86 protein-coding genes and 8 pseudogenes are annotated in these 103,175 nt (G+C 71.1%); 45 read left to right on the top strand and 49 right to left on the bottom strand.

Features of this window, described 5'->3' with window-relative positions; all coding sequences use genetic code 11:
* Positions 1-39 precede the first annotated feature (39 nt).
* Positions 40-447, bottom strand: coding sequence for a hypothetical protein (locus ACFWXC_RS38930; RefSeq protein ID WP_384486474.1), 408 nt, complete (start codon positions 445-447; stop codon positions 40-42).
* A gap of 162 nt (positions 448-609) precedes the next feature.
* Positions 610-1,395, bottom strand: a complete 786-nt coding sequence (locus ACFWXC_RS38925; RefSeq protein ID WP_384486472.1) for a hypothetical protein — start codon at positions 1,393-1,395, stop codon at positions 610-612.
* A 542-nt stretch (positions 1,396-1,937) separates the two neighbouring features.
* On the opposite strand from ACFWXC_RS38925, the gene ACFWXC_RS38920 reads away from it, so the two are divergent.
* Both ACFWXC_RS38920 and ACFWXC_RS38915 read left to right on the top strand, forming a co-directional pair.
* Positions 1,938-2,633, top strand: a complete 696-nt coding sequence (locus tag ACFWXC_RS38920; RefSeq protein WP_384486470.1) for a transglycosylase family protein — start codon at positions 1,938-1,940, stop codon at positions 2,631-2,633.
* A 473-nt stretch (positions 2,634-3,106) separates the two neighbouring features.
* Positions 3,107-3,322, top strand: coding sequence for an I78 family peptidase inhibitor (locus ACFWXC_RS38915; protein ID WP_351699538.1), 216 nt, complete (start codon positions 3,107-3,109; stop codon positions 3,320-3,322).
* Positions 3,323-3,428: 106 nt separating this feature from the next.
* Here the strand turns inward: ACFWXC_RS38915 and ACFWXC_RS38910 are convergent, their stop codons facing one another.
* Positions 3,429-4,463 carry a phosphatase PAP2 family protein gene (locus tag ACFWXC_RS38910; RefSeq protein WP_384486468.1) on the bottom strand — a complete coding sequence of 345 codons (1,035 nt, stop codon included), beginning with the start codon at positions 4,461-4,463 and terminating at the stop codon, positions 3,429-3,431.
* 238 nt (positions 4,464-4,701) lie between these two features.
* Positions 4,702-6,033, bottom strand: coding sequence for a mannosyltransferase family protein (locus tag ACFWXC_RS38905; protein ID WP_384486466.1), 1,332 nt, complete (start codon positions 6,031-6,033; stop codon positions 4,702-4,704).
* Positions 6,034-6,293: 260 nt separating this feature from the next.
* Between ACFWXC_RS38905 and ACFWXC_RS38900 the strand changes: the two genes are divergently transcribed.
* Entirely contained in the window at positions 6,294-7,901 is a 1,608-nt protein-coding gene (locus ACFWXC_RS38900) for an MFS transporter (RefSeq protein WP_384486464.1), read from the top strand.
* Between the two features lie 139 nt (positions 7,902-8,040).
* Positions 8,041-9,234 carry an acyl-CoA dehydrogenase family protein gene (locus tag ACFWXC_RS38895; RefSeq protein WP_384486462.1) on the top strand — a complete coding sequence of 398 codons (1,194 nt, stop codon included), beginning with the start codon at positions 8,041-8,043 and terminating at the stop codon, positions 9,232-9,234.
* Positions 9,235-9,271: 37 nt separating this feature from the next.
* Here ACFWXC_RS38895 and ACFWXC_RS38890 read toward each other — a convergent pair whose 3' ends face one another.
* Complete coding sequence (locus ACFWXC_RS38890) at positions 9,272-9,712, bottom strand: cell division protein SepF (RefSeq protein ID WP_351699550.1); 441 nt, start codon at positions 9,710-9,712, stop codon at positions 9,272-9,274.
* A gap of 1,088 nt (positions 9,713-10,800) precedes the next feature.
* Between ACFWXC_RS38890 and ACFWXC_RS38885 the strand changes: the two genes are divergently transcribed.
* From ACFWXC_RS38885 to ACFWXC_RS38855, 7 genes are all read left to right on the top strand, one after another.
* Entirely contained in the window at positions 10,801-12,558 is a 1,758-nt protein-coding gene (locus ACFWXC_RS38885; protein ID WP_384486460.1) for an FAD/NAD(P)-binding protein, read from the top strand.
* A 221-nt stretch (positions 12,559-12,779) separates the two neighbouring features.
* Positions 12,780-13,592 carry an LLM class flavin-dependent oxidoreductase gene (locus ACFWXC_RS38880; RefSeq protein ID WP_384486458.1) on the top strand — a complete coding sequence of 271 codons (813 nt, stop codon included), beginning with the start codon at positions 12,780-12,782 and terminating at the stop codon, positions 13,590-13,592.
* A 93-nt stretch (positions 13,593-13,685) separates the two neighbouring features.
* Positions 13,686-14,465, top strand: coding sequence for a DUF1684 domain-containing protein (locus tag ACFWXC_RS38875; RefSeq protein WP_384486456.1), 780 nt, complete (start codon positions 13,686-13,688; stop codon positions 14,463-14,465).
* A gap of 250 nt (positions 14,466-14,715) precedes the next feature.
* Positions 14,716-15,615 carry a S1 family peptidase gene (locus ACFWXC_RS38870; protein WP_384486454.1) on the top strand — a complete coding sequence of 300 codons (900 nt, stop codon included), beginning with the start codon at positions 14,716-14,718 and terminating at the stop codon, positions 15,613-15,615.
* A 123-nt stretch (positions 15,616-15,738) separates the two neighbouring features.
* Complete coding sequence (locus tag ACFWXC_RS38865) at positions 15,739-16,587, top strand: slipin family protein (protein WP_384486452.1); 849 nt, start codon at positions 15,739-15,741, stop codon at positions 16,585-16,587.
* Between the two features lie 231 nt (positions 16,588-16,818).
* A complete protein-coding gene (locus tag ACFWXC_RS38860) occupies positions 16,819-17,898 on the top strand; it encodes a S1 family peptidase (protein WP_384486450.1) in 1,080 nt (359 codons plus the stop codon).
* Between the two features lie 215 nt (positions 17,899-18,113).
* Entirely contained in the window at positions 18,114-20,204 is a 2,091-nt protein-coding gene (locus ACFWXC_RS38855; protein ID WP_384486448.1) for a SpoIIE family protein phosphatase, read from the top strand.
* Positions 20,205-20,389: 185 nt separating this feature from the next.
* Here ACFWXC_RS38855 and ACFWXC_RS38850 read toward each other — a convergent pair whose 3' ends face one another.
* Entirely contained in the window at positions 20,390-21,067 is a 678-nt protein-coding gene (locus ACFWXC_RS38850; protein WP_384486446.1) for a hypothetical protein, read from the bottom strand.
* Between the two features lie 2 nt (positions 21,068-21,069).
* Positions 21,070-25,860: an RNase A-like domain-containing protein gene (locus ACFWXC_RS38845; RefSeq protein WP_384486444.1), complete on the bottom strand. Its 4,791-nt coding sequence runs from the start codon at positions 25,858-25,860 to the stop codon at positions 21,070-21,072.
* Positions 25,861-26,703: 843 nt separating this feature from the next.
* On the opposite strand from ACFWXC_RS38845, the gene ACFWXC_RS38840 reads away from it, so the two are divergent.
* Entirely contained in the window at positions 26,704-27,162 is a 459-nt protein-coding gene (locus ACFWXC_RS38840; protein WP_384486442.1) for a hypothetical protein, read from the top strand.
* Complete coding sequence (locus ACFWXC_RS38835; protein ID WP_384486440.1) at positions 27,159-29,789, top strand: hypothetical protein; 2,631 nt, start codon at positions 27,159-27,161, stop codon at positions 29,787-29,789. The genes ACFWXC_RS38840 and ACFWXC_RS38835 overlap by 4 nt, the downstream gene beginning before the upstream one ends.
* An 18-nt stretch (positions 29,790-29,807) precedes the next feature.
* Here ACFWXC_RS38835 and ACFWXC_RS38830 read toward each other — a convergent pair whose 3' ends face one another.
* Entirely contained in the window at positions 29,808-30,710 is a 903-nt protein-coding gene (locus ACFWXC_RS38830) for a LysR family transcriptional regulator (protein ID WP_384486438.1), read from the bottom strand.
* 167 nt (positions 30,711-30,877) lie between these two features.
* Between ACFWXC_RS38830 and ACFWXC_RS38825 the strand changes: the two genes are divergently transcribed.
* The gene (locus ACFWXC_RS38825; RefSeq protein ID WP_384486436.1) at positions 30,878-32,374 is read left to right on the top strand and encodes an MFS transporter; all 1,497 of its coding nucleotides are present in this window, start codon (positions 30,878-30,880) and stop codon (positions 32,372-32,374) included.
* A gap of 146 nt (positions 32,375-32,520) precedes the next feature.
* On the opposite strand, the gene ACFWXC_RS38820 is transcribed toward ACFWXC_RS38825, so the two are convergent.
* From ACFWXC_RS38820 to ACFWXC_RS38810, 3 genes are all read right to left on the bottom strand, one after another.
* Positions 32,521-32,796: a hypothetical protein gene (locus ACFWXC_RS38820; protein ID WP_384486434.1), complete on the bottom strand. Its 276-nt coding sequence runs from the start codon at positions 32,794-32,796 to the stop codon at positions 32,521-32,523.
* 141 nt (positions 32,797-32,937) lie between these two features.
* Positions 32,938-33,387: a class I adenylate-forming enzyme family protein gene (locus ACFWXC_RS38815; protein ID WP_384486432.1), complete on the bottom strand. Its 450-nt coding sequence runs from the start codon at positions 33,385-33,387 to the stop codon at positions 32,938-32,940.
* Positions 33,360-35,126, bottom strand: coding sequence for a GAF domain-containing protein (locus ACFWXC_RS38810; RefSeq protein WP_384486429.1), 1,767 nt, complete (start codon positions 35,124-35,126; stop codon positions 33,360-33,362). Before ACFWXC_RS38810 ends, ACFWXC_RS38815 begins: the two co-directional genes overlap by 28 nt.
* 177 nt (positions 35,127-35,303) lie before the next feature.
* Between ACFWXC_RS38810 and ACFWXC_RS38805 the strand changes: the two are divergent.
* Positions 35,304-35,603 (top strand): annotated as a pseudogene (locus ACFWXC_RS38805) (PEP/pyruvate-binding domain-containing protein); the annotation flags it as partial.
* A 353-nt stretch (positions 35,604-35,956) separates the two neighbouring features.
* Positions 35,957-36,421: a pyridoxamine 5'-phosphate oxidase family protein gene (locus tag ACFWXC_RS38800; RefSeq protein ID WP_384486486.1), complete on the top strand. Its 465-nt coding sequence runs from the start codon at positions 35,957-35,959 to the stop codon at positions 36,419-36,421.
* A gap of 31 nt (positions 36,422-36,452) precedes the next feature.
* Here ACFWXC_RS38800 and ACFWXC_RS38795 read toward each other — a convergent pair.
* The 4 genes and pseudogenes from ACFWXC_RS38795 to ACFWXC_RS38780 form a co-directional block, all read right to left on the bottom strand.
* Positions 36,453-36,632, bottom strand: a pseudogene (locus ACFWXC_RS38795) (universal stress protein); the annotation flags it as partial.
* 269 nt (positions 36,633-36,901) lie between these two features.
* Positions 36,902-37,342 carry a pyridoxamine 5'-phosphate oxidase family protein gene (locus ACFWXC_RS38790; protein WP_384486427.1) on the bottom strand — a complete coding sequence of 147 codons (441 nt, stop codon included), beginning with the start codon at positions 37,340-37,342 and terminating at the stop codon, positions 36,902-36,904.
* A gap of 68 nt (positions 37,343-37,410) precedes the next feature.
* Entirely contained in the window at positions 37,411-38,085 is a 675-nt protein-coding gene (locus ACFWXC_RS38785; RefSeq protein WP_384486425.1) for a helix-turn-helix domain-containing protein, read from the bottom strand.
* A 23-nt stretch (positions 38,086-38,108) separates the two neighbouring features.
* Positions 38,109-39,176: a zinc-dependent alcohol dehydrogenase family protein gene (locus tag ACFWXC_RS38780; RefSeq protein ID WP_384486484.1), complete on the bottom strand. Its 1,068-nt coding sequence runs from the start codon at positions 39,174-39,176 to the stop codon at positions 38,109-38,111.
* Between the two features lie 287 nt (positions 39,177-39,463).
* On the opposite strand from ACFWXC_RS38780, the gene ACFWXC_RS38775 reads away from it, so the two are divergent.
* Positions 39,464-39,877: an STAS domain-containing protein gene (locus tag ACFWXC_RS38775; protein ID WP_384486482.1), complete on the top strand. Its 414-nt coding sequence runs from the start codon at positions 39,464-39,466 to the stop codon at positions 39,875-39,877.
* 65 nt (positions 39,878-39,942) lie between these two features.
* Here the strand turns inward: ACFWXC_RS38775 and ACFWXC_RS38770 are convergent.
* Positions 39,943-40,776, bottom strand: a pseudogene (locus ACFWXC_RS38770) (type I glyceraldehyde-3-phosphate dehydrogenase); the annotation flags it as partial.
* Positions 40,777-40,808: 32 nt separating this feature from the next.
* Complete coding sequence (locus ACFWXC_RS38765; RefSeq protein ID WP_384486423.1) at positions 40,809-43,193, bottom strand: phosphoketolase; 2,385 nt, start codon at positions 43,191-43,193, stop codon at positions 40,809-40,811.
* A gap of 41 nt (positions 43,194-43,234) precedes the next feature.
* On the opposite strand from ACFWXC_RS38765, the gene ppk2 reads away from it, so the two are divergent.
* A complete protein-coding gene (gene ppk2, locus ACFWXC_RS38760; protein WP_384486421.1) occupies positions 43,235-44,038 on the top strand; it encodes a polyphosphate kinase 2 in 804 nt (267 codons plus the stop codon).
* A gap of 17 nt (positions 44,039-44,055) precedes the next feature.
* Here ppk2 and ACFWXC_RS38755 read toward each other — a convergent pair whose 3' ends face one another.
* Entirely contained in the window at positions 44,056-44,916 is an 861-nt protein-coding gene (locus tag ACFWXC_RS38755) for a universal stress protein (RefSeq protein ID WP_384486480.1), read from the bottom strand.
* 80 nt (positions 44,917-44,996) lie between these two features.
* A pseudogene (locus ACFWXC_RS38750) lies at positions 44,997-45,395 on the bottom strand (hypothetical protein); the annotation flags it as partial.
* 216 nt (positions 45,396-45,611) lie between these two features.
* Here ACFWXC_RS38750 and ACFWXC_RS38745 point away from each other — a divergent pair.
* Complete coding sequence (locus tag ACFWXC_RS38745) at positions 45,612-47,336, top strand: SulP family inorganic anion transporter (protein WP_384486419.1); 1,725 nt, start codon at positions 45,612-45,614, stop codon at positions 47,334-47,336.
* A gap of 15 nt (positions 47,337-47,351) precedes the next feature.
* Here ACFWXC_RS38745 and ACFWXC_RS38740 read toward each other — a convergent pair whose 3' ends face one another.
* Positions 47,352-47,549, bottom strand: coding sequence for a hypothetical protein (locus ACFWXC_RS38740; protein WP_384486417.1), 198 nt, complete (start codon positions 47,547-47,549; stop codon positions 47,352-47,354).
* A gap of 652 nt (positions 47,550-48,201) precedes the next feature.
* On the opposite strand from ACFWXC_RS38740, the gene ACFWXC_RS38735 reads away from it, so the two are divergent.
* Positions 48,202-48,729, top strand: a complete 528-nt coding sequence (locus ACFWXC_RS38735) for a GNAT family N-acetyltransferase (protein ID WP_384486415.1) — start codon at positions 48,202-48,204, stop codon at positions 48,727-48,729.
* Between the two features lie 163 nt (positions 48,730-48,892).
* Here the strand turns inward: ACFWXC_RS38735 and ACFWXC_RS38730 are convergent.
* Positions 48,893-49,151 (bottom strand): annotated as a pseudogene (locus tag ACFWXC_RS38730) (pyruvate formate-lyase 1-activating enzyme); the annotation flags it as partial.
* Positions 49,145-49,810 (bottom strand): annotated as a pseudogene (locus ACFWXC_RS38725) (amino acid permease); the annotation flags it as partial. The pseudogenes ACFWXC_RS38730 and ACFWXC_RS38725, both read right to left, overlap by 7 nt.
* 319 nt (positions 49,811-50,129) lie before the next feature.
* On the opposite strand from ACFWXC_RS38725, the gene ACFWXC_RS38720 reads away from it, so the two are divergent.
* The 3 genes and pseudogenes from ACFWXC_RS38720 to ACFWXC_RS38710 all read left to right on the top strand — a co-directional run bounded on the left by ACFWXC_RS38720 (position 50,130) and on the right by ACFWXC_RS38710 (position 51,786).
* The gene (locus tag ACFWXC_RS38720; RefSeq protein WP_384486413.1) at positions 50,130-50,594 is read left to right on the top strand and encodes a Crp/Fnr family transcriptional regulator; all 465 of its coding nucleotides are present in this window, start codon (positions 50,130-50,132) and stop codon (positions 50,592-50,594) included.
* Positions 50,595-50,642: 48 nt separating this feature from the next.
* Positions 50,643-51,005: pseudogene (locus ACFWXC_RS38715) on the top strand (BON domain-containing protein); the annotation flags it as partial.
* Between the two features lie 79 nt (positions 51,006-51,084).
* Positions 51,085-51,786, top strand: a complete 702-nt coding sequence (locus tag ACFWXC_RS38710) for a response regulator (RefSeq protein ID WP_384486412.1) — start codon at positions 51,085-51,087, stop codon at positions 51,784-51,786.
* A gap of 93 nt (positions 51,787-51,879) precedes the next feature.
* Here the strand turns inward: ACFWXC_RS38710 and ACFWXC_RS38705 are convergent, their stop codons facing one another.
* Entirely contained in the window at positions 51,880-52,149 is a 270-nt protein-coding gene (locus ACFWXC_RS38705) for a universal stress protein (protein ID WP_384486410.1), read from the bottom strand.
* Between the two features lie 16 nt (positions 52,150-52,165).
* On the opposite strand from ACFWXC_RS38705, the pseudogene ACFWXC_RS38700 reads away from it, so the two are divergent.
* A pseudogene (locus tag ACFWXC_RS38700) lies at positions 52,166-52,621 on the top strand (oleate hydratase); the annotation flags it as partial.
* A 441-nt stretch (positions 52,622-53,062) separates the two neighbouring features.
* Here the strand turns inward: ACFWXC_RS38700 and ACFWXC_RS38695 are convergent.
* From ACFWXC_RS38695 to ACFWXC_RS38685, 3 genes are all read right to left on the bottom strand, one after another.
* Positions 53,063-54,046, bottom strand: a complete 984-nt coding sequence (locus ACFWXC_RS38695; RefSeq protein WP_384486478.1) for an ImpB/MucB/SamB family protein — start codon at positions 54,044-54,046, stop codon at positions 53,063-53,065.
* A 5-nt stretch (positions 54,047-54,051) separates the two neighbouring features.
* Positions 54,052-57,504 (bottom strand): DNA polymerase III subunit alpha, encoded by a 3,453-nt coding sequence (locus ACFWXC_RS38690; RefSeq protein ID WP_384486408.1) that lies wholly within the window; start codon positions 57,502-57,504, stop codon positions 54,052-54,054.
* A gap of 257 nt (positions 57,505-57,761) precedes the next feature.
* Complete coding sequence (locus tag ACFWXC_RS38685) at positions 57,762-58,136, bottom strand: cupin domain-containing protein (protein WP_384486406.1); 375 nt, start codon at positions 58,134-58,136, stop codon at positions 57,762-57,764.
* A gap of 93 nt (positions 58,137-58,229) precedes the next feature.
* On the opposite strand from ACFWXC_RS38685, the gene ACFWXC_RS38680 reads away from it, so the two are divergent.
* Together ACFWXC_RS38680 and ACFWXC_RS38675 are read left to right on the top strand one after the other, a co-directional pair.
* Entirely contained in the window at positions 58,230-58,676 is a 447-nt protein-coding gene (locus ACFWXC_RS38680; protein ID WP_384486404.1) for a MarR family winged helix-turn-helix transcriptional regulator, read from the top strand.
* A 169-nt stretch (positions 58,677-58,845) separates the two neighbouring features.
* Positions 58,846-59,706 carry an esterase/lipase family protein gene (locus ACFWXC_RS38675; protein ID WP_384486402.1) on the top strand — a complete coding sequence of 287 codons (861 nt, stop codon included), beginning with the start codon at positions 58,846-58,848 and terminating at the stop codon, positions 59,704-59,706.
* Between the two features lie 74 nt (positions 59,707-59,780).
* Here ACFWXC_RS38675 and ACFWXC_RS38670 read toward each other — a convergent pair whose 3' ends face one another.
* Positions 59,781-60,737, bottom strand: coding sequence for a lytic polysaccharide monooxygenase (locus ACFWXC_RS38670; RefSeq protein WP_384486400.1), 957 nt, complete (start codon positions 60,735-60,737; stop codon positions 59,781-59,783).
* Positions 60,738-61,154: 417 nt separating this feature from the next.
* On the bottom strand, positions 61,155-61,481 hold the full coding sequence (locus ACFWXC_RS38665) for a hypothetical protein (protein ID WP_384486398.1): 327 nt from the start codon (positions 61,479-61,481) through the stop codon (positions 61,155-61,157).
* A gap of 47 nt (positions 61,482-61,528) precedes the next feature.
* On the opposite strand from ACFWXC_RS38665, the gene ACFWXC_RS38660 reads away from it, so the two are divergent.
* Both ACFWXC_RS38660 and ACFWXC_RS38655 read left to right on the top strand, forming a co-directional pair.
* On the top strand, positions 61,529-61,795 hold the full coding sequence (locus ACFWXC_RS38660) for a hypothetical protein (protein WP_384486396.1): 267 nt from the start codon (positions 61,529-61,531) through the stop codon (positions 61,793-61,795).
* Positions 61,796-62,286: 491 nt separating this feature from the next.
* The gene (locus ACFWXC_RS38655) at positions 62,287-62,736 is read left to right on the top strand and encodes a GNAT family N-acetyltransferase (RefSeq protein WP_384486394.1); all 450 of its coding nucleotides are present in this window, start codon (positions 62,287-62,289) and stop codon (positions 62,734-62,736) included.
* Positions 62,737-62,762: 26 nt separating this feature from the next.
* Here the strand turns inward: ACFWXC_RS38655 and ACFWXC_RS38650 are convergent, their stop codons facing one another.
* Positions 62,763-62,897, bottom strand: coding sequence for a hypothetical protein (locus tag ACFWXC_RS38650; RefSeq protein ID WP_089102986.1), 135 nt, complete (start codon positions 62,895-62,897; stop codon positions 62,763-62,765).
* Between the two features lie 140 nt (positions 62,898-63,037).
* Between ACFWXC_RS38650 and ACFWXC_RS38645 the strand changes: the two genes are divergently transcribed.
* Entirely contained in the window at positions 63,038-63,652 is a 615-nt protein-coding gene (locus ACFWXC_RS38645; RefSeq protein WP_384486392.1) for a class I SAM-dependent methyltransferase, read from the top strand.
* Between the two features lie 9 nt (positions 63,653-63,661).
* On the opposite strand, the gene ACFWXC_RS38640 is transcribed toward ACFWXC_RS38645, so the two are convergent.
* Both ACFWXC_RS38640 and ACFWXC_RS38635 read right to left on the bottom strand, forming a co-directional pair.
* On the bottom strand, positions 63,662-64,162 hold the full coding sequence (locus tag ACFWXC_RS38640) for a DUF402 domain-containing protein (RefSeq protein WP_384486390.1): 501 nt from the start codon (positions 64,160-64,162) through the stop codon (positions 63,662-63,664).
* Positions 64,143-65,072: a GNAT family N-acetyltransferase gene (locus ACFWXC_RS38635; protein WP_384486388.1), complete on the bottom strand. Its 930-nt coding sequence runs from the start codon at positions 65,070-65,072 to the stop codon at positions 64,143-64,145. Before ACFWXC_RS38635 ends, ACFWXC_RS38640 begins: the two co-directional genes overlap by 20 nt.
* 70 nt (positions 65,073-65,142) lie before the next feature.
* Here ACFWXC_RS38635 and ACFWXC_RS38630 point away from each other — a divergent pair, with 70 nt between their 5' ends.
* Complete coding sequence (locus ACFWXC_RS38630) at positions 65,143-65,511, top strand: GntR family transcriptional regulator (RefSeq protein ID WP_351740060.1); 369 nt, start codon at positions 65,143-65,145, stop codon at positions 65,509-65,511.
* 210 nt (positions 65,512-65,721) lie between these two features.
* Here the strand turns inward: ACFWXC_RS38630 and ACFWXC_RS38625 are convergent, their stop codons facing one another.
* Together ACFWXC_RS38625 and ACFWXC_RS38620 are read right to left on the bottom strand one after the other, a co-directional pair.
* Entirely contained in the window at positions 65,722-66,492 is a 771-nt protein-coding gene (locus ACFWXC_RS38625; protein ID WP_384486386.1) for a DUF72 domain-containing protein, read from the bottom strand.
* Between the two features lie 15 nt (positions 66,493-66,507).
* A complete protein-coding gene (locus tag ACFWXC_RS38620) occupies positions 66,508-67,602 on the bottom strand; it encodes a DUF5925 domain-containing protein (protein WP_351740055.1) in 1,095 nt (364 codons plus the stop codon).
* 175 nt (positions 67,603-67,777) lie between these two features.
* On the opposite strand from ACFWXC_RS38620, the gene ACFWXC_RS38615 reads away from it, so the two are divergent.
* On the top strand, positions 67,778-69,202 hold the full coding sequence (locus ACFWXC_RS38615) for a xylan 1,4-beta-xylosidase (RefSeq protein WP_384486384.1): 1,425 nt from the start codon (positions 67,778-67,780) through the stop codon (positions 69,200-69,202).
* Positions 69,203-69,226: 24 nt separating this feature from the next.
* Here ACFWXC_RS38615 and ACFWXC_RS38610 read toward each other — a convergent pair whose 3' ends face one another.
* The 6 genes from ACFWXC_RS38610 to ACFWXC_RS38585 all read right to left on the bottom strand — a co-directional run bounded on the left by ACFWXC_RS38610 (position 69,227) and on the right by ACFWXC_RS38585 (position 77,871).
* Positions 69,227-73,039, bottom strand: coding sequence for a lipopolysaccharide biosynthesis protein (locus ACFWXC_RS38610; RefSeq protein ID WP_384486382.1), 3,813 nt, complete (start codon positions 73,037-73,039; stop codon positions 69,227-69,229).
* Positions 73,032-73,832, bottom strand: coding sequence for a polysaccharide deacetylase family protein (locus tag ACFWXC_RS38605; RefSeq protein WP_384486380.1), 801 nt, complete (start codon positions 73,830-73,832; stop codon positions 73,032-73,034). The genes ACFWXC_RS38610 and ACFWXC_RS38605 overlap by 8 nt, the downstream gene beginning before the upstream one ends.
* Positions 73,825-74,838, bottom strand: coding sequence for a glycosyltransferase family 2 protein (locus tag ACFWXC_RS38600; RefSeq protein WP_384486378.1), 1,014 nt, complete (start codon positions 74,836-74,838; stop codon positions 73,825-73,827). The genes ACFWXC_RS38605 and ACFWXC_RS38600 overlap by 8 nt, the downstream gene beginning before the upstream one ends.
* Positions 74,835-75,656, bottom strand: a complete 822-nt coding sequence (locus ACFWXC_RS38595) for a glycosyltransferase family 2 protein (RefSeq protein WP_384486376.1) — start codon at positions 75,654-75,656, stop codon at positions 74,835-74,837. Before ACFWXC_RS38595 ends, ACFWXC_RS38600 begins: the two co-directional genes overlap by 4 nt.
* Before the next feature lie 421 nt (positions 75,657-76,077).
* Entirely contained in the window at positions 76,078-76,524 is a 447-nt protein-coding gene (locus ACFWXC_RS38590; protein ID WP_384486374.1) for a hypothetical protein, read from the bottom strand.
* Between the two features lie 138 nt (positions 76,525-76,662).
* Positions 76,663-77,871, bottom strand: coding sequence for a S8 family peptidase (locus tag ACFWXC_RS38585; RefSeq protein ID WP_384486372.1), 1,209 nt, complete (start codon positions 77,869-77,871; stop codon positions 76,663-76,665).
* A gap of 329 nt (positions 77,872-78,200) precedes the next feature.
* On the opposite strand from ACFWXC_RS38585, the gene ACFWXC_RS38580 reads away from it, so the two are divergent.
* Positions 78,201-78,998, top strand: a complete 798-nt coding sequence (locus ACFWXC_RS38580; RefSeq protein ID WP_384486370.1) for an SGNH/GDSL hydrolase family protein — start codon at positions 78,201-78,203, stop codon at positions 78,996-78,998.
* A 32-nt stretch (positions 78,999-79,030) separates the two neighbouring features.
* Here the strand turns inward: ACFWXC_RS38580 and ACFWXC_RS38575 are convergent, their stop codons facing one another.
* The 4 genes from ACFWXC_RS38575 to ACFWXC_RS38560 all read right to left on the bottom strand — a co-directional run bounded on the left by ACFWXC_RS38575 (position 79,031) and on the right by ACFWXC_RS38560 (position 85,629).
* The gene (locus ACFWXC_RS38575) at positions 79,031-80,644 is read right to left on the bottom strand and encodes a serine/threonine-protein kinase (RefSeq protein WP_384486368.1); all 1,614 of its coding nucleotides are present in this window, start codon (positions 80,642-80,644) and stop codon (positions 79,031-79,033) included.
* 44 nt (positions 80,645-80,688) lie between these two features.
* Complete coding sequence (locus ACFWXC_RS38570) at positions 80,689-82,479, bottom strand: nickel transporter (protein WP_384486476.1); 1,791 nt, start codon at positions 82,477-82,479, stop codon at positions 80,689-80,691.
* Positions 82,480-82,508: 29 nt separating this feature from the next.
* Complete coding sequence (locus ACFWXC_RS38565) at positions 82,509-84,008, bottom strand: tetratricopeptide repeat protein (protein WP_384486366.1); 1,500 nt, start codon at positions 84,006-84,008, stop codon at positions 82,509-82,511.
* A 94-nt stretch (positions 84,009-84,102) separates the two neighbouring features.
* Positions 84,103-85,629, bottom strand: a complete 1,527-nt coding sequence (locus ACFWXC_RS38560) for a DUF4331 domain-containing protein (protein WP_384486364.1) — start codon at positions 85,627-85,629, stop codon at positions 84,103-84,105.
* Positions 85,630-85,836: 207 nt separating this feature from the next.
* Between ACFWXC_RS38560 and ACFWXC_RS38555 the strand changes: the two genes are divergently transcribed.
* From ACFWXC_RS38555 to ACFWXC_RS38545, 3 genes are all read left to right on the top strand, one after another.
* The gene (locus tag ACFWXC_RS38555) at positions 85,837-86,379 is read left to right on the top strand and encodes a sigma-70 family RNA polymerase sigma factor (RefSeq protein WP_384486362.1); all 543 of its coding nucleotides are present in this window, start codon (positions 85,837-85,839) and stop codon (positions 86,377-86,379) included.
* Positions 86,376-87,179 carry an anti-sigma factor domain-containing protein gene (locus ACFWXC_RS38550; protein WP_384486360.1) on the top strand — a complete coding sequence of 268 codons (804 nt, stop codon included), beginning with the start codon at positions 86,376-86,378 and terminating at the stop codon, positions 87,177-87,179. Before ACFWXC_RS38555 ends, ACFWXC_RS38550 begins: the two co-directional genes overlap by 4 nt.
* 126 nt (positions 87,180-87,305) lie before the next feature.
* Positions 87,306-87,578, top strand: coding sequence for a hypothetical protein (locus ACFWXC_RS38545; protein WP_351699696.1), 273 nt, complete (start codon positions 87,306-87,308; stop codon positions 87,576-87,578).
* A gap of 15 nt (positions 87,579-87,593) precedes the next feature.
* Here ACFWXC_RS38545 and ACFWXC_RS38540 read toward each other — a convergent pair whose 3' ends face one another.
* The 3 genes from ACFWXC_RS38540 to ACFWXC_RS38530 all read right to left on the bottom strand — a co-directional run bounded on the left by ACFWXC_RS38540 (position 87,594) and on the right by ACFWXC_RS38530 (position 90,626).
* Positions 87,594-88,790 (bottom strand): CaiB/BaiF CoA transferase family protein, encoded by a 1,197-nt coding sequence (locus ACFWXC_RS38540; RefSeq protein WP_384486358.1) that lies wholly within the window; start codon positions 88,788-88,790, stop codon positions 87,594-87,596.
* A 127-nt stretch (positions 88,791-88,917) separates the two neighbouring features.
* A complete protein-coding gene (locus ACFWXC_RS38535; protein WP_384486356.1) occupies positions 88,918-89,694 on the bottom strand; it encodes an ABC transporter permease in 777 nt (258 codons plus the stop codon).
* Positions 89,691-90,626 carry an ATP-binding cassette domain-containing protein gene (locus tag ACFWXC_RS38530; protein WP_384486354.1) on the bottom strand — a complete coding sequence of 312 codons (936 nt, stop codon included), beginning with the start codon at positions 90,624-90,626 and terminating at the stop codon, positions 89,691-89,693. The genes ACFWXC_RS38535 and ACFWXC_RS38530 overlap by 4 nt, the downstream gene beginning before the upstream one ends.
* A 63-nt stretch (positions 90,627-90,689) precedes the next feature.
* On the opposite strand from ACFWXC_RS38530, the gene ACFWXC_RS38525 reads away from it, so the two are divergent.
* Complete coding sequence (locus ACFWXC_RS38525; RefSeq protein ID WP_384486352.1) at positions 90,690-91,397, top strand: TetR/AcrR family transcriptional regulator; 708 nt, start codon at positions 90,690-90,692, stop codon at positions 91,395-91,397.
* Between the two features lie 16 nt (positions 91,398-91,413).
* On the opposite strand, the gene ACFWXC_RS38520 is transcribed toward ACFWXC_RS38525, so the two are convergent.
* The 3 genes from ACFWXC_RS38520 to hmgA are packed head-to-tail and all read right to left on the bottom strand — an operon-like array spanning position 91,414 to position 94,709.
* Complete coding sequence (locus ACFWXC_RS38520; protein ID WP_384486350.1) at positions 91,414-92,565, bottom strand: type ISP restriction/modification enzyme; 1,152 nt, start codon at positions 92,563-92,565, stop codon at positions 91,414-91,416.
* Positions 92,566-92,577: 12 nt separating this feature from the next.
* Positions 92,578-93,327 (bottom strand): GntR family transcriptional regulator, encoded by a 750-nt coding sequence (locus ACFWXC_RS38515; RefSeq protein WP_384486348.1) that lies wholly within the window; start codon positions 93,325-93,327, stop codon positions 92,578-92,580.
* Positions 93,328-93,353: 26 nt separating this feature from the next.
* Positions 93,354-94,709 carry a homogentisate 1,2-dioxygenase gene (hmgA, locus tag ACFWXC_RS38510; RefSeq protein ID WP_384486346.1) on the bottom strand — a complete coding sequence of 452 codons (1,356 nt, stop codon included), beginning with the start codon at positions 94,707-94,709 and terminating at the stop codon, positions 93,354-93,356.
* Between the two features lie 157 nt (positions 94,710-94,866).
* Between hmgA and ACFWXC_RS38505 the strand changes: the two genes are divergently transcribed.
* The 9 genes from ACFWXC_RS38505 to ACFWXC_RS38465 all read left to right on the top strand — a co-directional run.
* Positions 94,867-95,502 carry a hypothetical protein gene (locus tag ACFWXC_RS38505; protein ID WP_384486344.1) on the top strand — a complete coding sequence of 212 codons (636 nt, stop codon included), beginning with the start codon at positions 94,867-94,869 and terminating at the stop codon, positions 95,500-95,502.
* A gap of 64 nt (positions 95,503-95,566) precedes the next feature.
* Positions 95,567-96,184, top strand: a complete 618-nt coding sequence (locus ACFWXC_RS38500) for a TetR family transcriptional regulator (RefSeq protein ID WP_384486342.1) — start codon at positions 95,567-95,569, stop codon at positions 96,182-96,184.
* A 183-nt stretch (positions 96,185-96,367) separates the two neighbouring features.
* The gene (locus tag ACFWXC_RS38495; protein ID WP_384486340.1) at positions 96,368-97,834 is read left to right on the top strand and encodes a CitMHS family transporter; all 1,467 of its coding nucleotides are present in this window, start codon (positions 96,368-96,370) and stop codon (positions 97,832-97,834) included.
* Between the two features lie 23 nt (positions 97,835-97,857).
* On the top strand, positions 97,858-99,102 hold the full coding sequence (locus tag ACFWXC_RS38490; protein ID WP_384486338.1) for an MFS transporter: 1,245 nt from the start codon (positions 97,858-97,860) through the stop codon (positions 99,100-99,102).
* A 101-nt stretch (positions 99,103-99,203) separates the two neighbouring features.
* On the top strand, positions 99,204-99,974 hold the full coding sequence (locus ACFWXC_RS38485; RefSeq protein ID WP_384486336.1) for a hypothetical protein: 771 nt from the start codon (positions 99,204-99,206) through the stop codon (positions 99,972-99,974).
* Positions 99,961-100,614, top strand: coding sequence for a class F sortase (locus ACFWXC_RS38480; RefSeq protein ID WP_384486334.1), 654 nt, complete (start codon positions 99,961-99,963; stop codon positions 100,612-100,614). The genes ACFWXC_RS38485 and ACFWXC_RS38480 overlap by 14 nt, the downstream gene beginning before the upstream one ends.
* A gap of 206 nt (positions 100,615-100,820) precedes the next feature.
* Complete coding sequence (locus tag ACFWXC_RS38475) at positions 100,821-101,273, top strand: DUF3574 domain-containing protein (protein ID WP_384486332.1); 453 nt, start codon at positions 100,821-100,823, stop codon at positions 101,271-101,273.
* A 103-nt stretch (positions 101,274-101,376) separates the two neighbouring features.
* On the top strand, positions 101,377-102,765 hold the full coding sequence (locus tag ACFWXC_RS38470; RefSeq protein WP_384486330.1) for an aldehyde dehydrogenase family protein: 1,389 nt from the start codon (positions 101,377-101,379) through the stop codon (positions 102,763-102,765).
* Positions 102,766-102,778: 13 nt separating this feature from the next.
* On the top strand, positions 102,779-103,175 hold a 397-nt coding region (locus tag ACFWXC_RS38465; protein WP_384486328.1), incomplete at its 3' end, for an alcohol dehydrogenase catalytic domain-containing protein.

Raw genomic sequence — 103,175 nt, 5'->3', positions numbered from 1 at the left:
GGCGGCCACCGTCATCGGTGGCCGCCCCTCGGGCGTACGTCACTGACCCCGGCGCGGTCCCGGTGGAAGCGCCGCCGGCACGGGGATCATCCCGGTGTCATGGGAGCGCCCGAGCGTCCCGACCCGCTGCCACTGCGGGGGCTGCGGATGTTCACCGCCGTGCCGGGCGCTGTAGGCGCCCGCGCTGTACGCGCTGTACGAGTTCCCCCCGTACATCCCCAGACCGTACGTGCCGGTGCTGAACGGGGCCGTCCCGAAGGCGACGAACCCCATCCCCTCCTCACCGCTGCGGTCGCCCGGCAGCGTACGGAAGGCCTTGACCCACTCCGTGTAGAGCGAGTCGTAGATCGGAGTGGCCGAGAGCGCGCCCAGGCTCTCCTGTCCCGCCCGAGCGGACGGAACAGTGGCAAAGGACGGCCGGCGGGGCGGAAAGTCGTATGCGTGCACGTATGTCCAAACGACCGGGTCACCAAAGAGATGCGGCTGTGCAGCGCTCCGTTAGGGGCGCGGGGCCGCATCAGACATGCGGCTCCGCCGCGTGGGCGCGACCAGCCACGATGCACCCGCACCCGCCGACGAGACCGGCGCCTTCTGCCCCCTGGGCGCCCCTCAGACGCCCGCGAGTGGAAGCGCCGCCGCCACCAGCTTCCCGTTCGCCGCGGCCTTGTCGAGCGCGTCGCGCAGCAGATCCTCCCGGGGCTGGCGTCCGATCGACCCGACCGGCGCCGCGAACATCAGCACCTGCTGGTGCTTGTTGGCCGCCGCCCGCCACCCGTCGGTCACCTGCAACGGCTGGTGCGCCTGCCACCAGGCCACCGGCTGCCCGCCGTTGTTCCCCGGCTGGAGCACCGCGTGCAGCTGGCCCACCGCCAGCAGCACCGACCAGCCGTGCAGCACCGGCGGCACCGCGGCCAGTTCCGTCACCGGCATGAAGCCCTGTTCGATGAGGAGCGGCAGGAAGTCGTCGCCCACCCCGTCCGTGCCCGGCCGCACGATCGGCGAGGTCGGCTCGACGACGAGCGCCGGGTGCAGCTCCCCGGCGATCAGCACGAGCCCGCTGGTCACCCCGAGCACCGCCTGCTCGGGCACGGACCGCTGCGGCCCGCCGCCGGGCGCGCTGTCGCCGCTGATGGAGCGGACCGCGCCCTGCAGTTGCTCCTCGGTGACCTGGACGACCTGCGAGGGCAGGCAGCCGGCGTGGGCGAAGGCGAGGACGGCGGTCTCGTCCCCGATGAACAGGACGGTGCTGGTGCGCTCCTGTTCGGAGTCGCCCGGGGTACGGCAGGACGTGCAGTCGTAACTGCCGGGGGCGTTGTCTCCGGCGAGCAGCCGGTCGGCTTCTTCGTCGCCGATCTCGGCGCGTACCTCGTCGCTGACGTCGAGCATGCGCGGCACGGTGGCTCCCTCGGGATGCGGTGCGTGAAGGCCCGGGTGGATCCCGGTCCATGAGCCCCAGGGGGTTGCGGGCTCATGAAGAAGACAACGGGTGATCTGTGGTGGTGGTCACGCCCCCGGGGGATCGGGATCCACCCATCCGCTGCGCAGGGTCACCCGACGTGCGGAATCCGGCACTCACCGTCAACTCTTCGCAAGCCAAAGGAATTTGACGCCGTGAAGTGAATCACAGATCCATCGATCACATGGTAGACAAATCATGAAATCAGGGAATGTAGTGGGTGGCCGAAAATCTCCGCTACCCCCGGTAACCTCGAACTGGCCTGGCCTGACGGGGAGTTGGTTGATTTCGGGCGTTCCCGATCTCTAGATTCCTCCGCCGTGTGCAACGAGCACCGCTCGGGTACGTCCGCCGGCCGGCACCAGGCAGAGCACCATCGCAGTACCGGCCGCGGCGGACGGGGCGAGCGCGACGAACCGCGTCCATCGCGCGGGGACCGCGTCACGCTTGGGGGAGCCCGGGTATGTGGAGAGGGAAATACATGTCCGAGTGTGCCGATACCACCCGTGAGACCGTCGCCAAGAACGGCTCCCGCAAGGGCCGTACGACGGCGGCTTTGGCCGGAGCGGTGCTGCTGGCCCCGCTGGGCCTGCTGGCCGCGACCGGCAACGCCGAGGCGGCGGACAACGGAGTGTGGGACCGCATCGCCCAGTGCGAGAGCGGCGGCAACTGGCACATCAACACCGGCAACGGCTACTACGGCGGACTCCAGTTCTCCGCCTCCACCTGGCGCGCGTACGGCGGCACCGCCTACGCGTCGACGGCCGACCAGGCCTCCAGGGAAGCGCAGATAGCCGTTGCCACCAAGGTTCAGCAGGCCCAGGGCTGGGGCGCGTGGCCGGTCTGCTCGGCGCGGGCCGGAGCGACCGGTTCGGCGCCCGAGGGCGCCTCGGCGACCACGAAGAGCAGCACCGAGTCGGCCACCAGGTCGACCGGGGGGTCGGCCGCCGAGTCGAACACCACCAAGTCGGCCCCTGCGCAGAAGAAGGCGCAGCGCCCGACGGCCCACACCGGACGTGACTCCGCCCGGGGCGACTACACCGTCCGTGCGGGCGACACCCTGAGTGAGATCGCCGAGCGCCACGGCACCACCTGGCAGCGCCTGTACGCCGCCAACGAGGCCGTCATCGGCGACGACCCGAACCTCATCGTGCCCGGGCAGCGCCTCGCGCTCTGACGCGCGCCCCTGCCCCGCACCGTCACGCCCCGCCCGGTCCCGACCGGGCGGGGCCCGGTGCGTTGTGAGGCTGATTCAGGCGAGGGCGCGGGGCTTCGAGTTCACGGCGCCTCACGCTGCCGGAACCGGGCCCGGCCCGGCGCCGTACGCGGGTTCTGTGCCGAAGCAGTGAAACTCTTATGCGGTGTCAGCTTCCCCGTCGGCCCGCCGATTCGGAATGGAATGGGCTCCCCCGAGCACCCCTGATCCGTACTTCCGCTTCTTTCCGGCTTGCTTTTCGGAAGACCCTACCGGCATCAGGGAATTGCACGGGAATGCGCCAGGAAGGCGTACTGAACCGCCCGTACGTGTGACAGAGTTCGACCGAAACGCGTGTCGTGATTCTGTGACAGAAGCGTGACCGGAGACGGACAACGGACTTCGCCGGCCGAGATCGACTTCCGTCCCCGCCGGAAGCGGCCTAGCGTGGCCGCATGGCACCGAATCCGGCTCCGCCGAAGGAGCCCCAGGACAGCCCGCAGGGGTACGTAGGCCTCGACGCGGGCGACGCGGAACAACTCGCCCGGCAGCGGGGGTGGCCGACGGTGCGCTCGCTGCCGCCGGGCGCGATCATCACCATGGAGTACCGGGCGGGACGGCTCAACTTCGAGGTACGGGACGGCGTCGTGGCGCGCGCCTGGAAGGGCTGACGGCAGGACGGCGAAGGCCCCGGTTCCCAGAGTGGGGAACCGGGGCCTTCGCCGTGCGTACCGGCTGTGCGTACCGGGCTGCCGTGCTGTCGCGTCCGTACGGCCGTCAGCCGCCCGTCAGCGGGCGGGCCGGCTGGGCGGCGCCGCCGCCGCGCGGCTGGCGCTCGGGGTGCTGGGGGCGGCGGCTGCCCGCCGGGGTCACCGGGGTGCGCTCCGAGCGGGCCGTGTGCGGGCCGGGCGCGAGATGGATCGGGGCCCGGGGCGAGCGGGCCGAGGAGACCGGCTCGCGCTCCGGTGCCGGCGCGTCCTCGGCGGGCGCCGTACGCGGCTTGAGCGCCACCGGGGCGACCGGGACGGGCGCGGGCACGGGGACCGTACCGCCGCCGCGGGCACGCCAGCGGTCGCGCAGGTCGAAGAGCCAGGCCTCGGCGCGGGCGATGAACGGCTCGCACCACGGCAGCGCCAGCAGGATCAGCAGCCCCGCGGCCCAGCCCAGCAACACGTCGCTCAGCCAGTGCGTACCGAGGTAGACGGTGGACATGCCGACGCCGAGCGAGGTGACCGCGGAGGCCGCGGACAGCCACCGGCGGGCTCTCGGGGTGGAGGCCAGATACGCCAGAATTCCCCAGGTCACCACGGCGTTGGCGGTGTGGCCGCTGGGGAATATATCGCCGCCCAGGCCCATCTCGTTCGAGCCGATCACGGTCGCGTAGTGCGGTCCGAGGCGCCCCATGCCGAGCTTGGCGGCGCCGACCGTGATGTTGAGCAGCAGCAGGGAGGCGCCGAGCGTCAGCATCGGGCGCAGGGTGTGCTGCCGCCACGAGCGCCAGCCCAGCCAGGCCGCGACCATCACGGCGGTCGGGCCGCGCTGGCCGAGGACCACGTAGTAGTCGACGAACCAGTGGATTTCCGACCACTGCTGGTACGGCCGGAAGAACATGACCTGCCAGTCGAGCCGGACCAGCCAGGACGTGATCACGACGGCCCACACGATCGCCAGGTAGAAGGCGAGGGTCGCGGTGAACAACACGACCCGGTGCCGGCTCATCTTCGGCACATCAATGTGGGCCGGTCGTTCCGGCTCACGGTCCAGCCTGGCGAACACCCGGTCCAGACGGGTGAGGTTTCGTTCGGTACGCACCCAATCGACGTTACAGCGAGTGAGCTCTGTTCCCGGTCGAAACTGCGGCTTTGTGATGACGATGTGATGTGGGAAACCTCTCAGGAGGTCTCCGAATTCTAAGGATTCCGTAATCCTCGGTGCGCCTGCCCTTCAATTCCTTTGATCATGCCGGGCGGCCGTTTTATGGCACTTATGAATTCGTTAACCAAAGCGTGGTGTGGAATCCCCCGGCTGCTCACCCTCGGGTCGGCGATGATCATGGTGGCCCGGAGCCGTTCAGCCAGAACGCGCCATATGTCGCCGAGGCTGCCGCCACACAGGCCGTGACCAGCGCGGATCTGCTGGTGCGTGCCCGGGCGAGGGCTCGGGCGAGCGGCAGCAGCACCGGGAAGGCCGGCATCAGCAGGCGCGGCTTGGAGCCGAAGTAGCTCGACGCGCACAGCGCGAGCGCGAGGACGACACCCGTGTAGACCAGCAGGGGGAACGGTTGCCGCTGCCGGACGCCGATCACGTAGAGCCACAGCAGCAGGCAGACGCCGGCGATCAAACCTGCTCCGGCCAGAGCAGACGGAAATGACGTGAACTTGTCGGCGACGAAGCGTGCGAACGCATAGCCGCCGTCGAAGCCGTTGCGCCAGCCCGCCTGGACGTCCAGATAGCCGAGCGGGCCCTTCCCGGTGCGGTGGCCGACCCACAGGACATAGGCGGCGGCGCCGACGGGGGCGAGGAGCATGCCGAGGACGCGGCGCCAGGCAGGCGCGCCGGAGGGGTGTGCGGTGCCTGTGGTGCCAGGGGTGCGTGTCGTGTGAGGGGCGCGTGCGGTGTGGGGCGCGCCGGTTGTCTGCGGGACGCGCCGGGCGCGGGCGGCGCTGGACGGCTCCGGGGCGCGTCCGTCATCGTGCGCGCCGGGTGCGTGCTTCTCGCTACGGTCTTGCACGCCCCCGCTCCGATCCCGCACGAACGAGACCACGCCCGCCGTCCACACCGCCGCCACCACGGCGAGCCCCACCGGCCGGGTCAGCCCCGCCAGCGCGGCCAGCACGCCCGCGGTCACCCAGCGGCCGGTCAGCACGGCGTACAGCGACCAGGCGGCCAGCGCCGTGAACAGCGACTCGCTGTACGCCATCGACTGCACGATCCCGACCGGCAGCACGGCCCACAGCAGCACCGCGCAAGTGCCGACCCGCGGGCCGTACACGAAGTCGGCGACCGCGAAGATCCCCCAGGCCGCGGCGAGCGAGGCGAGCAGACCGACCGTGAGGCCCGCCCCGGCGTAGGAGAGGGGCGTGAGCGCGTGCAGCAGGCGCTCCAGCCAGGGCAGCAGCGGGAAGAAGGCCAGGTTGGAGTGGACATCGCCGTTCGGCAGCCGCACCTCGTAGCCGTACCCGAGTTCGGCGACCCGCGTGTACCACAGCGAGTCCCAGCGCGCCGTCAACAAGGTGTACGCGCTCTTGCCGCGCGCCCCGCTCCACACGGCCAGCGCGAGCAGGCCCAGGACACGCACGGCGGCGTACCCGAGCAGGGCCGGCGCCGCCCGGCGCAGGGCTGGGACGCGCGGTGCCGCCACGGGCGTTTCAAGATCGGTCACGGGCTCGATTATCGACGGGACGCGGAACCGAGGGGCTCGTCCGGGCGTGGTGCACAGCGGGGTCAGTGGCGTACGCCACACGAGTTCTGTCGAGAGTGTGAGAGGTCCGCCACGTGCCCCCGGAACGAACTCGCGTACGCTGACGTGTCACTCGCGTTCGTATGCGCGGGCCGGAGACCCCGCTCCTCTCCGGCCGTACGACGGGGAGTCCCCGCCCCGCCGATCCGCCCCGCGCGAGGGATCATCTGGGAGGTACGTACATGTCCGGGACGACCACGGCAGCCGTACGTCCGCGCCGTCGGGCGACCGGTGCCGGGGCCGGTGTCAACCGGTGGGTCGTCCTCGTCGTCCTCTGCGTCAGCCTGCTGCTGGTCGCCCTCGATGCCACCGTGCTGCATGTCGCGGTGCCGGCCGTCACCGAGGACCTCAAGCCCGGCGCCATGGAACTGCTCTGGATCGTCGACATCTACCCGCTGGTCTGCGCCTCGCTGCTGATCCTCTTCGGCACGCTGGGCGACCGCGTGGGCCGGCGGCGCGTCCTGCTCCTCGGATACGCCCTGTTCGGAGTCGCCTCCGCGGTGGCCGCCGTCGCGCCGAGCGCCGAGGCGCTGATCGGGGCCCGGGCGCTGCTCGGCGTCGGCGGTGCGATGATCATGCCGGCGACGCTGTCGATCCTCCGGCAGGTCTTCCCCGACCGCCGTGAACGGGCCCTCGCCATCGGCATTTGGAGCGCGGTGGCGGCGGTCGGCGCGGCCGTCGGGCCGCTGTTGGGCGGCTTCCTGCTCGAACACTTCTGGTGGGGCTCGGTCTTCCTGGTCAACATCCCGCTGATGCTGGTCAGTCTTCCGGTGGGGCGGCTTCTCCTCCCCGAGTCCCGCGGCGACCGCAACGGCCCCTGGGACGTCGTGGGCGCCCTGATGGCGGCGGCCGGGCTGTTCGGCGTGGTGTTCGCCGTGAAGCGGCTGGGCAGCGGCGAACCGGCCGCCGACGCGCTCACGACGGCGCCGCTGGTGCTCGGCGCGCTGCTCCTGTTCCTGTTCGTACGACGGCAACGGCGGCGTACGTTCCCGCTGGTGGACCTCAAGATGTTCGCGCGGCCGGCGTTCAGTACGGCGGTGGGCTGCATCGTGCTGGCGATGCTCGCGCTGGTCGGTCTCGAACTGATCGCCGCGCAGTATCTGCAACTGGTACTGGGCCTCTCGCCGTTGCAGACGGGGCTGCGACTGCTGCCGCTGACGCTCGCCGCGATGGCGGCCGGGCTGGCCGGGGCGCGGCTGCTGCGGCGCTTCGGGCCGCGCCGGATGGTGTGCTTCGGCTTCTGCCTGACCGCGGCGGCGGTGCTGACGCTGACGGCGATGGGCGGGGTGGACAACGCGGGCCTGCTGCTGTTCGGCTTCGTGCTGCTCGGCTTCGGTCTGGAGACCACGCTCTTCGGGGCGTACGAGTCGATGCTGAGCGAGGCGCCGGCGGCGCAGGCCGGTGGGGCGGCGGCGATCGGCGAGACCTCGTACCAGCTGGGGGCGGGCATCGGGATCGCGCTTCTCGGCAGTGTGATGAACGCGGCGTACGCGCCGGGGCTGTCCCGGGTGCCCGGGGTGCCGGAGTCGGCGTCCGCCGCGGCGGGGCATTCGCTCGGCGAGGCCTACGAGGTCGCCGGGCGGCTCGGCGGGCCGACGGGCGCGGCGTTGCGCCACGCGGCGCGGGACTCCTTCGTGCACGGTCTGCATGTGACGCTGCTGGTGAGCGCGGGACTGCTGCTGCTCGGCGCGGTGATGGCACTGCGGTTGCCGCGGGCGATGCAGTGCGAGGAGGCCGCAGTGGAGGTACCCGCCCCGCGCGAGCCGCAACGCTCCCGCGTCTCGGCCTGATCCGGCCGCCGCAGGCCCTGGGGCCTCACGGGTGACGTGCGCCTTTCTGCTCACTCCTGCGGGTGGTGCGAGGGTGGGAGAACCGGGAGACTGCGCGTAGCCTGGTGTAACTAGCGGTGCTAGTTTTGGGAGGGTTTTCATGTCCGCGTCCGCGAAGTTGCCGCCGTTCGATGCCGGTGATCCGCTCGGTATCGACGATCTTCTGGAGCCGGAGGATCTCGCCGTCCGGGAGACCGTGCGGAGCTGGGCGGCGGACCGGGTGCTGCCGTTCGTCGCCGAGTGGTACGAGAGCGGGGAGCTGCCGGGCATCAGGGAGCTCGCCAAGGAGCTGGGCGGCATCGGGGCGCTCGGGATGTCGCTCACCGGGTACGGCTGCGCCGGCGCGTCCGCCGTGCAGTACGGGCTCGCCTGTCTGGAGCTGGAGGCCGCCGACTCGGGCATCCGGTCGCTCGTGTCCGTGCAGGGGTCGCTGGCCATGTACGCGATCCACCGGTTCGGCAGCGAAGAGCAGAAGCAGCGCTGGCTGCCCGCGATGGCCGCCGGTGACGTCATCGGGTGCTTCGGCCTCACCGAGCCCGACCACGGCTCCGACCCCGCCGCCATGCGCACGCACGCCAAGCGCGACGCCGGCGGCGGCTGGGTGCTCAACGGGCGGAAGATGTGGATCACCAACGGCTCGGTCGCCGGAGTGGCCGTCGTGTGGGCGCAGAGCGAGAACGGGATCCGGGGGTTCGTGGTGCCCACCGACACGCCCGGGTTCTCGGCGCCGGAGATCAAGCACAAGTGGTCGCTGCGCGCGAGCGTCACCAGCGAGCTGGTCCTGGACGACGTACGGCTCCCGGCCGATGCCGTACTGCCGGAGGTCACCGGCCTCAAGGGGCCGCTCAGCTGTCTGTCGCACGCCCGTTACGGCATCGTCTGGGGTGCCATGGGCGCGGCACGCACCTGCTTCGAGACGGCCGTCGACTACGCGAAGTCGCGGGAGCAGTTCGGCAGGCCCATCGGCGGCTTCCAGCTCACCCAGGCCAAACTCGCCGACATGGCGGTCGAACTGCACAAGGGGATCCTGCTCGCCCATCACCTGGGGCGGCGGATGGATGCCGGCCGCCTGCGTCCCGAGCAGGTCAGCTTCGGCAAGCTCAACAACGTACGAGAGGCGATCGAGATCTGCCGTACGGCGCGGACGGTCCTCGGGGCGAACGGGATCTCGCTGGAGTATCCCGTGATGCGGCACGCGACCAACCTGGAGTCGGTGCTCACCTACGAGGGCACCGTCGAGATGCACCAGCTCGTGCTGGGCAAGGCGCTCACCGGGCTCGACGCCTTCCGGTGATCCCTGCGCGGGGGCAGGGCCGGCGAGCGGCCCTGCCTCAGCTCTGGTTGAAGAAACCGTCCTCCCGGCGCGAGGCCGGCTCACCGTTGACGATCTCCGTGTTGGCGGGGGAGAGCAGGAAGACCCGGTTGGACACCCGGTCGATGGAACCCCGCAGGCCGAAGATCAGCCCGGCCGCGAAGTCGACGACCCGCTTGGCGTCGCCGGCCTCCATGGCCGTGAGGTTCACGATGACCGGCACGCCCTCGCGGAACAGCTCGCCGATCGCGCGGGCGTCCCGGAAGCTGTCCGGGGTGACCGTGCCGATCCTGCGGCCCTTCTCCTCGGCGGTGTCCGAGGCCACCTTGACCCGGGGGTCGGTGACCCAGGCATCCCCGGGCTGCTCGGTCCCTTCGGAGTAGTCGTCGTCGTAGTAGCGCTCGTCATCGTTGTCGTCGACGAGGCCAAGCCAGGCACTCGCCTTGCGTACCGATCCCATGGACGCCTCCTCTCACAGCGGTCTTTCATGCTTCCGCATCCCTATGGTCGTCCATGATGCGGATGGCGCGCCAAGTGGATAGACGCCGCGCGGGGGGTTTGTGACGGTACTGGTGCAGAGCGAATACGTCGAGAGCCCAGTTGTGCCAAGGGCCGTTGCCCGCACGGCTGCTGACTGTGAGTGAAATATGATTGTTCCGGGCGTATGGGTGAGGGGTGGTGCGTCCGGGTGAACCGGTGACGGGTGACGAACCGACAGTCGGCCGATACGACAGCGCAGCTCAGCGTCGTACGGGCCCTGACGTACTGTCAGTTCATCGGCTCCGGCGGGGAGATCCGCGGGATGCCGGCCGCCGGAACGGCGGTCCGCCACTTCTTCGGAATTCGGTCGTACGTACCGTCGGTAACGAGTTTCTTCACAGCCGCCTGGAACGCGGGCGCCACATTAGTGGCCTCCTCGAAGGCGAGGTCGGCGTCGAGGTGATCCCAGCAAAGAGTGCAAAGTTCCTATAACAGGCAATGAGCGGGTGTGCGTATCGGCGAGCGGTCTCCTGGGGTCAGCAGGCGGGTGGAGCGAGAGGGGTGGCGCGAGGGGAGGGGTGCGCGTGTGAAGGCGAAGCGAGGAGTGCGAGTGCGAGGGAGAACGCGAAGAGTCCCCGCCGTCGGCGGGGCGCGCAGTGGGTCAGCTCAACAGGAACAGGACCACACGCGACCGAAGTCGATGTGGGAGCGCTTGACCAGCCACTGCTGTGGATGCATGGGCCAAGTGGAACAGGTCTCCGGTTTCCCGTCAACTGACTTGAGACGCGCTGCTCACACTCTGGACACCCTTGACAGACAGGGGAAACGGCGCCGTAGAGTCGACGGACGGTCCTGCTGAGGGGCTCGGCCGTAAGAGCGCTGCCCAGCGGCGTTCCGTGTGAAGGCACCCGCCGCACCACCGTGCGCGCGTCCACCGTGTTCGATTGATCCGCCACGGAGCCTTCGCATGTCACCCGAAACCCTCGCCCAAGCCCCCGCCACCCCCGGCATACCCGTCGCCGACTGCCTCACCTCGGACTCCGTGCCGCGGGGCACGGAGGCGGCCCGATGAGGCCCCAGCTGGTGATCGTGGGGGCCGGTCCGCGGGGGACCGGGCTCCTCGAACGCATCGCCGCCAACGCCCCCGAGCTGTACGCCGGTGCGGGCCTCGACATCCATCTGGTCGACCCGCATCCGCCGGGCGCCGGGCGTATCTGGCGGGCCGCCCAGTCGCCGCTGCTGTGGATGAACTCGCACGCCGAGGACGTCACCATGTTCACCGACGAGACGGTGCGGATGACCGGCCCGGTACGGGAGGGGCCGACCCTGCACGAGTGGGCGGGCATGGACGGCCGCACTTTCGCCGACCGGCAGATCCAGGGCCGGTATCTGCGGCACGTCTACGACCATGCCGTGGCCGACCTGCCCGAGGGTGTCACGGTGCACCACCACGCCCGCCGCGCCCTGCGGGTGAGCGGGCCGCGCGAGGGGCGCCAGCAGGTCTGGCTGGAGGGCCGCCCGCGCCCGCTCCTCGCCGACCTCGTCGTCCTCGCCCTCGGCCATCTGGACGCCGACCTCGACCCCGAGCAGGCCGCCCTGGCCGCGTACGCCGGCACGCACGGCCTGGTCCACCTGCCGCCGGACTTCACCGCCGACAGCGACCTGTCCGCCCTGCGGCCCGGCGAACCGGTGCTGGTGCGAGGGTTCGGGCTCGCCTTCGTCGACCTGATGGTGCTCCTTACGGAGGGCCGGGGCGGACGGTACGACGGTGACACCTACGTGCCGTCCGGACAGGAGCCGGTGCTGTACGTCGGATCGCGGCGCGGAGTGCCGTACCACTCGAAGATCGGCTACGACTGGACCGGTGAACGCCCGCCGCTGCCGCGCTTCCTCGGGCCCGGCGAGGTCGACGAACTGCGTGCCCGGCCGGACGGTTTCGACTTCCGGCGGGACGTGTGGCCGCTGGTGGCGAAGGAGCTGGGCTTCGCCCACTACCACCGGCTGTTCACCGTCCACCCCGAGCGGACGGCCGTCGCCTGGCCGGACTTCGAGGAGAAGTACGCCGCCGCCGAGGGCGACGCCGAACTGCGGGCGCTGGTGGCGGCCGCCGTACCGGACCCGGCCGACCGGCTCGACCTCGCGGCGCTGGACCGCCCGCTGGACGGGGTGCGGTACGGGTCGCACGAGGAGTTCCAGGACGGGCTGCGGGCCTATGTCGAGGGCGACCTGAGCCGCCGTCATGACCCGGAGTACAGCCCCGACCTGGCGGTCTTCCTCGGGCTGCTCTCTATCTACGGGCAGTTGGTGCGGCTCGGGGACATCGGGTCCTGGTGGCACGGGTTCTTCAGCTATCTGGCCTCCGGGCCGCCCGGGCCCCGGCTGCGGCAGCTGCTCGCGCTGTCCCGGGCGAGGGTGGTCAGGTTCGTCGGCGCCGGGATGACGGTGACGGCGCGGGACGGGGTGTTCCGGGCGTCCTCGGACACCGTGCCCGGGTTCTCCGTCGAGACGCGGGCGCTGGTCGAGGCCCGGCTGCCCGAACCGACGGTCGGGCGGGCCCGGGACGTGCTGCTGCGCGAGCTGCAGTCCGACGGGGCCGCCGAGACGCCCGACGGGCTGCTCCGGGTGGACCCCGCCGACGGGCGGATCCTCGACGGGGGCGGGCAGCCCCATCCCCGGCGGTTCGCGCTCGGGCCGTTCACCGACGGCCGTACGCCCGGCGCGTTCACCCGGCCGCGCACCGGAGGGCCCGCGTTCCGGCAGAACGACGCCACGGCACGGGCGGCGCTGGCCTTCCTGCGCGACCTGACGGGCCAGGCCGCTGCCTAGCCAGAGGCGCTCAAGGGCGTCGGCCTCCAGGCGCGGGCCGGCGAGGTCACCGTCGTCCTCGGGCGCTCCGGGGACGGGTTCCGCGAGCTGCCCGGGCGGGAGGCGCCGGCCGCTCCGCGGGAGGAGCGGACCCGGGCCCTTCTGCCGAAGGTGCTGTGAATCGATGGGCCGGTCGATCGACGAGCCGGTGCCCGGGTGTCTAGGGGAGAGGGTGGTTTCTCATGACCGGCTCGTACGGCCGGGGGCTGCATCTGGCCGCCGCCGTGGATCAGGTCGGAGTGTTCGACGCGGAGCCTTACATCGAGCTGGCGCGGCTCGCCGAGAGCGGGGGCCTGGACTTCGTCACGCTCGACGGCCGGTTCGGGTGGGTGGAGACCGACCCGGTCGCCCTCCTGTCGCAGGTGGCCCCGGCCACCCGGCGGATCGGGCTGGTGCCGTTGGTGACCGCCCCGGGGACCGCCCTCGACGACCTCGACCAGGTCAGCCGGGGCCGGGCCGGCTGGTGGAGCGAGGCGCCGGCGCCCTCGCCCGGGCATCCGGTCCGGGTGGCCGACGGCACCGAGGGGGCCGCCCTGCGGACCGCCGCCCGGTACGCCGATGTCGTCCTGGTGCGGGCCGCGAGCTCCGCGCAGGCCGCCGCCGTACGCGCGGAACTGCGGGACCGGGCACGCGAGTTAGGGCGGGATCCGGACGAGCTGCGGGTGCTGGTGAGTCTGGTGGTGGATCTGGGGGACGGGGAGCGCGCGGCCGAGCCGGGACACGGTGGCGGCGGGCCCCGGCAGACCGTGCAGGGGCCGCTGTACCGGGGCGGTCCGGTGGACCTCGCGGAGCTGATCGCCGGCTGGCACGGCGAGGGCGCCACCGACGGCTTCCACCTGATCCCCGCCGAACCGCGCCGCGATCTGGAGCGGCTGGTCAACGGCACCGTGGCGCTGCTCCAGCACCGCGGGCTGTTCCGCACCTTCTACCCGGGCAGCACCCTGCGCGAGCACCTCGGCCTGGCCCGGCCCGCCGGCCAGTTCGCGGCGCCCTGAAACAACCCGGGGCTCCCGGCTGTTGTGGTCGGGTCGAGTGCATATGAGAGACGTGAGGTGGACCATGCCGAGAGCTGGGGAAAGGCTGATCGTATGACCGAGGACGCGTCCGACGACTGGAAGCGCTGGCACGAAGACCGCGTGGGGACGGTGTCGGCCCCCTACGGACCGCTCGCGCTGACCGGCACTTACTGGATCGAGGATCACCCGGGCGGCCGCCTCCCCGGCGTCCCCGGCACCTGGGCGGTGGACGGCGACGCCGTGCTGCTCACCGCGACGGCGGCCGACGGTCTGGCCCTGGACGGAGAGCCCTTCGCCGGTGCGGTCCGGCTCGCCGCCGACCGCGAACCGTCGGCCCGGGTCACCCTCGGCGAGCGCCGGCTGGTCGTGCTGGTCCGCGAAGGCGTCCGGGGCATACGGGACTACGACCCGGCCGCCCCGGCCCGCCGCACCTTCCCCGGCATCGACGCCACCCCCTACGACCCGCGCTGGTCGGTGCCGGGCCGCTTCACGCCGTACGACGACGACCGGCGCACCGTCCGCGTCGACACCGCGGACGGAGTGGAACGCGCGCTCGTCCTCGCCGGGGAACTCGCCTTCACCCTGGCGGGCCGGGAACGGACGCTCCAGGTCGCCGAGCAGGCCGACGGCCGGCTGTGGGCGGTGTTCGCCGATGCCACCAGCGGGGCCGGCAGCTACCGTTTCAGGTTCCTTTATTCGGCCGCCCCGGCCGCCGACGGCTCCACCACCGTCGACTTCAACCGGGCACAGCTGCCGCCGTGCGCCTTCGCGGACCACTTCATCTGCCCCTTCCCGCCGCCGGGGAACAGGCTGGGCCTCGCGGTCGAGGCGGGAGAGCGCACAGTGGCCTGAGGGTTTCGCGGAAATTGTGACCGGGCGTCAACTCGCCCGGACCACGACGAGATCACACAAAGTCGGCATGGTTCGAACACAGTCGCACGGCCGAAAGGCACTCTTGCGGGTACCGGTCGTTCGCCCGAATACTCCCCCTCAGCGCTTGTCAGGGGCATTGCGTGTCCGGAACCCGGACGTCGTCCCTGGCTGCGCCTCACGGGCCCCGACCCCACGCGGGCCCCCTGATTCCCCTGGGAGGGAACGAAAAGTGAGGATCAAGCGCACGACCCCCCGCAGCGGTATCTCGAGACGGACCCGGCTGATCGCCGTGGGCACCGGTTTCCTGGCCGCGGCAGCGTTCGCCGTCCCCACCGCGAGCGCGAGTCCCGTTCACACCTTCAGCGCCGGCGAACTGAAGGCCGTGAACAGCTCCGTTCTGAAGGCGGACGTCCCCGGCACCGCCTGGGCCGTCGACAGCAAGACCCACCGTGTCGTCCTCACCGCCGACTCCACGGTCTCCACCGCCGAGATCGCCAAGATCAAGCGGCAGGCGGGTGCCAACGCCGACGCGATCACCGTCAAGCGCACCCCCGGCACCTTCAAGAAGCTGATCACCGGCGGCGACGCCATCTACGGCGGCGGGTACCGCTGCTCGCTCGGCTTCAACGTGCACAGCGGGAGCACGTACTACTTCCTGACCGCCGGGCACTGCGGCGAGGTGGCCTCGACCTGGTACAGCAACTCCGGCCAGACCTCGGTCCTGGGCACCAACGTCGGCTACAGCTTCCCGACGAACGACTTCGCGCTGGTCCGCTACACCAACACCTCGGTCGCGCATCCGAGTGCGGTCGGCAGCCAGACCATCTCCAGCGCGGCCACGCCCAGCGTCGGGACGACGGTGTACCGCCGCGGCTCGACCACCGGCACGCACAGCGGCCGGGTCACCGCGCTCAACGCCACCGTCAACTACGGCAGCGGTGACATCGTCTACGGCATGATCCAGACCACGGTCTGCGCCGAGGGCGGCGACAGCGGCGGCCCGCTCTACGGTGGAACCGTGGCCTACGGTCTGACCTCCGGCGGCAGCGGCAACTGCACCTCCGGCGGTACGACCTTCTTCCAGCCGGTCACCGAGGCGCTGAGCTACTACGGCGTGAGCGTCGGCTGACGATCCTCCCGGATCCGTTCTCCCAGTGGACCCCCGTACGCAACCGGCGTGCGGGGGCTCCCTTTTGGGCGGGTGTCGGAGTTACCGTCGAGGGACCATTGGAGTCACCCCCTGGGGGCCGGCATGGTCGAGGCGCTGGTGGCGGCGGGAGCCGCTCTCGTGTCCGTCGGAGCGGTCTACGCACTGGCCGCGGCACGGGTCGTCAGACAGTACGAGCGAGGCGTGGTGTTCCGCCTGGGCCGGCTGCGACCGGAGGTGCGCGGGCCCGGGTTCACCATGATCGTCCCGTTCGTGGACCGGCTCCAGAAGGTCAACATGCAGATCGTCACCATGCCCGTGCCCGCGCAGGAGGGCATCACCCGGGACAACGTGACCGTACGGGTCGACGCGGTCGTCTACTTCAAGGTGACCGGAGCCGCCGAGGCGATCGTCCGGGTCGAGGACTACCGGTTCGCGGTCTCGCAGATGGCACAGACCTCACTGCGGTCCATCATCGGCAAGAGCGAGCTGGACGACCTGCTGTCGAACCGCGAAAAGCTCAACCAGGGCCTTGAGTTGATGATCGACAGCCCGGCCGTGGAGTGGGGCGTCACCATCGACCGCGTCGAGATCAAGGACGTCTCGCTGCCCGAGACCATGAAGCGGTCCATGGCCCGGCAGGCCGAGGCCGACCGGGAGCGCCGGGCCCGGGTCATCAACGCCGACGCCGAACTGCAGGCCTCCAAGAAGCTCGCGGAGGCGGCGAAGGAGATGTCGGAGCAGCCCGCCGCGCTCCAGCTGCGGCTGCTGCAGACGGTGGTGGCGGTCGCCGCCGAGAAGAACTCGACCCTGGTGCTGCCGTTCCCGGTGGAACTGCTGCGGTTCCTGGAGCGGGCCCAGCAGCAACCGCCGCCCGGGGCCGACGGGTCCGCGGTGAACAGGGCCAAGAGTGAGCCTGGCGAGCCTGGAGGGGCGAATTCCGGCCAGGGGTAACTATCACTCTCCGCCAACCGTTACTCGCCCGTAGTGTTTGCAGTGCGAACTCTCCTGGGGTGACTGTGAACGGCCCGGGCGCAGGGGGCGCACAACATCCGCGCACGCGCGTCCTGAAGTCGACCTTGTGTGCTCCCTGTGGGTGTCGGAATAGTAGGCGCCCGTCAACCAGCCTTCCGGCCCTGAGGTCCCCACAACCTTACGGGCCGACCCCCCACAGGAGGACATGAGTTGAAGCACCGACGCATACCCAGGCGCCGGGCGGCCCTCGCCGGCGCGGGGATAGCCGCGCTCGTCGCCGCCGGAGTGACCTTCCAGAGTGCGAACGCCAGCGAGCCCGCCAAGGCCGCCGTACCGCAGATCCTGTCCGCGCCGGCGGCCGGAAAGCTCGCCTCGACGCTCGCCGCCGACCTCGGCACCGACGCGGCCGGCACGTACTACGACGCCAAGGCGAAGAACCTCGTCGTCAACGTGCTCGACGACACCGCCGCGGGGACCGTCGAGGCCGCCGGGGCCAAGGCGAGAGTCGTCGCCAACTCCCTCGCCGAACTCGACGGCGCGCGGACCACGCTGAAGGAGGACGCCACCATCCCCGGCACCTCGTGGGCGACCGACCCGGTCACCAACAAGGTCGTCGTCACCGCCGACAAGACGGTCGCCGGGACCGCGCTGAGCAAGCTCGCCAAGGTCGTCGACGGGCTCGGCGAGAAGGCCGAACTGCGGCACTCGAAGGGGGAGTTCAAGCCCTTCATCGCCGGTGGTGACGCGATCAGCGGGTCGGGCGGGCGCTGCTCGCTCGGCTTCAACGTGGTCAAGGGCGGCGAGCCGTACTTCCTGACCGCCGGGCACTGCACCGATGCCATCTCCAGCTGGTCGGACTCGTCCGGCAACGTGATCGGCGAGAACGCCCAGTCCAGCTTCCCGGGCAACGACTTCGGGCTGGTCAAGTACACCTCCGAGGTGGACCACCCGAGCGAGGTCGACCTCTACAACGGCTCTGCCCAGCAGATCACGGGCGCGGCCGAGGCGACCGTGGGCATGAAGGTGACCCGCAGCGGTTCCACCACCCAGGTCCACGACGGCACGGTCACGGGTCTCAACGCCACCGTGAACTACTCGGAGGGCACGGTGAGCGGACTCATCCAGACCGACGTGTGCGCCGAGCCGGGCGACAGCGGCGGCTCGCTCTTCTCGGGCAGCAGCGCGATCGGCCTGACCTCGGGCGGCAGCGGCGACTGCACCTCCGGCGGGGAGACGTTCTTCCAGCCGGTGACGGAGGCGCTGTCGGCCACCGGCACCCAGATCGGCTGACCCGCACCGAATCCCCGAGATGCCCCGCCCCTGTCCGGGGGCGGGGCATCTCCTGTGCCGTGCCATGCCGTGGGCCGGGTGGCGTCAGTCGAACATGTGTGCGCGCTTGAGTGGCCCTGCCGTGCTCACGATATGGCAACAGCTTGAGGAAGGCGGCGGGCGGGGGAGCGGTGCATCGGGGCTCGGTGCAGGCTGGACTAGGGAGGTGGGTTGCCGTGGCGCACTACGAAGCCGTCTCGCCGGGCAAGGGTGCCGCAGTGCTGGAAGCCCTGTTCCACCAGTCGCCCACCGGCCTGCTGATCCTGGACACGGAGCTGCGCATCCTGCGGATCAACCTCACCAGACCGGTGCTGCACGAAGCGCCCCATGGACAGATCGCGGGCCGGCACATCACCGACGTGTACGACCTGTCCGCACCCGGTGAGGTGGAGGCGATGCTGCGCGGCGTACTGGAGACCGGCGAGCCGGTGCGGGGGCGACTCGTGGGGGTACGTCCGAAGGGCGCACCGGGGCCGGAGTACCTGTTCTCCGTCTCGGCGTCCCGCCTGGAGGACGGGCAGGGGAAGATCTGGGGCGTGCTCACGGAGATGCTCGATGTCACCGAGTGCGAACGGGTGGGCGTCCGTATGCGGGTCCTCGGCTCCGTGCGCGAGCACGTGGGACGGACCCTCGACGTGGTCGCCACCTGCGAGGAACTGGTGCAGGCGGTGGTGCCGGACCTCGCCGACATCGCCGTGGTGGAAGTGGTGGACGCCGTGGTACGGGGCGAGGAACCGCCCCTGAGCCCGCTGGGACCTGAGGTGCCGCTGCGCCGTGCCGCGTTCCGCCACAGCGGCGGCGAGGAGCAGAACCAGGCGCATCCGGTGGGCGACGTACGCCCGCTGCCGTTCCCCACGCCCTACGCCCAGACGCTGACCGACCTCAAGCCCCGCCTCGTCGCCCTGACCCCCGACACGCCCTGGCTGGCGGCCGACCCGCCGCGCGCCGAGGCGATCCGCGTCTCCGGCGCCCGCCTCCTCATCACGGCACCCCTGACCGTGCGCGGAACCGTGCTGGGACTGCTGAGCCTGTACCGCACCGACCAGGCGGACGTCTACGACAAGGGCGATGTCACCCTCGCCGTCGAAGTGGCCGCTCACACCGCGCTGTGCATCGACAACGCCCGCCGCTACACCCGCGAACACACCATCGCCCTGACGGTCCAGCGTCATCTGCTGCCACCCCACCCCGCGCCGCGCAGCACCGTCGAGACCGCCTACCTGCATGTGCCTTCCGAGACGGGCGGGGGCGGCGGGTTCGACACCTTCGCCCTGTCCGGTGCCCGCACCGCACTGGTGGTCGGGGAAGTCGACGGCCAAGGCATCCACGCGGCCATCACGATGGGACAGATGCGGACCGCCGTGCACTCCCTGGCCGCTCTCGACCTGGAGCCCGACGAACTCCTCGCCCGCCTCAACGACACCGCCCTCAGCCTCGCCGAGGAACGCGCGACGCTGCCGCCCGGCGATCTCGTGCCCCTGACGGGAAGCTGTGTGTACGCGGTCCACGACCCGTTCGCCCAGACCTGCACCGTCGCCCTGGCCGGGCATCCCCCACCCGTCATCGCCCATCCCGACGGGACCACCGAGATCCTGGACCTGCCGAGCGGACCTCCCCTGGGCAGCGCCGGAGGCCCGCCCTTCGCCGCCGCCACGGTCCCGGTCGCCGACGGCAGCGTCCTCGCCTTCTACACCGCGGCCCTGCTGCACACCTCACCGTCCCCGGACACCCTGCGACAGGTGCTGGCCCACCCCGGGCGGCCCCTGCAGGATCTCTGCGACGACGTGCTCTACCGGCTGCGGAACGAGACCCGCCACAGCGACGTCATCCTCCTCCTCGCCCGCACCCACCCGTTCCCCGCCGGCCAGGTCGCCACGTGGCGTCTCGGCCACCATCCCAAGGCCGTCGCCAAGGCACGCACCCACACCCGCCACCAGCTCGTGCGGTGGAGCGTCGACGAGGAAACCGCCTACACCACCGAAATGATCGTCAGCGAGCTGGTCACCAACGCCGTCCGCTACGGCGCCCCGCCCGCCCAGCTGCAGCTCATCAAGGACCGCACCCTCACCTGCGAAGTCCACGACAGCAACTCCCTCGCGCCACGGCTGCGGCATGCGAAGACCGTCGACGAAGGGGGGCGCGGCCTGTTCATCGTCGCCCAGCTCGCACAGAACTGGGGCGTCCGCCATACGCCCGACGGCAAGACCGTCTGGGCCGAGCAGTCCCTCCCGCCTCCGGCAGCGGACCGCCATCGGCACCGGCCATAGGCCGTGCACCGCTGTTCCCGCGCGGCCCGTAGTCGATGTCCGCGCCGGTGTTGCCGCTGGTCAGGTGCAGTCCCCGCAGGGGTGAGGTGGCACTGAGCGCCGGGGCCCCGGTACGGCTGGTTGCCGTACCGGGGCCCCGGGACACACGGTGGCCTGCTCACCACCTGCCTTGCCGCGAGCTGTGCCTAGGGCACGGCCGGGACAACGTGGAGGTAGCCTTCCTCGACCAGGTCCGGGTAGCCGAACCGTTCGCCGACCGCGAGGAACGCCTGGTGATCACGCGGGCCGACGGGCAGGGCCGAGGCCTTGAGCACCCGCAGAAAGAGCCGGAAACCCAGGTCCGCGTCGACGCTCTCGACGACCTCGGTCAGAGCGGGCACCAGGCCGGGGATCGTGGGAGGCCAGACGCGGTTCTCCGTCGCGGCCGCCAGCCGGGGCGCCACGCCGTCGATGGCTTCCAGGACCGCCGCACGCAGACCCGGATCGGACGGCGGTGCAGGCGGAGGCGGGACGAAGCCCGGGTCCGCCAGCCGTTCGGCGTCCAGCCACGCCGCCTCGATGCCGGCCAGCCAGTCCCGCATGCTCTCCTTGTCCCAGTCGGGATCGAAGGCAGAGTCAGCGCCGCCGACCCACACCATGCGCAGCACCGCGTCGTCGAGAGGCGACTCCAGCAGCCGTCGTACGTCCCGGCCGAGCAGGGTGTGGCCCGGCGCGGGAACGTCGGTCACCGAACGGGCAGCGATCATGAGCAGGGCGCCCTTGCGGCTGCTCTCCACGAGGCAGTCCAGTTCCGCCACGGTCAGGGTCTGCTCCAGGCCGTCGCACTGCATGGACAGCCAGGAGAGCCCGAATTCCGCCGTCATGATCACCTCTCCGGATACGCGGTGTAGACGACCCACTTCGTCGAGTGGCCCGGGGTCTTGCCAATGTATTTCAGGGTGACGACCACCTTGGTCCCGGCGGCCGCCCCCTGGACGCCGTCGCGTACCCAGACCTTCCCCAGCGAGGGGCCCATGTCCCGGACGTCCCAGGTGAACGTCTTCGGTTCCAGCAGTTGATTCTTCGCCTTGCGCTGCGCCTGCCTGGTCGCCCAGTTCTGCAGCGTCACGGCGTTCCTCTCCGACCAGGCGGTGACGGCCTTGCTGACCGCTTCGGCGGCCGTAGCCTCGTCGGTCCACCGGGTGGCGACACCGTTCTTCTCGGATACCGCCTTGGCCGCCATCTGCTCGTCCGTCTTGTTGACGTGGTCCGTGATGGTGTGCGCACCGCCCAGACCCTCGTCCCCGATGATGTCGGTGCAGTTGTGGACGAGGATGTCCCGGGACCGGGATCCGTCGGCACGGACGTAGAAGGTGTGCGTGCCTTGGACGGTGAGGTCGTACACCTCGCGAGGCGCCAGGACGGCGTGCTCACGCAGGGCGGTCACCGGGCTGAGTGAACCGTCGGGAGCCCTGAGCAGATCCCCGACGCGCAGGTCCGACACCGCCGTCCAGCCACGGCCGTCGACGTAGAAGCGGTGGCCTGTCGTGCTGGTGACCAGCGCGCCGCCGACGGTGACGTCCGTGAGCGCGGAGGTGTCGTGCCGGTGGGTCGAGATCACCGGTTCGGTGACGGTCCGGCCGGTGAACGGATCCGTGGTGCGGAGAAGATCGCCGCTGCGGACCGCGTGGATGCTCTTGACGGAGCCGTCGGCCAGCACCACGCCCGTGCCCGCCGGGAAGCTGTCCTTGGTGCAGACCGAGATGACGTCTTCGAGTTCTTCGACGGCGTCCTCGATGTGCTTCAGCGTCGAGGGGTCGAGGCCGTCGATGACCTTCAGGGCGTCGAACGCGTCCCGGATGCCGACGCCGGTCTGCATCGCCGCGTCGAGGGCACGGAACCCTTCGGCGATCTTCTCGAGAGTCTTGCCGGGGACGAAGTTGGAGGCGGCCCAGGCGCAGCCGCTGGCACTGCCGTGCCAGCAGTCCACGAAGTCCTGGATCAGGATCTCCTTGCCGACGGTCTGGTAGGTGTTCAGCAGGCCCTTGAGGATGTCGAGCTGGGTGAAGGTCTTGGTGTCGTCCTTCGTCAGGCCCTTGAGCTGCTCCGTCTTGAGGAACAGGGTGTCCTCGTCGGGGCAGCCGGCCGCGGTCGCCGGCACGTCGGGATTGACGCACAGGTAGAAGTCGACCGAGACGTCGAACGTGTAGGTGAAGGTCACCGTGCAGCTGGTGCCGAAGCCCGGTGGGATCTCACAGGGCTTGTCCTGCTTGACGTCCGTGACCTTGAGGGTGTCCTTGTCGATGACGTAGAAGGTGCCGCCGATGCCCGTTCCGGCGCCGGAGCCGACCTGCTGGTTGGCCTGCGCGTTGGCTGCTTCCGTGGCCGCCTGCTGGGCGGATTCGGCGTACTTCTGGGCGTCCTTGGCGGCTTCTTCGGCGGCGGTGGCCTGGGCGTCGGCGTCCTTGGCGGCGGCCCGGGCGTCCGCGGCGGCCTGTTCCGCCTGGCTGGCGGCGGCGCGGGCGGCTTCGGCGTCGAGGGCGGCGGCGTCGGCGGAGTCGCGGGCCTGCTCGGCGTAGCCGTCGGCGCGGCCGGCGGCGTCGTCGGCGGCCTGGGCATCGGCGGTGGCCTGGTTGTCGTAGGCGATGGTGCGGGCGAGGGACTGGGAGGCCTGGGAGGCGTATCCGGCGGCTTCGGCGGAGTAGTCCAGGGCCTCCTTGGCGGACTTGCGGGCGTCGGCGGCGTATCCGGCGGCCTCGGCGGCCAGGGTGTACGCGGCCTTGGCGTCGCCGGTGGCCGCGTTGGCGGTGCTCGCTGCCTGGGCGGCGGCCTCCTGGGCGTTCTGGGCGTGGGCCTCGGCGACGGCCTGCTGCTGCTCGGCGATCGTCTTGGCGGACTGCCCGGTCAGTACGGCGAGGCCGGCGGCGGAGTCGGTGGTGACGTAGGGGGCGCCGAGCTGGACGGCGTCGTTGGCGGGAGCGGCCACCTGGAGGGCGGCGTTCCCGGCGTCGACGGCGGCCTGGGAGGCGGCGTAGGCGTGTCCGGAGGCGACGTTGGCGCCGGCGATCGCGGTCACGGCGGCCGCGTTGGCCGCGTCGGCCTGTGACTTGGCGTCGGCGGCGTGCGCCTGTGCCTCGTCGGCGAGTTTCACCGCGGCGCTCGCGGCGGTGGCGGCCGTCTTGGACGCGGCGATGGCGTCGGCCGCGGCGCTGGTCGCGGTGGCGACGGCGGCGTCCGCGTCCTCCTTGGCGGCCTTCGCGGCGTCGGCGGCGGCGTGGGCCCGCTTGGCAGCGGCCTCCGCTCGGGTGGCGGCCGCGTCGGCGTCGGCCGCGGCCTGGGTGGCCGCGTCCGCCTCCGAACGAGCCGAGCCGGCTGCGCTCTCCGCGTCGTCGGCCGCGGCGTCCGCGGCGTCCGCGGCCTGCCGGGAGGCCTGGGCCTGGTCGTCGGACTCGTGTGCCGCTGCGTAGGACTCCTTGGCGTACGACTTCGCGCGGGCGGCGTCCGCCTTCTGCTTGGCGTCCCAGGCCTTGTCGCGCAGGTCCTTCGCGTTGTCGGAGGCGGTCTCGGCGGCCTGCCGCTTCTCGGTGGCGGTGGCGTCGGCCGCCTCGGCCCTGTCCTTGGCGTCCTCCGCCTGGCCCGCGTACTCCTGGGCGTTGGTCTTGTGCTCGGCGGCCTCCGCCTGCTTCTGGGCGGCGGTCTCCTTCTCCGCCTTCGCGGTGGCCTCTTCGGCCTCCGCGTCCAGCCGGCGGGCGTGCGCGGTGGCCGCGGCGGCCTTCGCGTCCGCCTCCGCCTGCGTGGCCACGGCCAGCTTGGCCTTGGCGGTGTCCCGGGCGGCCTTGGCGTTGCCGGCCTGGACCGCGGCGGCGTCGGCGGCGGCCTTCGCCTGTTCCTTCGCCGCCTCGGCGGCCGCGTTGCGGAACGCCGCCGTCGAGGCTGCGGCCTGGGTCACGGCGCGGGCGGCGATGGTCGCGCTGTCCGCCGCGGACGCCTTGGTCGCCGAGAGCGCGGTCTGGGCGGCGGCCTGCATCGCGTTGATCGCGGCCGACGACGCCTTGGTCACCTGCGCCTTCTGCAGACCGACCAGCAGACCCCGGCCACGGGGTGCGCCCGCCTGGTCGGCGATCGCGTAGGCGGCGTTGAGAGAGGTGTCGGTGCCGGTGACAGCGGAGGTGGCGGCCTGTGCCTGCTTCTGGATCAGCGTCAGCTGGGTCTGCGCGGCGGACTGGGCGGCGGCGATGCCCTTGGTGGCCTGGGTGAACTGGGCCGTGGTCGGGTAGTCGAGGTCGCCGGTGCCGTTGTGCCCGGCAGGGACGATGTCCAGCTTCTGGAAGGCACCGCCGGTGCAGGTCGCCAGGGTGGCGTCCTGGCTGTTGGTGTAGGACGCCAGGTTCAGGCACTTGCCGTTGCCGAGGTTCGTCAGCGGCGTGGTGGCGTGCGGGTTGTACTTCCACCGGTTGGCACTGGTACTGCTGACGGTGCAGGCTCCCTGCACCATCGCCGTGCCGTCCGCGCTCGCGGACCCCTTCGGCATCAGGCACTTGCCGGAGTTGACGTTGACCAGCGTGTCCCCGGAGATCCGCCACTGCTGGCCGGCGCCGCCGTTGCAGGTGTAGATCTGCACGATGGCGGCGTTGGCGGTCGAATTCCCGCCGACCTCAAGGCACTTGTCGGAGGACCCGTGGACGTGGATGGCCATCGGGCTGTCGCCGATCCAGCCGACGCCCCCCGCGGACCAGTAGTCCTGCCAGCGGGCCAGGTGGTCGGCGATCCAGGACTGGCCGAGCATCTCACCGAGCGCCTGCGCGGTCGTGGTGAGCGCCTTGGTGGCGGCGGTGCTGGCGTCGAGGATCTGGTTGCGCTGGACGGCCTGGGCGGCCAGTTCCTGCTGCCACTCCGCCGAGGCGGTGGCGACCTCCTGCCCCAGGACCTTGTTCGGGTCGATCGGATTGCGCCAGGCGCAGGCCGCGAACCGGGCCTTCAGGTCCTCGACGGCGATCCGGAACTCCAGGCTGCCCGGTTCGGCGGCGGTACGCGGGAAACCGCCGGAGGACAGGAACATCCGGGCGTCGTCGGCACCGGTCCCGTCGAAGCCGTTGACCAGTTCGTCGAACGCCTGGTGCTCGGCGTACGCCTGCTGCCAGTCCTGCCCGGGCAGCGACGGATCGAGGTTCCCGTACAGGGGTGTTCCCAGATCCTTCACCGCCTGGACGGTGGCGTCGTCGGCCTGCGCGGTGGGGTCCTCGTAGAGGTCGTCCTCGGACTTCCACCACTGCTCGCCGAGCCACTTCCCGTAGCCCACCTGATCGAAGAAGTTGTCGGTGGTGGCGGGGACGCCCGGCGGCCAGTAGAACTCGGCGTTGGTGGCGAAGTTGGCCGGGAAGGACAGGCCGTTGAGCGGTGTCTGCCAGGCCGCGAGCCGGGTGGGCAGCACATCGCTCGCCGCGTCGATGGCGTCCCGGTCCTGCTGGAACGCGGTCGACAGCGGAGTGTCGTTCCAGTACTGGCGGTCGGCGGCGGTGTGCAGCTGATCTGCGGTCTGGTTCAGCGCGTTCTTTGCCAGCGGCACCGTGGAGGTGCCGCCGACCCGCAGCGCGTCGGCCATCAGGCACTGGTCCTGGCGCAGTTGCTCGGCCGCCGCGGCGTCGAACCCGTCGTAGCTGTCCGCCACGTTCGTCATGGCAGGCTGCGTCGGTGCGGGCCGGCCACCCAGCAGTCCCCCGAGAACCGCGGTGATGACGAGCAGCGGGACGACAGAGCCGTTGACGCGGCGTCGCCGCGCGAGCCGGCTACCGGGTGAGGCACCCGAAGTCAGCTCCGGTTCGGCTGCCGGAGAGCGGTGGAAAGGTCTGTACGGACGTCTGAATCGCAAGGAAGTGTCCTTCTCCATGACGGAGGCGGACAAGAGGCCCCTTCAGGCGCGGAGACCTCTCCCCGTCACCCACCCGGCCTCCAGGGCGCGCGAGACCGACACGTGTCACGGCATGACGAAATCCCCCGCCTGCGGCAACAAGCCCCCCGTCGCCCACTTGGCAACCCAGGAGGGTTCTGCCGCAGCTGAACCCTGAACCAAGGCATTGATCATGGTCACGACATGACGTGTAGCCCAGGTGAACGAAAAATGACCAAGGGGAAACCAAAGGACAGCTTGCAGGTACTGGTTCTGCCCTGACCGGCTCTTTCCGTCACCATGCCGGCTTCACACCACTCCGCCGCGTGGGCTGCCCGCTCGGCAGGCGCCGGATCGACTGCGTGCGGTCGGCCGGGGCCCGGCATCCGATCCGATGCCGCGGGTGTTGCGGCGCACCAACGGCAAGCTGGGCATCAATGCCGCCGTTCGTGAGGGGAACGAGGGTGATCCGTTGCTGTCGCCACCGGCGGAGCTGCGCGTGGCTTCGTCGTGTATCCGGCCCGGTCCTGACGGGGTGTCACAGATCGCTGCCCGTCGAAGGTGCTGGGATGCGTGGTGACAACTGGGTATAGGTTTTCGTGTGTCGGAGCAACGGAGGGGGCGGTCCGAGCAATGGATCCTGTGTCGCTTGTCGTCGCGGCGGTGGTGGCCGGTGCGACGGCCGGGCTGAAGGAGCAGGCGCAGTCGGCCGTGCGCGATGCCTACCTGGGGTTGAAGAACCTGATCGTGCGGCGGCACGGCGTCGAGGTCGGCGCGGTGGAGCGGCAGCCCGACGCGGAGGCCGAGCAGGAGTCGTTGCGGGAGCATCTGTCCGCTGCCGGCGTCGGCGACGACCTCTCGGTGCTCGCGGCGGCGCACGAGGTGGTCAAGGCCGTACGTGAGCACGACGCGGCCGCCGCGAGGGCGGTCGGTGTCGACCTGAAGGACGTCGATGCCGAGCTCATCAGGGTCGTCAACGTGAAGGTTCGCGGCGACGCGACCGGCGTCGGCCTCGAGCGCGTGAGGACGCGGGGCGGCATCGTCATCGCGGGCGTCGATGTCGACGGAGGTGACTCTCCCGCCCACCCTTGACAGCGGCCGGTCCGGCCCCGTTCGCCACACCCTCACTGGGGTTTCGCGACATCGAGGCCGGCCGCGACATCATCGTCACCGTTCACCAGCAGTTCGCGGCGCCGCCGGTGCGGCCGGAGGAGAGCTGGCCCAAGCGGGTCGGAGCGGTGCCGCCGGCGGCTGAATGCTTCCTGGAGCCGGCCGCCGCGCCGGACCTGGACGCCGGTGGGGCCGTGGTGCTGGCCGGGTACCGCGGTATGGGGAAGACCCAGCTGGCCGCCTGGCACGCCGAGCGGCTGTGGAAGCAGGGTGAGCTCGACCTGCTGGTGTGGATCACCGCGGGCTCGCGGGACGCGATCCGGCTCGGCTACCTCGCTGCGGCAAAGGCGCTGAACCTAGAAGCCGCGGGCGACGCGGCGGTCAAAGGCTTCCTGGCCTGGTTGACCGAGACCTCCCGGCGCTGGCTGATCGTGTTCGACGATCTGTCCACGGCGGACGACCTGCGTGACCTGTGGCCGCCCCGGCACGCATCGGGGCGGACCGTGGTGACCGCCGGCCTCAAGGACTCCGATGAGTTCGGCGAGGGCGTGCACGTGGCGTACGTGGGTGGGTTCGACGAGCGGGAAGCCGTGGAGTACCTGCGCGAACGGCAGGCGGGAAGTCCACAGCGGACCGAGGGCGCGGCGGAACTCGCGCGTGAGCTGAATGGATTCCCCTTGGTGCTGGCGCACGCCGCGAACTACGTGGCGAGCCGCGACACGACGTACGCCGAATACCATCGCCTGTGGTCGGCCCGCTACGAGCAGGTCACCTCCCGGCACAGCCGGCTCGCGGATACCCATATGCCGCTGCGGCCCGACTTCGTATTCCACATCGGCGTGGTGACCACGTGTTCGTTGTCGCTCGACCTCGCGAGCGGGCTGACCCGTCCGGTGCTGGACCTGGCCTCGCTGGTGGACGGCGGTGTCATTCCCCTGGAGTTCTTCGGGACCTCGGCCGTCGCGCGGCACCTCACCGCCAGTCAGGGCAGAACCGTCGACGCGAACGACGTCCGAAGCGCGCTGGCCCAGGCGCACCGCTTGGGCCTCGTCACGATCGACGCGCACCGGAAGCTCCGGCTGGACCCCTGGATGCGACGCGTCCTCCTGGAGTACCTGGAGCTCACCGTCCTCGCCGAGCGGGACAGGAACACGCCGAACGACTGGACCTCACCGAGGCCCGACCCGCCCGACATGGGTGAGCGCGCGGCAGGCGACGCCCTGGTGGAAGCCTGGCCGGACGCCCACAGCGACCCCGTGGGCAACCAGGCGTTCTTCGCGGCCGCGATCGCACTGCGCGGCTGGGCCGACGACCACTTCTGGAGTTACGGCGGGCACCCGGTGCAGACCCGGGCCGGAACGGCGCTCAAGGACGCCGGCCTGCTCGACCCCGCCGCCGTCTACTTCCAGTACCTGCACGGGATGGCGCGACGCCGGCTGGGCGAGGACCACCATGAGACCCGGAACATCCGCGGCCACCTCGTGACCGTGCGCAGCCTGATCGTGCGCGGTGAAGCCACCGAACTCGAGGAACAGCTGGCGGAACAGACCCGGACGCTGGGTCCCCACCACCGGGACACCCTGGCCACCCGCAGCAAGGTGGCGTTCGCCCACGCCTCGGCCACACCGGGCGATCACGGCAGCGCGGAAGGACTCGAGAACGTCCTCGCCGACCAGCAGCGAGTGCTGGGCCGCAACCACCAGGACACGCTGCTCACCCGCTACTACCTCGGCTACCTGCGGGTGCTCGCGGGCAACGTCAAGAACGGGATGAGCGAACTCAAGAAGGTACTGAAGGACCAGCGGCGGAAGTTGGGTTTCGACCACGTCGACACGCTGTTCACGCGACAGACGGTCGCCGAGCTGCGCATGGCCCAGGACGACACGGCGGGTCTCGACAAGGTCCTCGCCGAGTTGATCGAGGACCAGAAGCGGGTACTCGGCCGTAACAGCCAGCAGGCTCTGATCACCCGGCACAACCGCGCGGTCATCCGCATCGGAGGCGCCGACACGGCCCAAGCCGCGACAGAGCTGGAAGAAGTGCTCGCGGATTTCACGAGGGTGTACGGCGCGGACCATCGCGAGACGTTGGCGGTACGGCGAAACCTCGCCTCCGCGTACAGCGAACTCGGCGACGATGTGGGCGCGCTGGCCGAGCTGGAACTCACGATGAACTACGCGAACCGCGTGTTCTCACCCGACGACAAGGACTTCAAGAGCACCAGTGATCTGCTCAGCCACTATCGGCACCGCGCCTACTGGCAGGTGATGGACGAGTACGAGCGGGAATGGCGCTCCGATTCGTACCATCTGTCGCAGCTGAAGGGCATGATCAGCTCCCAGTATTCCCGCAACGAGACCGGCGCGATGGTGAGCTTGTGGAGATCCCTGTCGAGCGAGCAGATGGCGCCGAAGGACGCGGAGGGCACCCTGTCGATCCGCCGCATCGCGGCCTGCTGGCGCGGGCTGGGCGGCGACGCCGCGGGTGCGGTGGCGGAGCTGGAGCAGATCCTGGACGGCTGCATGGCGGCGTTGGGGGCTGAGCACCTGATCACCCGGTTCACCCGCCGCAACCTCGCCTTCTGGCGGGCGCGTGCCGGGCGTTCCTGAACAAGCCGGGCGTTGCGGTCAGCTGCCCGCGGGGTGGACACGCAGCAGCTGATCGGCGAACCGCCGTGCTGCCGGGCTGGTCTCGCCCACCGAGGGCAGCATCAGGTAGATGTGCCTTTCCAGGCGCACGCCCTCGACCGCGATGAGCCGCAGAACGCTGTCCGGTGCGGTCAGCACCGGGTACTGCAGGCCGACCGGAGCGAAGCCGACACCGACGCCTGCGCCGACCAGCTCGAGGAACAGTTCCCAGTCGCCGACCTCACAGACGACGCGGCGCTGGATTCCCTCGCCGGCGAACGCGGCGTCACTCAACAGGCGGGCCGTCCAGCCTGAGGGGACCTCGACGAACCGCTCGTCGGCGAGTTGCCGCACGTTGACCTCAGCCAGCTCCGCCAGGCGGTGATCGGCGCGGCAGACGAGGTGCAGCGGCTCTCCTGCCAGGCGAGTCATCCGGACGCCCGGGACCTGGGTGACCGCGGGTCCGATCACGCAGTCCAGTTCTCCCCTCTCGAGCATCGAGATCATCGTCAGCGCGGGCGCGTACCGCAGGCGCAGGTCGATGCCGGGATGATCGCGGGTGAACTCGCCGAGATAGGAGGCGAACGGCACCAGATGCTGAGCGGAGAGCGAGACGCCGAGACGCAGTGTGCCGATGAGCACGTCATGGGTGTGGCGAACGGCCTGTTCCGCCTGCGCGGCGCTGGTCACGGTCCGGCGGGCCGGGCCCACCAGAGCCTCGCCGGCCGCGGTGAGCCGGACGGGCCTGGTCCCGCGGACGTAGAGGGGCGTACCGAGTTCGCGTTCGAGGGCCTGGAGCGAGTTCGACAGACCTGACTGCACGATGAGCTCGCGCTTGGCCGCGCGGGTGATGCTGCGTTCCTCGACCAACGCCAGGAAGTGACGCAGCTGTCTGAGTTCCATCGGCCACCGCCTCCCGGCCTGGATGACAGTGCATCCGGACAGTGTCATCTGTCAGGCAGATGCAGTGTATCTGTGCGCACTGCCGCCGGACCGCCATCGAAGTCCTGACGGGCGTGGTTGACGCCGACGAACCAGTGAGGAACACAGTCAGGACAGGAGAGTTGCCCATGGCGGACCACTCGACGAATGGCACCGCGCCACGGCACGCTGCGCGCGGCGCGCGGCGGGCCGCGTCTGTCATCCCGCTGATCTGCGCCGCCCAGTTCGTACTGCAGCTGGACTTCAGCATCGTGAACGTGGCGCTGCCGTCGATCCAGCGGGAGCTGAGCATGCCCGCGGCGGAGTTGCAGTGGATCGTCACCGGTTACGCGCTGGCGTTCGGGTCGCTGCTGCTGGCGGGCGGCCGCCTGGCGGACCTGCTCGGCAGGCGGCAGGTGCTGACCGTCGGCCTGGCCCTGTTCGGGATCGCATCGCTGGCCTGCGGGCTCGCGCAGTCGCCGATCATGCTGATCATCGCCCGGATCGTGCAGGGCGTGGCCGGAGCGATGGTCTCCCCGGCCGCGCTGTCGCTGCTGACGACGACCAACGCGGAAGGGGCCGCGCGCAACCGGGCGCTGGCGATCTGGCAGGCCACCACCGCGGCGGGCGCGACTGCCGGGATCGTGGCCGGCGGGCTGCTCACCCAGTACTTCGGCTGGCGGGCGGTGTTCCTGATCAACCCGCCGGTCATCGCCCTCATGCTCGCGCTGGTCCCGCGGCTGCCGGCCGGGAAGCGGTCCGGCGGCCGCGGCAGCGTCGATGTGCGCGGAGCGTTGCTGGTGACCACCGGTATCGCGGCGCTGATCTTCGGGCTCAGCAGCGGGCAGCAGCACGGCTTCACCGCGCCCGCCACCCTCGTCGCTCTCGCCCTGGCGGTGCTTCTGACCACGGGCTTCGTGTTCGCCGAAAAGCGGTCGGCGGCCCCGATGCTGCCCCTGTCGATCCTGGCGGAGCCGGCCCGGCGGGCCGCGATCGCGGCCATGCTGCTGATCGGCGCCATCCTCGCCGGCTACGTCTACTTCGCGTCGCTCTACCTGCAGAAGGTGCTGGGGTTCAGCCCGGTGGCTACCGGCCTGGCGCTGGTCCCGTCGACCGTCACCGTCGTGCTCGTCTCCACCCTCGGTACCCGCCGGCTGCTGGCCCGGTTCAGCACCAAGGCCGTCCTGCTGGCCGGGCTGGCCTGTATGGGCGCCGGGCAGTTGTGGCTCGCCCAGATCACCGCCGGGGCCGGCTACCCCGGTGCGGTGCTGCCCGGCCTGGTACTGACCGCGGCCGGGGTCGGGCTCGCACTGCCGACCGCGTCGATCGCGATCACCAGCGGAGTCCGCGCCGGCGACCAGGGACTGGCCGGGGCCCTGTTCACCACCAGCCAGCAGACCGGCGCCGCGGTCGGCCTCGCGATCCTCGCCACCGCCGCCGCGACCACCTCCGGCCACAGCGGCTCTCTGGTGGACGGCTACCGCCTGTCATTCCTCATCGCGACCGGTCTCGCGGTCCTCGCCGCGATCATCGTCGCGCTCCAGCTCAGCTCGAAATCCCACCGCGTCGACCCCGAGCACCAGCAGACCGGCCCCGACGGACCGCCCGCCGCGCCGACCGCCCCGACGCAGCTCGGCAAGAGGTGACAGGTCCTCCGGGGGGCTGACCGAACGGGTACGGAACCGACCGACCGCCCGGCTGGTGCAGAGCGGGAGCCTGACGACAGCCCCACGGATGTGGTCACCGCGGTGCGCCGCACACACGCTCCGGAAGCGGCGCGCTCCCCGGGCCTTCAGGCTCCCGGAACCCGGTCCAGGTCGATGGCGGTCCTGGTCGCCCAGCGCGGCTCGGCGACCAGCAGGCTGATGTCCGCCTGTCCGAGGTCGACGTCGACGACGTAGCGGAAACCGGCGGACTCCGCCGCCGTGATCGCGCTCGGCTGCCCGGCCCGTACCGCGTGGACGACGCGGCGGCAGTCGGGGTCCGCTCGCTGTACGGCGGCCGTCAGCGCCTGCAACAGGCGGGGCAGCACGGCGACCGGACATGCGTCGCCGACGCCTACCTCCACGTCGTGCGCGCCGACGGGATAGCTGTCGCGCAGGCGTCCCGCCGGAGAAGGTCGGCCGAGTAACGCGTGCGGGTCTCCCGGACCAGCTCCCACAACGGTTCCAGGGCCGGCACTACGGGAAGTGCGGGTATCGAGATCATGTCAGCCCGCCTCGGTCGCGAGACGTCGTACGGCGGTCTTGTCCAGCTTCCCGGAGGCGTTCCTGGGCACGGCCGGAACAAGGGTGAGTCGCCTGGGGAGCTTGTAGCGGGCCAGGTGGCCGGCCGCGTACTCGCGTACGTCCTCCAAGCTGATCGTCGCGTCCTCGGTAATGGTGATCACGGCCGTGACGGACTCGCCCCACTGCTCGTCGGCGACCCCCACCACGGCGACGTCCACCACGCCCGGCATGGCGGCCAGGACGACTTCCACCTCGGCCGGGTAGACGTTCTCACCGCCGCTGATGATCATGTCCTTGAGGCGGTCGACGATGTAGAGGTAGCCGTCCTCGTCGAGGTGGCCGATGTCGCCCGAGTGGAACCAGCCCTCCTCTGCTGGGAGGGGGAGGCAGGCCCGCGCGCCTGCTACGGCTTCGCCACCGGCACTCGCCACACCAGCGTCGTACCGCCTCCGTCCGGGCAGTCCCACTTCAGCAGGCCGCCGAGTTCCTCCGCCCGCTCCGCCATATTGCGCAGACCGCTACGGCGGCCTTCGGCCGGGATGCCGACGCCGTTGTCCCTGACCGTCAGCACCAGTTCGCGCCCGTCGGTCGTCAGAACGACCTCGGCGCGGTCGGCGCGGGCGTGCCGGGCGACATTGGTCAGGGCCTCGGAGAGAACGGCGACGGCGTGATCGGCGATCTCCTTGGGCACGTCGGTGTCGATCAGCCCCTCCATGCGCACGCTCGGCGCGAATCCGAGCGTCGGGGCCGCCTCGCCGGCCACCCGCACGGCACGGCCCCTGAGCCCGGTGCCGGAGGTGCCCTCGCGGGCCCGCAGCCCGAAGATGGTCGACCTGATGATCTTGATGGTCTCGTCCAGGTCGTCCACGGCCCGCAGCACCCGCTCGGACGCCTCGGTGTGCTCGATGAAGCGCCCGGCACTCTGCAGGGTCATCCCGGTGGCGAACAGCCGCTGGATCGCCAGGTCGTGCAGATCACGCGCGATCCGGTCGCGGTCCTGCAGCACCGCGATCTCCTCGGCGTCCCGCCGCCGCTCCGCCAGCTCCATCGCGATGGCCGCCTGGGCCGCGAAGGCCTGGAGCGGCTCGGTCTCCTTGCCGGTGTACGGCGGCCGACCCGCCTCGCGCGCCAGCAGCACCACGCCGCGCGCACCGGCTTCGCCCCTGCCGATGGGGATGGCCACGGCGGGGCCGAGCCCTCGAAAACGCGGTGGCTCGGGCGAGACACGTTCGTCGTGGCCGACATCGGCGCTGGTCACCACAGCGCCTCGGGAGAACGCCAGTCCCATCAGGGTCTTGTCGAGGGGCAGCACCAGTCCCCGGTGCTCGTCCGCGTCCATGCCGACGGCGATCTCCACGGTGAGCGAGTCGGTGTCCGGCATGGGCGTCGCGACGGCGGCCAGTGCCGAGCCGGTGATCTCCCTTGCCTGCTCGGCGATCAGCCCAAGGGCTTCGGCGATCTCACTGCCGGACATCAGGCTGTGGGTGATCTCCGTGCTCGCCCGCAGCCAGCGCTCGCGCAGCCGTGACTCCTCGTACAGCCGGGCGTTGTCGATCGCCACGCCGGCCGCCACGGCCAGCGTCGACGTCACCGACACGTCGTCCTCGTCGAACTGTGCCCCGCCCCGCTTCTCGGTCAGGTACAGGTTGCCGAAGACCTGGTCGCGTACCCGGATCGGGACGCCCAGGAAGGTGTTCATGGGCGGGTGGTTCGGCGGGAAGCCGTACGAAGCCGGGTGTTCTGAGATCTTCGCCAGGCGCAGTGGCTCCGGGTGGCGGATCAGCTCTCCCAGGATGCCGTGCCCCTCCGGGTACGGCCCGATCGCGGCGATCTGCTCCTCGCTCGCGCCGACCGTGTGGAACGCCGACAGTCGCCTGCCGTCCGGCCCGATCACGCCCAGGGCCGCGTATTCGGCGTCGACCAGTACCGCCGCCGCTTCCACGATGCTGTGCAGGGCCTGCTCCAGGTCCAGCTCCCGGCCGACCGAGAGGACCGCCTCCAGGAGGCTGTGCACCCGGTCGCGGGTGCCGCGCGCTGCGTCCAGCCGCGCCTGCAGCTCTTCGAGCAGCTCGTCCAGCCTGAGCTGCGGCAGCCGTATGCGGGCAGCCTCGGGGCTCTCCACCGTGCTCCTCCCGATCCCGTCGCCTGGTAAACCGGCAGGTCCGGTCATTGCCACCGTAATGGGCGGCGACCGGGCCGGACACCTGGATCGGGTGAAGTCGTCAGCACCCCCCCAGTAGGGCCGATCGGCCCTGCCGAAGGGACGCGCAGCACCTGCCTCCGTGATGCCCCGCCGTTCGACGCCGGGACCGCACCGACACCGCAGTGCGACGGAGGAGACCGCGTCATGGTCCATTACGTGTACGACTTCGCGGAGGGCGGCCGCGAGATGGCCGGCCTGCTCGGCGGCAAGGGCGCGAACCTCGCCGAGATGACCAGGCTGGGGCTGCCGGTCCCGCCCGGGTTCACCGTGTCCACCGAGGCCTGCCGGGCCTTCCTGGCCACCGGCGACGAGCCGGAGGGCATGTCCGAGGAGGTTTCCCGCCATCTGTCCGCGCTGGAGACCGTGGCCAAACGCCGACTGGGACACCCGGACGACCCCCTGCTCTTGTCGGTCCGCTCCGGGGCCCGGTTCTCCATGCCGGGGGGCCCGCGTGCACACGCAGGCGGAGGAGGCCATGCACCGTGCGGACACGGCCCGCAGGTCGGCCGCGCCGCCTCCGTGGCGCGGCGGCAGCCACAACGGTCCCGAACGACAGGAGGAGTCCACGGACGGCACACCGCCCGACGCATAAGGGCCGACCGGCCCCGAACAGGTGACCATCGGCACCTGCTCCGGACCATGGCCCCGGCGAGACTGGAATCAGGAGCGGCACCGATCCCCCGCGGTGTCGCTCCGCCCGTACCAGAAGCTCGTCACCGACTCGACCGAAGAACGCGCGCAACGGCCGCACCCCTGGGGCCGCGAGCGCCACTCACCCACGGAAGCCTGCCATGGCCATGGCCAAGGACGACAGCGCGTGTGCCCCGCCGGCCGCGCGAAGGAGCATCGAACTCGACGGCGCCGAGGCGCTGCGTCTGCTCGGCAGCGTGTCGCTGGGCCGGGTCGTCTTCACCCGGCAGGCGCTCCCCACCGTCCGTCCGGTGAACCATGTCCTCGTCGACGGGGTCATCGTCATCCGCACCCACGAGGGCGCCGCGCTCACCTCGCACACCCGGCAGACCGACGGCACGGGGGTCGTCGTCGCCTACGAGGCGGACGACATCGCCCCGGTCACGCACCTCGGCTGGAGCGTGGTGGTCACCGGTTACGCCCACCTGGTGACCGACCCGCTCGAACTGGCGCGCTACGAGGCGCTGTTGCAGCCCTGGGCGGACCGGATCATGGAACACGTGGTCCGCATCCACCCCGACCTGGTGACCGGGGTCATGCTCACGACCGACAGCCGGGCGAACCCCCGCTGAACCGACGGCCTCAGAGGACGGCGACCGGTGGTCAGGCGTGCGGTACGACCGCTACACGAGCGGCCCGCAGTACCGCGTCGGTGACCGGACCGATGCGCGAGCCGAGCGGGGCCCGGCGGACCCGGCGGCCGACGACCACCAGGGAGGCGTCGCTCGAGCCGTCCGCCACATGCGCGCCGGCGTCGCCGATCACCCACTCCTCGGTCACCTCCGCATGGCACGCCGGGCTGCCGCGGCGAACGTGGATCCGGGAACGGTGTCGTCGGGATCGCTGAGATCCAGCCCCTGCGAGCGGCACGTGTCGTCGCCTTGGGGCTGGACGGTTCTCCCGAGCGCCCCACAGCAGGCGGCAGGGCCGCGCGTGAGTCCTTGATGCCCGGCCTCCCCCTGCGCTCGGTTCCGACTACTCGGCGGCGTGGGGAGGGACCGTAGGCCCTCACGGTGGGCCCATCGGCCCCCGGTGCCGTCGACGACGGGGATTCAGGAGACAGGGTCCAGGCCGTACATCGTTCGTCCCCCGGTCAGCCGACGTCCGGTGACCAGCTCCGGCTCAATGCGCACGAAGACCTCCTGGGGGGACGGAACCCAGGAACGCGGGCCGTGACGGACCAGCCGTTCGTGCTCGCCCGGGTCGCTCACCAGGGTCGCGGTGCCGGTCACGACGACGCTCCAGCCGGAGTGGCCGGCGGCGTCGACTTCGTCGGCCTCGAACGCGACCACCGAACCTGCGATGGCGCGGACCAGTTCCGAGGCCGCGGACGTCCGCAGCAACACCCCTCCGTCACCGTCCAGGGCGAAGTTGACGGGCAGCACGGCGGGCAGCGCGTCCCGGGTGTGGACGATCCGGCCGACCGGCACCCGGGCCAGCAGTCTCAGGCACTCCCGCCGGTCGAGTTCACAGAATCCGTCGTTGGCATACATCGGCCGTCTCGTCTCTCGCTTCGTCCCACGTTGCTGTGTGGCTGCTCCGTCGCACGGCGCGGCCCAGGTCAGACCGTGACGCGACGCCCGGTCACGGAGCTCGGTTCGATGCGCACCCACAGGTCACGCTCGCCGCCCGCCCACGCGGTGCCGTGGACCGATGCGGAGAGTCGGCGCACCTCCTCCGTGTCGCTCACGCGGCGTGCCGGTCCCCGCACCAGCACGCTCCAGCCCTGGCCGAAGGCGTCGTCGATGCGGTCCACCTCGAAAGCCACCTGGCAGCCCGGGGCCATGGCCGGTGTGGCGTCGTCCGCGGTCCTGAAGACGATCGCGCCGTCGACGACGGTGTAGTTGACCGGCACGACGACAGGCCCCGACGCGGTGCCGACCCCGAGGCGTCCCACACCGTGCGAGCCGAGCAGTGCCCTGCATTCGAGGGGGTTCAACTCGGTGAATCGGGGGTGGTGGCCCGCCCTGGCTCGGCCGGACGGGGCTTCGGCGTCGCCTCCCGTGAGGTGGGGCATGGTGGTGTGCAGCACGTTCGCGAGCCTGAGCAGGGCGCCCGTGCCCGGCGTGGCCTCGGGGCGTTCCTCCAGGTACCGGAGGTACCCCGGTGCGATGCCCGCCCGTTCGGCCGTCTCCTCACGGGTGAGGCCGAGTTCCTTGCGGCGGGCCGCCAGACGGCGGCCCAGGTCTCCCAGCGGCGGTCCCTCTGCCGCGTTCGACCGTGCCTGTTCGGTCATGACCGGTCACGTCCTTTCGTGGGTCAGGTCCCGCGGACGGCGACCTCGTGCTGCTCCCCGCCGAGCACGACCTTGAGGGCGCCGGTGTCGGCGGCCCGGGCGAAGACGTCGTACGCCTCGGCCATGTGGTCCGGCGGGAAGGTGTGGGTGATCAGCTGTGCGGTGGGCAGCCGCCCGGCGGCGGCCATCCGCAGCAGGGTAGGAGTGGAGTGGGTGTCGACCAGGCCCGTGGTGATGGTCACGTTCTTGATCCACAGGTCTTCGAGGTGCAGGGTGGCAGGCTTGCCGTGCACGCCGATGTTGGCGACGTGTCCGCCGGGCCGGACCATGCGGGTACACAGTTCGAAGGTCTCCGGTATGCCGACGGCCTCCATGACGACGTCCGCGCCGAGCCCGTCGGTGAGGTCGGCGATCAGCTGTTCCGGGGCTTCGCGAGCGTCGGCGACGGCGTCCGCGCCGAACCTCCTGGCCGCTTCCAGACGGGCCGGAGCCACGTCCACAGCGAGGATCCGCTCGGGCGCGAACAGCCGTGCCGTGGTGATCGCCGCCAGACCGATGGGGCCGGCGCCGACGACGGCGACGGTGTCGCCGGGGCGCACCCGGCCGTTGAGGACGCCCACCTCGTAGGCGGTCGGGAAGATGTCCGCGAGGAGGACGGCGTCCTTGCTGTCGACGGTGGCGGGCAGGGCGTGGACGGACAGGTCCGCGAAGGGGACGCGCACGTATTCGGCCTGGGTGCCGTCGATCAGATGGCCGAGGATCCAGCCTCCGCCGCCCCGGCACTGGCCGTACATCCCTTCCCGGCAGTAGGGGCAGCGCCCGCAGGAGCTGATGCAGGAGACCAGGACACGGTCTCCCGGCCGGACCGTACGTACGTCACCGCCGACCTCGACGATCTCGCCGACGGCCTCGTGACCCAGGATCGTGCCGGGCTGCACCTCGGGGACGTCGCCGTTGAGGATGTGCAGGTCCGTCCCGCAGATCGTGACGGCGTCCACGCGTACGACGGCGTCGGTGGGCTCCTTGATCGCGGGATCGGGGACCTCTTCCCAGGCGGACTGCCCGGGGCCGTGGAAGACGAAGGCCTTCATGGGATCACTCACCGTCCTTGGTCCGGTGCGGTCCGGTGCGGGGCACGGGGCCGGGGAGCGTCGGCGGCGGGTGCCGGCCGGGCGCCCGGGTACTGCCGGTATTGCCCCGCAGATCCAGCTTGTCCTGTCCCGAACGGGTCCGCTTGGGCCGTTCGGACTCCGTCCCCCGCCGGACGGCCCTGCGCGCGGGAGCACCGGAACACGTGCCGTTCGGACCCTGCCGCCATGATTCGAAGAGGGCCGAACGGCCCTTCCGTACGGCCCGCCGACTGCACTTGTGTGTGTCCATGGACGACAACCACACCAGGTCCGCGTCGTACCACACGGCACGTACCGACGGCGGCACCACCGTCGTCACTCTGCACGGCGAAATAGACCTCCTCGCGGTTCCGGTCCTCTCCGCGGCCCTGGACGCCCTGACGGCCGGTGCGGAGCCCGATCTGGTGCTCGACCTGAGCCCCGTCTCCTTCATCGACTGCACCGGCCTCAGCCTGCTGTGCCGGGCCCGCAACCGGGTCCGGTCCCGCATCGGCAGACTCCGGCTGGTCGTGCCCGGCGGCGGCTTGCTGCGAATGCTGCACTGCACGGGCCTCAGCGGCGCCTTCGAGCTGTATCCCGGCCTCAGCGAGGCCCTCGGCAGCAAGGACTTATCGGGACCAGCCTCCCTCGCGCCCGCCTGCCGCTCTCCCGCTAGGGGCTGAACGGCCCCTGCCAGCGGCGGAGTTGGTCCCGGGCAGCCCCATGGTGGTCCCTGGTCGGCCCATGTCCCGGTACTCGGGCGGCTGCCACCGTCGGAGATGTCGTCCGGGCTCGCCTCACGCTTCAGCACCACGGCGAGGTCGGTGAGGGAGCCGTCCTCGACGGGCACCCGGACCGCGATCCCGTCCAGCGCGCCTGCCAGCCCCGGCGCCACCGGGCCCACCGCGCGGGCCGCGCCCGTGCCGGTCGGGATGATGCTCAGGGCAGCCGAGCGGGCCCGGCGCAGGTCCTTGTGCGGGCCGTCGAGCAGGGACTGGTCGTTGGTGCAGCCGTGGATGGTGGTCATCACGCCGCGTTCGATGCCGAAGGCCTCGTCGAGGACCTTCACCATCGGGGCGACGCAGTTGGTGGTGCAGGAGACGGCGGAGACGATCTGGTGCTGGTGCTGGTGCTGGTGCTGGTGCCGGTCGTAGGTCTGGTCGTTGACGCCCATGACGATGGTGGCGTCGACACCCTTGCCCGGTGCCGACAGCAGGACCGTGTGGGCGCCCGCCTTCAGGTGCAGGGCGGCGGAGTCCCGGTCACGGAACCGGCCGGTGGACTCGACGACGATGCCGGCGCCGTGGTCCAGCCAGTTCAGGGCTGCCGGGTCGCGCTCGGCGGTGACGGCGATACGGCGCCCGTCGACGGTGATCGAACCGTCGTCGTGGACGACGTCGCGCCCGATGTGCCCGAACGTCGAGTCGTGCTCCAGGAGATGGGCGAGCGTCGCGGGCGAGGTGATGTCGTTGATCGCGACGACCTGGACGTCCTGGGTGCCCGCGTCGGCGCGGTCGAGTGCGGCGCGCAGGTAGGTACGGCCGATCCGGCCGAAGCCGCTGATGCCGACACGTACGGGCATGGTGACGAACTCCTTTCTGGGGGTGTCGGTGTTCAGCCGGTCCAGGTCCAGTCGGCGACCTCGGGCAGGTCGGTGCCGTGCTCGCGGATCCAGGCCTGGTGCCGGGTGCGTACGTCGGCCATCTGCTGGCGTACGGCGGCCGCGCGGACCGCGAGGCCGGGGACGCGGTCGATGACGTCCATGACCAGGCGGTAGCGGTCCAGGTCGTTGCGGACGACCATGTCGAACGGGGTGGTCGTGGTGCCGGACTCCTTGTAGCCGCGCACATGCAGGTTGGCGTGGCCGGTGCGGCGGTAGGCGAGGCGGTGGATCAGCCAGGGGTAGCCGTGGTAGGCGAAGATCACCGGCTTGTCGGTGGTGAACAGGCCGTCGTACTCGAAGTCGGTCATCCCGTGCGGGTGCTCCTCCTTCGGGAGCAGCCGGGTCATGTCGACGACGTTCACCACCCGCACGGCCAGCTGCGGCAGGTGCCGGCGCAGCAGCTGGGCGGCGGCGAGGATCTCCTGGGTGGGCACGTCGCCGGCACAGGCGAGGACGACGTCGGGCTCGCGGGAGCCGTTCTCGGTGCCGGCCCACTCCCAGATCCCGGCGCCGCGCGCGCAGTGCACCCGGGCCTGGTCCATGGACAGCCAGTCGAAGCAGGGCTGCTTGCCCGCCACGATCACATTCACGTAGTCGCGGCTGCGCAGGGCGTGGTCGGCCACGGAGAGGAGGGTGTTGGCGTCCGGGGGGAGGTAGACGCGTACGACCTCGGGGCTCTTGTTCAGGACGTGGTCGACGAAGCCGGGGTCCTGGTGCGAGAAGCCGTTGTGGTCCTGGCGCCAGACGTGCGAGGTCAGCAGGTAGTTGAGCGAGGGGATGGGCGCGCGCCAGGCCAGCTCCCGGGACGTCTTCAGCCACTTGATGTGCTGGTTGACCATCGAGTCGACGATGTGCACGAACGCCTCGTAGCAGGAGAACAGTCCGTGCCGGCCGGTGAGGAGGTAGCCCTCCAGCCAGCCCTGGCAGAGGTGTTCGGAGAGGATCTCCATCACCCGGCCGTGGTGTTCCAGGTGCTCGTCGACCGGTAGCCGCTCGGCCTGCCAGGCCTTGCCGCTGACGTCGAAGACGGCCTGGAGCCGGTTGGAGGCGGTCTCGTCGGGGCCGACGATGCGGAAGTCCCGGCGCAGCCGCGTGTCCTTCATGACCCGGGCGAGGAGGTCGCCGAGGACCCGGGTGGGCTCGTGCAGGGTGGTGCCCGGCTTGTCCACGGGGACGGCGAACTCGTCGAGGCCGGCCAGGGGCAGGTCGCGGACGAGCAGGCCGCCGTTGGCGTACGGTGACGAGCCCAGCCTCCGGGCACCGTCGGGGACACAGGCGAGCACGTCGGCGGACGGCCTCCCGTCGGGGCCGAAGAGCTCCTCGGGCCGGTACGACCGCAGCCACGCCTCCAGCTGCCGCAGGTGCTCGGGGTTCTCGCGGACTCCGGCGAGCGGGACCTGGTGGGCCCGCCAGGTGCCCTCGACGGGCAAGCCGTCCACCTCGGCCGGGCCTGTCCACCCCTTGGGCGTGCGCAGCACGATCATCGGCCAGTGCACCCGCTCGGTGACACCGTCCTCGCGGGCCGAGCGCTGCATCACGGCGATGCGGTCCAGGGCGTCGTCCATCGCCGCCGCCATGGCGCGGTGGACCTCGCGCGGGTCGTCGCCCGTGACATGGATCGGTTCGTGGCCGTAGCCGCGCAGCAACGAGTCGAGTTCGGCCTCGGGCAGCCGGGAGAGGACGGTCGGGTTGGCGATCTTGTAGCCGTTGAGGTGCAGGATCGGCAGCACGGCGCCGTCGTGCGCCGGGTCGAGGAACTTGTTGGAGTGCCAGGAGGCGGCCAGCGGCCCGGTCTCCGCCTCGCCGTCGCCGATCACGCAGGCGACCAGCAGATCCGGGTTGTCCAGGGCGGCGCCGTAGGCGTGCGCGAGGGAGTAGCCGAGCTCGCCGCCCTCGTGGATCGAGCCGGGCGTTTCCGGGGCCACATGGCTCGGTACACCACCGGGGAAGGAGAACTGCTTGAAGAGCAGGCCCATCCCCGCCGCGTCCCGCGACACGTCCGGGTAGGTCTCGCTGTAGCTGCCCTCCAGCCAGGAGTTGGCCAGCACGGACGGACCCCCGTGCCCGGGCCCCCACACGCACAATGCGTCGAGTCCGCGGGCCTTGATCACCCGGTTGAGGTGGGTGTACACGAGGTTCAGGCCGGGTGAGGTGCCCCAGTGGCCGAGCAGCCGGGGCTTGATGTGCTCCGGCCTGAGGGGCTCGGTGAGCAGCGGGTTGGACATCAGGTAGATCTGCCCCGCCGCGAGGTAGTTGGCGGCACGCCAGTGGGCGTCCAGGGTGCGCAGCTCGTCGTCGGAAAGTACGGTGGCGTCCTGGTGTTCGACCTTGGACATGAGATGGCTCCGTGAGTCAGTCATCGGGCGGTGGAGGCGGCATGGCCGGCAAGAAGGCGGCGGAGCTGCCGCGCAAGGTGTACGAAGCGGAGCTGCTCCGTCTGCAGGCGGAGTTGGCGAAGCTGCAGGAGTGGGTACGGGCCACGGGTGCCCGTCTTGTGGTGATCTTCGAGGGGCGGGACGCGGCCGGCAAAGGCGGCACGATCAAACGGGTGACGGAGAACCTCAACCCGCGCATCGCCCGGATCGCGGCGCTCCCCAAGCCCACCGAGCGCGAGCGCACCCAGTGGTACTTCCAGCGGTACGTGGAGCACCTGCCGGCCGCCGGGGAGATGGTGCTGTTCGACCGGTCCTGGTACAACCGGGCCGGGGTCGAGCATGTGATGGGCTTCTGTACCGCAGAGGAGTACCAGCTGTTCCTGCGGCAGTGCCCGATCTTCGAGCGGATGCTGGTCGAGTCGGGGATCCTGCTGCGCAAGTACTGGTTCTCGGTGAGCGACACCGAGCAGCAGGAGCGTTTCCGCAAGCGTCTGGAGGACCCGCTGCGGCGCTGGAAGCTGTCGCCGATGGACCTGGAGTCGATCACCCACTGGGAGGCGTACTCCCGGGCCAAGGACGAGATGCTGGTGCACACCGACGTCCCCGAGTCTCCCTGGTACGTCGTGGAGAGCGACGACAAGCGCCGGGCGCGGCTGAACATGATCGCGCACCTGCTGTCGACCCTCCCGTACCACGACGTGCCGCCGCCGGTGCTGAAGCTCCCGAAACGGCCTCCGTCGACCGGCTACGAGCGCCCGCCGCGGGATCTGCAGACCTACGTCCCCGACCATGCGGCGAGCCTCTGAGCGGCCGGTCATCGCGGTCACGTCCGTTCGGGTACGACGGCGACCGGGCAGGCGGCGTGGTGCAGGACCCCGTGGGCCACCCGGCCGAGCTGGAGCCCGAGGTGTCCGGTGTTGCGCCGGGCGCCCACCACCAGCAGGTCGGCCGTGTGGGAGGCGGCCAGCAGTACCTGACGGGCGGGGCCCTCGACGGTCTGCCGGTACATACGCGCCTGCTCCGGTACGTCGCGCAGCGCCTCCTCCAGGGTGTCCACGGCCTGCTGCTCGTGCAGCCGGGCGGGCTCCCCGGACAGCAATGGGTGGTCGGTGGTCTCGCGGGCCGGGCACCGCCAGGCCCGTACGGCGTCGACCTCGGCGCCCCGTAGTTCGGCCTCCCGCAGAGCGAAGCCCACGGCCTCCTTGCCGCCGACGCCCAGCACGATCCGGCCGCCGCTTCCGGTGCGGACCTCGTTGTCGTGGCTGCCACGGAGCACGATCACCGGGCAGTGGGCCCGCGCGGCGACGGTCAGGTCGACCGAGCCGAGCAGCATCTCGACGAAGCCGCTGCGTCCCCGGGAGCCCAGCACCAGCGCGGCGGCCTCGCGGCTCTCGTGCACCAGCGCGTACTCCGGCTCCTCCGGCAGGATGCCGGTGGTGACCTTCAGGCCGGGCTGCCGGCGGTGGGCCCGCTGAGCGGCGATGTCGACCACGTCCTCTGCCATCAGCTCGTCGGACGGCTTGGTGAGATCGTCGGTGAGCGACTCGCCCTCGTACCGTTCCCACAGCGAGGCGTACACCAGCCGGAGCGACGCCCCGCGCAGGACGGCCTCGTCGGCCGCCCAGTCGACGGCCCGCAGGCTGGACTCGGAGCCGTCGACCCCGACCACGACGGGCAGGTCCACGGTGCTCACCGCCCCGCGCCCATGTCGAACACGATCCGGGCCTTGACCTGGTCGCGCAGCACGTCCTCGATCGACTCGTTGACGGCGGCCAGGCGCAGCGCGACGCCCGTGGTCAGGGCCACGCCGACGCCGAGGAGGCCGAGCATGAACAGCCAGTCGGCCCAGGTGTCCCCGGCCCAGGAGTGGAAGGTGGATTCCAGCGGGCCGGCGGCGACGGAGCTGAGGAAGCCCTTGGCCGGCGAACCGCCGTCGATCCAGCCCTTGCCGGACGGGGTGGCGTAGCCGAAGCCGAAGGTCTTGTCGAGGAAGGCCCACAGGAAGACGAACCCGGTGAGCAGTCGCAGGGAGCCGAAGACGTAGGCCCGCGCGGTGTGCGCGTCGGTCACCGCCGCCACGGCGGACCCGGAGGCGGTCCGAGGCCGGCGGAAGGACGGCAGGTGGAAGCCGGAGCCACGGTGAGCGTGCTCGTGCACGGCCATGGTGGTGATCCCTTCAGGGAGTCGGGTGGATGGTCCGTTCGCTGTCTGACGCCCTTTACTCTCGTGGTGCGCGCACGCCCGCGCCGGATGCCGAAGGTCCGCACCGGTTGGGCTGAACGGCCCTGTCCGCCGGGCCTGTTCGGCATGTGCACGGCGTTTGCGCCGCGGCCCGGTACGGTCCGGTGGATGCTGGGATCGCCAGGCGAAAGGCGGCGCATGACCGACGGCAGAGGCAGACACCCGGGTTGGCACCGCCTCGCGCCCGGACTCGCCTCGCTGCTCGGCTACCGGCGTGCCTGGCTGCGGGGTGACCTGCTGGCCGGTGTGACCGTCGCCGCGTACTTGGTACCGCAGGTCATGGCGTACGCAGGAGTCGCAGGCCTGCCTCCGGTCGCCGGCCTCTGGGCGATCCTGCCCGCTCTGGCCCTGTACGCCCTGTTCGGCTCCTCCCGGCTGCTGTCGGTGGGCCCGGAGTCGACGACCGCCCTGATGACGGCCACTGTGGTCGCCCCGCTAGCCATCGGCGACCCCGGCCGGTACGCCGAACTGGCGGCCGGCCTGGCCGCCACGGTCGGCCTGCTCTGCCTGATCGCACGGGCGGTACGCCTCGGCTTCCTCGCGGACCTTCTGTCCCGCCCGGTGCTGATCGGTTACCTGGCCGGCGTGGCCCTGATCATGATGGTGGACCAGCTGCCCAAACTCACCGGGGTACGCACCACGGGAGCCGAGTTCTTCCCCCAGCTCTGGTCGCTCCTGACACACGTGGGGGAGATCGATCCGGCCACCCTCGTCTTCTCGGCCGTGACGCTGGTCTTCCTCCTCCTCGTGACGCGATACGTCCGCTTGCTCCCCGGCCCGCTCCTGGCAGTGGTCCTGGGCACGGCGGCCGTGGTGGCCTTCGACCTCGACGACCGTTACGGCATCAAGGCCATCGGCACGGTCCCGTCAGGGCTGCCCGACCTCGCCGTACCGGACCTCACCGAGATTCCGCACCTGGTCCTGCCCGCACTCGGCGTCCTCCTGGTGGCCTACACGGACTTCATCCTCACCGCCCGCGCCTTCAACGGTCGGGACCCGGACGACCGCCCCGGACTGGACGCGAACCAGGAGTTCCTGGCCCTGGGCGCCGCCAACCTCGGCGCGAGCGCCCTGCACGGCTTCCCGGTGAGCAGCAGCGCCAGCCGCACCGCCCTGGCCACTTCGGCGGGCGCCCGCAGCCAGGCCTATTCGCTGGTCGCCGGTGCCCTGGTGCTGGCCGTACTGCTGTTCCTCAGCCCCCTCCTCACCCGGACGCCCGCCGCGGTGCTCGGCGCGCTGGTCGTGTACGCGGCGATCCGCATGATCGACCTCGCCGGCTTCCGCCGCCTGGCCTCCTTCCGCCGCCGCGAACTGCTGCTCGCGCTCGGCTGCCTGGCCGGGGTCCTCGCTCTGGACATCCTCTACGGCGTGCTGGTCGCTGTCGGCCTGTCGGTGGCCGAACTGCTCACGCGCGTGGCGCGCCCGCACGACGCGATCGAGGGCCTGGTGCCCGGCGTGGCCGGCATGCACGACATCGACGACTACCCCTCCGCCCGCACGATCCCCGGTCTCCTGGTCTACCGCTACGACTCACCGTTGTTCTTCGCCAACGCCGAGAACTTCCACCGCCGCGCCCTGGCCGCCGTCGACGAACAGACCGAACCCGTCCGCTGGTTCGTCCTCAACACCGAGGCCAACGTGGAGGTCGACATCACCGCCCTCGACGCGGTCGACGAACTCCGCCGCGAACTCACCGCCCGCGGCGTGGTGTTCGCCCTGGCCCGGGTGAAACAGGACCTCCTGGACAGCCTGAACGCCTACGGTCTCACCGACGCGGTCGGCCCGGACCGTATCTTCCCGACCCTGCCGACCGCGGTGTCGGCGTACCGGCAGTGGCTGGCGGCGCACCCCGAGAAGTCCTGACGGACTCTCCCGACCTCACCAGGAAGGGACACCCAAGGGCACAGGGGCCCGACTGCCGTCCCACTGGACGTAGACGCGCGTGGGCATGTCCAGTCCTGCCGAGCTCACGATGAAGAAGGCATGACCTTCACCAGGATGCAGGGTCACTCCGTCCGGCAGATTTCGGCCCTGCCCATCCACTCCGGCCTGCGTGATGGCCACGGCGTCGGCCACGGCCGTTCCGCATCCTTAGCGGCCACAGCGGCCACAGCGGCCACAGCGGACCGGACGGCGGCCTCGGCCGACGTGGCCGAAGCGTCCGCGGACTTCTTGCCGTCCCCGCGATCCTTGACACTGCCCCATAGAGCACCGGCCGACAGCACCAGCGCAGCCCATGCGGGCAGATCTCCCCAATCCATGACAGGACGTCAGCCCGACGGACCGACAGTCCCTCTACGCACGCTGGTCCAGAGCGCCGGACCGGGCTCGGACCTGTCACTTCGTTGGCATGGGCGGGGACGCCGGCGGCCGTACTCCTATCGGCGCAGGATCTGGCCGTTGGAGCACCGCCGTTGGAGAACGTGGAGTCGGGGGTGCCGGTGAGGTGGCTTGCCCGGGGGGCCGCACCGGCATCACTCACGCAGGCCTCAGAGCAGTCAGAGCTGACCCGCCTTGCCGCCAACAAGCTCTCGCAGGCCGCCCTCACCTCTGATGTAATAGGTGCACTACGGAATCGTTGCTTACATCGGGAGAGGCTTTGTCTTTCAGGAACACGGCCGAAGCTGTAGGAGCATGGGTCGACGGCTGGGCCGTTTCACGTGGCGCGGCCGAACCGGCGCCCTGCCCCTGGGGTTTCACCATCGATGTCGGCCTGTCCACCCACGTCATGCGCCACGTCCTGACCAACGCCGACGAGGCGACCGTCCGCAAGATCACCGAGAACGCCACCACCCCGGGCGTCTGGCTGAAGACGTTCGTATCACCGGAGATGCTCACCCCCTGGCTGGCCCCCGGCTGGTCCGTGGCAGGCGGTCCGGGCTTCCTGATGTCCGCCCCGCTGCGTGCCTCCCACGCCGAGGTCCCCGACGGCTACCGGCTGCGCACCTGGGGCCGCGCCGATGTGATCCGCACCCTGGTGCGCACCGCAGACGGCGCCTTCGCCGCCCGCGGTCAGACCGCCGTCACCGGATCCACCGCCGTTGTCGACCAGGTGGAGACCGATCCGGCCCACCAGCGCCGCGGCCTGGGGCGCCTGGTGATGGGTACGCTCGCCAACGCTGCAGCCGGACAGGGTGCCACAGTGGGCGTCTTGGGTGCGACGCCGGAAGGCCGGGCCCTGTACGAGACAGTCGGATGGCACGTTCTCGCCCCGCTCACCAGCGCTACGCGAGGCCCAGGCCCGGTCGAGGCATGAGCAGAGGGAAGAACAAGCAGTAGAGACGACCACGCGCACTCCCGCCCGACCGAACGGGAGATGCACAGCCGTCGTCCCACCGCGAGGCTCCAACTGGCGCCAAAGCTCGCGAACATCACGCTCAACGACAAACGACATCTCCACCCGTGGACATGGCCAATCCGTCCGCCAACGCGAAGGGAATCCCGTGTGCCGTGTACTTCGCCGCGCCCAGCTTGTGGAAGGGCAGGACGTCGACCCGCTGGACCGCCGGGAGCTCGCCGACGAAGCGGGCGAGGCCGTCGATGGGCTGTGGGGCGTCGGTCCAGGCGGGTGGCGAAGCTGAGGGTGGGGGCCAGTTCGCCGCCGGTGAGGGCGTGGTAGGTGGGTACGTCGAAGGACTTGATGTCCAGGAGGACCAGGTCGGCGTCGGCGAGGAGTTGTCGCGCGGGAAGAGGTGGTTGGGCAGCGGTGGAAGCGCGAAGTCGTCGGCGTCGAGCGCGTTCCGGACCAGGCGGTGCGGGGTGGCCAGCGGCAGGTCGCTCTTGAGGATCCCGCCGGTCAGGTAGTCGGCCAGGGTGTCCCCGTCGAGTTCGGCGCACAGCACGCGGACCGGGTCGATGAGCGCGGGGCCGACGGTGGCGGGGGTGATGACGCGGTCGAGCAGCCAGTCCCGGGCGCCGTCGGCGTCGAGGGCCTGGGCGAGCAGGTCGGCGAAGTAGTTTGCGGCGACGGCGACGGTCGTGTCGCGGGCCGGCCGCCGCCCGGTGAGGTTGATCGCAGCGGGGATCCAGAGCCCGACCAGCGCGAGAAGCACCGAGAGCCACATCCGGTGACCGGTGTTGACGAAGACCTCGACATAGCCGACCCAGGCCACCACGATCGCCGCGTTGCCCGCCCAGGCGGTGATCCAGTACGACCAGGCGTTCAGGAACCCCGCGAACTCACCGAAGGCCTCGCGGGCGTAGACATACAGCCCGCCGCTCGCGGTGGTCCGCCCGGCGAGCGCGCCGAAGGCCATCGCCAGGGCCATCGCTCCGAGGGTGACGACGCCGAACGCGACCAGCGCGATCGGCCCGTACGGCGCCAGCGCCGAGGGCAGGGCGAAGACGCCGGTGCCGAGATGCTGCCGATCACGAGAGCGGAGGCGGCGGGGAGGCCGAGGGCCGCCATGGGGGCGCCTCGCTTCCTGCTCGTCGGGGTCGTGGACATGACTGTGCTCCCTGAGCCTGGCGCTGTGGATGAGCAGCCGGTGCGGGACTGATCGTTCTGCGTCACAGCGGGGTGCGGGGAGCGGCCGTACGGTCTCGGGGACGTACTGAAGGTCCCGGAAGGCCGGGCCCACTCGGCCCATGGCAGATCCGGGGCCTCCACCGCACGCTGGAGGCAGTTGTCCGTACGCGGCGCCCGGGAGGTACGCCATGAACACCGCTCCGACCACCACCATGCTGCGCGGGCTTCCCACCGGTCACCGGGAACGGCTTATGCGCCTCGCCCGTGAGGTCTCCTTCCCGCAGGGGACCCGGCTCTTCGAGGAAGGCGGTCGCGCCGACCGCTTCTGGATCATCCGCTCCGGCCGGGTCGAACTCGACATGCACGTGCCCGGCCGCCGGGCGGCCGTCATCGAGAACCTCGGGCCCAACGAACTGATCGGCTGGTCCTGGCTGTTCGCACCCCATGCGTGGCACATGGGCGCCGAGGCGACGACACCGGTAAGGGCCTACGAGTTCGACGCCACGGCCGTCCTGTCCATGTGCCAGGACGACCCGTCGCTGGGCAACGCCGTAAGCCAGTGGGTGGGCCAGGTACTCGCCCACCGCCTGCGTGCGGCCCGGACCCGGCTGCTGGACCTGTACGCCCCGTACGGCGCCGGCGCGAGCATCTGACGCGAGGAAGTGACCATGCACGGCACACCCCACATCGTGAGCGACGCCATGACGCAGACCGCCCGCACCATGGCACGGGCCAAGGTCAAGCGGCTCCCCGTGGTGGACGACCTCGGTGCGCTCCAGGGTGTGGTCAGCCGGGCCGACCTTCTCAAGGTCTTCCTGCGCGATGACGAGGAGATCGCCGAGGAGATACGGCGCGAGGTCGTTTCCTACCTCTTCCCACCGCCCTCCTCGACGCTGCACGTCGGCGTCCGGGAGGGAGTGGTGAAGCTCGTAGGCCGGATCCGGGACACGTCCCTCGTCCCCGTTGCGGCGCGTCTGGTCCGGGCCGTCGAAGGGGTGGTCGACGTGGAATTCGAGCTGACCGCCGACCGTCCGGACGAGGCAAGTGGGGCCGGTCGGCCCTAGTACAACCGGCCCCGGCGGACAATGATCGTCGTGGGCAGCCCGCAGTCTGCCCTTCATCCCGGGAACAAGGGGACGTCATATGGCAGAGCCGCGCACCTTCACGGAACAGGACCCGATCCGCGTGTTCCTGCTCGATGACCACGAGGTCGTCCGGCGTGGCCTGACTGATCTGCTCGACGCGGAGCCCGACATCTCGGTCGTCGGCGACGCCGGCACCGTCCAGCACGCCCTCGCCCGCGGCCCCGCCCTGCGCCCGCATGTCGCCGTCCTCGACGTCCGCCTGCCCGACGGCGACGGGATCACGGTCTGCCGGGAGCTGCGCGACCAGATGCCGGAGCTGGCCTGCCTCATGCTGACGTCGTTCGACGACGAGGACGCCCTGCTGGACGCGATCATGGCGGGAGCGTCCGGTTACGTCCTGAAGCAGATCAAGGGCTCGGACCTGGTCTCGGCGGTACGCACGGTCGCCTCCGGTCAGTCGATGCTCGACCCCGCGACCACGGCCCGCCTCATGCGCTCGCTGCGCGCCGACCCCGCGGAGACCCCCTCCGTGCCGCCGGAGCTGGCGAGCCTGTCCCCCCGCGAACGCGACATCCTCGCTCTGATCGGGGACGGCCTCACCAACCGCGAGATCGGCAAGAAGCTCTACCTCTCCGAGAAGACCGTCAAGAACCACATCTCCCGCCTGCTCGCCAAGCTGGGAGTCCAGCGCCGGGTCCAGGCCGCGGTACTCGCCTCGCATGTGGAGCAACCGGAGTCGGGGGACCGTCCGGCCAGGTGAGCCCGGCCGGAGGGCCCTCTCGCCGGCCTGGTCGCCAGTGCCTGCTGCGCCGCCCGGAACCGCATGCACTGTTCGGCACTTGCCGGTCTGCGCTCAAGGCCCCTCGGGACGCACGATCACCACCGGACAGCTCGCGTGCTGCGAGACGTGCATGCTGACCGACCCGAGCAGCGCACGCGCGAACCCGCCTCTGCCCCGGCTGCCGACGACCAGGACCTCAGCCCCCTCCGCGGCCCGCAACAGTACGTCGGTCGGGTTGCCGTGCACCAGGTGTGTCGTCAAGGCCCCGGCTCCGTCCGCGCCGAGCACGTCGGTCAGCTCATGCCGCATCCGCTCCCGGGCTTCCTCCTCGTCGATGTCCATGTCCACCGCGGGCCCCGACCAGCCGGACGACGTCTCGGTCTGGTGGGGCTACGGCCTCTTCCCCGGCCGCGCCGGCGACCACACTCCCAAGCCGATGACCATGTGCTCCGGCCGGGAGATCCTCGAAGAGGTCCTGCACCACCTGCACTTCGACGACCGGACCAGTGCCCGCGTCCTGGAGACCTCCACGGTCATCCCGTGCGTGATGCCCTACATCACCAGCCAGTTCCTGAACCGCCGCCGCGACGATCGCCCCGAGGTCGTGCCCGAGGGCTCGATCAACCTCGCTTTCATCGGCCAGTTCGCCGAGGTACCGGACGACGTCGTCTTCACGGTCGAGTACTCCGTACGCACGGCGTGGACGGCGGTGTCCCAACTGCTCCACCTCGACAAGCAACCGCCGGCCGTCTACAAGGGCCACCATGATCCCCACGTCCTGGCGGCCGCACTGGAGACCATGCACCACCGCTAGCCGGTGCGGCGAACGAGTCTGTTTCGCGGCAACAGCACGTGCTTCCGAGTCCGAGCGGCATCCGACAGCGAACCGAACGGTCCTTCCTGCAAGGGCCGTTCGAGAGTTCGGCGAGTGCGATCGGCCTCTCCGTACGAGCCCTGGACCTGGCCGCGGACGAGGCGGATCGACGCGGTACGCGACTGCGCGTCCTCCGCTCCTGGACGCGTAGGCAGGCAACCCAGGACCTCGCTCCCGGCGTCGAAATCGAGCACCGCACGGTCCGCGCCACCCCGCCGTACGCACTTGTCGACATCACCCGTGAAGTGGCAGTCGTCGTCATCGAAACCCCTGAACCTGTCGGCCGTTGCCGAGCCCGTATCGGGCTCGTCGCCCACGTCCTCCTCCGCCATTCCCACTGCCCCGTTCTTGTCGTCCCCACCGGCTGATCTATGCACAAGGTCAGTCCGTCGCCAGAGCAGCTGGGCGTACGGCATCTGGCCCGAAGCGTCGACGGGCGCGGTCTGCGGCGGCTTCGACCGCACGGGCACGCGTATCACCAGCATCCAGAGAAAGCTGCCAGTAGGCGCTGTCGGCCGGCAGCAGGTCGTCGGCGCGGATCGTGTAGGCACGGACTCTTGCCCGTTGCAGCCCGAGCGAGGCCAGCAGGCCCAGGGCGGCCGTGGCGAGGGCAGGTGAGTGGCTGGTGGGTTCCGGCAGGGTGCGGGTGCGTGTGGTGGAGCTGCGGTCGGCGTACCGGACCGTGAGGGTGAGCCGCCGCGCGATCTGGCTTTCACCACGCAGGCGTTGGCCGATCTGGTCGGCAAGCCCCAGGACTGCCCGGTGATGTTGTGCCGGGTCGAGGCAGTCCCGTTCCAGTACGAGGTCGGTGGTCAGGTGCGCGGCTGGTTCCGCCGGGGCGACCGGGCGAGGATCGTGGCCGCGGGCGCGCTCGGCCAGCAGCCGGGCGGGGCCTACGCCGAGGAGTCGCTGCAACGTCCCGGCGGGCAGATCGCTGACCTGGCCGATGGTGTGCAGGCCGTATCTGCTGAGCGTATCCGCGGTGGTGCGGCCGATCCCCGGGAGCGCGGTGACCGGGCGCGGGTACAGCCAGTCGGCCGCGTCGGCGGTGGGTACCCAGGTGGTCTCTCCCGGTGCGGACGCGTCGGCCGCCATGGCGGCCAGCATGCGGTTGCCCGCGAGTCCGGCGCTGCTGTCGATGTCATAGAGGGCCTTCAGTCTGAGCTTCGCCAGCTGGACCACGTCGTAAGGAGACAGGTCGAAGTATCTGAGTGCCGACGTCAGGTCCAGTTGTACGGCGTTGGGCGGGATGACCTGGACGTGCGGCGTGATACCAGACACCAGTTTGATTATGTCGGCGTACTGGTCCTCGGTCGGTGTCGCGTGCAGGTGGAGGTGGGCGATGTGCCGCTGCCGCGTACTGATCCCGCTCATCCCGCGCTCCCCGGGCTTCGGTGGCCGAACTTCTTCAGATCGGCGGAGCGGGTACCGGCGGGCTGGAGGTCGGCGTACGGATGCAGCCGCGCGCCCGCGGTGCCGTCGACCAGGGTGCGGTGCGGCTGGGCGGGGGTCGGGTGCGGGCGGCTCTCGCCGAGGAGGGCGAGCGCGGCCTCGGGGCCGTTGTCGCGGCGGGCGGCGGCGATCTCGTCTAGGTCCCAGGCCATGGTGCCGACGACGGTACGACGGGTGCCGCGCACCTGGACCGTGCCGCGGACGAGGAGCAGTCCGCTGTGGAAGACGGTGTGTGCGCAGGCCGGGTGGGAGTCCTCGAAGAAGGCCAGGTCGACCAGGCCGGACCCGTCCTCCAGGGTGACGAAGATGATCCGCTTGCCGCTCGCGATCGGCGGCGTCTGGGTCGAGGCCCGCACCCCCGCGACCAGGACCTGCTGACCGGCCCGCAGCCCGGCCAGGTGGGCCGCGTCGGTCGCGCCGATCTCGCGCAGCAGCCGGTGGTGGTGCTCCATCAGGTGCCGGGAGATGTCGATGCCGAGGGTGCTCAGTTCGGCGCTCAGTGCCTCCCGCCCGGTCATCTCCGGCAGCCCGCTCGGCTCCGCCCCGCCGACAGCGCCCGCGACGATGGGCAGTTGACCCTCGTGCGCGGACCGGGCCCGGGACTGCCGGTGCAACTCCGAGATCTGGAGCAGCAGATCACGCCGGGTGAGCCGGCCGTCGTGGAGCGGGTTCAGGGCGCCGATCTCCGCCAGGCGTTCGGCGACGGGTCTGCTGGGGTGTGCCCGCTGCCAGAAGTCCGACAGCGATCCGTACGGCTGCCCCTCCTCGATCCGCGCACACTCCTCCTCACTGATGCCGTGCACCGCGGACAGCGCCAGCCGCACACCCCACCGGTCTCCGTCGGCCTTCTCCACCGTGTGTCTCACCTGGGAGTGGTTGACGTCGACGGGCAGGACGGGGACCCCACGGCGACGGGCGTCGGAGACGAGGACCCGCTTGGGCCACATCCCGGGGTCGTGTTCGAGCAGACCGGCCAGCAGGAACGCCGGGTAGTGCGCCTTGAGCCAGGCGCTCTGGAGGGCGGGTACGGCGAAGGCGACCGCGTGGGCGCGGCAGAAACCGTAGGCACCGAAGGCTTCGACGGTGTTCCAGACCTCGTCCCGGACGGCCGTGCTGTAGCCACGCGCGCGTGCCTTGCCGTGGAACCAGTCCTTGATCCTGGGCAGTTGCTCCTTGTCGCCGAGCGCCCGCCGGGTGATCTCCGCGAAGGCCCGGTCGCAGCCGGTCAGCACCGAGAGCGTCTCGATGATCTGCTCGTGCCAGATGGTCACCCCGTAGGTGTCGGAGAGGACTGGTTCGAGGTCCGGGTGGGCGTAGTCGGGTGTGCCGCCGTGGCGGGCGGCGATGTACCGCTCGGGCATGCCGCCGGCGACCGGGCCGGGGCGGAAGAGGCTGATGTCGGCGATGACGTCCTGGACGTCTCGGGGCTGGAGCCGGGACAGGAGGTCCTGCTGGCCGGGGGACTCCAGTTGGAACAGGCCCAGGGTCTGGCTCTCCTGGATGAGCTTGAACGCGAAGACGTCGTCGAGCGGTACCTGTTCGGGGTCGTCCAGATCAATTCTGCTGCCGGTGGTGCGTTCGATCTCCGTGACCGCGTGGGCCATCGCGGACTGCATCCGCACGCCCAGGACGTCGAGTTTGATGTTGCCGAGCGCCTCGATCTCCTCCTTCGCGGCCATGGCCATGGGGTAGTCGCCCTGCGGGGTGGGCTGCACCGGCAGCCGGTCCAGGAGGGTCGCGTCGCTGATGACCACGCCGCAGGGGTGCATGGCCATGCCGTGGACCAGGGAGTCGAGGCCTTCGGCGAGCTCCCACAGGGGCCCGTACCGGTGTGCCTCGGTGGCCAGCTGTCGTAGCTCGGGCAGTTCGGCGAGGGCGCCGGTGATGTCGGAGGCGCGCAGGTGCGGGAAGCTCTTGGCGATCCGGTCGATGTCGGCGGGCGCGATGCCGAGAGCGAGGCCGGTGTCCCTGAGAGCCCGGCGCGCCCGGTAGGTCTCGGGCATGGCGGTGACCGCCACCCGCTCCTTCCCGAAGCGTTCGAAGATCGTGTCGTAGCACTCCAGCCGGCGGGCGGATTCCACGTCGATGTCGATGTCGGGCAGGGACGCCCGGCGCGTGCTCAGGAAGCGTTCGAACAGGAGGCGGTGGTCGAGCGGGTTGGCGGTGGCGATGTCCAGGGCGTGGCAGACCAGGGAGCCGGCGCCGGAGCCGCGGGCCGCGACCCGGATGCCCTTGGCCCGGATGTCGGCGACGACCTGGGCCACGGCGAGGAAGTACGAGTCGTAACCCAGCTCGGAGATCACCTTGAGCTCTTCGTCCAGCCGGTCGAGCGCCGTACGGTCGCGGTCCAGGCCGCGCCTGGCCAGGCCGGCCTCGCACTGCCTGCGCAGCAGCTGCGCGGCTCCGCCCGCTCGGGGTTCGGCGCCGAAGAGCGAGGGTTCCGGGAAGTGCCGAGCGCCGAGCCCGAGGTCGGACACCGGATCCACGGTGCACGCGGTCGCGGTGTCCGCGGTGTCCGCCAGGAGCCGGCGGGCCCGGCGGATGTCTCCTCCGGCGCATTCGACGATCATTCGCGCGACGGTCTCCATTCCTCGCTCGTCCTTGAGCCAGCGCTGTCCGCTGTCCAGCCGGCGCCGGTCGATCGGCCGCAGCAGCCGGGCGGCGTCCAGGACGTCGGCGAGGCGGTGCTGGTCCGGATCCGTATAACGAACGGCATTGGAGAGCACGGCGGTGGTGCGGGTGCGGTCGGCGAGCGCGAGGGTGCGGGCGGCCAGGCGCAGGGATCCAGGGTTTGTGCCGAAACGTTTCTGCGCTACGACCTCCAATCGGACCCCCCTCCCGAAGATCTCCGTCCAGGGCGCCAGCAGCTTCATCGCGATGTCCTCCCGGCCCACCGACAGCGCCCGTACCGGCTCCGAGAGCGGGCCGAGCAGCACGGTCAGGCCGGGGCCGCCGTACTCGCGCAGCGCCTCCCACGGCACCACCGGCGGCGTACCGGACACGGCGCCGACATGGGCGGCCGAGGTGATGCGGCACAGCCGCGCCCATCCCGCCCGGTTCTGCGCGAGCAGGGCGAACCGCAGCGGCGGCTCCATGACGTGCGCGCCGCCGTGCGCCGGGGTGCGGCGGCGCCGGCCCGGCGGCGGAGGCGCAAGGGCCTCCACCGCCAGGTCGATGCCGAAGACCGGCCGGACCCCGTCCTTCGCGCAGGCCTGCGCGAATCGAACAGCTCCGGTGACCGTGTCCCGGTCGGTGAGCGCGAGCGCGGACATGCCCCGGTCCGCCGCCCGCCGGACGAGCTGCTCGGGATGGGAGGCGCCGTAGCGGGCGGAGTAACCGGACGCGACGTGCAGATGGGCGAAGCCCGCCATGCCGCACCTCCATCACTCCACCCCTTTTCTGCCGTACGCCCGATATGTTCATCGTACGCTCGTTCGATTACTCTAACCTCATCGGCCCAGGTAGGCGACTGGAATCGAACGCGTAAACGATTCTTTAGTGGGGTGGGTGGCGAGGTGGAAAGGTGCTGCTCCGTCACCTCTCCGGCCGGGTGGGGCAGTTGGAGGCTCGGGGCGGATGGATGGTGGCGGCTTGTGGTGAGAGCGGTACTTTCCGTTACGTCGGTGTGTCAGTTGGCCCACGGTGGAGTGATCCGGGTGCCGTCGGACAGCTCGGCCTCCAGGCCGATGGACGTGGTGACCCAGGAGAGTGCGGTGTGGTCGGTCGGGTTCTCGACGGCGAAGGCGGTGCCGGCGTTGATGATGACGGTGTCGCCTGCCCGGATGTGGTCGGTGTGGCCGTCGAGGGAGACCAGGAGCTCGCCGGCGAGCAGGTGGAAGATCTCCTCCCGGTTGACGGTGTGGGCGGGCGCCTTGGTCCCGGCGGGGATCTCGCCGCGCCATGCGCACAGCTCCTCGCTGCCGGTGCGGGGGTTGGCGTACGAGATGAAGCGGGCGCCGTGGATCTCGTGGGTGGTGGCCTCGGTGGAGCGGACGACGGGCATGGCTGCCTCCGGTGAATTTGGTCAAGCTGCTTGACTATCTTCGCCAATGGTCAAGCTGCTTGACCAGTCCGTCAAGGGTGTTTCAATGCCACCGTGCAGAACTCCGAGGCCATGGCCCTCTCCGCAACCCTGCTCGCCGTGGCCGGTGAGCTGACCCAGCGCATCAACGAGGGGGTCGTCGCCCGCGGCTTCGAGGGGATCAGGCCCGCCCACGGCTTCGCCTTCGCGCGGCTCGCCCCGTCCGGGGCGACCGTCACCGAGCTGGCCGCGCATCTCGGGGTGACCAAGCAGGCGGCAAGTCAGCTTGTCGACGAAGTCGTACGCAAGGGGTATGCCGAGCGGCGGGCGCATCCCGGGGACGCGCGGGCCCGGTTGATCGTGCTCACCGAGCGGGGGTGGGCGTGCACGCGGGCGGCGGAGGAGGCGGCCGCCGAGGTCGTGCGGGGCTGGAGCGATGTGCTGGGGGAGGGTGAAGTGCGCGTGTTGCGGGACAGTTTGGCGCGTATCGCACCCTATGGTCCCCTCAGGCCCAGCTGGTGACATCCCGTCAGGCGGGTGACGCGCGACCGGTTACTCGGAAGTTTTACCGACGCGTAACTTCACGCTTGCACTACTCGTCCGTAACTTGATGAGTGAACAGCATCCTCGTGATCCGGATCACAGGGCGTAAGGCCGTCGCAACTCCCTTGAGCCGCAAGGAGATCACACGATGCTGCCCTGGAAACGAGTGCTCAGACCCCTGACCGCACTGCTCTTCGCCGCCGCCGTCGCCACCGTCCCCGCCGCCACCGCCCACGCGTCGAGCGCCCCCAGCACCGGCTGGAACGACTCCTCCTGCCGCCCCTCCGCCGCCCACCCCCGCCCCGTGATCCTGGTCCACGGCACACTGGGCAACTCCGTCGACAACTGGCTCTCCCTCGCCCCCTACCTGGAGGACCGCGGCTACTGCGTCTTCTCCCTCGACTACGGCCAGCTGTCCGGCGTCCCGCTCTTCTACGGCCTCGGCCCCATCGACAAGTCGGCAGAGCAACTCTCCGCCTACGTCGACAAGGTGCTGAGCGCGACCGGCGCCGCCAAGGCCGACCTCGTCGGCCACTCCCAGGGCGGCATGATGCCCCGCTACTACCTCAGGTTCCTCGGCGGCGCCGCCAAGGTGAACGCCCTCGTCGGCCTCGCCCCCGACAACCACGGCGCCACCATCAGCGGCCTCACCAACCTGCTGCCGTACTTCCCCGGCGCCGCGGACCTGATCAAGGCCACCACCCCCGGACTCGCCGACCAGATCCCGGGCTCCGCCTTCCTCACCAAGCTCAACGCGGGCGGCGACACCGTCCCCGGCGTGCACTACACGGTCATCGCCACCAAGTACGACGAGGTGGCCACCCCCTGGCGGAGCCAGTACCTGAGCGGCTCCGACGTCCACAACGTCCTGCTCCAGGACCTGTGCCCGCTCGACCTCTCCGAGCACGTGGCGATCGGACTCTTCGACCGGATCGCCTTCCACGAGGTGGCCAACGCGCTCGACCCGGCACACGCCACCGCCACCAGCTGTGCGTCGGCGTTCAGCTGAGCGGCCCGCCCAACTGAACGCCGCCGGGGCCTGTCCGGCCTGAGCCGCCGGTCAGGCCCCGGAGTCATGCGGGATCAGCCCCGGTGCGCCCGTCGTCGTACGGACAGGAAGAGCGCGCCGGAGCCCAGGGCCAGGGCGGCGGCCCCGCCGACCGCGAGATACGGCGTACTGCCGCTGCCGCCGGTCTCCGCGAGGACCGTCTCGGAACTTCCGGCCGCCGCCGGTGCGTTGGCCGCCGGGCTGCTCGGCTCGGCCGACGTACCGGCGTCGTCGTCACCGTGACCCTGGTGCTCGATCGTCGACTTGTCGGCACCGGCCGCGATCTGTTCGTCGGTGGGGGAGGAGGCGGTCGGGGCCGGGGAGGCGCTGGTGGTCGTACCGGTACCGGTGTGGGCGCTGCCGCCGCCGAAGTCCACGTCCGAGCAGGAGTAGAAGGCTTCCGGGCTGTCCGAGCGCTGCCAGATCGCATACAGCAGCTGGCGGCCGGTGCGCTCGGGAAGCGTGCCGGAGAACGTGTAGAAACCGCCGGCGGCGACCGGGTCGACGGCCGTCGCCACAGGGTGGTCGAGGTCCAGGTCCGCCCAGGCCAGTGACTTGGCCGGGTCGTAACCGGCCTTGGTGAGGTAGACCTTGAAGGTGCCCTTGTGCGGCGCGGTCACCCGGTACTTGAAGGTGTACGACCCGCTGCCGACGTTCGTCGCCGGCCAGTCGGCACGGGCCAGGTCGAGGCCCTTGAACTCGTCGTTGTCCGCGCTGCACAGCCTGCCGTCCGGGATCAGCGCCTGGTGCTGCCCGTTCGCGTCGCCGATGCGGATGCCGTTCCAGTCGTAGAGGGCCTGCGTGCCACCGGCCGCGACCGCCGCCTTGCACGCGTCCGACTTCGGGCTCTCCGGATTCTCCGCGTAGCACTGGGCCACCCGGCTGACCGGGTCGCCCATCGTGCCGTGCGCGGACGCGGGCGCGGCGGCGACCGCGACCGCTCCCACACCGAGCGCGACGGCGACGACGGCCTTACGGCGTGCTGCGAACATGCGGGAACTCCTCGGAACGGTCCTCGGGACGGGCTCGGTCCCGCCGGGCTGGATCCCGTGGGGGGCGATCAGAAAGCTAGCCCCAAGAAACCGTGAAATCGCCTGCTGGGAGGGGGCGAAGGAGATCCTTATGGTCGGCTTAAGGGAGAGCTAACTGACGGCTGAGGAAGAGAGGTCGGGAAGCCCTGCCTCACCTGTGTCCGAGCGCTCCCACCGTCCGCGGTAGTCCGTGTTCGTCCGCACTCGGACGCCTTGGTCGGCTCCCGGAATGGCTCCCGGGGCTGTCGCTACCGCTACGCACCTTGCTTCTGGCCGCCACCTGCGCCGCAGGCCGACCAAGAGGGCGCCGACGATCGCGAGCGTCGGCGACTCACCCGTCTGGAGCCGCATTCAGCACCGGCGCTGGCCCCCCGCCTGTCAGGGTGCCCAGCGTTCGGTGCAGGCCAGGCAGATCCGGGTGTTCTCCCACTTCGTCCGCGCCTGCTCCGCCTCCGCGCCGAGCCGGTGCGCCACGAATCCCCACACTCCGCCCGCACTCAGAAACAGGATGCCGGCCAGGATCTGCCCACCCACCAGCAGCAGCACCCCAAGTACGACCAGACCCAGCGCCGGCAGCACGCCGCCGGCTGTGGCGGCCGGCCGGGCGAACCGCTCCCGGTTCGGAGCGCCCGCGGGCAGGCCGTCCACGTACAACGACAGCAACTGGACGTTCGACGATCCGCACTGCGACGACGGACAGTTCACGGTCAACCTCCGTGAGGACAAGGGGGATTGAGCCGAGACTGCTCAGGGTGGAGATCCACAGCAAGGCGGGCGGGTGCGGTGTGGCGCAGGGCACAACACGGGCGCAACAGGAGGCTCGGGGGCCTCGGATCGATGCATTCCTACCGGACCTCCAGGCTCTGTGGGACGGCTTCCCCGACGAGGCCGGCAGGCAGCTCACCGCCGCGCTCTCCGACGTCTGCCATGAGCCGTACAGCGAAACCGAACCCTGGGGCATCGACGACGGCATCAACCGCATCCTCGTCCGATCCCTCATCACCGTGCGCTCGCCGTGAACGGCACGGCCCAGACCATTCGGATCCACAGCATCGAATACCTGGCCGGACCCGTCACCCACCTCCGGCGGCGCTCGGACGCCCGCCGGTTCTCCGGTTGTCAGGCAGCGGCCTCTGGAGCGTCCCGGACGTGCGTCTCCGGCAGCCGTGGAAGCTCGCGTCGACGGAATCCCTGCTTCGATCCGCTGTACCTTCTCGTCCGCGACATCGGTGACACGCGGATCCGGTGACCCATGTTGAGAGCAGCGAGACGCGGGGCGTCGATTCGCGATGAGCCCTCTTCGGCCCCCATGTATCGAGCGTGCGCGGACGCCGCGCCGTGCGGCAGGGCGCGAATCGGACGGGAGCGCAAGGGCACACGAGACGCGGGACGCTCAAGGGTGGAACGGCGGGTACGCGCGGTGTGCCCATGCCGCAACCGGGCGGGTCGAGAAGCGACGAAGCCCAGGAGGGAGTGCTCGGGCTGCGCTGAGGAAGCTAGCGTTCCCGCCATGACGAACGACGGGATCCGGCCCGCCCGGGCCGCCGACGTACCGGCCGTGAAGGCCGTGACGGACATGGCGTACCAGCACTACATCGCGCGCATAGGGGTGGTGCCGCAGCCCATGGAGGCGGACCACACGGCGAACGTGGCCGCGGGCAGGGTGTTCGTCGTCGGGGAGCCGGTGACCGGGCTCGTCGTCATCGAGGCCCACGACGACCATCTGTTCCTCGACAGCATCGCCGTCCACCCCGACGCGCGTGGGCAGGGGGTGGGGCGACGGCTGCTGGAGTTCGTGGACGCACGCGCGCGTGCGCTCGGCCTGCCCGAGGTCAGGCTCTACACGAACGCGCTGATGTGGGAGAACCAGGAGCTCTACCCGAAGTACGGCTACGAGGTCGTCGGGCGGCGCGTGGACGGGCCCTACGACCGCGTCCACTACCGCAAGCGGCTGGACTGAAGAGCGCGTGGGGGGAACCGGCGCGGTCAGCCGTCCGGCCACCAGGTGCGTGCGATGTCCTTGCGCACCTCAGGGCGTCCGGCGGGGCGCTCGTCGGCCTCCTCGCGGATCCGGCGGCTGTCCGTCCTCTTCAGGGGCTTCTGCACGGTTGTGCGGCGCATGGCTGCCTCCTTCAGTGCCTACCGAGATCCGTGGTGTCACGGAGGTAGACCCTTTGGGCGAGAGTTCCTCATCGGTGCGGGTCTGTCAGTGGTCGCTGTCACACGGACCGAGTGTCAGTGGCGGGTGTCACGCTGGGGGCATGACGAACGAGAGTGACCGGACACTTGCGGTGAGTGTCGACTGGGATGCGCAGGCCGCCACCTTCGACGCCGAGCCGGATCACGGGCTGGGCCGGCCCGAGGTGCGCGCGGCCTGGGCGGAGCGGCTCCGGACGTGGCTGCCGGAGCGCCCCGCCGACCTCCTCGACCTCGGCTGCGGTACCGGCAGCCTGGCCCTCCTCGCCGCCGAGCAGGGCCATCACGTCACCGGGGTCGACAGCTCCCCGGCGATGGTGGAGCGGGCCCGCGCCAAGCTCGCCGGCCGTGACGCGGTGTTCCTCCTCGGCGACGCGGCGGCACCGCCGGTGGGTGAGCGGCTCTTCGACACCGTGCTCGTACGGCATGTGCTGTGGGCGCTGCCCGACCCCGCACGCGTGCTGCGGCACTGGCGCGGCCTCCTGCGCCCCGGAGGGCGGTTCGTGCTGGTGGAGGGGGTGTGGGGGACCGTGACCCCGGTCGGCATACCCGCCGACCGGCTCACCGACCTCCTGGCGCCGCTCGCCGCGGACGTGCGGGTGGAGCGGCTGTCGGCGCGGGCGGTGCTGTGGGGCAAGGAGGTGGACGACGAGCGGTACGCGGTGGTGGCGACGGTGTGAGGGGGTGCCTCAGGACAGCAGGGCGGTGAAGTCCGGCCCGTGGGCCAGCGTCTCCAGCTCGTCGAGCGCGGCGACGGCGGCCGCGGCGGCCGCCGGGTCCCGCGCCGCCAGCCCGCTCTCGGCGAACTCGTCCTCGTCCAGCCGGCGGACGTCCGTGCCGTCGGCGGGCCGCCACAGGTCCAGGTCGAGATCCTCGACGACCAGCTCGCCGCCGGTGAGCGTCGCCGGACGGGTGACGTCGCAGTACCAACCCTTCAGCGTGCCGTCGGCGGCGCGGACCTCCTTCACGGCGTACCAGCGGTCGCGCCAGTAGAACTCGGTGAAGACATCACCGTGCTCGAAGCGGACGAAGCCGAAGTCGCGGGCCACGTCACCGGCCCACGGCGCGCGGACGGCGATCCGGGTGCCGTCGTCGTGCAGCAGTTCGGCGGGGTAACGGATCTTCGTACGGCCCGCCTTGACCAGGACGACGTCCACCGTGGCCGTCGGCTCAGCCGAGTTCGCGGACATACCTGACCTCCGTCGCGCAGATGTCGTACCCGAACCACTTGTTGATCGCCAGCATCGGGCCGTTGCCGCTGTCGTTGCCCGTGAACGCCTCCGTGCAGCCGGCCGCGCGGGCGCGGTGCAGGGAGTCGTTCTTGGCGAGCTTGGCCAGGCCCCGGCCGCGGAAGGCGCGGGCCGTGCCGGTCATGACGGTGCCATAGCGGCTGCCGCCGTCGGTGCGCGCCGCGCTGAACGCCGCCGGGCGGCCGTCCACCAGGACGATCGAGGTCAGCTCCCGGCTGAACAGCGGATGCCGCCAGGTTCCGTCCAGCCAGGCCTCGTAGTCGGCGAACTCGGTGTCGATGTCGCTCGGTTCGTCCAGCGTCGCCTCCGCGTCGAGGGTGAAGAGCGGACGCGGGTCGTCGGCGAAGTCGGCGGCGGTACGGAGCTCGACGCCCGGGGGCGGGGTCCGGAGCGGGGGGAGTGCGCCGTGCGCGAGGTCGAGGCGGAGGAAGTGGGCGGAGCGGCTCGCGGTGTAGCCGCGGCGCTCGGCGAAGGTGCGGTTCGCCGGGGCGTCCAGGACCCAGGCGTACGACGTGGTCGCGCCGGCGTCCGACAGGTGCGCCTCCGCCGTACGGGCCAGGAGGCTGCCGGCGCCCCGGCCGGTGCGCTCCGGATGTACGTACACGTTGGCGAAGCCCTGGCCCGGCTCGGTGCTCTCGTGGGCGAGGCCGATCTGGGCCGTGCCGATGATCTCGCCGTCCTCCTCCGCGATGAGCTGGCGGAAGCGGGCGTCGGGGTGGGTGTGCGTCAGGTCGTGGACCAGGGACTCCGGGGTGAACAGCATGAACGGGAGAGCGAGCTGCCGGACCCGGGCGAAGCCCTCGGCGTCGGAACGGACGTGGGGGCGCAGGTCACGCACGATCACTGTCATGGGGCGCACGCTATGCGGGGACCTGAACGGGATGCCTCTCATTTTCCGCCCGGTGCGGGAGAATCGGGCCGTGACTCTGAAGATCCACATCGATGACAGCGCGCCGCCGTACGAGCAGGTAAGGGCGCAGATTTCCGAGCAGGCGCGGGGCGGGGTGCTGCCGGTGGGGTACCGGCTGCCGACGGTGCGGGGGCTGGCCGAGTCGCTGGGGCTGGCGGTGAACACGGTGGCCAAGGCGTACCGGGCACTGGAGACGGACGGGGTGATCGAGACGCGGGGCCGTAACGGCACGTTCGTCGCTGCCGCCGGGTCGGCCGCCGAGCGCGAGGCGTCGTCGGCCGCACAGGCGTACGCGGAGCGGGTGCGCCGGCTGGGGTTGGGGGAGAAGGAGGCACTGGCCGCCGTGCGGGATGCCCTGCGGGCGGCCTATGGGGGGTAGGGGGTCTCGGGCTTCGGCTGAGCAGGGCCCGGCACCGCCGAGAGGCGCCGTGGCGGCTGATCGCCGTTGCGGCGGGAAAAATATTCAAGCGGCGAGGAGAGAGAAGCGGCGAGGAGGGAGAAGCCGCAGGGGAGGGAGAAGCCGCAGGGGAGAGGGAAGTGGCGGGGGAGAGGGATGGGGCGGTGGGTAGTGAAGTGGCAGGGCAGGTGATCAACCGCTGGTAGCCGGCTGCGGTGTTCGTGTCACCGGCAGCCCCGCACTCTCCGCGACCCTCGCGAACGCCGCCGCGTCCCTGACCGCCGCTCCGCCCGGGTCGTTGTTGAAGTACGTGTAGACGTCGGTCTTCTCGGGGCACGCCGTGGCGATGCGGTCGGCCCAGGTCTCCAGGGAGCGGCGGCCGTAGCGGGGCCAGGGGGCGGCCCGGCCCTCGTGGAAGCGGACGTAGGCCCAGTCGGTGGTGCGCCACAGGGGGGTCATGGGGTGGGCCTGGATGTCGGCCCAGCACAACGCCGCGCCCCGGGACTCCAGGACCTCGCGGGTCTCCCGCGTCCACCAGGAGTCATGGCGGGGTTCCACCGCCACCCTCGTACCGCGCGGGAAGCACGCCAGACAGGCGTCCAGCAGGGCCGGGTCGGCCTTGAGGGTCGGCGGGAGCTGGAGGAGGACCGGTCCCAGCCGGTCGCCGAGGCCCGCCGCGTGGGTCATCAGACGGTCGACCGGCTCGGCGGGATCCTTCAGGCGCTTGATGTGCGTGAGATAGCGGCTCGCCTTGACCGCGATCACGAAGTCCGCGGGGACCCGGTCCCGCCAGGACGCGAAGTTCTCGCGGCTCGGCAGGCGGTAGAACGCGTTGTTCAGTTCGACGGTCGTGAAGTGCGCCGCGTACTCCTCCAGCCACCGGCGCACGGGCACGTCGGCCGGGTACAGGACGTTCCGCCAGTCCTTGTACTGCCAGCCCGAGGTTCCGACGAACAGGGGCACAACCCCATCAAAGCACTACAGGTACAGCCCCGCGTCCGCGTCCTCCCGCGCGCCCGGCACCGACGTCGGCGCCGTGCCCCGGCGCAGTGCGTACAGCTCCGCCAGGGTCGCTCCCTCGCGGCCCACGCCCTCTTCCGTGCCCAGCCAGTTCACCGCCTCGGGGCGGGTCAGCTGGCCCACCTCGATACGGGCGAGACAGCGGCCGGGGCGGACCACGGCGGGGTGCAGGCGCTCCAGGTCCTCGTTGGTGGTGACGCCCACCAGGACGTTGCGGCCCTGGCCGAGCAGCCCGTCGGTGAGGTTCAGCAGCCTCGACAGGGCCTGGCCCGCCGTGTGCTTGGCCTCGCCGCGGATCAGCTCGTCGCAGTCCTCAAGGAGGAGCAGCCGCCAGCGGCCCTTGCCGGCGCCGTCCTCCTCGCCGATCGCGATGTCCATCAGATAGCCGACGTCGGAGAAGAGCCGTTCGGGGTCGAGGACGCAGTCCACCTGGCACCAGTCCCGCCAGGAACGGGCCAGCGTGCGCAGGGCGGAGGTCTTGCCGGTGCCCGGCGGACCGTGCAGGAGCAGGAGACGGCCGGCGATGTCCTCGGGTGTCGTCTTCATCAGGCGGTCCATCGCGTCCGCCACCGGTGCCGTGTAGTTGGCGCGGACCTCGTCCCAGGTACCGGCGGAGATCTGCCGGGTGGTGCGGTGCGGGCCGCGCCTGGGGGAGACGTACCAGAACCCCATGGTCACGTTGTCCGGCTGGGGCTCCGGCTCGTCCGCCGCGCCGTCCGTCGTCTCGTTCAGCACCTTCGCGGCCAGCTCGGCGGTGGTCGCGGTGACGGTGACGTCCGCGCCCCGGTTCCAGCGGGAGACGAGGAGGGTCCAGCCATCCCCCTCGGCCAACGTCGCGCTGCGGTCGTCGTCGCGGGCCACCCGCAGCACCCGCGCCTCCTTCGGCAGCAGGGTCGCCCCGGTGCGCACCCGGTCGATGTTGGCCGCGTGCGAGTACGGCTGCTCGCCTGTCGCGAAGCGGCCGAGGAACAGCGCGTCGACGACGTCGGACGGTGAGTCGGAGTCATCGACGTTGAGCCGGATCGGCAGCGACTCGTGCGGCTTGGCAGACATGCCGCCATGATCCGACACCGGGGCCCGCCGCGCACCCGTTTTCCGAAGTGGGCGCAGAGTGTCGGGTGTGCGCCGAGCTTCCGGAGTATCCGGAGTGCCCCCCTGGCCCTGTTACACAGCTGTCGATCGCCGATACCTGCCCCCGGGGCGATTTCCGCCATTACTGTTGTCCTTGATGGGACGTCATGAGTGGAATTCGGGGGCTCGGCGGTGGCGGCTCACCGCCCTGCTCGGTGTGGGCGTGGCCGCTCTCGCCCTGATCGTGACACTGATCAACACGCTGCCCGGGGGCGGCGGCAGCACCGCGGGCACGACCCGCGACGGCGACAAGGTGCACGGCACCCCGGCCACCCCGCCGGACACGACCGAGCCGTACGTGGGCTGGGGCTTCACCCACACCCAGTACAGCGCCGACGAGGGCAGTGCGACCGCCACCGACCGGGTCGAGAACCTGCTGGCCGAGGACGGCGGGCTGCCCCAGGACCAGGCCGTCATGGGCTGGGGCGCCGACAACCCCGAGCCGGTGAAGGGCCGTTACGACTTCGGCGCCCTGGACCGCCGGGTCGACTTCATGCGCAGGTCGGGCGGCACCCCGGTGATCACCCTGTGCTGCTCGCCGGACTGGATGAAGGGCGGCAAGGCCGGTGTGAACAACACCGACTGGAGCCAGGCCGCCCTGGAGACCGCCCCCACCCCCGACCACTATCAGGACTACGCGAACCTCGCCGCGACCGTCGCCAGGCGCTATCCGGACGTCCGGCACTTCCTCGTCTGGAACGAGTTCAAGGGCTTCTGGAACAACGACCGGGCCCGCTGGGACTACGAGGGCTACACCGAGCTCTACAACCTCGTCTACAAGGCGTTGAAGGCCGTGAACAAGGACATCATGGTCGGCGGGCCGTACCTCGTCATGGACAGCTTCGACCCGCGCCAGACCGAGAACGCCTCACCCACCCTCAAGGGCGCCTGGGGCGTGATGGACCAGCGGGTCGTCGACGCCTTCGACTACTGGAACACCCACAAGGCGGGCGCCGACTTCGTGGTCGTCGACGGGTCCAGCTACACCAACGACGACGACCTGCTGCCCGACGAGTTCGCGGCCACCGAGAAACTGACGTACGTGAGCGAGTGGGTGCGCAAGCAGACGCACGACCTGCCGCTGTGGTGGGCCGAGTACTACGTCGAGCCCGCCGACGGCAGCGACGAACGCGACGGCTGGACCGAACCGCACCGGGTCGCCGTCCAGGCCACCGGCATGATCGCCATGGTCAGGGGCGGCGCCGACTCCGGTTTCTACTGGAACCCGGAGGATGAGAAGGGCGGCGACTGCGCCGGCTGTCTGTGGACCACGACCGACAGCGCCGACGGGGGACGGCGACTCCCCATGTACGACCTGGTGTCGAGGTTCGGGAAGGCGTTCCCGCCGGGGACCCGGTACGAGACCGTCTCCGTCGCCAGGGACGACGCGCCCAACGTGCGTGTCCTCGCCAGCGACAAGACCGTGCTCGTCGTCAACACCCTGGGCCGGACGATCAGCGCGCAGGTGGACGGGAAGCGGTTCGACCTGAAGGGGTACGAGGTGAAGTGGCTCACCAGGTGAGCCCGGTGAGCCACTTCGACCCGTCTACTTGAGCGTCAGGAACCGCTGCGCCAGCGACGCCAGCAGCACCGCGAGCAGGGGCAGCGAGAACCAGAAGCTGCCCTGCAGCCACCGCAGCTGACGTACCCCCGGCCGGACCGCGACCCGGACCACCTCGCGTGCCGTCAGCAGCAGGATCAGGGCCGCGGCGGCGAGACCGCCGACCACGGACCACGGCGTCCAGGTGATCCGCGGCCCGATCGGCCCCGGATCCGGATTCTCCACCGCGCCCGCGGGCTGTGTCCGCAGCGTGTACATGGTCGCGTCGTCGTTGACCAGGACCTTCGTCAGATCCTGCCGGTCGTCGAGGTTCTGGATCAGCCGGCTCTCCCAGGTCGCCGAGTAACCGGCGTCCATCTGGAGATAGACGACCTGACTCCTGTTGATCATCAGATACGAGTTCGGGCCGGCGTCCTTGAGCGCCTTGACCAGGCTCGACACCAGCACCGGGTCGGTCGGCGCCAGTGTCGGCACGTAGTCGACCCGCTCCATGTCCTTCGCGCCCCACGGAATCGCCGGGGTCACGTCGTTGACGGTGTCGTTGCTCAGCCACAGCAGCCGTACGGTCGGCTTGTCATGGGCGTAGACATAGTCCATCGCGGCGACCTCGCCGGGCCGGACCCGCTCGAAGGCCTCGTTGCCCCAACGGGCCACCAGGAAGCCGCCCATGAGCAGCAGCCCCGCCAGCAGCGCGGCCACCGGGGCCAGGCTGACCCGGTCCTTCTCGCGCTCCTTCGCCGTGGCGCCGGTGCGCGGGAACAGGGCGAGAGCCGCCAGCAGGGCCGCGCCCGGCAGGGCGAACATGAAGACCCGCAGGGCCATCTCGCCCCCGTACGACTGCATGCCGAAGCCCAGGAACGGGACGAAGGTCAGGACCAGCAGGGACCGCTCGCGGTACTTGTGGAAGCGGCGGCGCCACCAGCCCCAGACGGCGAAGGCCATCATGCTGCCGGCCAGCAGGACCCGGACGTACAGGACCAGCTTGTGGGTCGAACTGCCGCCCTGGATACGGCCGGAGACCGAGGTCGAGACATTGCTGCCGACCCCGCCGACCCCGCCGAACAGGTCGTTGAAGTGACCCGACCAGTACGGCTCGGCCATGAAGCCCAGCCAGACGGCCGCGACCACCCCGAACAGGAGCGGCAGGCCGCGCAGTTCGGACCTGCCGAGCAGGACCAGGGCCGCCAGCACGCCCAGCATCACGAACGGGGTCAGCTGGTGTGCCGGGACGGTTGCCGCGAACAGGCCGATCAGCACCATCAGCAGCACGGCCTGCCGGCGTCGGTCGGTCGGCTCGACCTCCGCCTCGCCCGGACGGAACCTCGTCCAGATGACATGCGGGGCGCGGAACCAGACGAGCAGGATCGCCACGAACATCAGATAGAGGAGGTACGTGAAGCCCTGCGGGGAGAAGTAGTCCTGGCCGACCCAGCCGCACAGCACGAAGATCCAGATGCCGGTCCACTTCGCCCGCCAGCTCGCCCGCAGCGACCGTACGAGCAGGAACATCGGTGCCAGATAGGCGAGCTGGACGAACGTCGGCCACCAGCGGATGACCTCGGTGAAGTCCGTGACCCCGCACGCCCGGCCGATGAAGGCCGCCGCCGCGAAGAAGCCCGGCCAGCTCCAGCGGGCGTCCAGGTCGGGTACGGCCGACCCGGTGCGGTCGATGTAGTCGATGAACCCGAGGTGCTGCCAGGCCGTCGGGAAGCGGGGTTCCGTCTCGATCACGGCGGGCAGCGCGTGCAGCGACACGACCGTCGCCAGCAGGGTGAGCAGGAGCAGCGCCTTGTGCTCCCGGCGCAGCCAGAGCAGCGCGGCGAACACCGTGACCAGCAGCGCCGCCCCGACCAGCGTCGGCAGCGGCAGCACCGAGATCAGCCCGAGCCCGCCCATCCGGTCCAGGTCGGCGTCGTCGAGCCGGGCGGCCGGCACCCAGTAGAGCAGGAGCGCGGCGATCAGAAGACAGCCGAGGACGACCCCTTGGCGGGTCGGCACCAGCCGCTCCCGCAGCGACAGCGCGGGCTCCGCCGCCGGTTCCTGCGCAGACTCGGCCGGCACTGGTTCTTCCTCCGGTACGACCGTCTCCCCGAACGGCGCGTCGACCTCCGCCTCCTTCAGCAGCGAGGCCTCGGCCGGCCCGAGCGAGGCGTCCGCCCCCGGCTCCCTCTCCTCCACCGGCAGCCCCAGGTTCCGCGGCGGCCGCAGCGCCCGGGTGGGCCGGTCGTCCGGCAGGACGACGGGCGTGCCCGTGGGCGGGGTTCCCGGCCCCGGGCGGACGTCCGGCCGCCGCTCCACGTGGTCGAAGTCCACATGGATGCCGAGGGCGAGCGTGTCGGTGTCCAGTGCCCAGGCCGGGCCCCGCCTGCGCGGTGCCGCGGTGGCGGCCGGGACCTCGCGCGCCCCGAGGTCGGCGAGGTCCCCGTCCGGTGCCGCGTCCTCCGGGACGTCGGCCGGGGCCGCCCGGAGCGTCCGCCACAGCTTGGGCGCCGCGATCGTCACGATCACCGCGAGGCTGGAGATCTCGGCCACGCCCGCGCCGGTCAGCCCCATCCGGGGCAGGAGCAGCAGGGTCAGTCCGAGCACCAGCACACACAGCAGGCCCTGCAGCCAGGCCAGTCCGGAGGTGCGGCTCTGGGCGCGCAGCACCGCGAAGTACGTCTCCATCACGACCCTGAGCAGCGCGCCGACCGCGAACCAGCGCAGCAGCGGGGTCGCGGCGTCCGCGTAGCCCGCGCCGAACACGCCGAGGATCCAGGGTGCCCCGAAGAACAGCAGGGAGCAGATGGGGATCATGATCCGGGCCATCCGCTTCAGCGCGGCCCGGGTGTTGGCGGCCAGCCGGGCCGGGTCGTGCGAGCCCTCGACGGTCAGCGAGGCGCCCATGTTGATGGCGAGCAGGTTGGTGGTGCCGCCGATGGTGGTGGTGATGTAGAAGTACGCGTTGTCCTCGGAGCTGACCTGGGAGGCGATGATCACCGGGATCAGGTAGACGACGGCGAGGGAGAACAGCGAACCGGTGTAGTCGCCGGCCAGGAACCTGCCGATCTCCTTCAGCGTGGGCGGCTTGGCGTGCTCCGCGGTCGCCTTGATGTGCCGGGGCACCAGGCGCCGGAACACCAGCCAGCCCAGTGGTACGACCGAGGTGGCGATGGCGGCGACCCAGGAGACGAAGACGCCGGTCAGCGGGATCGCCACCGAGAAGGCGACCAGCAGGCCCAGCTTGACCGCCGAGAACACGGTGTTGCCCACCGGCACCCAGGGCGCGTTGCGCAGTCCGGTCAGCACGCCGTCCTGGAGCGTGAGCACGTTCCAGGCGATCACCGCCACGACGAACCCGAGCCCGTTGACCGACCCGTGCAGGAAGCGGTACGACGGGCCCCACATCCCGAGGGTCATCAGGAAGACGCCGGCGGCCAGCGCCACGATCAGCGAACTGCCCGCGTAGGTACGGAAGATGAGCTGTCCGGTACGGCGTCCGGCCACCGGGATGAAGCGGGCCAGCGCGCCGGTCAGGGTGACCGCGGTCAGCCCGGCGAGGAACTTCATGGCGGCGATCGCGGCGGAGCCCTGGCCGACCGCCGACTCGGAGTAGTAGCGGGCCGCCGCCAGCCAGAAGCCCAGGCCCAGCACGGCGGAGATGCCGGTGTTGAGCATGAGCGCGTAGGCGTTCCGGAAGAGCGGGCTGCCGCCGGACGAGCTGCCTCTGCCGGGCAGCCGAAGGCGGCGCCCCGACTGCTCGGGCGCCGCTGTGCCGTGGGTCGTGGCCTCGGTTGTGGTGGTCGTCGTGTCAGACACGGGAACGGATGGCCTTCCGGCGGACCTGGCGGGCTCTGCGGAGAACGGCGTACCCCTTGGTGAGGGCACGGTCCCTGGCGAAGGTGCGGGCGATCGCACGGCCTTCGAGCAGCTGTGCGAACTCCGTGGCGTCCGTGCTGCGGCGTACGGTGACGCGGTGCAGCGCGTACGGACCCTGGCGGCGGCGGGCGAGGCCGTTCTCGACGGCGAGCGCCTGGGCGTATCCGGCGTCCCGCACGGCCTGCCGGACCCGGCGGCTGGAGTAGCCGTACGGGTAGGCGAACGAGGCCGGATCGGTGCCCAGTTGCTCGGTGACGATCTCCCGGCACCGCACCAGCTCCTTGCGCAGCCGGTCGTCGGCCAGCTGGTCGAGCTGCGGATGGGTGTGGCTGTGCCCGCCGATCTCACAGCCGGCGCCGGCGAGTTCGCGCACCTGGTCCCAGTCGAGCATGGCGTCCAGGCCGCCTCCGGTGTCGTACGCGCCCCTGATCCAGCCCGTCGAGACGAACAGGGTGGACGCGAAACCGTGCTTGGTGAGGACGGGCAGGGCGTGCCGGTGCACGCCCTCGTAGCCGTCGTCGAAGGTGATCAGGACGGGCCGGTCGGGGAGCGGGCCGCCGGATCGCCAACCCGCGGCCAGGTCGGCCGTGCCGACGGGGGTCAGGCCCAGGTCGCCGATGAGTGCCATCTGCTCGGCGAACGCCTCCGGGGCCACCGACAGCGCGCGGGTGGCCTCGTTCGGCGCGGTCGCGACCGAGTGGTACATGAGGATCGGCACCGGTGCCTCAGCCATGAAGTCCCCCCTCCGCTTCGGCCATGGGTTCCCCCTCGATCGCGGCGACGGTGAAGGTCGCTCCGCCCCGCCGGGCCCGCACGCTCCCCACCACGTAGCCGCCCGCCGCCGTCAGTACCCCGGTGACGATCGCCCCGGCCCGGCCGGCGCCCCCCGGCCGGGCCAGGAGTGCGTCCCGCAGGCCACGAGCGACCCCCGCGGGCAGCACCCGTGTGGTGTACCGGCGTTCGGACTCGAGTCCCTTGCCGGCGCCCACACTCCGGGCGACGAGGGCCTTGGAGAGGCCCTCGGCGTAGGCGCGGGTGCGGAAGTAGCCGAAGTGCTCACGGGCCTCCGGTACCCGGTGGTGGATCACCGCGCGGTCGTCGATGAGCAGCACGGCGTCCGGGCGGGCCCGGCTGAGCCGGATGCACAGCTCGGTCTCCTCGCAGCCCAGCGGGCGCTTGTCGCCGTCGCGTCCGATGCCGGTGGCGAATCCGCCCGCCGCGTCGAACGCCGTACGCCGGAAAGAAGCGTTTCCGCCGAGGACGTTCCGGACCCGGACCCGGCCCGGTGGCAGCCCCCGGTAGGTGCAGCCGACCACCCAGTCGAACTCCTCCGGGAACCAGTGCGGGCGGCGGCCGGAGGCCCAGACGGGCATGGTCCGGCCGCCGACCGCCATCACCTTCGGGTCGGTGTACCCCTCGGCGAAGCGGCGCAGCCAGTCGCGTTCGGCCACGGCGTCGTCGTCGAGGAAGGCGATCACCTCGCCGTAGGAGCAGGCGATACCGGTGTTGCGGCCCGCGGACAGGCCGCGGGGGCCCGCGTTGGCGAGCACCCGCACCCAAGTGGCCTCTTTGTACTCCTTCGTGAGCCGTTCCAGGAGCGCCGGGTTGTGGTCGACGACCAGCAGGGTCTCCAGCGCCGGATACGACTGGGCGCGCACCGAGGAGACCGCCGCGAGGATGTCCTCCCAGCGGTCCTCGGTGTACACGCAGATCACGACGGAGATGTCGGGATCGCTCAAGACGACTCTCCCTGGCCCGTGGTGAGCATCGGGGAGTGCCGCACCCGGCGGCGCAGCGCACGCCGGTTGGAGCGCTCCCCGAGGATCACCTTGAGGACCCGGAACCCGTCCCGCACGGCGCGCAGGTTGCTGGTGCCGTGGATGCGGAGGTACTCGTGGCTGGGTATCTCCTGGACCTTCAGGCCCGCCTTGACCACCCGGACGTTGATCAGGGTCTCGATCTCGAAGCCGGTGCAGTCGAGGTCGATCTTGTCGAGGCAGTGCCGCCAGAAGGCGTTGTACCCGTAGCAGAGGTCGGTGTAGCGGGCGCCGAACTTGCGGTTGACGATGGTGCACAGCGCCCAGTTGCCGAGCTTGCGGATGAAGGTCATGTCGTCCGTGCCGCCGCCGTTGGCGAAACGCGAGCCCTTGGCGAAGTCGGCGCCCGAGACCAGGGCGGAGACGTACGACACGATCTCGTGGCCGTCGGCCGAGCCGTCCGCGTCCACCATGACGATGATGTCGCCGGTGCACGCCTCGAACCCGGTGATCAGGGCGTCCCCCTTGCCCTTGCCGCTCTGTTCGACGACTTTCACGCCGGGCCACAACTCGCGGGCCACTTCCACGGTGTCGTCGGTGGAATTGCCGTCCACCAGGATCACTTCGTGTATCCAGCCGGGAAGTGTCTTGAAGACGTAGGGGAGATTCTCCGCCTCATTCATGGCGGGGATCACCACGCTCACCGGCGGTGTGATCGCCAGGTGAGAGGAGATCGGTCGGTATTCGGCGGCCATTAACGGATCTTGGTCCGAGGCCGGCTGGCGCAGAACAGAACTCATGAGTCTTGTCCCTCTCGTCCGGTGGACCGCCCGCCCCTGGGCGGCCCGCTTCTGTGTCCGGTTCGAAAGGGGGGTTCTCACCCATGGCACGGAAAACGGATCTCCGTATCCGCAGGTGAGCTGGCAAAGCTGGCCGGTCTGCCGGAAAACGGCAGCCGGTCGCGCGGCACGACTCGGAAACAACAGTGGTCACACTCGAAATGACAGTGGTCATTGCGGTCACCGAGCACGGCACCCCCCTACCGCGCCCCGCCCCGGAACATCGCGGTCCTTGAGCCCTCCCCTGGAGCCGCTTGCTGACGATCCGATGCGGGTGAGATGTACGACGGTATTGATGATTGGACCAGTATGGCAAGGCCTGGAAGTGAGCCTCACGTTTTTGTTGGTTTGGCCGTTACGAAACTTTGGCCGACCTTGTCCTTCAACTCGAACGGATTTTCCCGGTCCGTCGGGATGTCCGTTTGAGAATTCGTTCCACTGGTCGCAGCCGTACCAGCAGAAGCAGCAGAATGCTGAACGCGGTCACGGCGACGACTCCGCCGCGCCAGGACCAGCGGTGTGTGGCGAGCATGCCCTGTGCGATCAGCATGTCCAGGGCGACCGCGCCCGCCAGTGCGGTGAGCACCCGGGCGAACGGATCGAGTCCGCGCAGCGCCAGACCGATCGCCGCGGCCGGCGCGGCGATCAGGAAGAGCAGCGTGAACGGGCCGCGCAGTGGCGATCCCGAGTCGGTCAGCGCGAGCAGTGCGCCGGTACCGGCGACGGTGGTCGCGGCGCCCGCGAGCAGCGGTCCCAGGTCCCTCCCCGGTCCTGGCCGTGCCCGCTCGTCGCCCTCTGGCGATGGTGTCTTGAGCCGTATGGTCTGCATGGCCGACTTTGCCCCCCAAGGCGTCGGATGCCGGGCTTCAATGTCGCGCAGGAGAACGGGGGGCGTCAAGCGGGTCTCCGGACATGACCGTTCCCCGGAGACACCTGTTGTCTCCGGGGAACAAGTAGTGCGGATTTCTTACGACACGACCTTCAGGAGCTTGTTCGGCGAGCCGGTGCCCACGCTGGTGAGCACGTTGGACGTCGCTCCGTCGACCAGTGCCGTGGCGACCTGGGCCGGGGTGGCCGAGGTGTGGCCCGCGAGGTATACGGCGGCCGCCCCTGCCACGTGCGGGGTGGCCATCGAGGTGCCCGACAGGGTGGCGGTGGCGGTGTCGCTGGTGTTGTAGCCCGCCAGGATCGAGGAGCCGGGCGCGAAGATGTCCAGGACCGAGCCGTAGTTGGAGTAGCTGGCCTTGGCGTCGGAGCTGGTGGTGGCGCCGACCGTGATCGCGGTCGCGACCCGGGCCGGGGAGTACGAGGAGGCGTTGGCGCTGCTGTTGCCGGCCGCGATCGCGTAGGTCACCCCACTGGCTATGGAGTTGGCGACCGCGGTGTCGAGCGAGGTGGAGGCCGAGCCGCCCAGCGACATGTTGGCGACCGCCGGGGTGGTGTGGTTCGAGGTCACCCAGTCGATGCCCGCGATCACGCCGGCCGTGGTGCCCGAGCCGCTGTTGTCCAGCACCCGCACCGCCACGATGTTGGCCTTCTTGGCCACACCGTAGGTCGAGCCCGCGATGGTGGTCGCCACATGGGTGCCGTGGCCGTTGCCGTCGGAGGCGGTGGTGTCACCGTCGACCGCGTCGTAGCCGTAGGACGCACGTCCGCTGATCTGGGTGTGGGTGATGCGCACACCGGTGTCGATCACATAGGCGGTCACCCCACTGCCCGCGGTGTCCGGGTAGGTGTAGGTGCCGGACAGCGGAAGGCTCGCCTGGTCGATGCGGTCCAGGCCCCAGGGGGCGCTGGACTGGGTGGTGTCGGTGAGGTGGACCGTCTGGTTCTGCTCGACCGCGGCCACCGACGGGTCGGCGGCGAGTCTCGCGGCCTGGGTCGCCGAGAGCTTGGCGGAGTAGCCGTTCAGCGCCTTGCCGAACGTCTTGCGGACCGTGCCGCCGTACTCCTTGATCAGACCCTTGCCCTCGGTCGAGGAGGCCTTGAAACCGGCGCTGTTCTTCAGGGTGACGATGTAGCTGCCCTTGACGGCCGTGGGGGAGCCGGCGTGCAGCACCTTGCCGGTGGCGGGTGCGGCCTGGGCGGGGAGTGCGGTGAGTCCGCCGACGAGGGCGGCGGCCGCCGCGGTGGTGACGGCGGCGAACCGCAGCTTCTGAGTACGCAGATGTGCCATTACGAGGGAGTCCTCCTCCAGGCAGCGCGCGTCCGGGTCAGGCGCGCGCGGATGTGGGGGTGTGCGCACGGCTTCGCGCACACGGCCCTGGAGCGTCGCGTTCCGCTCCCGGGCCGAGTAAAGAATCAGTTTTCCCGAGGCAAAGGACAAGAGAGTTGACGACCTGTCACAGAGCTGTCATGGACACGCAATCAAACGCACCGGTAACACACAGGATCGGTCCGGTGAGGACTGGTTGAGGGCCCGAAAAGTTTTGGCATGGACACTTCCCGTCAACACGCGTAGTTGGTACGACAGTTGTGGCAGAGATCCTGCTAAAGGGAGGTTCCATGAGACGTTCCCGAATTACGGCATACGTGACTTCACTCCTCCTCGCCACCGGCCTCGCTCTCGCCGGGGCCGCAACCGAAGCGCAGGCCGCGACCGGCGGCTACGTGGCGCTCGGCGACTCGTACTCGTCCGGCGTCGGCGCCGGCAGCTACATCAGCTCGAGCGGCAGCTGCGACCGCAGCACGAACGCCTACCCCTACCTGTGGAACGCCGCCCACAGCCCCTCCTCGTTCTCGTTCCTCGCCTGCTCGGGCGCGACCACGGGCGACGTGCTCTCCGGCCAGCTGGGCACGCTCAGCTCCTCGACGGCCCTGGTCTCGATCACCATCGGCGGCAACGACGCGGGCTTCGCCGACGTCATGACGACCTGTGTGCTCAGCTCCGACAGCACCTGCCTGTCCCGGATCGGCACCGCCGAGGCCTACGTCGACTCCACACTCCCCGGCAAGCTCGACGACGTGTACGACGCGATCAGCGCCAAGGCCCCCAACGCCAGGGTCGTCGTCATCGGCTACCCCCGCTTCTACAAGCTGGGCACCACCTGCCTCGGCCTCTCCGCGACCAAGCGCTCCGCCATCAACAACGCCGCCGACTACATCGACGCCGCGATCGCCAAGCGCGCCGCCGACCACGGCTTCGTCTTCGGCGATGTCCGCACCACGTTCTCAGGCCACGAGATCTGCTCCAGCAGCTCCTGGCTGCACAGCGTCAACTGGCTGGACATCGGCGAGTCGTACCACCCCACCGCGGCCGGCCACTCCGGCGGCTATCTGCCGGTCCTGACCAGCAACGCGTGACCCTCGGTACGTCGGTAGCGGCTTGCCGGTACTCAGTACGAGCTTGAAGGTGAAGGCGAAGAGGAGGCCCCGCCGGTCGGGGTCTCCGTCGTTTTGGTGCAGGTCACCGAGAACGGCACCGAGTCGGACGTGCCCGTCACCGGGCTGCGCACCTCGACGGCGATCGCGTCGTTGAGCGTCCCGCTGTCGGACCAGGTCGTCACGGTCACCCCGGTCTGCCGGGTCTTCCCGCCGCCGTCAGGGAAGGACAACGTCTTCCACCCCTGGTCTTCGAGCGTCCCCTTCTTCAGCACCCAGCGGTACTGCACCTCCGCGGGCACGCTCCCGACCGTGAACGTCGCCGTGAAGGCGGGGGCCTGCGCGGTCGACGGCGGACAGCTCCCCGAGTAGTCGGTGCGGGATCCGGCCACGCCGACCTTCACGCTCTGCGCGGGCGCGCTGCTGCTGGCGGACGGCGACGGGGACTTGGACTCCGTCTTGCTGCTCCGGCTGGGGGCCGGGGAGTTGAGGTTGCTGGCCGACTGACTGGGGCCGGCGTTGTTGTCGCCGTCATCGCCGTTGTCACGGTTGAGGAGGGCGTACGTCAGCCCGCCGAGCGCGAGGACGACCAGCACCAGCCCGATGACCAGCACGGTACCGGCCCTGCGAGTGCCGTCGCGGTCGGAGCCGGGCGGCCGGGCGTCCATGGGGGTCGGAGAGGGCAGCGGCGGTGTGGGGGACGGCGGTTGAGGCTGGTGGGCGACGCGGGTCGGAGCGTCGTACCGCCCCGGGACCGGCACGGTCGCGGCGGTGCCGGGCGTGCTCCCGACCGAGGGGGTCCCGCCCGCCGCGACCAGCCTGAGGTCCTGCTCGGCCTGTTCGGCCGACAGCCGGTCGGCCGGGTTCTTGCGCAGCAGCCCCTCGATGACGGGCGCGAGCGGCCCGGCCCGGTACGGCGGCGGCAGCTCCTCGTCCACCACGGCACGCAGCGTGTTCAGCGGGGTGTCCAGCCGGAACGGGGAGGTGCCCTCCACCGCCGAGTACAGCAGCACCCCGAGCGACCAGAGGTCCGACTCGGGGCCGAACGCCCGCCCCAACGCACGCTCCGGCGCGAGGTACTCGGGTGAGCCGATCACCTCGCCGGTCATGGTCAGTGCCGAGCTGCCCTCGACGGTGGCGATCCCGAAGTCGGTGAGCACCACCCGTCCGTCGTTCGACAGCAGCACGTTGCCCGGCTTCACATCCCGGTGCAGCACCCCGGCGGCGTGCGCGGCCCGCAGCGCGGACAGCACCTCGGCACCGATGCCGGCGGCCCGCTGCGGGGACATCGGGCCCTCGGTGTCCAGTACGTCGGCGAGGGACACCCCGGGGATCAACTCCATGACGATCCAGGGCCGTCCGCCCTCCATCGCCACGTCGTACACCGTCACCACATTGCGGTTCGCGACCCGGGCCGCGGCCCAGGCCTCACGCTCCAGACGGGCGTACATCCGCTCGACGTCGGGGCCGGGCAGCCCGGCGGGCGCCCGCACCTCCTTGACGGCGACCTCGCGGCCCAGCACCTCGTCGCGGGCCCGCCACACGGTGCCCATGCCGCCCTCGCCGAGCGGGGACAACAGTCTGTAGCGGCCCGCGATCACTCGCTCACGGCCCGGCTCTTCGGTCACGGGTGCTCCCCACGGCAGCTCGCGCTATTCATCACAAACGTAACTCAGAGCAGTGCGGATGCGGCGCCCTTGAGCACCAATCCGGCGCCCAGGGCCACGACCACGAGCGCCGAGGCGAGCGGGGTGGTCCTGCGGACCAGTGTGGCCATGGGATGGGTGGTCCAGCGAGGGCGTTTGTCCAACACCCGGGTCATTCCCGTACCCAGCTTGACGACGGCGAATCCGGCGGCGGTCAGGGTCAGCGCGAGACCGACGCCGTAGGCGACGACCAGAAGCAGTCCGAACCAGGCCTGCCCGAGAGCCGCGGCGCCGACGAGCACGACCACGGCGGAGGGGCTGGGGACCAGGCCCCCGGCGAAGCCGAGGAGGATGGTGCCGCGGAGGGTGGGGGCCGTGTCGTGGGTGTGGGTGAACCCGCCATGACTGTGCGGCATGTTGGTGTGGCCGGCACTGGGGGCTGCGCCCCCGGACCCCCCTTCGGCCTGAACGGCTTCGCCCTCAAGTGCCGGACGGGCTGTGAGGGATGCGGACCGGCCGTCGGCCTCGGCCGTCGTGGCGGTGGCATGTGCCCGGGCGTCGTGACCATGGCTGTGACCGTCAGCGTGGCTGTGGCCGTGGTCGTGCGGGTGCGGGTGACCATGTTCGTGGTCGTGGTCGTGCGTGTGGCCCCGCTCATGTGCGTGGGCGTGACCGTCGCCGTGGTCGTGCGTGCGGGCGTGTACGTGGCCCTGCTCGTGGGCTCCGACCAGGGCGAGCTCTCGCTTCTCGGCTGCCGCGTGCGCGTGCTCGTGTTCATGCGCGTGGTCGTGCTCGTGGTGATGGCCGTGGGCGTGCGCCTGCTCGTGGGCCCGGTTCCGCCACGCCCTCCGCGTCAGGTTCGCGCCCGCCGCCAGGACCATGAGGCCGCTCGCGATGCCCAGCCAGGCGATCACCGACGGGGTGGCCGCCGAGCCCGCCGTGACCAGGATGCCCAGGGCCACCACGCCCAGCGTGTGGGTGACGGTGACCGACGCGGCCAGCGGGAGGACGTCACGGAGGCGGGCGCGGCCGCCGCGGGCCGCCGCCGTCGCCGCCATCAGCGTCTTGCCGTGACCCGGCGCCAGCGCGTGCATCGCGCCCAGGCCGATCGCGATGAACAGCGCGAGCGCCGCGAAGCCGACGCTGAGGTGGTTGCGGGCGACCAGGTCGGTGAGGGCCTGGGTCCAGTGGTCGACGCCCCGGGGGAGGATCGCGGCGCCCGGGGCGTCCTGCCGTTCCTCGGCGAGGGCCGGCCCGCCCGGCCGTACGTGCACGGCGGCGGTCGTGACGTCCGCCGGGGAGGAGAGCAGGTCCTTGGGGTAGCTGGTGAGTTCGTGGGAGACGGACGTCTTCGGTACGTCCGTCCTCGTCAGCGTCATCCGGTCGCCGCGGGCCGTGATCTCCCGCCAGCCGGGACCGGTGTCGGTGCCCGCGCTGTGGAAGGAGAGGGTGGCCGTGCTGCCCTTGGGGAGGGGTGCGGTGAGGCGGCACTCGACGCGGAGGGTGTCCAGACCTGCCTGGCCGGGACGCAGTTCGGCGTGGCTGGTCGCGACGGTGAGCGCGGTCGCCCTGCCGTCGACGGTGAGGGTGCTGCCGTCGGCCGCGGTCGCGCAGCGCTGCTCGGCCCACCCGGCCGTGCCCAGCCGCTTCAGGTCGGGCTTGGCCTGGGTCGCCGGGATCTCGGCCAGGTCCTCGACATGGTCGACGCGGAGCTGCCCGGGGGCGGCGACGAGACCGTCGTACTTGTTGACGGTGAAGTTGCCGAGCGGGTGGGCGCTCGCGGCCGTGGCCGGCAGCAGCGTGAGGCCGCAGACCATGACGAAGAGGGCGGCGGCGCGGCGGCGGTTCACTTCGAGGCCTCCAGCGCCTTACGGGCCGTACGGGCGCCCAGCGGGGAGAAGCCGGGGTTGAGCTCGAGGGCCTTGGTGAGGGCGGCCCGGCCGGCCGCCTTGTCGCCGTTCGCCAGCTCGATCATGCCCAGGTGGTAGATGAAGGAGGCGTTGCGGTAGCCGGTGGCGGTGGCCCGGCGGGCGTACGGCAGCGCTTCCTCGTCCTTGCCGTTGACGTGCAGCGCCCAGGCCAGCGCGTCCGCCGTGTGCACGGTGTGGCGGCGGGCCCACTCGGCGCGGGCGGCCTTGAGGGCCTCGGCCTTGTCGCCGTGGTCGGCGGCGGCGAGCGCGGTGTCGAGGTCGGCGTTGACGCCGTTGGCGCGGGCCAGCGCGATCCAGGCCTCGACGAGCGCGTACTGGTCCTCGGCCTTGGCCTTGTCGCCCGTGGCGTTCCGGTCCTCGTACAACTCGCCGAGCTCCACGAGCGGCTGGGGCAGCGGATAGCGGGAGACGACCAGTTCCATGCCCTTGATGGCGGCGGCCCGGTCGCCGCTCGCCGCCTGGGCGCGGGCCCGGCCCTCCAGCGCGGGGAGGTAGTTCTCGTCGGCGGTCAGCGCGCGGGCGTAGTAGTCGAGCGCGCTCTTGTAGTCGCCCTGGTTCCAGGCGAGCAGACCGAGCTGCGCGGCCACGTAGGCGATGTCGCCCTTCGAGGTGGCCGTGGACAGCGCCTGCTCCAGCACCTGCCGCGCGGTCTTCACGTCGCCCCGCAGCTCCCGCACGTACGCGTACCGGGTGAACACCGGTACGCCCGGCTTGCGCTGGTCGGCCAGGTCGGCCGCCTTCGCCGCGTCGGCGTAGCGGCCGAGTTCGACCAGGGCGTCGACACGGGAGGACAGGGCGCCCGCGTTGTACGGGTTCTGCTCGAGAGCCTGGTCCGCGTAGGTGAGCGCCTGGGCGAACTGGTGCCGGGCGGCGGCCAGCGCGGCCTGGCCGGCCAGCGCCTGGTCGTTGCCCGGGGTGATCCGGAGCGCCTGCTCGAGGGCCTTCTCGGCCTGCGGGTAGCGGGACGGATCGCCCTTGGTGCGCGCCTGCTCGACATAGGCGAGCCCCAGGGTGGCCCAGCTGTCGGAGTCCTTCGGCTGGGTGCGGAGATGGGCCTGGAGGGAGGCGATGCTGGTGTCGAGATCCCCGCTCGCGAGCAGCGCCGGTGACACGGCACTCGACGCGGCCATCGGCGTGCCGCCGTCCCCGGAGGCCCCGAAGGCGATCGCTCCGCCGGTCAGTGCGATCGCCAACAGCACCGCGGAACCCGCGAGTTGGGCGCGCCGCCAGTTCCGCCCCGCGGCGGCGAAGCGGCGCAGGGCGGTGACCCGCTCGTCGTCCTTCGGGTCGGCGGGCTGCTTGTCGTTCGTACCCGGGGCCATGCCCTCTCCTACATAGATGTCGCCTGGGGTGGCGCGGCCCGCTGCCGTGGGGGATTGAGTGGGAAGCGGGCCGCGCCAGTCAATGGGGGGCATTCAGCGCCCGTAAGGGGCGCGGTGAGCGCGGGGAACCGCGAGACCGGCCGCAACCGGGCCCGCAGTCACCCCACTACCTCAGTCGCAACGGCGCTCAGTACGGCCGCTGCATCCGACGGCGCCACCAGCCGAACGCCGTACCGATCAGCAGCACGCCCGCCGCACCCGCGGCCGCGGAACCGGCGATCAGCGTCGTGTTGCTGCTGCTGTCGGAGCTGGTCAGGGCGTCGCCCAGGGCGCTCTTCGTGCTGCTCCCGGCAGCCTTGGCGAGCGCGCCGCGCGAACCGGACGTCGGCTCGGCCACGTACGGGAAGTACTTCTCGAAGCCCTTGTCGTTCTTGTCGACCGCGTCGCCCAGGTCGTTCTTGGATCCGACCAGCTCGCCCTCGACGACCTGCAGCGCCTCGTCGATCACGTCGTCGGTGAGCCGGCGCCCGTTCGGGAAGCCCGCGTTGTCACCGTCCAGGACACCGAGCCGCTTGGGCTTGGCGGTGGGCTTGATGGACGTGTTCAGGCGGAGCATCTCCGACGGCGTCGCGTACGGCTGCTCCTGGTTGAGGCCCTTGACGCCCGTGAGGAACACGCTGACGAGGTCGTCGCGCGGTTCCTTCGGCGCCTTGATGTTGTAGATCGCCTCGATGAGCTTCGGCAGCTCCGGGTTGGTCACGTTCTTCAGGAACTGCCCGTCGTCCTTGGGCTCGGACGCGTTGAACTTGTCCTTGTCCTTCTGCGGGTTGACGACCTCGTTGACCAGCGGGTTGCCGAGGCGCGAGACCTGCGCGTAGTAACCCTGCGCGTTCTTGCGCTGGGTCGTCGCGTAGATGCCGACGGTCGGGCGCGAGGCCGACTGCCGGATCAGGGAGTTCGGCACCTGGAGGGCGATCGTGTTGACGTTGTAGCCCTTGAGGGTGTCCCGGCCGACCTCGGAGAGGTTGCCGCCGTACAGCAGGTCGAAGACGCGCAGGTCGGCGAAGAACGGGTCGTCCGCCTGCCCGGCGAAGGTCGCGCCGCCGTTCGACGTCTTGTAGATGGCCTGGGAGCGCAGCTTCGCGTAGTCCGGCATCGACGCCTTGCCGACGTTCGACGGGGCCGCCGGGATGTCGTCGGCGATCGTCGTCTTGTACTGCTGCTTCCCCTTCTTCAGCTTGATGAGGTCGAGGTCGTACGACTGCGTGACGTTCAGGTCGGGGTCGGTCAGGTTGTTGACCACGCCCGTGTTGTAGAGAAACGTCTTCTTGTTCTTGATCTGGGTGTGGAAGGTGTAGCGGAAGATCAGGTCGTCCAGCGCGTCACCGTTGTTGTCGATGTGGATGTCGTACTGGGCGTCGTCGGCGAACTGGTAGAAGTTCGGGCCGCCGGCCGGTTCCTCGAAGGGGATGTAGTCCGACACGATGGTCGTCGTGTCGGGCTTGTCCGGACTGACGAACGCGTACAGGTCGGTGTTGTCGTACTGGGGGGTGCCCGAGATGAGCGGGGCTTCCCGGTGGGAGGAGGCAGAGGCCGCTCCCGGTTCCAGCGCGGCGACGCTGGCGGCTGTGATCCCGCCGGTGGCCAGTGCCCCACAGATGAGCGAGACAAGGCCCTTGCGCCCCGCGCCACTCCTGGAGATTAGAGGTGTCATGCCGTCCGTCCCTCGGTCCCAACTTGCTTGACGGACGGGTATACGGAGCAGGAGGGCCGTTTGGATTGGTCCGAAGAAAAAAATCTTTTTTTCATGCTCGACCCGCGTTTTGAACGCTCGCATACGTACTTCCGCCGGAGGTGCGTCAGTTTGCGAATGCCTGGTGTGGGAGGACGGGCCGGGTGCGGCCACAGAAGGGGGAACGGGGTGGAGGCGGACGAACTGCTCTTGCTCGTCGCGGCCGGTGACCAGAAGGCGTTCGAGGATCTCTACGGACTGGTGTCCGGTCCGGTGTTCGGGCTCGTACGACGCGTGGTCCGTGACCCCGCCCAGTCCGAGGAGGTGGCCCAGGAGGTGCTCCTCGAACTCTGGCGTTCCGCACCCAAGTTCGACCCGGGCCGGGGCAGTGCCTTCTCCTGGATCCTCACCCTCGCCCACCGCCGCGCCGTCGACCGGGTGCGCAGCGCCCGGGCGGCCGGCGAACGCGAACAGCGCGAGGCGCTGCGCGCGGGCGAACCGGCCTTCGACCAGGTCGCCGAGGAGGTGGAGGCCGGCCTGGAGCGCGAATGGGTACGCCGCTGCCTGGACCGCCTCACCGCACTCCAGCGCCAGTCGGTCACCCTCGCCTACTACGACGGCTACACGTACCGTGAGGTGGCCGAGCGGCTCAAACTGCCGCTGGGCACGGTCAAGACACGGATGCGCGACGGACTCACCCGGCTGCGCGACTGCCTGGGAGGTGCCGCATGAGCCTGGCCGGCCGCCTGCTGCACCGCGAGGACCTGCACTCGCTTGCCGCGCCCTACGCCCTGGACGCCCTGGAGCCCGGCGAACGGCGCCGCTTCGAGAAGCACCTGGGGGACTGCGACCGGTGCGCCGCCGAGGTCCGGGCGCTGACCGAGGACGCGGTACGGCTGGCCTGGTCCACGGCCGCCCCGCCGCCCCTCGCGATGCGCGACCGGGTCCTGGCCGCCGTACGCGCCACCCCGCAGGCACCGTCCCCCGCCCGCGAGCGCGTCCCCAATCTGCCGCCGCACGTCTGGGGCGGGCAGCCCCCGCCGCCGCGCAGACGGCGGCGCCCCCTGTTCGTGCCGTTCGCCACCGCCACCGCGGCCGCCGCGCTGGTCGTCGCCTCCCTGTTCGCCGTGCAGGCCGGCCGGACCCAGGACCAACTGGACGCGGAGCGGGCCCAGTCGCGTGAGATCGCCCACGTTCTGGCCGCGACCGACGCCCGTGCGACCAGCGGCAAGGACGCCCAGGGCCGAAGTATCGGAGCGGTGGTCTCCGCATCGGAGGGGCAGGCCGTCGTCACGCTCAGCGGATACGGTGCCCTGTCGAAGGGGCGCGTGCACCAGCTCTGGCTGATGCGCCCCCATGTGCAACCGCGCTCCCTCGGGCTTTTCAAGGCCGACACGCCCTTGGTCGCCACCGGTCTCGACAAGTCCGCGACATCACTCGCCGTAACCGTCGAGCCCGCGGGCGGCTCGGCGCAGCCCACCAGCCAGCCGGTTGTCCAACTCGCCCTGAAATCGGTCGGATTCGGAGAGTAGTCGACGAGGGGTCGTCAACAGCCTTGCGGGGAAGGTGAATCCTGTGACCGCGATACACGAGTGCCCCATCGGGGCGATAGGGTTACCCTGCCCGGGCCGGGTGGACTCGTACGGGTGGGGAGTGACATGGATCAGATAACACGCAGCAGGGCGAGGGTTCCTGCGATCACCTGCGGGAGCGGCGCCACCAGTTCGCGCCTCGACCGCCATCTGTCGGTGCTGGCGGGACCCGCCATACCGCAGCAGCAGGCGGTCGAGGCGACGTCGCTGATGCGTGAGCTGACCGCGCGTGAACCCGCGCAGCGCAGCGACCGGGGTGCGCGGGTCAGCCGCGTCTCCCTCTTCGCGCCGCTGCGTCGGCTGCGCCGTTCGCTTTTCGGCGGCAGCGACAAGCACTGACCGCCAGGCTCGCGCTCAGGCAGCCACACCGTCCCGGCGCAGCGCTGCTGTTTCGGCGTCCGTCATCCCCACGGCGCGCAGCAGCGCCTCGGTGTGCTGTCCGAGCGCGGGCACGTCCCCCATCCGCGCCTCGTCCCCGCCCGGCAGCGTGATGGGCGGCAGCAGCGCACGCAGCGGCCCGACCGGCGACCCCACCTCCCGCCACCGCTCCCGGGCCGCCAGCTGCGGATGCTCCGCCAGCTCGTGCAGATCCCGCAGCCGCGCGCACGCGATGCCCGCGGCTTCGAGGCGCTCCACCGCCTCGTCGGTGCCGACCGCCCCGAGCGCCGTCGCGACCAGCTCGTCGGTCCGCGCCCGGTTCGCCACCCGCGCCGGGTTCGTCGCGAACGCCGGATCCGAACCCAACTCCGCCCGCCCGATCACCTGTTCGGCCAGCCGCCGCCACTCCCGGTCGTTCTGCACCGACAGCAGCACCCGCCCGCCGTCCCCGGTCGGGTAGGCGTCGTACGGCGCGATCACCGCGTGTGCCAGACCGGTGCGCTCGGGCGGGGTCCCGCCGTGCAGGGTGTGGTGCAGCGGATGCCCCAGCCACTCGGCCAGTGCGTCCAGCATCGACACCTCCACCGGCCCGCCCCGGCCGGTCGTCCCGCGCCGCACCAGCGCCGCGAGGACGCCCGAGAAGGCGTACATGCCCGCCGCGATGTCCGCCGCCGGGATCCCGGCCTTCACCGGCTGCTCCGGCGTCCCGGTCACCGACACCAGGCCCGCCTCGCACTGCACCAGCATGTCGTACGCGCGTTTGCCGGCGTACGGTCCTGACGCCCCGTATCCGGAGATGTCCACGGCGATCAGGCGGGGGTGCGCGGCGCACAGCGTGGCCGCGTCGAGACCGAGCCGGACGGCGGCCCCGTGCGCGAGGTTCTGCACGAAGACGTCCGCGTCCGCGACGAGCCTTCGCACGACGTCCAGGCCGCGCGGGTCCTTCAGATCCAGCGCGATGGACTCCTTGCCCCGGTTGCACCACACGAAGTGCGAGGCGAGGCCCTGGGCGGCGGTGTCGTAACCGCGCGCGAAGTCGCCACCGTCGATCCGCTCGACCTTGACGACCCTGGCGCCCAGATCGGCGAGCTGCCGAGTGGCGAAGGGCGCGGCCACGGCCTGTTCGACGGCGACGACGGTGATGCCCTCCAGGGGCAGCGGGAGACGATCCATGGGCTGGATCATGACCCGCGACCGGCGCTTCTGTCAGCAGCGCCGCCACGACCGGGGCTGTCGGCCGCGTGCTGCCGCCGGGCCGGTCAACAGCTCCCCTGCCGCCGAGCCGGTGCCGCGGCTTGTGTCAGCTGCGGCCGTACCGGCGTACGGCCAGCGGCAGGAAGACGGCGGTCAGGAGCACGCTCCAGGCGAGCGAGCCCGCGACCGGGTGGGCCACCGGCCAGGCGGCGCCCTCCGGGACGGGCGCGTTGCCGAAGAGGTCGCGCAGGGCCGTCGTCACCGCGCTGATCGGGTTCCACTCGGCCGCCGTGCGCAGCCAGCCCGGGAGGTTGCCGGTGGGGATGTAGGCGTTGGAGAGCAGCGGCAGGACGAAGGATGCCGCGCCGAGCTGACCCGCGGCCTCCTCGCTGCGGCTGAGCAGACCGAGGAAGATGCCGACGGACGTGCAGGCGAACCGGAACAGGAGCAGCAGCCCCACCGCGCCGACGGCCGCGACCGCCGATCCCTCGACGCGCCAGCCCACGGCGAGGCCCACCAGGAGCAGGGGCACGGTACCCGCCGTGGTGACGACGAGATCGGCCGCGGCCTGCCCCAGCGGTACGGCGGCCCGGCTCACCGGCATGGTCCGGAAGCGGTCCATCACACCCCGGTGGGTGTCCTGGGCGGCCTGGAACATCCCGGTCATCACCCCGCCGGCCGCGGTCGCCACCAGCAGCCCCGGCACGAGGAAGGAGCGGTACTCCGGGCCCGGCATCGCCAGCGCGCTGCCGAAGACATAGCCGAAGAACAGCAGCATGTTGACCGGCATCATCTGGGTGAGGACCGCCAGGCCCGGGCTGTTGCGGACCCGGCGCAGCTGCCGGCCCGCCATCGCCACACCGTCGTACGCGAGCGCGCTCATACGGGACTTCCCGTCAGTCGGAGGAAAACGTCGTCCAGGGTCGGCGGTCTGAGGCTCGCGTCGAGCAACGGCACCTCCGCCGCGTCGAGTTCGCGCACCAGCCGGGGGAGGGTGAGCGTCGGGTCGGTGGTGAGGGCGCCGACGGTGTGCCGGTCGTGGTCGAACCGCGGCTCGGTTCCGGTGAGGTGGTCGAGCACGGCGGCGGCCTTCGCCAGCGCGTCCGGATCGGCGACCACCGCCTCCGCGTACCAGCCGATGAGCGCCTTGAGCTCGGCGGGGGTGCCGGTCTGCGCCACCCGACCCTCGTCCATCAGCACGATGTCGTCGGCGAGCCGGTCGGCCTCCTCCAGGTACTGCGTGGTCAGCAGCACGGTCGTACCGTCCGCCGTCAGCTCCCGCACCGCGTCCCAGATGCCGTTCCTGCTGACCGGGTCGAGGCCGGTGGTGGGCTCGTCGAGGAACAGCACCTCGGGCCGGCGGACCAGGCTCGCCGCGAGGTCGAGACGGCGGCGCATACCGCCCGAGTAGGTGGCGGCCTTGCGGTCGGCGGCCTCGGCGAGGCCGAAGCGGTCGAGCAGTTCGGCCGCCCGGTCGTTCGGTCCCCGCACCCGGTGCAGCCGGGCGAACAGACGCAGGTTCTCGCGACCGGTGAGATCGCCGTCGACCGAGGCGTACTGCCCCGTGACGCCGATGCTGCGGCGCACGGCCGCCGCCTCCCGTACGAGGTCGTGCCCCGCGATGCGGGCGGAGCCCGCGTCCGGCCGAAGGAGCGTGGTCAACAGCCGTATGGCCGTCGTCTTCCCTGCCCCGTTCGGCCCGAGCAGTCCGCAGACCGAGCCCTGCCGGACGGCCAGATCGAGGCCGCGCAGGGCGTGCACAGCGCCGAAGCGCTTCTCCAGACCTTCACTAAGTACACCGTACGCAGTAGGCATGGGTCGACCATAGCGCACTGCGTACGGTGTACGTAACTAGCATGGTGGGCGAGGTGATGACCGATGTCAGTCCGAGGGGCCGAACCCGAGGTGATCTGGGCCCGCCCCGAACGGGCGGGGCGCGGGCCGAGGCCCGCGTTCACGCGCGCCGACGTCGCGGCGGCCGCGGTGCGGATCGCCGACGCGGAGGGGCTGGACGCCGTGTCGATGCGGCATGTGGCGGCCGCGTTGGGGTGCGGGACGATGTCCCTGTACAACTACGTCCCCCGCAAGGAGGACCTGTACGAGCTGATGGTTGACGCGGTCGGCGCGGAGCACGAGCTGTGGGAGCCGGCGGGGGACTGGCGGGCCGACATGGTGCGGGTCGCCGAGCAGACGCGGGCGTTGATGTACCGACATCCCTGGATGCCCCGTCTCATGTCACCGGTCTATGGGTTCAGCCCCCATGCGCTGCGGTACCTGGAGCACTGCCTGGCCTGCCTGGATCCGCTGGACGCTCCGTACGGGACGAAGCTGGAGATGATCGCCATGGTGAACGGTGTGGTGACCACCTATGTGCGGAACGAACTCGACACGGCCGAGCGGGCTCGGAGTCTGCCGTGGTCGGAGGAGCAGGAGAACGCGGTGCGGATCGCCTATCTCGGAGGGCAGATCGCCTCGGGGGCGTATCCGCGGATGGCCGCGGCGTTCGCGGAGGATCCGGGGCCGATCGATCTGGAGGGGGTTTTCCGGCGGGCGCTGGACAGGGTCTTGGACGGGTTCGCCTCCTAGTCCCCGAAGCGGTCGGTCACAGCAGCGTCAGCTGACCCGCCGGGCCTTCTTCCGTGTGTTCCAGGATCGACGCCGGTTTGCGGGACGTCTCCGGTGGAGGGAGTACGCCCGCTGTCGTCAGGTCCGTTGCCGTGATCGGCGACGTGATCTCCAACCCGGTCCGCTGGGCGCGTACATCCGCCAACAGGGTCAGGACCGTGATCAGCTCCAGCAGATCAGACGTCCATGACTGGGGCCAGGTCCGCGGCACGATCGCCGCGAGAGTCCCCGGTTGTGCCGGGGCCGTCCGTGCCGCGAACCATGCCTCCAGGATCTTCACCTCACCCATCGCGAACTCCCACGCCTCCGGTGGCACCGGGGAGATGCGGCCCTCGTCGATGTGCAGGGCCTCCTCCTCGGGGTCGTAGCGGATCGTGAGCGGGCGGGAGGGGAGGGGGGCCCGGACGTAGGGGCGGCGGCCGCCCGGGAGCTTCGGGCGGCCGCCGTCGCGCCGGAGCAGCCACAGGGCCCGGTGACCCAACTCCACGCCCTCGGCCCACAGCCCGGGGTCCTCGGTGAGCGGGACCGTGTGGTCCGGGCGGATCGCCGCCAGGGTCCAGGCCAGGACGTCCGGCGGGGTGAGAGCGCGGTCCAGGCGGTCGGCCAGGTGCCTCAACAGGCCCGGAGCCAGGTTCGGTTCCGTGCCGCCGGGGCGGCGGTAGAGAGGGCGGACGCGGCCGGTGCGCAGGGTGGGGAGGAGGGAGGTCGCCAGCAACGGCAGGCCCTCCGCCGACTCCACCGCGAAGATCTGCTGCTCGTCCGCCGTCCGCCACAACTCCGGGCGGGCCGTGTCGATCAGGCGGTGGTCGGGGATCAGCCACTGCTCGTCGAAGGGGGCCGAGAGCACCCGGACCGGGTCCGGGCACGGGGACGAGGCCTGCTCCAGCGGCTCCGTGCCGGTGGGCCGGCCCGGGAGCTGCGCCACCGCCGAGTGGACCGTCCGGGCGCGCGTCGGTTCGAACAGGGTCTCGCGGTCGGCGCCCTCGGCCTTGAGGAGGGCGTCCCAGCGGGCTTTGAGGGTCGCCGGGTCGGGGGCCGTCGGCCACCCCCGGCCGAGCCGGAGTGGTGCGACGGACCACGGCATGAGGTCCGCCAGCAGCGGAGCGTCGTCGTGCGTCACGCCCGGCATCGTACGACGAGTTCAGGTGGCGTCGAGGGTGACCGTGAAGGAGAAACGGTCGCCCCGGTAGTGGATGACCGCCAGGTCCAGGACCCGGCCGGCGGTGTCGTAGGTGACTCCCGTGTAGTGCAGGATCGGGCTCAGGAGGGGGACCTGGAGCAGCCGGGCCGTCTCCGGGTCGGCCAGCCGCGCCTCGACCGTGTCCGTGATACGGCTGATGTCGGCGCCGACCACATCGCGGAGCACCTTGGTCATGGGCCGGCGGGCCAGGTCCTCCGGGTCGATGCGCTCGGCCAGTTCGGGGCGGACGTGGTTGCGGGCGTGGTTGGTCGGCTCGCCCGTCTGTTCGTCACTGCGCAGGCGGTGGTACGTCGCCACCTCGTCGAGGTCCGGGAAGTACTCGGCGAGTTCGCCCGTCACGGGTGCCGTGCCGTGGTCCAGCAGCTCGGCGGTCATGCCGGACTGCTGGGCCACGATCGCGTCCACCGAGCCGAGCAACCGTACCGGTGTGCCCCGCCGGACGTCCGGCTCGATGAAGGTGCCGCGGCGGCGGTGCCGGCTGATCAGGCCCTCGTCCTCCAGCTCCTTCAGCGCCTGCCGCATGGTCAGCACACTCACGCCGTAGTGCTCCGCCAGCTGTTCCTCGGTGGGCAGCCGGAGCGGGTCCCGGGGCGAGCGGCCGAGTATCGAGGCGCGCAGCGACTGCGACACCTGATACCAGAGCGGCAGCTTTCGGTTCAGGACGATCGAGTCCGGGGCGAAGGAGGTCACGGGTCATCCGTACCGGTAGGGGATCTTCAGTGCAAGGGCCGGAAGTGGCGCTCCAGGCCCTGCCACACGTCGTCGTAGCGCTGTTGCAGATGCTCGGCGGTCGCCGCCTGCGGGGTCAGCGTCACCGGCCAGCGGGTCTCGAACATGAAGGCGAGGCCGTCGTCGATCTTCTGCGGACGCAGCTCGGCCGTGCTCGCCCGGTCGAACGTCTCCCGGTCCGGGCCGTGCGCCGACATCATGTTGTGCAGGGAACCGCCGCCCGGCACGAAGCCCTCCGCCTTCGCGTCGTAGGCGCCCTCGACCAGGCCCATGTACTCGCTCATCACGTTCCGGTGGAAGTACGGCGGCCGGAAGGTGTTCTCGCCCACCAGCCAGCGCGGGGCGAAGACCACGAAGTCGACGCCCGCCAGGCCGGGAGTGTCCGACGGGGACGTCAGCACCGTGAAGATCGACGGATCGGGGTGGTCGTACGAGATGCTGCCGATCACATTGAATCGGCGGAGATCGTAGAGGTACGGCACATGTGTGCCGTGCCAGGCGACCACATCCAGTGGGGAGTGGTCATATGTGGCGGTCCACAGGTGGCCGCAGAACTTGTTGACCACCTCCACCGGGCCCTCCACGTCCTCGTAGGCGGCCACGGGGGCCTGGAAGTCCCGGGCGTTGGCGAGGCCGTTGGCGCCGATCGGGCCCAGGTCGGGCAGGCGGAAGGGCGAGCCGTAGTTCTCGCACACATAACCCCGGGCCGTGGCCTCCAGCAGGTCCACACGGAAGCGGACCCCACGGGGGATCAGCGCCACATGTCCCGGCTCCACATGCAGCAGGCCGAACTCCGTGCGCAGCAGCAGTCCGCCGTGCTCCGGGACGATCAGCAGCTCGCCGTCCGCGTCGGAGAAGACCCGCTCCATCGAGGAGTCGGCGTGGTACAGGTGCACGGCCATACCGGTGCGCTGGGTGGCGTCGCCGTTGCCGCCGAGGGTCCACAGGCCCGCGAGGAAGTCCGTACCGGGCGCCGGCTCCGGCAGCGGGTTCCAGCGCAGCCGGTTCGGGTCCGGGGCGACGTCCGTGAAGGGGCCGGTGCGCAGCGCCCCGTCGCCGGCGGCCCGGGTGAACGCCGGGTGGGCGGCCGAGGGGCGGATCCGGTACAGCCAGGAGCGGCGGTTGTGGGCCCGCGGCTCGGTGAAGGCCGTACCGCTGAGCTGCTCCGCGTACAGCCCGAGGGGGGTGCGCTGCGGGGAGTTGCGGCCCTCGGGCAGGGCGCCCGGTACCGCCTCCGAGGAGTGCTCGTTGCCGAACCCCGAGAGATACGTCAGTCCCTCGGCGGTCTTCCGCGCTTCCTCACGCTCGAACACCCTCGCGCGGGAGGTGTCCCCGTCGCTCATGATCGCTCCCTGGGCCGGTGAGTCCCTGATTCCTATGTATCACCGTAGGATTGAGTGGGGGTGGGTGCAAGAGGACCGGGATCATCCCAGCGAGGTATGGCGAGAACCCGACTTCAGGGGGATCCGGTCTCCGGCGCGCTGTTCTACGCTCCCGGGCATGTCGTGGACGCGTGGACTGCCGGGCGCGCTCGCGGTCTGCGTGCTGCTGCTGGTCGCGGCGGCGGGGTGCGGGACCGGGGAGGCGCACGAGCAGCGGGAGACGGGGTCGCCCTCACCGGTGGGCAAGATCCTCGACGACACGGACGAGGGCGGACGCCACTACCGGGAGATCGACAAGAAGCAGGCGCCCGAGGTGGGCACGGTGGTCACGCCCGACCGCGCCGGAGGCTGGGACGTACGGCTCGACGTGCACCGCTTCCGCTTCTCCCGGGCCGGCACCGCGGCCCGCGCGGTCGCCGGGCACGGCCTCGCCTACCTCTTCGTGGACGGCGACCTGGTGACCCGGCTGCGCACTCCCGCCTACCACCTCCCCGCCCGGCTCGTCCCGCACGGTACCCACCACATCACCGCCCGGCTCTACGCGGACGACGGCACGGTGTGGGCCGTACACGGCAAACCGGTCGAGAGCACGGCGGACGTCACGGCGTCGGGTGCGGAGACGGCGAAGGCGACCCCGACGGCCACGCCGGCACCGCCGCTCACGCCGGCCTCGACGGCCGGTGTCCCGGCGACAGGCGCTTCCCCCGTGCGCACGGATGCCGTGACCGGCGACGGCGGCACACCGCCCGGATGAGTGCATGGACCATCCGTCTCCGTACTGGGGGGCGAGGTTCACCTGATCCCTGCGGAAAGGCATCATGAAGCCCGTGCCCCCAGCGCCCTCGCTTCGCAAAGCTCCCGTCCAGCGCCGCAGTGCGGAACGGCTGACCAGGATTCTCGACGCCTGCGCCGACCTCCTCGACGAGGTGGGCTACGAGGAGCTGAGCACCCGGGCCGTCGCGGTGCGCGCCGGGGTGCCCATCGGCTCGGTCTACCGCTTCTTCGGCAACAAGCGGCAGATGGCCGACGCCCTCGCCCAGCGCAACCTGGAGCGCTACACCGAGCGGGTCGCCGAGCGGCTGAAGGACGCGCCGAAGAGCGACTGGCGGGCGGCGATGGACGCGGTGCTGGACGAGTACCTGGCCATGAAGCGCACCGCCCCCGGCTTCTCGCTCGTGGACTTCGGCAACCAGATCCCGGTCGGCGCCCGCCACGCCGAACCCAACCGCAGGGTCGCCGACCGCCTGACCGACCTGCTCTCCGACTACATCGGCCGCGCCCCGGACGAGGCCCTGCGCCGCACGTTCCTGGTGGCCGTGGAGACCGCCGACACTCTGGTCCACCTGTCCTTCCGGATGGATCCAGAGGGAGACGAGACGATCATCGCGGAGACCCGGGAGCTGCTGCGGGCCTACCTGGCGCGGGTCCTGGACTGAGTCCAAGTCCACCGCCGATGGAGCGCCCCTGGGCGTCACCACAGCCGCCGCACCCTCGTGACCTGGAGTTTTGCGCTTATTGCTCGCGTGTCAACGTCTTGTTAACGACGTTTGACGGGACCTAACGTCATCGAACCGCCGGCCCTGGTGGGAGTTCAAGGGCGAACGTTAGGTATTCCACTCATGCTGACCATCCTCGGCTTCACCATGATCGCGACCTTCCTGGTCCTGATCATGCTGAAGAAGATGTCGCCGATCGCGGCGCTCGTGCTGATCCCCGCGCTGTTCTGCGTGTTCGTCGGCAAGGGCGCCAAGCTCGGCGACTACGTCATCGACGGCGTCACCAGCCTCGCGCCCACCGCGGCGATGCTCATGTTCGCGATCGTCTACTTCGGTGTGATGATCGACGTCGGCCTCTTCGACCCGATCGTCAAGGGGATCCTGAAGTTCTGCAAGGCCGACCCGCTGCGGATCGTCGTCGGTACGGCCCTGCTCGCCGCGATCGTCTCCCTCGACGGCGACGGCTCCACCACCTTCATGATCACCGTCTCGGCGATGTACCCGCTGTACAAGCGCCTGAAGATGAGCCTGGTCGTGATGACCGGTGTGGCCGCGATGGCCAACGGCGTGATGAACACGCTGCCCTGGGGCGGACCGACGGCACGCGCGGCGACCGCGCTGAAGCTCGACGCCAGCGACATCTTCGTCCCGATGATCCCCGCGCTCGCCGCCGGTCTGGCCTTCGTGATCGCCCTCGCCTACGTCCTCGGCCGCCGCGAGCGCAAGCGGCTCGGCGTGCTGACGCTGGAGGAGGCGCTGGTCGAGGAGAAGGAGAGGGAAACGGAGACCGTACTGGTCGGTGTGGGTGCGGGTGCGGGTGCGGCTGCGGGCGCCGGCTCGGGCAAGTCCGCGGTGCGCGACGGCGGCACCGTAGCCGGCACCGGAACCGTAGCCGGCGCCGGAGCCGGAACCGGTGCCGAGGCGGACCGGCCGGAGGAGGACGACGGCTTCCAGGGCCTCGACCCGCACCGCGAGACCCTGCGCCCCAAGCTGTACTGGTTCAACGCGCTGCTCACGGTCGTCCTGCTCACGTCCATGATCATGGAGTGGCTGCCGATCCCGGTCCTGTTCCTGCTCGGCGCGGCACTGGCGCTGACCGTCAACTTCCCGCAGATGCCCGCCCAGCGGGCCCGCCTCGCCGCCCACGCCGAGAACGTCCTCAACGTCTCCGGCATGGTCTTCGCCGCCGCCGTCTTCACCGGCGTCCTCCAGGGCACCGGCATGGTCGACCACATGGCCACCTGGCTCGTCGGCAACATCCCCGACGGCATGGGCCCGCACATGGCCCTCGTCACCGGCGTGCTCAGCATCCCGCTCACGTACTTCATGTCGAACGACGGCTTCTACTTCGGCATCCTCCCGGTCCTCGCCGAAGCCGGCCAGGCCCATGGAGTCTCCTCCCTGGAGATCGCCCGCGCCTCGATCGTCGGCCAACCGCTCCACATGTCCAGCCCGTTGGTGCCCGCCGTCTACGTCCTCGTCGGCATGGCCAAGGTCGAGTTCGGCGACCACACCCGCTTCGTCGTCAAGTGGGCCGCGCTGACATCCCTGGTCGTGCTGGGGGCAGGAATCCTGTTCGGAATCATCTGACCGATCCGTTGGAGGACTTCGCCATGGCGCCCGGCAGGAACCGCGGCTGGCTGCTCCGTCTCGTCATCGCCTTCGGCTTCGCGCAGGGCGCGGTGTCGATGGCCCGGCCCGCCGTCTCCTACCGGGCCCTCGCGCTCGGCGCCGACGAACGGGCCGTCGGTGTCATCGCGGGGGTCTACGCCCTGCTCCCGCTCTTCGCCGCCGTACCGCTCGGCCGCCGCACCGACCACGGCCGCTGCGCACCCCTGCTGCCGGTCGGCGTGGTGCTGATATCGGGCGGCTGTGCGCTCAGCGGCCTCGCGAACTCCCTCTGGACGATGGCCCTGTGGAGCGGGGTGATGGGTCTCGGTCACCTCTGCTTCGTGATCGGCGCGCAGTCGCTGGTGGCCCGCCAGTCGGCCCCGCACGAACAGGACCGCAACTTCGGCCACTTCACCATCGGCGCGTCGCTGGGCCAGCTGATCGGCCCGATCGCCGCGGGTGCGCTGATCGGCGGCCCCGACATGGCGGGCAGCAGCGCGCTCGCCCTCGTGGTGGCGGGTGCGGGGGCGGCGGTCGCGTTCAGTTCGCTGTGGCGCATCGAGGACCGTACGGCGGTGACGTCCCGTCCCGGGCAGGGCGACCGCGTCCCGGTGGGCGGCATCCTGCGCGCCCGGGGCGTCCCGGCGGGCATGCTGGTCAGCCTCTCGGTCCTGTCCGCGACCGACATCCTCACCGCGTACCTCCCGGTGGTCGGCGAGCACCGGGGCATCGCACCGGCGGTGATCGGCGTCCTGCTCAGTGTCCGGGCGGGGGCGACGATCGCCTGCCGGCTGGTCCTCACGCCGTTGCTGCGACTGCTCGGCCGGCCGGTGCTGCTGACGGTGACGTGCTTCCTGGCGGCCGTGCTGTGCGCGGGGATCGCGCTGCCGGTGCCGGTGTGGGCGCTGGCCCTGATGCTCGCCGCGCTCGGCTTCTGTCTGGGGGTCGGGCAGCCGCTGTCGATGACGACGGTCGTCCAGGCCGCACCCGAGGGCGCCCGGTCCACGGCGCTCGCCCTGCGGCTGACCGGCAACCGGCTGGGCCAGGTGGCCGCACCGGCCGGGGCGGGGCTGGTGGCGGGGGCGGCCGGGGTGGCTGCGCCGTTCGTGATGCTGGGCGCGTTGTTGCTGGTCTCGGCGGGGGTGGCGGTGCGCTCGCCGAGGTCGGTGGGGCGGCCCGAGGGCGCTGGTCAGGTGCCGCGGACGCGGCGCAAGGACCCGGCGTTGCGCCGCACGAGCGATATCTGACGGCGCGTCGAATGTTGATACCGCGGGCCGTGGTGTGCATGGGTGACAGTCCAGACGAAAGGTCGATTTGTATGAAAATCGTCTAACTCGGAGGAGCTTGCATGCCCACGCTCACACTTCCACGCACCGCCGGACCCCGTGCGGGCGCAACCGTCGTCCTCACCGCCCTCGCCGCGGCGGGCGCGTCGTGGGTGGCGGCGCCGAACGCGGCGGCCGTAGGGGAGAACGGCGACATCAGGATCCACCGGGTGGGCGTGCCCTTCGGCGTGTCGAAGGACGACCCGGTGGTCTGCAGGTTCTATCTCGACGCCGTCAACTTCGACGTCCTCCCCGGTATCGCCTACACCATCACGCCACAGCCCCCGCTGCCCACCGCCGCCACCGTCGCCGGCACCATCCAGCTCGCCGGAGGTGCCGGTCACACCGACCCGCTGGGGCTGGCGGACGGGCAGTACAAGCTCTCGTGGACCGTGTCCGGCGCGTTGAAGGAGAAGGTCTTCCGGCTCAACTGCCATGACGGCAAGCAGGACGGGGCGCAGGGCCAGAGCGGTCCGAACGGGCAGAACGACCAGAACGGCCACAACGAGCAGGGCGGTCCCAACGGGCAGGGCGGTCCGAACGACCAGAGCGGTCCGAACGGGCAGGGCGGTCCGAACGGGCAGATCGAGGACAACCAGCGTAGTGACGCGGGCTGGGGGCAGGGCGACGACCACAGCGGCCCGCAGGGTGGTGTGCACGCGGGCGGCGGCGGCCTCGCCGACACGGCGGCCACGTTCTCGCCCGTGGCCGCGGCCACGGCCGTGGGCCTGGTCGCGGCCAGCGGCGTGGTGTACGTCCGGCTGATCCGCCGTCGGCCCCATGGCGCCGCGTAGGCGCAGACGCAGGCCCTGGTACCGGACCCGCGCCTACCGCCTCGCCAGGACGGCCCTGCTGGCGATCATCCTGGTGACAGTGGTCCGGTGCGGGGGTCCCGGCGGGTCGGACGCCTCGGCGGCCGCCGGCGCGGGCCGGGACGGGTCCGACAGGGCCCGGCCCGGGCCCCCGCCCCGCCCGCTGCCCCGGTCCCGGCCGACGTCGATGCGCATCCCGTTCCTGGGCGTCGACGCCCCGGTCATCGGGCTCCGGCTCGACCGGGCACGGCAGTTGGAGACACCGCCGGTCGACGACCCGAAGCTGATCGGCTGGTTCCAGGGCGGCGCCACGCCGGGCGAGTCCGGCCTCGCGGTCGCCGTCGGCCACCGTGACACCAGGACGGGGCCCGCTGTCTTCGCGGCGCTCGCCCAGGTGAAGCCCGGCAAGCACATCGAGGCCGGGCGCGCGGACGGCCGTACCGCCGTGTACACCGTGGACCGGGTGAAGGTCTATGACAAGGCCGGTTTCCCGAGCGATGAGGTGTACGGCCGGACCCGGCGTCCCGAACTCCGCGTCATCACCTGCGGTGGCCTCTTCAGCCGGAAGACGGGCTACACCAGCAACGTGGTGGTCTTCGCCCACCTGACCGCGACGGAGTGACCGGGCGGTGCGGGCGGTTGCCCGCACCGCCGCGGCCCCCCGGCCGCATGTGGTCCGCTGCGCCGTCGTGGCCGGTCGCGCCCGCGCGGCGGAGCCGCATATCGGTGCAGCCCCGCGCCCCTCACCGGCTGCTGCTGTTCGACCTGGACGAGTGAACCCGGTGGGAATCGGCGACTTGGGCGGGGCGGAACCCGTAGGAAGGGGGCATGCACACTCATTCTCTTCGTAATCGGTCGGCCCTGGCGCTGGCCGGGGTTCTGCTCGCCGGTACCCCTGCCGCGTACACCGCGTTGGCCGACAGCCGGTCGGCCGCCGTGCCGACGCGCGGAAAGGCCTACGTCGAGACCCGGCTGTTCTTCGGTACCGCGCGGCCGGACGGCGGACCCGCCGTCACCGACCGGCAGTTCACGGCCTTCGTCGACAAGGAGGTCACCCCCGACTTCCCCGACGGGCTCACCGTGCAGAGCGGGCGCGGGCAGTGGCGGGACGCGCACGGCACGATCGAGAAGGAGCGGTCGTACGAGCTGATCCTGCTGTATCCGGAGTCGGTGGCGAAGGGCGGCGACCGGAAGATCGAGGAGATCCGGCGGGCCTACGAGAAGGCCTTCGCGCAGGAGAGCGTGGGACGGGTGGACGAACACGCCCAGGTCGACTTCTGACGGTCCTGCCCTGCACGTGTCTCCGGCGCCGATCTCTGGCGCCGAAAAACTATCGCCGCTAGTTTGTGAGACCGGAGATCCAGCCCCGCCGGGAGGAAGCAGCATGAAGGCACACGACGGCCTGTACATCGACGGTGCCTGGCGCGCCGCCGAGAGCCAGGACGTGATCGAGGTCGTGAACCCGGTCGACGAGCAGGTCATCGGCCGGGTCCCGGCGGGCGGCGCGCTGGACGTCGACACCGCCGTACGCGCCGCCCGTGCCGCCCTCCCGGCCTGGGCCGCCACCCCGCCCGCCGAGCGGGCCGCCCGGCTCGGCGCGCTCCGCGACGCGCTGGCGGCCCGCAAGGACGAGATCGCCGAGACGGTCACCGCGGAGCTGGGCTCGCCGCCGCAGTTCTCGCAGGCCGTGCACGCGGGGGTGCCGATCGCGGTCGCCGGCTCGTACGCCGAACTGGCCGCGACCCATCCCTTCGAGGAGAAGGTCGGCAACTCGACCGTCCACCAGGAGCCGGTCGGCGTGGTCGGTGCGATCACGCCCTGGAACTACCCGCTGCACCAGATCGTCGCCAAGGTCGCCCCGGCGTTCGCCGCCGGCTGCACGGTCGTACTCAAACCCGCCGAGAACACCCCGCTGACCGCCCAGCTGTTCGCGGAGGCGGTGGCCGAGGCGGGCTTCCCGGCCGGTGTCTTCAACCTGGTCACCGGCCTGGGGCCGGTCGCCGGGCAGGCCCTCGCCGAGCACCCCGGGGTCGACCTGGTCTCCTTCACCGGCTCCACGGCCGTCGGCAGGCAGATCGGCGCGGTGGCCGGAGCGGCCGTGAAGAAGGTGGCCCTCGAACTGGGCGGCAAGTCCGCCAACGTCATCCTGCCGAGCGCCGATCTAGCCAAGGCCGTCAACGTCGGGGTGGCCAACGTGATGTCCAACTCCGGGCAGACGTGCAGCGCCTGGACGCGGATGCTGGTGCACACCGACCAGTACGCGCAGGCGGTGGAGCTGGCGGCGGCCGCCGCCGCCAAGTACGGCGAACGGATCGGACCGGTCGTCAGCGCCAAGCAGCAGGCACGGGTGCGGAGTTACATCGAGAAGGGCATCGAGGAGGGCGCCCGGCTGGTCGCCGGCGGGCCCGAGTCCCCGCGCGAGCAGGGCTACTTCGTCAGCCCGACCGTGTTCGCCGACGTCACCCCCGAGATGACGATCGCGCAGGAGGAGATCTTCGGCCCGGTGCTGTCGATCCTGCGGTACGCGGACGAGGAGGACGCGCTCCGGATCGCCAACGGCACGGTCTACGGCCTCGCGGGCGCCGTCTGGGCCGGGGACGAGGCGGAGGCGGTGGCCTTCGCCCGGCGCATGGAGACCGGGCAGGTCGACATCAACGGCGGCCGCTTCAACCCCCTGGCGCCGTTCGGCGGCTACAAGCAGTCGGGCGTCGGGCGGGAACTCGGCGCCCACGGCCTCGCCGAGTACCTCCAGACCAAGTCCCTTCAGTTCTGAGGAGGTCGCTCTGATGGCTGCCACAGTCCGAGCCGCCGTACTGCCCGCCGTGGGCGCCCCGCTCGCGGTCACCGAGATCGAGCTCCCGGACCCCGGCCCCGGCCAGGTCCGGATCCGGCTCGCCGCCGCCGGTGTCTGCCACTCCGACCTCTCCCTGTCCGACGGCACCATGCGGGTGCCGGTCCCGGCGGTCCTCGGCCACGAGGGGGCGGGCACGGTGGTCGCCGTGGGGGAGGGCGTCACCCGGCTGTCACCCGGTGACCCGGTCGTCCTCAACTGGGCGCCCTCCTGCGGAAGGTGCCATGCCTGCTCCCTCGGCGAGGTCTGGCTGTGCGCCGACGCGCTGGCCGGCGCCGCCGACGTCTACGCCCGCACCGCGGACGGCACCGACCTGCACCCCGGCCTGAACG

Origin of the sequence: Streptomyces sp. NPDC058683, from assembly GCF_042716195.1 — a bacterium.
Taxonomy (GTDB): Bacteria; Actinomycetota; Actinomycetes; order Streptomycetales; family Streptomycetaceae; genus Streptomyces.
Note: the sequence above shows the minus strand (reverse complement) of the source record. Positions and strands in the feature narration are given on the sequence as shown.

What these genes read in the sequence shown, in the direction of transcription:
- ACFWXC_RS38920 (WP_384486470.1), top strand. Translation starts at nt 1,938, where the DNA reads ATGTCCGAGTGTGCCGATACCACCCGTGAGACCGTCGCCAAGAACGGC.
- ACFWXC_RS38915 (WP_351699538.1), top strand. Translation starts at nt 3,107, where the DNA reads ATGGCACCGAATCCGGCTCCGCCGAAGGAGCCCCAGGACAGCCCGCAG.
- ACFWXC_RS38900 (WP_384486464.1), top strand. Translation starts at nt 6,294, where the DNA reads ATGTCCGGGACGACCACGGCAGCCGTACGTCCGCGCCGTCGGGCGACC.
- ACFWXC_RS38895 (WP_384486462.1), top strand. Translation starts at nt 8,041, where the DNA reads ATGTCCGCGTCCGCGAAGTTGCCGCCGTTCGATGCCGGTGATCCGCTC.
- ACFWXC_RS38890 (WP_351699550.1), bottom strand. Translation starts at nt 9,712, where the DNA reads ATGGGATCGGTACGCAAGGCGAGTGCCTGGCTTGGCCTCGTCGACGAC.
- ACFWXC_RS38885 (WP_384486460.1), top strand. Translation starts at nt 10,801, where the DNA reads ATGAGGCCCCAGCTGGTGATCGTGGGGGCCGGTCCGCGGGGGACCGGG.
- ACFWXC_RS38880 (WP_384486458.1), top strand. Translation starts at nt 12,780, where the DNA reads ATGACCGGCTCGTACGGCCGGGGGCTGCATCTGGCCGCCGCCGTGGAT.
- ACFWXC_RS38875 (WP_384486456.1), top strand. Translation starts at nt 13,686, where the DNA reads ATGACCGAGGACGCGTCCGACGACTGGAAGCGCTGGCACGAAGACCGC.
- ACFWXC_RS38865 (WP_384486452.1), top strand. Translation starts at nt 15,739, where the DNA reads ATGGTCGAGGCGCTGGTGGCGGCGGGAGCCGCTCTCGTGTCCGTCGGA.
- ACFWXC_RS38850 (WP_384486446.1), bottom strand. Translation starts at nt 21,067, where the DNA reads ATGACGGCGGAATTCGGGCTCTCCTGGCTGTCCATGCAGTGCGACGGC.
- ACFWXC_RS38845 (WP_384486444.1), bottom strand. Translation starts at nt 25,860, where the DNA reads ATGACGAACGTGGCGGACAGCTACGACGGGTTCGACGCCGCGGCGGCC.
- ACFWXC_RS38840 (WP_384486442.1), top strand. Translation starts at nt 26,704, where the DNA reads ATGGATCCTGTGTCGCTTGTCGTCGCGGCGGTGGTGGCCGGTGCGACG.
- ACFWXC_RS38830 (WP_384486438.1), bottom strand. Translation starts at nt 30,710, where the DNA reads ATGGAACTCAGACAGCTGCGTCACTTCCTGGCGTTGGTCGAGGAACGC.
- ACFWXC_RS38825 (WP_384486436.1), top strand. Translation starts at nt 30,878, where the DNA reads ATGGCGGACCACTCGACGAATGGCACCGCGCCACGGCACGCTGCGCGC.
- ACFWXC_RS38810 (WP_384486429.1), bottom strand. Translation starts at nt 35,126, where the DNA reads ATGACCGGACCTGCCGGTTTACCAGGCGACGGGATCGGGAGGAGCACG.
- ACFWXC_RS38800 (WP_384486486.1), top strand. Translation starts at nt 35,957, where the DNA reads ATGGCCAAGGACGACAGCGCGTGTGCCCCGCCGGCCGCGCGAAGGAGC.
- ACFWXC_RS38790 (WP_384486427.1), bottom strand. Translation starts at nt 37,342, where the DNA reads ATGTATGCCAACGACGGATTCTGTGAACTCGACCGGCGGGAGTGCCTG.
- ACFWXC_RS38785 (WP_384486425.1), bottom strand. Translation starts at nt 38,085, where the DNA reads ATGACCGAACAGGCACGGTCGAACGCGGCAGAGGGACCGCCGCTGGGA.
- ACFWXC_RS38780 (WP_384486484.1), bottom strand. Translation starts at nt 39,176, where the DNA reads ATGAAGGCCTTCGTCTTCCACGGCCCCGGGCAGTCCGCCTGGGAAGAG.
- ACFWXC_RS38775 (WP_384486482.1), top strand. Translation starts at nt 39,464, where the DNA reads ATGGACGACAACCACACCAGGTCCGCGTCGTACCACACGGCACGTACC.
- ACFWXC_RS38765 (WP_384486423.1), bottom strand. Translation starts at nt 43,193, where the DNA reads ATGTCCAAGGTCGAACACCAGGACGCCACCGTACTTTCCGACGACGAG.
- ppk2 (WP_384486421.1), top strand. Translation starts at nt 43,235, where the DNA reads ATGGCCGGCAAGAAGGCGGCGGAGCTGCCGCGCAAGGTGTACGAAGCG.
- ACFWXC_RS38745 (WP_384486419.1), top strand. Translation starts at nt 45,612, where the DNA reads ATGACCGACGGCAGAGGCAGACACCCGGGTTGGCACCGCCTCGCGCCC.
- ACFWXC_RS38735 (WP_384486415.1), top strand. Translation starts at nt 48,202, where the DNA reads ATGCGCCACGTCCTGACCAACGCCGACGAGGCGACCGTCCGCAAGATC.
- ACFWXC_RS38720 (WP_384486413.1), top strand. Translation starts at nt 50,130, where the DNA reads ATGAACACCGCTCCGACCACCACCATGCTGCGCGGGCTTCCCACCGGT.
- ACFWXC_RS38710 (WP_384486412.1), top strand. Translation starts at nt 51,085, where the DNA reads ATGGCAGAGCCGCGCACCTTCACGGAACAGGACCCGATCCGCGTGTTC.
- ACFWXC_RS38705 (WP_384486410.1), bottom strand. Translation starts at nt 52,149, where the DNA reads ATGGACATCGACGAGGAGGAAGCCCGGGAGCGGATGCGGCATGAGCTG.
- ACFWXC_RS38690 (WP_384486408.1), bottom strand. Translation starts at nt 57,504, where the DNA reads ATGGCGGGCTTCGCCCATCTGCACGTCGCGTCCGGTTACTCCGCCCGC.
- ACFWXC_RS38685 (WP_384486406.1), bottom strand. Translation starts at nt 58,136, where the DNA reads ATGCCCGTCGTCCGCTCCACCGAGGCCACCACCCACGAGATCCACGGC.
- ACFWXC_RS38675 (WP_384486402.1), top strand. Translation starts at nt 58,846, where the DNA reads ATGCTGCCCTGGAAACGAGTGCTCAGACCCCTGACCGCACTGCTCTTC.
- ACFWXC_RS38670 (WP_384486400.1), bottom strand. Translation starts at nt 60,737, where the DNA reads ATGTTCGCAGCACGCCGTAAGGCCGTCGTCGCCGTCGCGCTCGGTGTG.
- ACFWXC_RS38655 (WP_384486394.1), top strand. Translation starts at nt 62,287, where the DNA reads ATGACGAACGACGGGATCCGGCCCGCCCGGGCCGCCGACGTACCGGCC.
- ACFWXC_RS38650 (WP_089102986.1), bottom strand. Translation starts at nt 62,897, where the DNA reads ATGCGCCGCACAACCGTGCAGAAGCCCCTGAAGAGGACGGACAGCCGC.
- ACFWXC_RS38645 (WP_384486392.1), top strand. Translation starts at nt 63,038, where the DNA reads ATGACGAACGAGAGTGACCGGACACTTGCGGTGAGTGTCGACTGGGAT.
- ACFWXC_RS38640 (WP_384486390.1), bottom strand. Translation starts at nt 64,162, where the DNA reads ATGTCCGCGAACTCGGCTGAGCCGACGGCCACGGTGGACGTCGTCCTG.
- ACFWXC_RS38635 (WP_384486388.1), bottom strand. Translation starts at nt 65,072, where the DNA reads ATGACAGTGATCGTGCGTGACCTGCGCCCCCACGTCCGTTCCGACGCC.
- ACFWXC_RS38620 (WP_351740055.1), bottom strand. Translation starts at nt 67,602, where the DNA reads ATGTCTGCCAAGCCGCACGAGTCGCTGCCGATCCGGCTCAACGTCGAT.
- ACFWXC_RS38615 (WP_384486384.1), top strand. Translation starts at nt 67,778, where the DNA reads ATGGGACGTCATGAGTGGAATTCGGGGGCTCGGCGGTGGCGGCTCACC.
- ACFWXC_RS38605 (WP_384486380.1), bottom strand. Translation starts at nt 73,832, where the DNA reads ATGGCTGAGGCACCGGTGCCGATCCTCATGTACCACTCGGTCGCGACC.
- ACFWXC_RS38595 (WP_384486376.1), bottom strand. Translation starts at nt 75,656, where the DNA reads ATGAGTTCTGTTCTGCGCCAGCCGGCCTCGGACCAAGATCCGTTAATG.
- ACFWXC_RS38590 (WP_384486374.1), bottom strand. Translation starts at nt 76,524, where the DNA reads ATGCAGACCATACGGCTCAAGACACCATCGCCAGAGGGCGACGAGCGG.
- ACFWXC_RS38585 (WP_384486372.1), bottom strand. Translation starts at nt 77,871, where the DNA reads ATGGCACATCTGCGTACTCAGAAGCTGCGGTTCGCCGCCGTCACCACC.
- ACFWXC_RS38580 (WP_384486370.1), top strand. Translation starts at nt 78,201, where the DNA reads ATGAGACGTTCCCGAATTACGGCATACGTGACTTCACTCCTCCTCGCC.
- ACFWXC_RS38570 (WP_384486476.1), bottom strand. Translation starts at nt 82,479, where the DNA reads ATGGTCTGCGGCCTCACGCTGCTGCCGGCCACGGCCGCGAGCGCCCAC.
- ACFWXC_RS38565 (WP_384486366.1), bottom strand. Translation starts at nt 84,008, where the DNA reads ATGCCCCCCATTGACTGGCGCGGCCCGCTTCCCACTCAATCCCCCACG.
- ACFWXC_RS38560 (WP_384486364.1), bottom strand. Translation starts at nt 85,629, where the DNA reads ATGACACCTCTAATCTCCAGGAGTGGCGCGGGGCGCAAGGGCCTTGTC.
- ACFWXC_RS38550 (WP_384486360.1), top strand. Translation starts at nt 86,376, where the DNA reads ATGAGCCTGGCCGGCCGCCTGCTGCACCGCGAGGACCTGCACTCGCTT.
- ACFWXC_RS38545 (WP_351699696.1), top strand. Translation starts at nt 87,306, where the DNA reads ATGGATCAGATAACACGCAGCAGGGCGAGGGTTCCTGCGATCACCTGC.
- ACFWXC_RS38540 (WP_384486358.1), bottom strand. Translation starts at nt 88,790, where the DNA reads ATGGATCGTCTCCCGCTGCCCCTGGAGGGCATCACCGTCGTCGCCGTC.
- ACFWXC_RS38535 (WP_384486356.1), bottom strand. Translation starts at nt 89,694, where the DNA reads ATGAGCGCGCTCGCGTACGACGGTGTGGCGATGGCGGGCCGGCAGCTG.
- ACFWXC_RS38530 (WP_384486354.1), bottom strand. Translation starts at nt 90,626, where the DNA reads ATGCCTACTGCGTACGGTGTACTTAGTGAAGGTCTGGAGAAGCGCTTC.
- ACFWXC_RS38525 (WP_384486352.1), top strand. Translation starts at nt 90,690, where the DNA reads ATGTCAGTCCGAGGGGCCGAACCCGAGGTGATCTGGGCCCGCCCCGAA.
- ACFWXC_RS38520 (WP_384486350.1), bottom strand. Translation starts at nt 92,565, where the DNA reads ATGCCGGGCGTGACGCACGACGACGCTCCGCTGCTGGCGGACCTCATG.
- hmgA (WP_384486346.1), bottom strand. Translation starts at nt 94,709, where the DNA reads ATGAGCGACGGGGACACCTCCCGCGCGAGGGTGTTCGAGCGTGAGGAA.
- ACFWXC_RS38505 (WP_384486344.1), top strand. Translation starts at nt 94,867, where the DNA reads ATGTCGTGGACGCGTGGACTGCCGGGCGCGCTCGCGGTCTGCGTGCTG.
- ACFWXC_RS38500 (WP_384486342.1), top strand. Translation starts at nt 95,567, where the DNA reads ATGAAGCCCGTGCCCCCAGCGCCCTCGCTTCGCAAAGCTCCCGTCCAG.
- ACFWXC_RS38495 (WP_384486340.1), top strand. Translation starts at nt 96,368, where the DNA reads ATGCTGACCATCCTCGGCTTCACCATGATCGCGACCTTCCTGGTCCTG.
- ACFWXC_RS38490 (WP_384486338.1), top strand. Translation starts at nt 97,858, where the DNA reads ATGGCGCCCGGCAGGAACCGCGGCTGGCTGCTCCGTCTCGTCATCGCC.
- ACFWXC_RS38485 (WP_384486336.1), top strand. Translation starts at nt 99,204, where the DNA reads ATGCCCACGCTCACACTTCCACGCACCGCCGGACCCCGTGCGGGCGCA.
- ACFWXC_RS38480 (WP_384486334.1), top strand. Translation starts at nt 99,961, where the DNA reads ATGGCGCCGCGTAGGCGCAGACGCAGGCCCTGGTACCGGACCCGCGCC.
- ACFWXC_RS38475 (WP_384486332.1), top strand. Translation starts at nt 100,821, where the DNA reads ATGCACACTCATTCTCTTCGTAATCGGTCGGCCCTGGCGCTGGCCGGG.
- ACFWXC_RS38470 (WP_384486330.1), top strand. Translation starts at nt 101,377, where the DNA reads ATGAAGGCACACGACGGCCTGTACATCGACGGTGCCTGGCGCGCCGCC.